We start from the raw sequence: 115343 nt of genomic DNA, 5'->3' as shown, positions 1-115343 counted from the left end.
GGCCAAGACCACCCTGTTCGACAAGGTCAAGAAATACGGCCTGAGCCACTAACCCCAAGGCGCGATAGTTTATGGATCTATTGTTGAAGGCCGCCTTGGGCGCGGCGGTGGTAGTGATTCTGGCGGCCCTGGCCAAGACCCGGAACTACTACATCGCGGGCCTGGTGCCGTTGTTCCCGACCTTCGCCCTGATTGCCCACTATATCGTCGGCAAAGGGCGCACAGTCGATGACCTGAAGACCACCATCCTCTTCGGCATGTGGTCGATCATTCCCTACTTCGTCTACTTGGCGACCCTGTACTTGATGGTCGATCGCCTACGCCTGGAAGCCTCCCTGGCAGTGGCCACCGTGGCCTGGTTGATAGCTGCCAGCATCCTGGTCAGCGTCTGGGTACGCCTCCACGCCTGAGCCGCCCTCCACTCCCGTAGGAGCGAGCTTGCTCGCGAAGCGGCTGACACCGTTCTTCGCCGGCAAGCCGGCTCCTACAATCGGCGGCTGGCCCGACCCTTGCATTTACCCGGCAAAGCCCGGCTAGCCTGCGTTTGAGCGGTATCACGCAGTTTTCTGGAGGGCGCTGCCATGGGTAAAGAACACCTTGAATATCCTAGATCTCGACCACAGCCTGACCGCCCAGGAGCCCATTGCCCGGCGCCTGAAAAGCGGTCAGGCCCGACGCCTCGACCTGTTGGACCTGGGCCCCAAGCTGCGGCTCTGGTCCACCGAGCGCACTTATCGCCACTTTGCCGAACGCCTGCGACAACGGCCCCGGCACAGCGGCCCGCAGCCGGAAATCTTCTTTGTCGGCTCCGGTGACTATCACCACCTGACCCCGGCCTTCCTCACCGACCTGCCCGAGCCGGTCAGCCTGATTCACTTCGACAATCACCCGGACTGGGTGCGTTTCGCCCCCCGCCGACATTGCGGCTCCTGGGTCAACCGGGCGCTGAAACTGCCGAATATCCAGCGCATCGTCACCCTCGGCCCCTGCAGTGAAGACCTGCACAATCCGCAACTGCGCGGCGGTAACCTCGGCGCGCTGAAACACGGCAAGCTGCAGTTGTTTCCCTGGCAACACGCGCCGTCCAAGGTCTGGGGCCGGGTCGGCGACGGCGCCGGGCACCAGCAGCAGGAAAACCACCTGCACTGGCGCAACCTGGCGGAGCTGGACTGGCAAGCCTTCCTTACCCAGATGATCGATAGCCTGCCCACCGAGGCGGTGTGGATCACCATCGACAAGGACGTGCTGGCCAGCGAGGACGCCGCCACCAACTGGGATCAAGGCGGCATGCGCCTGAGCCATCTGCTGCAAGCCCTGCGCGCGCTGGCGGCGCACAAGCGAATTCTCGGCATTGATATCTGTGGCGAGTTTGCCAAGCCGGCCTTCAGCAACGCCTTCAAGCGCTGGGAAGCCAAGTCCGACCAACCCCCGGCCGAGCGCTGGAGCCAAGAGGACCTGCTGCGCAACTCAGTAACCAATGAAGCCCTGATTTCGCTGTTCGAGGAGCTGTTCCCGTGACGTTGACCGTTGTTCTGCTGGTGGCTTTTTCCATTGTCCTGGACGTGATCGGCCAGCTTTGTTTCAAGCTCGGCCTCGACCGCCTGCCAGAGCTGGAGGGTGGTTTCCGCCTGAATGCATTCTGGGGCCAGGTGTTCAACGCACCGCTGCTGTGGTGCGGCATTGGCGCCTATGTGATCGAGTTTTTCGTCTGGCTCGAAGCCCTGTCCCGTGCGCCCCTGAGCCTGCTGTTCCCGGCCGCCGCCCTGGCCTATTGCGGCGTGGTAATGGCCGGCAAGGTGGTACTAGGCGAAACCGTCAGTCGCCGTCGCTGGCTGGGCACCCTGGTGATCACCGCTGGCGTGATGCTGGTCTGCATCGCCAGTACCTGAGCCTTATTCAACGAATAGAAGGAAGCGTTTCATGAGTTCGAACAACTCCCACGGCTGGCTGCACGGGCGCTTGGGCACCATTGTGCTCTGGGCCATGCTGATCGGCTTCGAGAGCGCCGGCCAGATCGCCACCAAGGTCGGTGGCGACCAATTGGGCCAGATGAATTTCAACCTGCAATGGTTGGCAGCGGTAGCGCTCAATCCGGGCGTGCTGATGGCGATTGCCTGCTACATCGGCGCGTTTTTCGTCTGGATGCTGATTCTGCGCCGCAGCAGCCTGTCGCTGGCCTTCCCCTTGAGCTCCTTGGTGTTCGTCGTGGTGTTACTGGGCTCCTGGCTGGGTCTGGGGGAACAGATCAGCCTGCTGCATTGGGTAGGTGTCTTCGTGATCATTGGCGGGATCGCCCTGCTGGCCGAGGGCGAAGAAGCCTGAGGCGCCTCTGCAGCACGCCCCAAGAACGCGCCGTTGCCCGAGTTCCAGGAACCTCCTGTGGCTTGCAACACCGTGATTTATCGCAGTCTGCGGCAACGGCCACACGGTGCTCGATTGCACCTTTGTTGCCACTGCCGAAGCTGCATTCGCCATCGAAGGGGCGCCGCTTTTGCGCGCCCTGAAGAGGTGGCTGCGGCTACCGATGAGAAACCAGGAAGCCCAGCCCATGGGACACGGGAATCACTTTCACCCCCGCTGCCTGTTGCTGCTGGCGAATCTCGCGGTGAAAGGCCTTGACCTTGGTCCAGTGCATTTTCGGCCGGTAGTGGTGCTCGGCGTGATAGCCGTTGTTCATCCAGATCAGGTTGTACAGCGGGCTGTAGGAGCTCACGCCCCAGGCAATCGGCAAGTCAGGGTTGCCTCCCAAGTGCTCGTAATAACCATTGAGTGACGACAACGACTGCCCCAGGTACCAGAACGGCAGCAGTACCAGCACCGCGTGCCAGTCATAAAAGGCCAGTGCCAGGTAGAACGCCACGGTCACGGCGATCTCCACCTTCACCCAGCGCGCATCATCGGGACGCTTGCGCTGCATTTCCTGATAGATCTCCTTTGGATCATCACGAAAGAAGCTCAGAAAGGTATAGGCCCAGGGATTGTCCGGCTGACCGTTCTTGCCGTGCAGGTAGATCGACAGCGGATCGACAGTGTTGCCATTGGCGTCCGGCAGGTCCGAGTTGCCCCGATGGTGACGGTTATGGATGTCGCGATACAGAGTCTGGGAAAAGCCGATGGTCACCGACAACAACAGATCGAAGGCGCGATTCATCCAGCCCGGGGTGAAATAGGCGTTATGGATCTGGTTGTGGGAAATGCTGTTGATGCTCCACGACAGGCTGACCGCGTACAGCAGCGCCGCCGGGAGGATGATCCACCAGGACAGCTCGTGGAAAGCCAGCACCAGCCACAGGACAAAGGAGAAATGCGCCAGGGCCATGGCAATCGGGATCAGGTCCCAAAGCGAATAGGCAAGCAGACGATATGCAGGTCGAGCCATGAAGAACTTCCTGAGAAATTGAGTTCATGGCGTCTATTGCAAAGGCCAGACCAGCTTTGCCGGTGAGACCCTACTGATGACCCCGGCGCATCCTGCAACTGCGTCGCAGCAACTCCATGATGCGCGCGTTCACCCCGTCAGAACTTGTAGCTGATGGCCGTCTGTACCTGGCCCTGATTGACCTCGCCCTTGTCGCGGACAATGCTGCTGTCCGCTGCGGAATTGGCCAGGCGAATCCAGCTGGCACTGGCCACCAACGACCAGTTGTCCCCCAGGGGAAACCGGAAATTCTGGCTCAGGGTGAAGTTCTGCATGCCACCGCCAGCGTTGTACTGGCCGATACCTGAAGCCAGGGACTCCTTGGCGCTGACCCCGAAGAACGTCTGGGCCTGGCGGGCGTCGGCAAAGTGCAGGGTCAGTTCGTTGCTACCAATAATGCCCATGCCCAGCGGATAGCCGATTTCGCCACCGAGTTTGCCCAGCAGGCCACCCTGGCCACCGGCGCCGCCGACAGCCTGGCCGACGGCGGCGAACACTCGCCAGAAGTCATCCGGGGCGTATTCGACAAAACCGCCGATATCGGCCATGTCGCGAACATCCCGCAGCCCGCGCAGCGCGCCATCGGCGTTACGCCCCTGCAGGTAATTGACATAGGGACCGATGCTCAAGCCATTGCTCTTGAAGGCACTCCAGGTCAGGCCATCATCGGTGCTCAGGCTGACATCGCCCCATTCCAGATCCATGTACGGCAACGGCACGGTGTCATAGCTGCTGCCCGTGGGGTCATGGGGTTGATAGCCGAGGCCAAAACCCAGATCGCCGGTGATGCCGGAGTCGGCTGCAGCGCCGCAGGCGACGGTCAGCGACAACAGGCCGGTCAATAAGGCAGGTAGAGAAAGCCGGGGCATGAATGAGTTTCCTTGTACTGAACATGCGCGCATCAATCATCAGAGCCGCCCTTGGGCGCAAGCACTGATGTTGTTTGTAGCAAGCTACAAAAATTGTAGCCAGAAAGCTACAAATCACTCAGCCCGCCAGCCAAAGCCCCAGCCCTACTGGGCTCCCACCACTTTGGCACAGTCCCTGCTGTACCCCTGCCGCAAGCGCAAAGGCGCTCTTATTCAACAGGTAACAGCAGATGATGCACTGGCATATCGTATGTGACTTCGACGGGACCATCTCCCGCGCCGACGTGATCGATAACGTTCTCCAACGCTTCGCCGACCCAAGCTGGGAAAGCATCGAGCAGGAATGGCTGGACGGTCACATCGGTTCCCGTGAATGCCTCAGCCGCCAACTGGCCCTGGTCAAGGCCTCGCCCAGCGAACTGCTGGGCTATTTCGACAGTGTCGAAATCGACCCCGACTTCCCTGACTTCGTCGATCACGTGATCGGCCTGGGCGCTTCCATCGAAGTGGTCAGTGACGGCATCGAGCAAGGCATCGCACGGATCCTGGCACGCAACTACGTAACCCTGCTGCCGATCCTCGCCAACCGCCTGCGCCAGGTCGACCACAACAGCTGGCGCATCGACTTCCCCTATGCCAGCGACGCCTGCCGCGCCGCCTCCGGCAATTGCAAGTGCAAATCCACTCCGCGGGGCAAGCGCGTGCTGGTGATCGGCGACGGCCAGTCGGACATGTGCGTGGCCTCCACCGCCGACTTCGTCTTCGCCAAGGATCGCCTGGCCGACTACTGCGAACGCAACGCCATTCCCCATACGCGGTTCGACTCCTTCGCCGAACTGCCAGCGCTGTTGGCAAAACTGCCGAACAACGCCGCCAACGCGACCAATTTCTCTCTTGAAACCCAGGAACTCTTCCACCATGTCTGATATCCGCATCGCGACCCCAGAAGACCAGATCCTTCTGGAAAAAGAAGCCAAGTACTGCTCCTACGGCGATACCGTTCACTACATCGAACCTCCGCGTATTTTCAGCCGCTGCGAAGGCTCCTATGTCTGGGACACCAGCGACCAGGCCTACCTCGACCTGCAGATGTGGTACTCGGCAGTCAACTTCGGCTACGCCAACCCACGCCTGAACAACGCCCTGAAACAACAGATCGACACCCTGCCGCAGATCGCCAGCCAGTACTTGCACAAAGGCAAGATCGAACTGTCGGAAATGATCGCGGTAGACGCCAAGAAAAAGTTCGGCCTCGACGGTCGCGTGCACTTCAACGTCGGCGGTTCGCAGTCGGTGGAGGACTCGCTGAAAGTGGTGCGTAACGCCACCAACGGCAAGAGCCTGATGTTCGCCTTCGAAGGCGGCTACCACGGTCGTACCCTGGGCGCTTCGTCGATCACCTCCAGCTACCGCTACCGTCGCCGCTACGGCCACTTCGGCGAGCGCGCGCAGTTCATCCCATTCCCGTACCACTTCCGTGGTCCTAAGGGCATGACCAAGGAAGAATACGGCAGCCACTGCGTGCAGCAGTTCGCCCGCCTGTTCGAAACCGAATACAACGGCGTCTGGGACCCGAAAGTCGGCCAGAGCGAATACGCAGCCTTCTACGTCGAGCCAATCCAGGGCACCGGCGGCTACGTGATCCCGCCGATGAACTTCTACAGCGAGCTCAAGCACGTGCTGGACCAGCACGGCATCCTGATGGTTGTGGACGAAATCCAGATGGGCTTCTACCGCACCGGCAAGCTGTGGTCGATCGAACACTTCGACGTCAAACCCGATGTGATCGTATTCGGCAAGGCACTGACCAACGGCCTCAATCCGCTGGGCGGCATCTGGGCCCGTGAAGAGCTGATCAACCCGGGTGTGTTCCCGCCAGGTTCGACTCACTCCACCTTCGCTTCCAACCCGCTGGGTACTGCGGTAGGTCTGGAAATGTTCAAGATGACCAGCGAAGTCGACTACGGCGCGATGGTCATGGAAAAGGGCAAGTACTTCCTGGCCGGCCTGCAGGACCTGCAGAAGCGCTACCCGATCATCGGCGACGTCGACGGCCTGGGCCTGGCGCTGCGCTGCGAGATCTGCACCACCGACGGCTTCACCCCGGACAAGGCAACCCTGGACTACATGGTCGAGGAAGGCATGAAGGGCGACATCGAAGTCAACGGCCAGCGCCTGGGCCTGATCCTCGACGTAGGCGGCTACTACAAGAACGTCATCACCCTGGCTCCGTCGCTGGAAATCAGCTACGCGGAAATCGATCTGGGCATCGCTCTGCTGGACCGCCTGCTGGATCGAGCCATGAAGCGATGAGCATGGCTGAGATCGATCTAGGCGAAGGCAACGCCGGCTTCGTTCTCGGCTCGGGTCCGGTCGGGGTCTTGTTGATCCACGGCCTGACCGGCACCCCGACGGAACTCCGTCGGGTGGCCCAGGGCCTGGCCAAGGACGGTACGTGCACGGTGTACGTACCGACCTTGCCTGGGCACTGCGGGGACAACAGCGACCTGCAGGCCACCGGCTGGCAGGACTGGTACGAAGGCGTGCGCAAGACCTTTGTTGGTGTACAGCAGCGCCACGAGCAAGTGTTCGTCGGCGGCCTGTCCATGGGCGCGGTAATGTCCATGTACCTGGCATCCGAGCATCCGGGACAGATCAGTGGCCTGTTGATGTACTCCACGACCCTGAAGTACGACGGCTGGAGCATCAACAAGCTAGCGTTCCTCACCCCGCTGCTGATGAAGATTCCTTTTGGTGTGCACATCTGCCGTTTCGAGGAAAAACCGCCGTACGGGATCAAGAACGAGCGTCTGCGGGCGATCGTCGAGAAGCAGATGAAAGCCGGCGAAAGCAGCAATGCCGGGCTGCTGACCATGGAGGGCGTGACGGTGCGCGAACTGCACCGGATGAACGCTGTGGTCAAGAAACGCATGCCGTCGATCATGACACCGGCCCTGGTGCTGCACTCCAGCGAAGATGACATCACCAGTACCTGGAACGCCGATTACGTAGAACGCAAACTCGGAGGATCGGTGACCAAGATCCTCCTCGACAACTGTTATCACATGATCACCGTAGACCTGCAGTACCAGCGAGTGATCGAGTTGAGCGCAGACTTCATCCAGCAGCGAGTAGTCCAACCCGCCGTACGCGAAGACTACCGACAGCTGGCGTGACTTAAGGAAGAGACGTGATTACCGCCCAAGCCTTTTCAACCATACAGGCCATCGAACGCAGTGCCTGGAATGACTGTTTTCCAGATGCCCTGGAGGATTGGGACTACTACCTGGCCGTGGAAAAAGCCGCCATCGCCGACTTTCAATGGCGCTACCTGGCGGTCTACGAGGGCTCGACCCTGGTCGCCGTGGCTCCGGCCTTTACCACCCAGTATCGGCTCGACACTACGGTCTCGGGCCTGGCCAAGCGCTTTACCGAGCGCTTGGAGCGCCATTGGCCCGGCGTCCTGCAACTGCGCCTGTACGCCATCGGCTCGCCGGTGGCCGAACAGTGCAGTGCCGGCACTGCCAGCCATATTCCCGACGAACGCCGCCAAGCCTTGCTGGACGAGTTGCTCAAGCTCGCCCGACGTGACGCCGACAGCTTCGGCATCGGCCTGATGGCGGTCAAGGACGCCCCCAGCAACGATTGGCAATGGGCCAACAGTTGCCTGGCCGCCGGTTTGCAAGCCATGCCGAGCTTGCCCACCGCACTGCTGCCGGTGCCCTTCGCCTCGATCGATGCCTACCTGGGTACCCTGGGCAAATCCACCCGCAAAGACCTGCGCCGCAAGCTCCGGGCGCCGGGGCCGCGCATCGAGTGGCGCCGACAGATCGACGATGTCCTGCCGGACATCATGCGCCTCTACGAAGCCACCCTGAACCGTAGCGACCTGCAGTTCGAACGCCTGCCAGCGGATTACTTCACTGGCATCCTCGAACAGCTGGACGAGCGTGCCGCCTGCGTCCTGTACTGGGTCGGCGACCAGTTGGTAGCGTTCAACCTGATCCTCATCGACCAGCACCGGCTGATCGACAAGTTCTTCGCCCACGACCTCAATGTCAGTCGTGAGCACAATCTGTACTTCCGCAGTTGGCTGGCCAATGTTGACTACTGTATCCAGCAGCGGATTCCATTGTACGAATGCGGGCAGGCCGGTTATGCCAGCAAACTGCGCCTGGGCTGTCGCTTCACCGCTAACATGTTGTTTTTCCGCCACCGTAATCCCTTGCTCAATGCACTGCTCAAAGTGATAAAACGCTTTGTCCGCCCGGATCGCTCCGACCCCGCCATGGCTGCTGCTATAAGCGAAAGTACATGACCAGAAAAGATCGTCGTCCTCCTCGCCCCTTTGCCATCTCCCGCTGGAGCCTGCAGCGCAAGCTGGTGCTGGCGTTCTGGTTGGTCAGTGTGATCCCGACCATGATCGCCGCTGAGCTCGCGGCCACTACGCTGTCGGAAATCTTCGACAGCAACGTGCGGATCTGGCTGCAGGAATCCACCAAGATCGTCGAGGACGAGATCACCGAGATCCTCCATGACAACGCGCGGATCGCCCAGTTGTTCCTGCGCTATACGCGCCCGCCCACGGATCGCAACGCGGCCAAGCACGACAAGCTCACCGCCGACATCGCCGACTCCATGGGCATCGACGTGGTGGCGCTGATTCGCAAGAACGATCACAAAGTGATGTTCACCACCGCCGCCGATGATGTGGTGGGACAGATCAGTACGGCCTCCAATGCCGCGCTGCAGACCATCCAGGTCGGCGGCGTGGCCACCGGGGCGGTGGTCTCGACCTTCCAGACCAACCTCGACGGCGTCGACTACCAGCTGCTGATCGCCACCTACCTGGACGCCAGCTTCCTCACCAGCGTGGCCGACGTGCACTCCCTGGACCTGCGCCTGTACCTGGCCAAGGCCGATGATTTCTCGGAGATCTTCGCTACCCAGCGCTTCGAGGACCACCCGCCGCGGGTACCGCACAAGATCGAAGACATCCTGCGCTCGACCCGGCAACCCACCGAGCAGTTCACCAGCCGCTACAGTGGCCTGTACCGGCCGATCTTCAATGACAACGGCGACCTGGTCGGGGTGATTTTCAGTGGCCTGCTGCGCCACAGCAGCCTGGTGGGCCTGGTCAACCAGAGCAACCTGTTCATCCTGATCTTCCTTCTCAGCTCGGCGGCTTCGCTGTGTGTCGGCTGGCTGGTGTCGCAACGCCTGACTCGACCGCTGCGAGGGCTGTCCAAGGGCGTGCAGGCGGTGATCGCCGGTGACTATCGACAACGGGTGCCGGTGATAGGCAGCGATGAACTGGCGGAGCTGAGCAGCACCTTCAACCACATGACCGAACGCCTGGGAGACCTGCAGCACCTGGAAGCGCAACTGCGCCGCCGCGACCGCCTGCATGCCCTGGGGGAAGTGGCCATGGGCCTGGCCCACGAGATCCGCAACCCGCTGGGCATTATCAAGACCGCCACCCAGTTGCTGCACCGGCGGGCCAACCTGCCGGAAAACGACAAGCGTCACCTGGAATACGTGATCAGCGAAGTCAGCCGGATCAATGACCTGATCACCGAGTTCCTCGACTTCGCCAAGCCCAGCGCACCGATTCGCGCCACGCAAGCGGTACGGCCGCTGGTGGAAGAATTGCTGGGCTTCTGCACCCCGGAACTGGCGACCCACAACATCGACGCGCAAATCGACGACCAAGCGCCCGGAGCGACCATTCACGCCGACGCGCGCCAGCTCAAGCAGGCCTGCCTGAACCTGATCCTCAATGCCATCGACGCCATGCCCGACGGCGGCCGCCTGACCCTGGGCATCGCCCAGCAGGACAATGAAACCATCATCAGTGTCAGCGACACCGGCCAAGGCATCGAGCCGGACATGCTGGAGCGCATCTTTACCCCGTTTGTCACCACCAAGGCCTCGGGCACCGGCCTGGGCCTGGCCAAAGTCTTCTCGATCATGGAAAGCCATGACGGCCACATCGAATGCGTCAGCGAAAAAGATGCCGGGGCCACTTTCAGCCTGTACATTCCGGCCAATGGTGACGAGGACGACGAAGACAACGAGGACAGTGATGACGCATAACCTGCTGGTGGTTGATGACGAACCGAAACTCTGTGACCTGTTGTCGTCGGCTCTGAGCCAGAACGGCATCCAGGTATTCACTGCGAGCAATGGCCTGCACGCCCTCAAGGTGCTGGAGCAGGAAGACATCGACCTGGTGATCAGTGACTGGCGCATGCCCGGCATGGACGGCCCGCAGTTGCTGGCGGAGATCAAACAGCGTTACCCGCAGCTGCCGGTGATCGTGATGACCGCCTACAGCACAGTGAAAAACGCCGTGCAGTCCATGCGCAATGGCGCCTACGACTACATTGCCAAGCCCTTCGATATCGACGAGTTGGACATCACCGTCAGCAAGGCCCTGCAGTTTCGCGACATCCTCAAAGACAACCAGCGCATGCGTGCCGAGCTCGAAGAGCAGCAGCAATTCGACAGCCTGGTGGGCGACAGTCCGGCCTTTCGCCGGGTGCTGCAGGCGGTGGACTCGGTACGGGAAAGCAGCGCCACCATTCTCCTGACCGGGGAAAGCGGTACCGGCAAGGAAATGGTCGCCCGAGCCATCCACAAGCATGGCAATCGCGCCGAAAAGCCATTTGTCGCAGTCAATTGCGCAGCGATTCCCGAGGGCTTGCTTGAAAGCGAGATGTTCGGCCATCGCAAGGGCGCTTTTACCGGTGCCGTGGCTGACCGGGTCGGACGCTTTCAGCAGGCCGACAAGGGCACCCTATTCCTCGATGAAGTCGGTGATATGCCCCTGGCCTTGCAGGCCAAGATCCTCCGCGCCCTGCAGGAACGGGTGATCGAGCCGGTGGGTGATCCCCGGGAGCGCAAAGTCGATGTGCGGGTGATCGCGGCAACCAACAAGAACCTGCTGGAAGCCGTGGCCAACAAAGAGTTCCGCGAGGATCTGTACTACCGCCTCAACGTGTTCCCGATTCCCCTGCCGGCGTTGCGTGAGCGGGTCGAGGACATCGCCCTGCTGGCCCGGCACTTCGCCCACAGCCTGGGCGCCACTGCCGGCAAACGCATTAGCGGATTCAGCCCGGAAGCCTTGCAGGCAATGGCCAGCTACACCTGGCCCGGGAATATTCGCGAACTGCAGAACTGCGTCGAGCGCGCGACCATCGTCGCCTCGGGCCAGGTCATCGAAGAGACTGACCTGCCGGGATATCTGTTCGGCAGCCAGCCACAGGGGGCCGAGGCCGGCACCTCGATCAGCGTTGGCCCGCAAGTGCCCAGCGACCTGGACGCGGCCCTGGCCGAAGTGGAAAAAGCCTACATTCTCGCCGCCCTGCACCAAAGCAACGGGGTCCAGGCCGCAGCGGCACAGATGATTGGTATTTCCGAACGCAGCTTCTGGTACCGGCTGAAGAAGCTGGGCATCCAGGTCGACAAGATCGTCCGCTGAGAGGCTACCTCCTCCATCCCCTGCACACCGGTTGCTACAGAAGTAGCAGCCGGCTGCCGGCAAAGGGCTTTCGCCATTGCCCAAGGCCAAGCCAGCACCTACAGAATGTGGGTGGTATCCGCCGGCTCGATCTGTGCCCAGTGGGAAGTGTCTTCGCGATGGCTTCGCAGATACGGCAGCACCGCCGCCAGCAGTGGTGCCTTGAAGGCTTCCTGGAAACGGTGGGCCAGCCCCGGTATCAGTTTCAACTGACTGCCCTGGATATGCGCTGCCAGGTGCACCCCGTGCATCACCGGTAACAACGGATCGGCAGTGCCATGCACCACCAGGGTCGGCACCCGCAATTGCTTGAGCAGGGCCACCCGGCTCGGCTCGGCGAGAATCGCCATGATCTGGCGCTTGACCCCTTCCGGATTGAACGCCCGGTCATAGGCGACTGCGGCCTGATGCAGCAGCGCTTGGCGATCATCCGTGACCTTCGGGCTGCCCAGTGCCGCCAGCAGGTCCGCCTGCTGCTCCAGGGCCGCTTCGCGGCTCGGCGCGTTGCGCCGGGAAAGCAACTGCACCAGCGCGGCATTCGGCGCCGGCAGGCCTTCGGCACCAGAACTGGTCATGATCAGCGTCAAGCTCTCGACCCGCTGCGGCGCCATGGCCGCCAGATGCTGGGCAATCATGCCGCCCATGCTCGCCCCCAGCACATGGAACTGCTCGACATGCAGTGCATCCATCAGGCCCAGGGCGTCATCGGCCATATCGCTCAGGGTATAAGGCGCGGCCACCGGCAAGCCGAGCTTGTAGCGCAACACTTCGAAGGTCAGATTGGCGCTGGCCGGTGCCTGGCGCCAAGTGGACAGGCCAACATCGCGGTTGTCATAACGGATCACTCGAAAGCCTTGCTGACACAAGGCCACCACCACCTCATCCGGCCAATGGATCAGTTGTCCGCCCAGGCCCATGACCAGCAATAGCGCTGGATCGGAGGTACGCCCGATGCTCTGGTAAGCCAGGCTCACCTCGGGCAGGTCGACCCGTTGAGTCGCGACGTTGATATCGCAACGCGAAGCCGCAAAAGACAACTGGCCGAGCACAAGCCCGGCCAGCAGGACGACAGTGGAAAACAATCTTGCCCGCATGGAAAACACCGAAACGCAGAACCCCAGTAGAGCGCGAGTCTGATGAACTTCGATGATTCGCGCTGCCACAGTTGCGTGACAGTTTGATGAAGATTGCCCAGCGGTCACGACCTTGCAGGAGCCAGCGTGCCGGCGAAGAGCCGCGCAAGATCATCCTCGCCGGCAACCGCAACGCCGTCCGGTGCGCCTGCCGATTGAGGGTCAGGCCAACTGGTTGCGCAGTTGCCGAGCCGCCGCCACCATGTTCACCAGTGCCGCTTCGGCTTCCGGCCAGCCGCGGGTCTTCAGGCCGCAGTCCGGGTTGACCCACAGCCGCTCGGCGGGGATCCGCTGGACAGCCTTACTCATCAACTTGACCATCTCGGCGGTGTCCGGCACCCGTGGCGAGTGGATGTCATACACCCCCGGGCCGATGTCGTTGGGGTAGTCGAACGCCTCGAAGGCCTGCAGTAACTCCATGTCCGAACGGGAGGTCTCAATGGTGATCACGTCGGCATCCATGGCGGCAATCGACTGGATCACATCGTTGAACTCGCTGTAGCACATGTGGGTGTGGATCTGGGTGTCGTCCCGCACCCCGGACGCACTCAGGCGGAAGGCTTGCACCGCCCAATCCAGGTACTCCTGCCATTGCGCCCGGCGCAGCGGCAGGCCTTCGCGGAACGCCGCCTCGTCGATCTGCACGATCTTGATCCCGGCCTGCTCCAGATCCTCAACCTCATCACGCAATGCCAGGGCCAACTGTTGAGCCTGGACCTTGCGTGACACGTCTTCCCGGGGGAAGGACCACATGAGCATGGTCACCGGGCCGGTGAGCATGCCCTTCATGACCTTGTCGGTGAGGCTCTGGGCGTACTGGATCCAGTCCACGGTCATGGCCTGGGGACGGCTCAGGTCGCCATAGATGATCGCTGGCTTGACGCAGCGGGAACCGTAGCTCTGGACCCAGCCAAAACGGGTAAACAGGTAGCCGTCCAGTTGCTCGGCAAAGTACTCGACCATGTCGTTGCGTTCAGCTTCGCCGTGAACCAGGACATCCAGCCCCAAACGTTCCTGGATCTCCACCGCATGACGGATCTCGTGGTGCATCGCATCGGTGTAATCGTTGAGCGACAACTTGCCTTGCTTGTAGGCCTGGCGTGCCAGGCGGATCGAAGGGGTCTGCGGGAAAGAGCCGATGGTGGTCGTCGGAAAGACCGGCAGCTTGAGCCGCGCCCGCTGTTGCTTGATGCGTTGAACAAAGGGCGATCGGCGTTGGCTGTCAGCGGCGCTGATGGCCTTGATCCGTGCCTGGACCTGGGCTTTGTGAATCCTCGGCGATTGCCCACGACTGGCCTGCACCGCCCGGCTTTGCGCCAGGGCCGCCTGCACCGCCGGAGCCTGGGGATCGTTCAGGGCGTCGCGCAGGACCGATATCTCGCCGCACTTCTGCACGGCGAAAGCCAGCCAGCTTTTCAGCTCGGCATCCAACTGATCTTCTCGCGACAGGTCCACTGGGCTGTGCAGCAAGGAACAGGAACTGCTGACCCACAAGTTGTCGCCAAAGCGCTCGTGGGCCACCTGCAACTGTTGCAGGGCCTGCTCCAACTCGCAGCGCCAGACGTTGCGCCCATTGACCAGGCCCACCGAAAGGATCTTGTAGGTCGGCAGGCGATCAAGGACCTGGCCCAGTTGTTCCGGGGCCCGCACCGCATCGATGTGCAGACCGTCCACCGGTAGCCCGACCGCCAGCCCGAGGTTGTCCTCCAGACCGCTGAAGTAGGTCGCCACCAGCTTTTTCAGGGGTGAGTACTGGAGGACGTGGTAGGCGCGCTCGAAGGCGCTCTTCCATTCCTGGGGCAGGTCGAGGGTCAGGATCGGTTCGTCGATCTGCACCCACTCCACGCCCTGGGCCTTGAGACGGTTGAGGATCTCGCCGTACAGCGGCAGCAGGCGCTCCAGCAGGTCGAGCTTGTTGAACCCGTTGCCCTTGGCCTTGCCCAGCCACAGGTAGGTCAAGGGCCCGATCAATACCGGCTTGACCTGATGCCCCAAGGCACGGGCTTCGTCGACCTCGTCGAACAACTGTTCCCAGCTCAGTTTGAACGACTGGTCCGCGCTGAATTCAGGGACCAGGTAGTGGTAGTTGGTGTCGAACCACTTGGTCAGTTCCTGAGCATATTGCGCCTGGTCATGTTCGCCGCAACAGCGGGTGGAGGCGCCACGGGCCATGGCGAACAACGTGTTCAAGGTCGGATGGCCCTGGGCATCGCGGGTACTGTCAAAACGCTGGGGAATCACCCCGAACGTCAGGGAATGGCTCAGTACCTGGTCGTACCAGGCGAAGTCGCCCACGGGCAGCAGATCGATGCCGGCGTCTTTCTGCAGTTGCCAGTGCCTGGCCCGCAGTTCACAACCGACCCGTTGCAGTGAGTCCTGATCGAGGTCGCCCTTCCAGTAGGACTCGAGGGCTTTTTTCAATTCACGGTCAGCGCCAATGCGAGGAAAACCTAGGGTGTGGGCCAGTGCCATGGGAAGTGCCTTCTTATAAAAGATGGCGCTATTGTCGACAGCCCGCGCAACATGAGACAAACTCAACCTTTTCTTGTTCATCATCAAATTTTCTCATGGAGACCCTGGTGCTCGAAATCCGTCACCTGAAGACCCTGCACGCCCTGCGCGAAGCCGACAGCCTGGTTGAAGCCGCCGAACGCCTGCACTTGACCCAGTCCGCCCTGTCCCACCAGTTCAAGGAGCTTGAAGAGCGCCTGGGCATGCAACTGTTCGTGCGCAAGACCAAGCCGGTGCGTTTCACCAGCGCCGGCCTGCGCCTGCTGCAACTGGCAGATGCGGCCCTGCCGCTGCTGCGTGGCGCCGAGCGCGACATCTCCCGGCTGGCAGGTGGCACTGCAGGCCGCCTGCATATGGCCATTGAATGCCACAGCTGCTTCCAGTGGCTGATGCCAACCATCGACCAGTTCCGCGACGCCTGGCCGGAAGTGGAGCTGGACCTGGCTTCCGGCTTCTCGTTTGCACCGTTGCCGGCCCTGGCCCGGGGTGACCTGGACCTGGTGGTGACCTCCGATCCCCTGGAGCTGAGCGGCATCACCTACGTGCCGCTGTTCACCTATGAGGCCATGCTCGCGGTAGCCAACCAGCACGCGCTGGCGAACAAGCCCTACATCGTCCCGGAAGACTTGCTGAAGGAAACCCTGATCACCTACCCGGTGGAACGCGACCGCCTGGATATCTTCACGCGCTTCCTGGAGCCGGCGGACATCGAGCCGGCGCAAGTACGCACCTCGGAACTGACGGTGATGATGATGCAACTGGTGGCCAGCGGCCGTGGTGTCTGCGGCATGCCCCACTGGGCCCTGCATGAATACAGTTCACGGGGTTATGTGAAGGCCAAGCGCCTGGGGGAAAAGGGCTTGTTCGCCACCCTGTACGCGGCGATTCGCGCCGACATGCTGGACGCGCCCTACATGCGCGACTTCCTGCTGACCGCCAAGGACACCTCGTTCTCGACCCTCGACGGCGTCAGCGCCGTGCGCTGATCCCAAGACCCGAACCGCCCTCGACTCTGCAGCTGCCGGCTTGCCAAGCCGGCCTACTCAGGGTCCAAGTCGGCTCACTGCGGCACTTCGCGCCACATGTGGATCTTGTCGAAGTAGTCATCCGCGACCCGCACCGCCTGGGGTTCAAGACCGAACTGGACGAAGCCGCAGCGTCGGTACAAGGACAGGGCCGCGTCATTTCCCGCCGTCACCGTCAGTTGCACCAGGCGCAGCCCGTCATATTCAGCGGCCTCGACCAGCAGACTCTGCACCAGTTGGTAACCCAGGCCGCTGTTGCGCTGCTCGCCGGTGACGTAAAGCCCAAAGAGAGTCGCCTTGTGCCGGGCTTTCTCGCGTAGCTCGAAGGCCAAGCCGACAATCCCCAGCAGGCGGCCCTCGGAAAAGGCCCCTAGCAGCAGGTCCAGCTCGCCGTCCAGGCGCGCAGCCCACCAGGCCAGGGGCAGTTTTTCCCGTTCGCGGACACTGGAGGTGAACGCCTGAGGGTGGCGGTCATAGGCTTCGAGCATCAAGGCCCGGTATTGCTCCACGTCCTCAGGGGTCAGGCGCTGGATCTGCATACTCAGTCGAGGGTCTTCTGTCCGGTAATGAATGAGGCGCACTTGATCTTGCCCGCCTGCACTTCATAGATCGCCACGGTCTCCAGGGTTCCGGTACCGTCGGCGAAGGTCCGGCTGATCAGTTCATGGTCGATCACCACATTGCCCATGACCGAACGCTGGATCAGCCGGGCATGCAGGTTGGGCTCCTGGAAGCGCAACACTGCACGGGAGCGGATCTCTTCATGCCCCGTGGCCAGCAAGGTGGCCGGATGCTCGTATTGCCGAGCATCCAGCGCATAGGTCGCCAGCCAGGCTTGCACATCCTTGCAGTTGTAGGCCTGCAGTTGTTCCTCGACTACAGCTTCCGGGCTTGGAAAATCAGGCATGACACGGCTCCTTGATCAGTTGACTCGACGCTGTTCGAACATCAACCGCACAGCCAGTCCCGCCAGCACAAAACCCATGAAATAACGCTGCACCGAGAGCCAGGTGGGGTTATTGACGAACCACGAAGCGATCCCCGCAGCGAACATCGCGATCAGCAGGTTCACCGAGAAGCTCACGCTGATCTGGGTCAGGCCGAGAATGATGCTCTGGGCAAACACCGACCCGTGCTCCGGATTGATGAACTGCGGAAATACCGAAAGGTAGAACACCGCAATCTTGGGGTTCAGGGCGCTGGTCAAAAAGCCCATGGTCACCAGCTTGCGAGGCGAATCCGCCGGCAGTTGCTGGGCCTCGAAGGGTGACCGCGCGCCAGGCTTGAGCGCCTGCCAAGCCAGCCACAGCAGGTACAGGGCACCGGCCCACTTGAGCACTTCGTAGGCCATGGGCACCGCCATGAACACCGCCGTCAGGCCCAGCGCAGCAGCAAACAGGTGGACGAAGAAACCTGCCACGACTCCCAGCAACGACGTCACTCCGGCCTTGCGACCCTGGCAGATCGAACGGGAAATCAGGTAGATCATGTTCGGACCCGGGGTCAGCACCATCAGCAGGGAAGCAGCGGCGAAGATCAGGTAGTCGGGAAGTGGAATCATGGCAGTCCTTGGCAATAAGGGCGGTCAGGCGAGGGTCGCTTGAGCCTTGCGATAAAACGGCAAGATCAGATCCCGTGTCAATGGCGCCAGGAACAAATCACCGTCGCCGGCAGGATCGATCCAGCACACTTCCTCGATCTCCGCCGCTGGGGTTACCGGTGTGTCGATACGCACCAGAAACACCTCAGCCTGGACCTCGAATCCTGGCTCGTTGGCCGCCGGTGCCGAGAACTGCTGCAGGTAGCGCGCCTGGCTCGGGTCGATGCGCAAGCCCAGCTCTTCCTCCAGCTCACGGGCCAGGGCATGCACCGGCTGCTCACCGACTTCGATCTTGCCGCCGGGCTGCATGAAGGCCTGGGTGCCGCGCTTGCGCACCAGCAGGGTACGCCCGTCGGCACCAATCAACAGGGCAGCGGCGATACGGATGATGGAGGGTACAGCAGTGGCAGACAGCGACATGGGAACCCGGCAACCTTGAAAATAAAGGCGCAAGGATCACATGTCCGACGGCAGGTCGTCATCCTGCCGATGGATTTTTCCAGCCGCACGCAGCGCGCGCTCAAGTGCTCATCGACGGTTCTGGCGGCAATTTGACGAACACGCTGTAACGAGCGCCCTCCATGGTTTCAAAAGCGATCAGCTTGTCCACCAGGGGCAAGTTGAGCACCTTGCCGGCATTGAGCAGCAGCATGCCGTTGTTGGCATTCAGGTTACGCGCCAGGACCATGCCCGCCGCCAGCTCCCGGGTGCCCAGGACCTTGACCGAAGGATCGCCCAAGGTCACATCGCTGAGGTACACCGAGCACACTTGAATGAAACCTTCCACCAACTCGGGGTCGTACAGTCGACCGGCGTACTTGCGGATGAACACCAGGGCTTCGTCGCTGTTCATCCGCCGTTCTAGAATCAGCCCGCACTGCAACTCGATGAAATCCACCGCCAGCTTGAGCAGGCGCGAGCCCAGGGGAATCAATTCACCCTTGAGACGATCGGGAAAACCGCCGCCATCCCAATGTTCCTGGTGATGACGGATCAGGTGCGCGGCATCCTGCACCGGCTCCAGGGTCATCAACAGCGACTCGCTCTGCTGCGGATACGCCCGATAATGCTCGCGCTGATGATGATGCAGCAGGTCCGCCGGGGTGATCATCATGCTGTCGCTCCAACTCAGCTTGCCGATGTTGTGCAGCGCCGCAGCCATGGCCAGATCCCGCTGCGTGGCAGCGTCGATCCCCTGGACCTTGCAGTAGGCTCGCACCAGTTCGATGATCCGCCGGTTGGTCTGTTTATCCGCTGGCAGGCGCTGGTTCACCAGCAATGAGAACAACTCGGCACCCGTGGCATAACTGTGCTTGAGCTCCTCATAGGCCAGGTCGAGCATATCGGCGGTTTGCTGCAGCTCCGCGGTACGCGCGGCAACGCGTTTTTCCAGCAGGGTGTTAAGTGCCTTGAGCTCAGTGTTCTGCTGCTGGGCCAAAGCCTCCAGGCGCTGGCGTTCACGCTCGGAATGCTGATGATCCAGGGCCTGGCGCAAGGTCAGCAGCAACGCCTGGTCATCCCAGGGCTTGCTCAGGTAGCGGTAGATCTCGCCCTCATTGATCGCCTTGGCGATCAGCGTCAGCTCCGGATCGCCGGTCAGCAATATGCGTGTGGTCGCCGGGTAATCCTGATGAATACGCGCCAGAAGGGTCGCGCCATCCATCTGTGGCAGATGGGCAGCACTGATCACCAGGTCCACTTCCTGGGTGGCCATGACGTGCAGGGCCTGGGTGGCGTCGTGAGCGAAATGCAGCGTGTAAGGGTGAGGGCTGAGCAACTGGCGCAGACGCTGGAGGATCTCCTCCTGAGCATCCACCAGCAGAACCCCGGGCTGGCGTGTGACTGTGGCAACGTTCAGTTCACCCATGAGACACCTCGGGTCAACGTGGATGCACGCGTCCTTCATTGTTATTGCTGACAACGGTAATCCCTGTTGCCTGAGTGCAGTCTAGAGGAATTCCCAGTCGCAATGATGGCTTTTTAACACCACCTGACCGCTGGAAAGATTCCAACGGCCAGCGGTGACCATCGAGAGGCCAAGGACCTCACTGGGCAGCGGCTTTGCCACTGGAACTGAAGGAGGCGAAGCGCTTGTTGAAACCGGCGATACGACCTTCGGACTGAGTCTTGCGCTGCTGACCGGTGTACACCGGGTGCGAGGCGCTGGACACGTCCAGGGCCACATAGGGATAGGTCTTGCCATCGCTGTGTTGGTGAGTGCGGTCGGTGTCGACGGTGGAGCCAATCAGGAAGTAAACATCGGCGGCAGTGTCGTGAAAAAGTACGGTTCGGTAGTCAGGATGGATACCAGGCTTCATGGAAATCTCCAGCGGTGTGGGTAGAAACAAGTGTTATACAGTAACATTAAAACTCATTTCAAACGAGAACTCATCGCAATAAGATTTCCCGCCAAGAGTCCAACCGCTCTGCGCCCTGAGCTTCAGGCTTGCCCGCACGGCCCTGGCGGGCCAGTATGCTGAGCTGCAACGTTCTGACACAGCCGTGAATTCCTATAAGAAATACCTGTGCAGCCCGCCGTCCCATTCGCTCGGTGCCGCTGTCTATTACCCGTTATCCAGGCATCGCCTGCCTGATTGACCTGATGAGTCCGAACCAAGGAAACCGTATGAGCCTGTCACTCCTGAGCCGCTACGCCTTCTTTGCCGCCTGCGTGATATTCACCCTCGCCAGCCTGCCCTTTCTCGCACACGACTGGCTCTGGCCATTCACCCTGGTCACCGGCCTGCTGAGCCTGCTGGGCATCTTCGACCTGCTGCAAAGCCCCCACGCGGTACGCCGCAACTACCCGATCCTGGGCAATATCCGCTACCTGGTGGAAGGTATCCGTCCGGAGATCCGCCAATACCTGCTGGAGTCCGACAGCGACGCCCTGCCCTTTTCCCGCGCCCAGCGCTCGCTGGTGTACTCCCGGGCCAAGAATGAAAGTGCCGACAAGCCCTTCGGTACCCTGATCGACGTCTACCAGTCGGGCTTCGAATTCATCGGCCACTCCATGCGCCCGGCGCCCCTGAGCGATCCCAACGGCTTCCGGGTCACGGTCGGTGGCCCACAATGTACCCAGCCTTATTCGGCCTCGGTGTTCAACATCTCGGCCATGAGCTTCGGCTCCCTGAGCGCCAACGCCATTCGCGCCCTGAACCAGGGGGCCAAGCTCGGCAATTTCGCCCACGACACCGGTGAAGGCAGCATCAGCCCCTATCACCGCGAGCACGGTGGCGACCTGACCTGGGAACTGGGCAGCGGCTACTTCGGCTGTCGCACCAGCGATGGCCGTTTCGATCCCGAGCGCTTCGCCACCCAGGCGCAGAACCCGCAGGTACGGATGATCGAAATCAAGATGAGCCAGGGCGCCAAGCCGGGCCACGGCGGCATCCTGCCCAAACACAAAGTGACCCAGGAAATCGCCGACACCCGCGGCATCCGCATGGGCGAGGACTGCATTTCGCCGTCGAGCCACAGCGCCTTTTCCACGCCACTGGAAATGATGCATTTCATCCAGCAGTTGCGTGAGCTGTCCGGCGGCAAACCGGTGGGTTTCAAGTTCTGCCTGGGCCATCCCTGGGAGTTCATGGGCATTGCCAAGGCCATGCTGGAAACCGGCATTCTCCCGGACTTCATCGTGGTCGACGGCAAGGAGGGCGGAACCGGCGCAGCACCAGTGGAGTTCACCGACCACATCGGCGCGCCAATGCGCGAAGGCCTGCTGTTCGTCCACAACACCCTGGTGGGCCTGAACCTGCGGGACAAGATCAAGCTCGGCGCCAGCGGCAAGATCGTCAGCGCTTTCGACATCGCCAGCGTGCTGGCCATCGGTGCCGACTGGGCCAACTCGGCCCGGGGCTTCATGTTCGCCATCGGCTGCATCCAGTCGCAAAGCTGTCACACCAACAAATGCCCTACCGGCGTGGCCACCCAGGACAACCTGCGCCAGCGCGCCCTGGTGGTGCCGGACAAAGCCCAGCGGGTGTACAGCTTCCACCGCAATACCCTCAAGGCCCTGGCGGAAATGCTCGCCGCTGCGGGTCTGCAACATCCGTCGCAACTGGAAGCCAAGCACCTGGTGCGACGCATGTCGGCCACAGAGATCAAGCTGTTCTCCCAATTGCATGTGTTCCTCAAGCCTGGCGAATTGCTCACCGGCGAAGTCAATGGCGAGTTCTACTCGCGCATGTGGCAACTGGCCCGTGCCGACAGCTTCGAACCCAACGCCGAAGCCGCCGCCTGACCCCGCAGGCCCAGCGCTCCCCCGGGAACCTGGGCCGCTCACAAGGAAGACTGCAATGCTCAAGGTTATCGCTGAAGACTTCATCCAACCCGAACACCTGGACACCGTGCGTCCGTGGTACGCCGAACTGGTGGAGAAAACCCGCCAGGAACCGCTGTGCATTGCCTATGATCTATTCGTCGACCAGAAAGACCCCGGGCACTTCATCTTTGTCGAACAATGGCCCGACCAAGCCGCCCTCGACGCCCATTGCCGCACCGAGCACTTCACCCGCCTGGTACCGCAGATCAACGCTTTTCAGGCCCGCGAATGCCGCGTGCTGTTGATGAACCCATTCTAACGATCCGATGTGCCCCCGACGCTTGACCGGACCACCGAAAGCAGACCACGCCCCGCTGACTTTTGGGAGAGTCCCCATGCCCCTGCTGTCCTTCGATCTGCTGTCCCTGCCGCTGCCAGCGCCCTGGCAATCCTCGCTGGTGGGGCAAGTCGGCCCTGCCCGCATCAAGGTGCTGCGCATGGGCCCGCAGTCCTACCCGGAAGAAACCCACGACTACAACGAAGGCCTGCTGGTGACCCAAGGCTGTCTGCGCCTGGGCCTCGGCGAAGCAATAGTGGAAGTGCTGCCTGGGCAGATGTACCTGGTGGAAGCCGGTCAGGCCCACAGCGTACTGCCCGGTAGCCATGGCACCCTGGTGATCATCGATGTCTAGCGCCCTGCCCCTGCACGCACTGGCCCGGATACGCTGACAACCTGCCCCGAGGCGGTCCTGCCCGACCGTCACGGATGCCCCTCTTAACAGGGACATCCACGCTCGCCAGAATGCATAAACGCATAAATTAATTGCATTAACGCATCAAGCCTCTAAGGTGGTTTTCAGACCCGACCAGCGCATGCCATCGAGGCTGGCATCCAGGCCGGACTAGTCGCTTTATCCAAGTAGGCGACCACGACACAAGCCACAGGCTGTTTTCACTCCTGGAGGATGAACATGTTAAGTACACCCTTGACCCACACCAGCACTGCGCAGGTACTGCCGCAGTGCCTGGCCAGTGCACTGATGGATCCCGAACTGTCCGAGATCGATCCGCGCACCCAAACGGCAGCGCTCGCCGGCGCCCGACTCAACTTCAACGTGTATCAGCAGACCCAGAGCAACTGGTGTTGGGCGGCCCTGTCGGCCTCGGTTGGCAACTATTACGGCACCGGCTCCTGGACCCAATGCGCCGTGGCCAACGCCGAACTGGGCCGCAACTCCTGCTGCAACCAGCCCGGACCTTGCAATGTCTACGGCTACCTGGACTCGGCCCTGAGGACCACCCGCAGCTACGGCGGCATGCGCGAAGACCGGATGCAGATGCCGGCCATCGAAAACCAGCTCGGTATGGGCCGGCCAGTCAGCCTGCGCTGTGCCTGGTATGGCGGCGGCGCACATTTCCTGACGATCTACGGCACCGACGGCGGCTACATCCTGGTGGCGGACTCGATCTACGGATACTCGACCCGAGCCCTGAACAGCTTCCCCGGTTCCTACAACGGCGGCGGCAATTGGACCCACACTTACTTCACCCGAAAAAACTAGGAGGCGTCATGCAACTGACTTACCCCAAGGCGCCTGCCAACGGCGTCCAGCAACTGCGCCCGGTGCTGCAGGCGGCCCTGCAAACCCGGGGCTTTGGCATCAACCATGGCTTTGCCAGCGTCCGCGCCAACAGCCTGAGCCTGTCCCAAGGGTTTCGTGGTTACGCCCTCGGCCTGCAGGAGCTGAGCCAGGGTCTTGCTCTGGACCAGGCCAAGGCCGGTGACTGGCATTACCTGGTGTTCGCCGGCGGCCTGTCGATCGCCGACGCGCAACTGACGGAAGTCGCCGGCAAGCTCGAGTTTTCCTCGCTCAACCATGGCGCCCTTGCCGCATCCGCGGTCAGCGCCCTGGACTTTGCGCAGAAAACGCCAAGGCTGCAGGGCAAAACCTATGAGCTGCGGTTGCTGTTCGTCCCGGCGTTGCAGGTCACCGCAATCTGGCTGCACGGCAGCGAGGAGCAACTGCTGATTCCCGTCGAGCCGACGCCCGCACAACTGGCGGCCCGGCGAGTCTATGACGAGGCAAGCTTGCTGGCCTTGCTGGCGCCCTTGGCCCGACAGGCCAAGGCGGTCTTCGATGCCGACACCAGCGGAACCCTGGGAGGCTGACCCGGGCAAAAAAAACCGGCGCCCCTTGCGGGACGCCGGTTTTTTTCAAGCCAGGCATTCAGCCCGGGATGCTCAAGCCAGGAGCATCGGCGGGCCGACGGTCACGACGCAGAACGTGCCGCGCCTTGCTGGACATTGGTCGGTTGCAACTTGAACACGTAGAACAACGCGGTCAACAGCACCAGGAACGCCGGGCCTATATACAGCGCTACGCGGGTGTCCGGGAAGTAGGCCATCAAGCCCACTACCAGCACCAGGAATGCCAGGGCCAGGTAGGAACTGATCGGGTACAGCCACATGCGGTACTTCAGGCCTGCCCGTTCGGCCGGGCTCAGGCCCTTGCGGAACTTGAGCTGGGCCAAAAGGATCATCACCCAAGTCCAGATCGCACCGAAGGTGGCGATGGACGTCACCCAGACGAACACTTTTTCCGGTACCAGGTAGTTCATCAGCACACCCAGCAGCAGGGCAAAGATCGACAGCAGCAGCGCCCGACGAGGCACGCCGTTGTTCGAGGTCTTGGCAAAACCGGCCGGGGCCTGACCGTTCTGCGCCAGGCTGTAGAGCATGCGCCCGGTGCTGAAGATGCCGCCGTTGCAGGACGACAGCGCTGCGGTAATCACCACGAAGTTGATGATGCCAGCAGCGGTTTTGATCCCCAGGCGCTCGAAGGTCATCACGAAGGGACTGCCCTGGGTGCCAATCTCGTTCCATGGGTAGATCGATAGGATCACGAACAACGCGCCCACGTAGAACAGCAGGATGCGCCAGAACACCGAGCCGATGGCATTGGGAATGGTCTTCTGCGGGTTACGCGCTTCGCCGGCGGTGAGGCCGATCATCTCTACGCCCAGGTAGGCGAACATCACCATCTGCAAGGACATCAGCACACCGGTCAGGCCGTTGGGCATGAAGCCGCCGTGGGCCCACAGGTTGGAAATACCCAGGGCGACGCCGTCATTGCCGAAACCGAAGGCGATGATACCGATGCCACCAACGACCATGGCGATGATGGTGACGATCTTGATCAGGGCAAACCAGAACTCGAACTCACCGAAGGCCTTGACCGCGATCAGGTTGATCGAGCCCATGCTCACCAGGGCCGCCAGGGCCCAGATCCAGCGCGGCACATCGGGGAACCAGATCCCCATGTATACCGCCACCGCAGTGATTTCCGCGACACAGGTCACCAGCCATAGGAACCAGTAGTTCCAGCCGGTAAGAAAGCCCGCCAATGGGCCCAGGTAATCTTGTGCATAGCGGCTGAAAGAGCCTGCGACCGGGTTGTGCACTGCCATCTCACCGAGGGCGCGCATGATCACCAGAATCGCCAGGCCGCCGATGATGTAGGACAGCATGATGGCCGGACCGGCCATTTCGATGGCCTTGGCCGAGCCGAGGAACAGACCGACGCCGATACAGGCGCCCAGGGCCATCAAGCGAATATGCCGTTCGCCGAGTTCGCGTTTCAGCGGGCCGCCGTTAGCGGTCTCGCCGTGGGGCAGTTGGTTGCCAACTGGCATAGAGATACAACCTCATTTTGTTATTGGATATGAACCACCGAGTCTTCGAAGCAGCGGCGGGTAGCCAAAGCTTGCTCAACCGTACCGACCTTATGGGACGGCGCGTCTAGTAGGACAAAACCTGCCAGATCAGCGGGGTGCGCAGTATAAAAAGCTCCTGACAGGGCTTTTCACTCTAAAAGCAGCTAAATTCAGAGAGAAATCTCGGCAAAACCGGCTTTCACGGAGAAGCATTGCCTGCTTTTTGCCTGGAAACCTCACTCGGAAAGGGTTTGGAGTATTGCACAGCCCTGGTGCATCGTCATGCCCCTACCTAGGGCGTATTTACCTTGGGGAAGGCTCTATCGCAGCGCTTTCCCATAGATGAAAAAAGCGCCCGGGGATAAAGGCGCTTGCTGGTGCTCGATTGGCTTGCTCCGGGGTCAGCAGTCGTCATACCGGCTGAGGCGCTTAGCGGAAAAGCCTTGGCGCCCGGGTTTTACCGCCGCGCAACCAGCCAACGAGAGCAGGGTCCGCCGCCACAAGACAGCTGGCCGTAAAAAAACCAAGCGTTTTGACAATTTCTTCACCGCCAGCCGGCACCGACTAAGCTTCAGACAAGTCCGATCAATCTGCGTGAATGGATCAATCGACTATGGGCGCTTTATGGCAGACCGATTCGCGCGAGAACGCAGTGCCAGGCCACCGCGAAGACGAAGCGCCTTTACCAAAACGTCGTAATCCCCGTCGCTATGCCTGGCGCCTGTTCTGGCTGTTACTGCTGCTTGCACTGATCGCCCTCGGCTTTGCCGCCAACCGGGAAATACGCACCTCGAAATTCCAGGCCCAGGAATTCAGCAGACTGGCCAATGATTTGAGCTACTCCCTGCAACCGGGCCCCAGCGATGCGGTGTTCTACCCAGGCGCCGGCCCCTTCGACCGACGCCTGGGTTACAGCGCCCTCGGTGAATTCCTGCCCCGCCTGCTCAAACGCGGTTACCTGATCGAAGCCCAGACGCGGTTTTCGCCAGCGCTGATGGACTACAGCAAAAACGGATTTTTCGTGCCGTACCCGGAAAAGATCCAGGCCGGTCTGTCCATCACCGATTGCCGCGCCGCGCCCCTGTATCACTTCAATTACCCACAACAGCTGTATGCGAGTTTCGCCAGCATTCCGCCGCTGATGGTGCACAGCCTGTTGTTCATCGAGAACCGCGATCTGCTGGACCCCACATTGGCACAGGCCAACCCGGCGGTGGACTGGCCGCGCTTTGCCAAGGCGGCCTGGTCCCAAGTGGCCAAACTCCTGCATCTGCCGGGGCAAACCGCAGGCGGCAGCACCCTGGCCACCCAGTTGGAAAAGTACCGTCACTCGCCGGATGGCTTGACCGTGTCCGGCGGCGAGAAGATCCGCCAGATGATTTCCGCCAGCGTACGCGCCTATCAGGACGGCCCGCAGACCTTCGAGGCCCGGCAGCGAATCGTTCGCGACTACTTCAACAGCGTGCCGCTGTCGGCGGTTCCCGGCCACGGTGAGGTGCACGGCATGGCGGAAGGGCTGCGGGTCTGGTACGGCGCCGATTTCGACCAGGTCAACCTGACCTTGAATGGCACCGCCACGGACTCGAAAAGCCTGGCCCTGCGCGGATTGGCCCTGCGCCAGGTCCTGTCACTGATGATCGCCCAGCGCCGCCCTTCCCATTACCTGGCAAAGGGCCGCGCAGAACTTGCGGCGCTGACCGACAGCCATATCCGCCTGCTGGCCCAGAACAACGTCATCGATCCCGCCCTGAGCGCCGCCGCCCTGGCCCGCCAGGTGACCTACCGCGACTGGCAGCAACAACCGACGATCCAGCCGATCGAAACCAACAAGGGCATCAGCGTGGCCCGCAGCCGGCTGGCAGCGTTGCTCAACCGGCCCTTGTATGACCTGGACCGCCTCGACCTGTCGGCCACCAGCACCTTGCAGAGCGACCTGCAGCGCCAGGCCACCGAGTACCTCAAGCACCTCGCCGACCCGGCCTTCGCCGCGCAGATTGGCGTACTCGGCGAGCGCCTGCTGACCCCCACCAGCACCACCCAGGTGCGCTACAGCTTCACGCTGTTCGAACTGACGCCAGACGGCTCACGGGTCCGGGTGCAGACCGACAGCACCGACCAGCCCTTCGATATCAACGAAGGCAGCAAGCTGGAACTGGGCTCCACCGCCAAGCTGCGGGTGCTGACCACCTACCTGCAAATCATCTCCGAGTTGCACGACAGGTACACCGGGCAAACACCTGCTCAGTTGAAAAAGGTGCCGGTCAATGACCAAGACCGCCTGAGCCGCTGGGCCATCGATTACCTGATGCAAAACAGCGACCGCAGCCTGCCGAAGATGCTCGAGGCGGCCCTGGACCGCACCTACTCCGCCAACCCCGGCGAAGCCTTCTTCACTGGCGGCGGGGTGCATCACTTCCATAACTTCCGCAACGAGGACAATGGTCGCAGCCCGAGCCTGCGCGATGCCCTGCGTGAATCCATCAACCTGCCGTTCATTCGCCTGATGCGTGACCTGGTGCGCTACAGCACCTATGGCGGCGACAGCAGCAGCGCCGAACTGCTCAAGGACGACGAGAACCCACGGCGCCAAGAATACCTGGCACGCTTCGCCGACCGTGAAGGCACTTCGTTCCTACTACGGTTCTGGAAAAAGTACCGTAACAAAGACACCTCATCGCGCCTGGAAACCTTCCTCGACGGCATGCACCCCACGGCAATTCGCCTGTCCGCCGTGCACCGCTACCTACTGCCGGATGCCAGCCAGGAGAGCTTCAACGGCTTCGTCCGCGCCCATATGAAAACCGCCAAGGTCAGCGAAAAACTCACCGATGAACGCCTGGACAAGCTCTACCAGAGCTACGGCCCGGGTGCCTATGATCTGCCGGACCAGGGCTACATCGCCAAGGTCCACCCGCTGGACCTGTGGTTGCTGGGCTACCTGATGAACAACCCCGACGCCACCTTCAGCCAGATCGTCAAAGCCAGCGAGTTCGAACGCCAGGAGGTCTACAGTTGGTTGTTCAAGAGCCGCCATCGCAGCGCCCGGGACAGCCGTATCCGCACCATGCTGGAGATCGAGGCGTTCCTCGACATCCATCAACGCTGGCAGAGTGTCGGTTACCCGTTCGACCACCTGGTGCCCTCCCTGGCGACTGCCATTGGCAGCTCCGGCGACCGTCCAGCGGCCCTGGCCGAACTGGTGGGGACCATCCTCAACGACGGCGTGCGCCTGCCAACCTTGCGCATCGACAGCCTGCATTTTGCCGCCAATACCCCCTATGAGACCCTCCTGCTCAATGACCCCGACAAAGGCAAGCGGGTGATGCCCTCGGAAGTCGCCACGGCACTGCGCGGGGCCTTGTCGCAGGTGGTGGATGCCGGCACCGCGAAACGGGTTGCCGGCAGTTTCAAACTGGCCGATGGCACTCCCCTGGCCATGGGTGGCAAGACCGGCACCGGCGACAACCGCATCGAAGCCATTGGTGCAGGCGGCCGGGTGCTGAGTTCGAAGTCGATCAACCGCACCGCAACCTTCGTGTTCTATATTGGCGAGCACCACTTCGGCACCCTTACCGCCTATGTACCGGGGGCTTCAGCGCAAGCCTTCAAATTCACCTCGGCCCTGCCGGTACAAGTGCTCAAGGGCATGGCGCCGATTCTCATGCCCTACCTGCAGCCGGGCAGTGGCACCCAATGCCTGGGCCGCCTCGCGCAACGCTGAATCCTTCCAACGTTTGTGACCGCTGCCGCAGCTCAAGCTGCACTCGGTCGAGCGGCCTGGGGTACTCCGTCGAAGGGGCGCGATGAACTCAAGTCGGCTGCAGCCACACACGGCTCACACCATTCAAGGCTGTAAATCCTCAGGGTCCGCCCACTTTCTTCCCCGACAAACGGCAGGTTTGGATTGCGCAGAAGCACTTGCGCAATTATTAAGATATATCTTAAGTTATGTCTAAATCGAAAAGGAGAAAGAGGAAATGAGAGAGCATCATCACCCCCACCGTGAACAAGGTGACAGTCACGACGGCTTCGAGCGCCGCCCCGGTCGCGAACGCGGCAGCCGCGGTCCCCGGGTGTTTGCCCCCGGCGACCTGAAACTGCTGCTGTTGGCGCTGATTGCCGAACAGCCCTGCCACGGCTACGACCTGATCCGCCAGATCGAAGGCATGTTCGACGGCGCCTACAGCCCAAGCCCTGGAGTGATCTACCCGACCCTGACCTTTCTGGAAGAAAGCGAAATGATCCAGGGCGACGCCGAAGGCGGGAAAAAACGCTACAGCGTGACCGACACCGGTCGTCTGTCCCTGCAAGAACAGGCCATTGCCCTGGACGGGGTGCGCATGCGCATCGAAGTCAGCAAACGCTCACTGCGCGGGCACGATCGGCCAGCGGAAATCCATGAGGCGGTGCACAACCTGCGCCACGCTCTGCAAATGCACCACGGCCGCTGGAGTCCGGAAGAAATCCTCCGGGTCCGAGACCTGCTGAACAACACCGCCAAGGCCGTCGTCGATGGGCCTCTGCCCCCTTCTGCCCAGGAGAAAACCGAATGACTGCAACCCCAGAACCATCCATTCACCGGGTCAGCCACGAGATCAAGCGCCGGCGCCTGGAAGTCTTGCGCGTCGTCGACCTGACCCCGCGCATGCGCCGCATCACCCTCGGCGGGCCAGAGCTGGCCGGGTTCATCAGCCTGGGCAGCGATGACCATGTGAAGCTGTTGTTCCCACAGAACGCCGAGCAGCAAGCCGCCCTGGAAACCCTGGTACTGGGTCCGGGCAAGGACGGTGGGCCGATGCCGGCCATGCGTGACTACACCCCCCGCCGCTATGACCTGGACCTGGGCGAAATGGACATCGACTTCGTGTTGCATGGCGACGGCCCTGCATCGACCTGGGCCGAGCAGGCAGCGCCCGGTCAGTACTTGCACATTGGCGGGCCACGGGGATCGATGATCGTGCCGGATATCTTCGACAGCTACTGGCTGATCGGCGATGAAACCGCGCTGCCGGCAATTGCCCGGCGCCTGGAAGAATTACCCGCCGGACGCCAGGTGCTGGCGGTGATCGAAGTACAGGACGCGGCCGAGCGCCAGGAGCTGCACAGCGCCGCCGAGGTGCAGGTGATCTGGGTCGAACGGAACAGCGGCCTACAAGACCTGGTCAGTTGCGTGCGTGAACTGCAGGTGCCGGAAGGCAAGCTGTATGCCTGGGTGGCCACCGAGAGCAAGGTCTCGCGGCAGATTCGTCGCGTGCTGCTGGACGAGCATCAGCTCGACGATGCCTTCGTCAAGGCCGCTGGCTACTGGCGCCTGGACAGCAGCGAAGAACAATAACCCCGTCTAGGTGCGTCGCTGACCGAGCCAGCGATCCAGGCCCAGCAACACCAGCGACACCAGTACGAACCCCGCCAATATCCCCAGGGCATTGAGCAACACCTGGGGATAGCCCAGTTTGTCCACGGCGATAAAAGGATAGGGGTACAACCCCAGCAAATGCCCGCGCAGGAGCAGATAGGCGAAGTACAACAGCGGGTAGAGCATCCACACTCCCAGGTGCCTGAGGCGCAGGCCGCCCTTGGGCACGCAACACCACCAGTAGATCAGGAACAGCACGGGCATCACGTCGTGCAGCAACTCATCCGCCAGCCATTGCCAACCCTGGGGATGCCACAGGTGACGTAACAGCAGGCTGTACGCCAACCCCACCAGCACAATACTCGCCGCCACGGCGCCACTGACCCAGGGCTGGAGCATGAACGCCTGCCCTCGGGAAACTCGCAGGTTCAGGGCACAGGTCAGCACACTGGCCACCAGGGTGTTGCTGAGCACGGTAAAGAAGCTGAAGAAATTCACCAGGCCACCCAGCAGACTGGCTCCAGCCTCCCAGCGCAGCAGCAGGATCAGGTACAGCTGAACCGCCAACCCCAGCCAGCCCAGCACGGCAGCAACAGCGGTCAGGCCGCGCCGGCTGAACAGCCCCTGCAGCGATATACCCGCCATGGGACTCCTTAAAGCGGACGCTTGGTGCGCTGCAGTTTGACGTAGAGCTTCTCGACTTTCTCCCGAGCCCATGGGGTCTTGCGCAGGAAGGTCAGGCTCGACTTGATGCTTGGGTCGCTCTTGAAGCAGCGGATATCGATGCGTTCGGCCAGCCCCGACCATTCGTAGTGTTCCACCAGCGCCTTGAGGATCTGTTCCAGGGTCACACCATGCAGCGGGTCGGTTTGGGTGTCGGTCATGCCAGGCCTTCGAACGGAGAAAGAAAAGGAAGCCGCGCACCTTATCCGAGGGCATGCGCCCGCGCCAGAGCGCTTGAGTAACTGTAGCCGCTGCCGCAGGGCGCGATCGACTTGGGCGGCATCGCGTCGAAGGGACGTGGCGAGGTCAAGTCCACTGCTGGTTCTGAGTGCTTGTGGTCCGGGGGCAAACCGGGTGGGCGGCAGTGGCGACCAGAGCGTTGAAGCATGAAAAGCGCAAAGTTCCTGGCTTTTCGAAATAAAAGAGATGTTATATTGTATCAATCAATAACAACTCACCCGCATTCTGGACACCCCCGTGTCCCGCCTGTTTTTTGAATCAAAGCGCGCTGCGCAACGCTTGCCAAGGAATGACCGATGTCCCTCTCAACCCTTCGCCCTTCTCGCTCTTTACTGTGGCGCCTGTCGCCGCTGTCCGCCGCCTTGCTGCTCGCTTCCCAGGCTCAGGCCCTGGAACTAGCGCCTCAGGTCATCACCGCCAACCCACTGGGCAGCACGCAAATGGCCGCGCCGAGCACCGTGCTGGAAGGCGAGCAACTGACCCTGGACCAGAAAGGCAGCCTCGGTGAAACCCTGAACAAACAGCCAGGCGTGTCCTCGTCCTACTTCGGTCCGGGCGCCAGCCGGCCGATCATTCGTGGCCTGGACGGCGACCGCATCCGCATCCTGCAGAACGGTGTCGGCGCGCTGGATGCCTCGTCATTGTCCTATGACCACGCAGTGCCCCTGGACCCGGTCAACGTCGAGCGCATCGAAATCGTCCGTGGCCCGGCGGCCCTGCTGTACGGCGGCAACGCCATTGGCGGGGTGATCAACAGCTTCGACAATCGCATCCCCACCGAGGCCATCGAGGGTATTCATGGGGCCGGTGAACTGCGCTACGGCGGCGCCGACACCACCCGCAGCAGCGCCGGCAAACTGGAAGCCGGCGACGGTACCTTTGCCCTGCACCTGGACGCCAACTCACGGCAGTTCAATGACCTGAAGATTCCCGGCTACGCCCGCAGCCGCCACGCTCCAGCCAGCGAAGACGGCGACGGCAAGAAAGGCCGCCTGGGCAACAGCGACGGACGCCAGGACGGCGGTGCCATCGGTGGTTCCTACACCTGGGACGACGGTTATGCCGGCCTGTCCTACAGCAACTACGACTCCAACTACGGCTCCCCCGCCGAAGAGGACGTACGCATCCGCATGAAGCAGGACCACTACGCCTTCGCTTCGGAACTGCGCAACCTCCAGGGCCCGTTCAGCTCGCTCAAGTTCAACGCCGGCTACACCGACTATGAACACCGCGAGATCGAAGGCGGCGAAACCGGCACCACCTTCAAGAACAAGGGCTACGAGGCCCGGGTCGAGGCCCGGCACCAGCCCCTCGGCCCACTGGAAGGGGTGATCGGCGCCCAGGTCAATCGCAACGAGTTCTCCGCCCTGGGCGAAGAGGCCTTCGTGCCGCAGACCGATACCAACAGCGGCGCGCTGTTCATTCTTGAAGAACTGCAAGCCACTGAACGCCTGAAGCTCAGCCTCGGCGGTCGCCTGGAACACACCACCGTGGATCCGGACAGCAAGGGTAACGAACGCTTCGCCCAGGCCGACAAGTCCAGCAGTTTCACCGCCGGCAGCCTGTCCTCCGGCGCGGTCTATACCCTGACGCCGGTCTGGTCCCTCGCCGCCACCCTGGGCTACACCGAACGCGCCCCAACCTTCTATGAGCTGTATGCCAATGGCGCCCACGTCGCCACCGGCACCTATGAACTGGGCAGCGCCAAATTGTCCAAGGAAAAGGCCGTATCCAGTGACCTGGCCCTGCGCTTCGACAACGGTACCCACAAAGGCAGCGTCGGCGTTTTCTACAGCCACTTCTCCAACTACATCGGCCTGCTGGGCACAGGGCGGACCCTCAATGATGAAGGCGAAGAAGACGCGTCGGGTATTCCCGAATACGCCTACTCCGGGGTGCGGGCACGTTTCACCGGGATCGAGGCTCAGGATCGCTGGAGCCTGGGGGAAGGCGCCTATGGCAAGTTCGCCCTGGAACTGTCCGGCGACTACACCCGCGCCAAGAACCTCGACAACGGCCAGGACCTGCCACGCATTGCCCCGCTACGCCTGAACAGCGGCCTGCTATGGGAACTGGATCGCTGGCAGGCACGCCTGGATGTACAGCACGCGGCCAGCCAGGGACGAGTGCCGGACAACGAAAGCGGCACCGACGGCTACACCACCCTGGGGGCCAGCGCCGGCTATCGCTTCGATGTGGGTGGCAGCCAGTGGCTGGCCTTCGTCAAGGGCGAGAACCTGACCAACCAGACCGTGCGCTATGCCAGCTCGATCCTGCGGGATATCGCGCCGGCTGCCGGGCGCAGTGTGGAAGTGGGGTTGCGGACCACCTTCTAAACCCTTCGCCGGCAAGCCGGCTCCTACAGATCCGTGTAGGAGCCGGCTTGCCGGCGAAAGCGATCTCAGCGATAACGCCGTGGATCGGCCTCGATCAGGCTCGCCAGTTGGGTCAGGGCAAAGCGCAGCTCGTCCTGGGTGGTGGGCGACATCAGCACCACCCGCACACAGCGCGAACTGGCGCCACGCTCCACCTGAAACTGCGTCCCGCTCATCACCAACACTCCGTTGGCCCGGGCCAGAGTGGCGAACTCATCGCCAGTCCAGGGCTCAGGCAACGTCAACCACAGGTGATAACTGTGGGGCTGGGTCTGGATCTGCAAACCGGCAAACACCTGCCGGGCAATGTCCTGGCGCGCCGCGGCTTCAGTGCGTTGGGTCTGCACCAGCTTGCGATCCAACCCCTCGACAATCACGTTGCTGGCCAACTGCGCGGTCAGCGGCGAAGGCATCCACACACTGCTGCGGACCATCGAACTCAAGCGCGACAACAACTTCGGCGGGCTGTAGAGGTAGCCGACCCGCAATGCCGGCATGATCGCCTTGGACAAACTGGTGAGGTACACCGAACGCTCCGGCGCATAGGCCGAAAGCGGCTTGATCCCGGGATCGGTGGCAAGAAACCCGTAGATATCATCATCAATGATGAGGAAGTCGAACTCCTCGGCAATCGCCGCGATCTGCGCCCGACGCCCTGGCGACATGATCGCCGTGGTGGGGTTCTGGCTACTGGCGACGCACACCAGCAACGCCGGTTTCTCCCGCAGGCACTGCTCGCGCAAGGCTTCGGGAAGCATCCCCTCTTCATCCATCGCCACGCCACGCAAGCGCCGTTCCAGGCCATGGGCCACGGAGATGATGCCCGGGTAGCAGAGCGACTCGCAGAGCACCAGGTCACCAGCGTTGCTCAGGGCACTGATCGCCACCATCAGCCCATGCTGGGCACCGGAGGTCATCACTACCTGCTGCCAATGGGCCTCGGGCAGAGAGTGCCGCAGCCATTGCGCCCCGGCATCGCGATGGGCCGGGTGGCCGCCATCGGGGGCGTAGTCCAGGGCGCGACCGAAATCGCTGCTGCGGGCCATGCCTACCAGGGCGCCGCGCAGCCAGTATTCCAGGGTTTCGCTGTAGGGCTTGATGATCGACAGGTCCAGGGATTCGGACTGCCCCAGCGACAGCGACGGCGCACTGGAACCTTCGGCCAACACCTGCGGCGGCTGCGCCAGCACATAAGTGCCACGCCCCACTTCGCCCTGTACCAGGCCGCGACGCTGGGCCTCGCTGTAGGCGCGGCTGATGGTACCGGGGGTGACATTCAAGGTCACCGCCAGCTCGCGCAGGGTCGGCAAGCGGTCACCATCGTTCAACAAGCCGCTGCTGATATCTCGCGCCAAGGCGTCGGCGATGGACAGGTAGACCGGTTGGTTGAACTCGCTTAATTGGGGAACCCACATGAAGGCTGATGACCATCGGCTGCGTTGAGGTGGACCGGAGCATATCACAGGCCTGCCGTGCTCTCGAATCGACTCAATCCACACATTTATTTGATAATCGAGCAACTGAAAAAGCTGCAGAACATTCGATAGATTTTTTCATGATCAACATAAGTACTTATTAATCATTAAGTTTTTTAGAAAAATAGAAGATTTTCAGTTGGTTCAAGCGAGCCTTGCCTTAACGACCAATTGAATCGATTCAATTTTTTGAAATACACTCAATCACCGCCAACCTAATCGAATCAATCCCTTTCCCACCCTCCACTCAGTCGAGATGCCATGCACAATCTCAGAAAGGACCTGTCCCTCTCCGCCGTGATCGCCGGCTTGATCGCTGTGATCATTTCCTACGCCGGCCCGTTGATCATCGTGTTCCAGGCCGCCCGCGAAGCCCATCTGCCCAATGACCAGGTGTCCTCCTGGATCTGGGCCATCTCCATCGGCAGCGGCCTCACCGGCCTGCTGCTCAGCTGGCGCTTGAAAGTACCGGTGATTACCGCCTGGTCCACCCCTGGCGCGGCGTTGCTGGTGTCGATGCTGCCAACGGTATCTCTGCCCCAGGCCATCGGCGCCTACATCGTCGCCTCGTTGATCATCGCCGTGGTCGGGCTTTCCGGGGCTTTCGACAAGCTCATGAGCCGCCTGCCCAAGGCCATTGCCGCTGCCATGCTGGCGGGTATCCTGTTCCGTTTCGGCGCCGGGCTGTTTACCTCGGTCACCCTGCAACCGACCCTGGTACTGGCGATGATCGCCGCCTACCTGCTGGGCAAGCGCCTGTCGCCGCGCTACGCGATTCTCGCCGTGCTGCTAGTGGGCTGCGCGGTGGCCGCCGGCCTGGGCGAGCTCAATGCTGGCTCGATGACCCTGGCCGTGGCCCAGCCGATGTTCATCGCCCCCGAGTGGAGCTGGCACGCCATCATCAACATCGGCCTGCCCCTGGCCCTGGTGACCCTGACCGGGCAATACGTGCCGGGCATGGCAGTGATGCGCAGCGCCGGCTACACCACCCCGGCGCGCTCGATCATTTCCTGGACCGCCATCACCTCGGTGCTGCTGGCACCCTTCGGCTCCCACGGGATCAACCTCGCCGCGATAACCGCAGCTATCTGCACCGGCCGTGAAGCCCATGAAAATCCGGACAAGCGCTATATCGCCGGAATCGCCTGCGGCCTGTTCTACATCCTCATGGGCATCTTTGGCGCGACCCTGGCCTCGGTGTTCGCCGCCCTGCCCAAGGAACTGATCGCGGCCCTGGCCGGCCTCGCCCTGTTCGGCGCCATCAGCGCCGGACTGAGCGGCGCCATGGCCGATGAGAAACAGCGTGAAGCGGCACTGATCACCTTCCTGGTCACAGCCTCGGGCATGAGTTTCCTGGGGCTGGCCGCCGCGTTCTGGGGGCTGATCTTCGGCCTGGTGGCGCACTTCGCCCTGAGCTATACCCGGAACAAGCCCGCCCTCGCCGGGGCCACCGTCCCGCGCTGAACCCGTCTGGACCCGGTGACTGTTACCGAATCCGAAACTGTTCATGTCAATAAAAGCGCTTTCTCTTGATGAGACAGCGCTTTATCCTTTGCACCCTGAAGCTGAAACGCTTCATCTTTCCTTTTGAAATCAGCGGCATGCCGCCTCGATCCAGCGTGATCAAGGCCACGCAGCCTGCCCTTGCTTCTGCCTATTCCTAGAAAAAGACCTGACTCGAATGCCTATGCCCATTTTCCAGCGCCTAAAAGACAGCGCTGTCCTGACTCCCGTTGCCCTGCCCAAAACCCTGAGCCTGCTCAGTGCCCTGGGGTTTGCCGCCTGCGCCCAGGCCGCACCGGCCTTCGACAGCGACTCACCATGGATGCTCGGCGACTGGAACGGCACACGCACGGAACTGGCCAACAAGGGCTACGACTTCAAGGTCGACTATGTCGGTGAAATGGGCGCCAACCTGCATGGCGGCTACGACCATGACCGCACCGCGCGCTACAGCGACCAGTTTGCCTTCGGCAGCCACCTGGACCTGCAGAAGATCCTCGGCTGGGACGACGCCGAATTCCAACTGACGGTGACCAAGCGCGACGGCGACAACATCAGCAACGACCGCATCAACGACCCACGGGTTGGCGGTTTTACCTCGGCCCAGGAAGTCTGGGGCCGTGGCCAGACCTGGCGCCTGACGCAGATGTGGTACCAGCAGAAATTCTTCGACCAGAAGCTCGACATCAAGGCCGGTCGCTTCGGCGAAGGCGAAGACTTCAACAGCTTCCCCTGCGACTTCCAGAACCTGGCGTTCTGTGGCTCCCAGGTCGGCAACTGGGCCGGCGGCATCTGGTACAACTGGCCCGTCAGCCAGTGGGCACTGCGGGTCAAATATCACCTGACTCCCGAGGTGTACGCGCAGATCGGTGCCTATGAACAAAACCCGTCGAACCTGGACCGTGACAACGGCTTCAAACTCAGCGGCAGCGGTACCCAGGGCACGGTAGTGCCGGTGGAACTGGTGTGGACACCCAAGCTCAACGGCCTGGCAGGGGAATACCGCGCCGGTTACTACTACAGCAGCGCCAAGGCCAGCGATGTCTACAAGGACCGCAACGGCCAGCCTGCTGCTCTGAGTGGCGAGGCCTACCGCAGCAGTTCGAGCAAGCACGGCCTGTGGCTCGGGGTCCAGCAGCAAGTCACCAGCGTCGCCAGCGATCATTCCCGCGGCCTGAGCCTGTTCGCCAATGCCACCGCGCATGACAAGAAAACCAACGCCATCGACAACTACGTCCAGGCCGGCCTGGTCTACAAGGGCCTGTTCGATGCCCGAGCGAAAGACGACATCGGCTTCGCCCTGGCCCGGGTCCACGTCAACCCGGCGTTCCGCAAGAATGCCCAGGCCAGCAACCAGGCCCGGGCAATCTACGACTACGACAACCCAGGCTACCTGCCACCCCAGGACACCGAATACAGCGCCGAACTGTACTACGGCGTGCACCTGGCCAACTGGCTGACCGTGCGCCCCAACCTGCAGTACATCCGCCACCCCGGCGGCGTCAGCCAGGTGGATGATGCGCTGATCGGCGGGATCAAGATCCAGAGTTCGTTCTGAGGCCCAACGGCACCAAAACGACTCGCCCAACACTTTTTCGCTGAACCAAGTCCGCGCCTGATCGTCATCTACAGTGAACATGCGCGGGAACACTCTAAACGTCACGGAGAACCACACTATGAGCACTGAGGGTGCTTCAAGCCCGAGCCGCTTGCTGCCAAGCCTGCTCGGAATCTTGCTGCTGCTAATGGGCCTGGCCTTGCTGGCCGGGGGGATCAAGCTGAGCATGCTCGGCGGTTCGCTGTACTACGTCCTGGCCGGTATCGGCCTGACGTTGACCGGCCTCCTGCTGCTGGCCGGTAAACGCGCGGCGCTGGGCCTCTACGCCCTGGTGCTGTTTGCCAGCACCGTCTGGTCGTTGTGGGAAATTGGCCTGGACTGGTGGCAACTGGTGCCACGCCTGTCGCTGTGGTTCGCTCTCGGCGTGGTCCTGCTGCTGCCCTGGTTCCGCCGCCCGCTGCTGCGCGATGGCCCGGCCCCCATGGGCACCGCAGCCCTGAGCGTGGCCGTGGTTCTGGCCGGTGGCGCCGCCATTGGCAGCCAGTTCACCCACCTGGGGGAAATCTCCGGTGACCTGGGCCGCGATAGCACCGACATGACCAGCACCGCGCCGGCCATGCCCGACGGTGAATGGCAGGCCTATGGTCGTACCGAATTCGGCGACCGCTACTCGCCGCTGAAACAGATCACCCCGGCCAACATCGGCAAGCTGCAGGAAGCCTGGCGCATCCGCACCGGTGACATGCCGACTGCCAAGGACCCGGTGGAAATCACCAACCAGAACACCCCGCTGAAGGTCAACGGCATGCTCTATGCCTGCACCGCCCACAGCAAGGTGCTGGCCCTTGACCCGGATACCGGCAAGGAAATCTGGCGCTTCGACCCACAAATCCAGGGCCCCAACGGCGATGACTTCCGTGGCTGGGCGCACATGACCTGCCGTGGCGTGTCGTACTACGACGAAGCCAACTACGCACAGTCCGACGCCATCAGCCAGCCGGCCAGCCTGTCTCCAGCCGGCCAGGCCATTACCGCCAGCTGCCCGCGTCGCCTGTTCCTGCCAACCGCCGATGCGCGCCTGATCGCCATCAACGCCGACACCGGCAAGGTCTGTGAAGACTTCGGCAACAAAGGCGCAGTGGACTTGAAAGCCGGTATCGGCACGTTCACCCCGGGTGGCTACTACTCCACCTCGCCAGCCGCCATCACCCGCAACCTGGTGATCATCGGCGGTCACGTCACCGACAACGAATCGACCAACGAGCCGTCCGGCGTAATCCGCGCCTTCGACGTGCATGACGGTCACCTGGTATGGAACTGGGACGCCGGCAACCCCGACGAAACCACCCCACTGCCAGAAGGCAAGACCTACACCCGCAACTCGCCGAACATGTGGTCCCTGGCCAGCGTCGACGAGAAACTGGGCCTGGTCTACCTGCCACTGGGCAACCAGATGCCTGACCAGTGGGGTGGCGACCGTACCCCCACCTCCGAGAAATTCAGCGCCGGCACCGTGGCCCTGGACATCGATACCGGCAAGCTGCGCTGGAACTACCAGTTCACTCACCACGACCTGTGGGACATGGACGTGGGCAGCCAGCCGACCCTGCTCGACATGAAGACCGCGAACGGCGTAAAGCCAGCGCTGATTCAGCCGACCAAGCAAGGCAGCCTGTATGTACTGGACCGTCGTGACGGCACCCCGATCGTGCCGATCCAGGAAGTGCCGGCTCCGACCGGTGCTGTCGAAGGCGACCACAGTGCACCGACCCAGGCCCGCTCGGACCTGAACCTGCTGCCACCGCCGCTGAACGAAAAAGCCATGTGGGGCGCGACCCCATTCGACCAGATGCTGTGCCGCATCCAGTTCAAGGAACTGCGCTACGAGGGGCAATACACCCCGCCGTCGGTGCAGGGCAGCCTGATCTACCCGGGTAACGTCGGCGTGTTCAACTGGGGCAGCGTCTCGCTGGACCCAGTGCGCCAACTGCTGTTCACCAGCCCGAACTACATGGCCTTCGTTTCCAAGCTGGTGCCTCAAGCCGAAGTGGCTGCCGGCAGCAAGCGCGAAAGCGAGACCTCGGGCGTGCAACCCAACACTGGCGCGCCTTACGCGGTGATCATGCACCCGTTCATGTCGCCGCTCGGCGTACCGTGCCAGGCGCCGGCCTGGGGCTACGTGGCCGGTATCGACCTGACCACCAACAAAGTGGTGTGGAAGCACAAGAACGGCACCAGCCGTGACAGCTCGCCGATCCCGATTGGCCTGCCGATGGGCGTGCCGAGCATGGGCGGTTCCATGGTCACTGGTGGTGGCGTGGGCTTCCTCAGCGGCACCCTGGACCAGTACATCCGCGCCTATGACGTGAAAAACGGCAAGGAACTGTGGAAATCCCGCCTGCCAGCGGGCGGCCAGGCCACGCCGATGAGCTACACCGGCAAGGATGGCAAGCAGTACGTCCTGGTGGTTGTGGGCGGCCATGGCTCCCTGGGCACCAAGATGGGCGACTACATCATTGCCTACAAACTGGCGGAATAAGCTCTACCGGCAGGGATGAAAGGGGCGGCTACCTTGGGGTAGCCGCCTTTTTTTGTGCCGTTCGCACTCCCCGTAGGAGCTGGCTTGCCAGCGAAGGCGTCCGCCAGGGCGATGCATCATTCGCGGGCCTGTTCGCCGGCAAGCCGGCTCCTACAAGGTGCCTGGCGTTTGATCTTGCTCGACCAGCAGCCCCTCAAAGGGCGGTCACCGAAAACTCCTACAACCTGCGTCGAATCGCATCACCTTGTCCATCAAAGGCTCAGCCTCTAAGGTCTGACCTGTCACCGGCAAGACCGTGACAGGGTGTGGAAGCCCCTATCTCGTTAGGCGTACACAACGCCACCTAGTGGCCATTCCGACTCCTGCGAGAGGGACCCAAGCAATGAACAACAACGCCGCTGACCAGCCGGAGCAACGCTACATGCCCCTCACCAGCAACGACTACAACATCCCCGCCCTGCTGGTGGATACCCAGGCGCCACTGGACGCGCTCCACGAAGCCGCCGCCTACCGCATCCGCGCGGCCACCCAGTTGCTGGAAAACATCGCCAGCCACGACAACCTCCAGAGCAACCCGGCCCTGCTCCAGGATTTCGCCCAACTGTGCGTCATCCCCCTGCGCGACGGCTGCGACCTGCTGGACGTGCTCGGCCGCCGCCTGCAGGAACAACTGCTGACCTGACCCCGATCCGGGACCGCGCAGTCGGTCCCATCAGGCAGCCCTGATCACCACTCCCTCCGCCCCGTAATTGCAAAGCGACATTAGCCCATTTGTGCTAATCGACCCTCCCCCATCCCGGCGATATAGTGCCAACCAACCACCCGTTCTCCCCAACACCGCCGTTGTGCGGTGTCGGGAGCGGCTGCGCCGTAAAAAGCACAACAACACCAAGGAAGACTCATCATGAAACTCCACTCCAACGTCCGTCCCCTTGCCCTGCTCAGCGTCCTGGCCCTCGCCCTGGGCGGTTGCGCCATCGCCAAGCCCAGCAACGACGACCTCAAGAACCGCGCCCAGACCACCCTCGGCAAGCCCGTGAATACGGTCTCTAACGTGCGCAGCGACGCCTCCCAGACCTACTTCACCGCCAGCACCAGCAACGGCGCATACGACTGCGTATTGCCCAGCGGTGGCATGGTCGCCTTCGCCAGCATGGGCGGAGTGGTAGCGCTGCCGGCTCAGTGCACCAAGCAGTAAACAGCTAGCCCCCAGGTTCGCGGCGACCACCGGCACCTGCACCATGGCAGGGCTATGTCACGCGAACACTGCAATTTCTTCAAAGGTTTTGAACCCATGAACTCTCGCTTCTTCATGGTGGCAGGCACGCTCCTGCTCGCCTGTGCCTTGAGTGCCTGCGCGCCGCGTCAGGGACGAACCCTGGACGAATACCCGCCGGTCAAGATTTCCACCGTGCAGTACCCCGACGCCCCCTTCGACACCCAGGCCGCGCGCGCCGCCCTGCAACCCGGCAGCGCAACGCTCACCGGCAAGTTCTGCATCGTTGGCAACGACGGCATCGAGGACAGCCGCGACGTCAAGATCTATCTCTACCCGGTCACCCCGCACTTGCAGGCCTGGCATAAGTTGCGCGCGTCCCAACCCGAAGGCGCACCGGTGAGCATGGTCCCCGAGGCCGTGGCCGTGCACCGGGTGACCCGGACCAACGGCAACGGCATCTTCCAGTTCAGCGGCTTGCAGCCCGGTCGGTACTTCGTCCAGGGCCAGGACATGGTGTATGGCACCAGCCGCTGGAACGAGTACGTGGGCACCGGGCAGAGCAACACCAACTACGGGCCGGTAACCACCCACTACTACACCGAGCGCAGTTCGACCTCTTCGAACTCGGGGATGCTCGACGACTTCGTTGAACTCGCCAGCGGCGAGAACAAGAAACTGACCATGACCAACTATCCCCTGCTTATCCCATGCCGGACCTGGTAGCGGCCTCTTGCACCGCGGCCCTGTGAGTGGATGCCATTGGTGTCTCGCGCAGGGCACGCAAGGTGCTGCGCAGTTCCACCGGGCGTACCGGCTTGGACAGGATGGCAATGTTGCGGTCGTGCAGCGCGGCGTGGATTTTTTCGATGTCGTGCCCGGTGATGATCAGCGCCGGCACTTCCCAGCCCCGCTGCTGGCGAATGCTGTCGATGCATTCGATACCCGAGGCGCGGGTACCCAGGTCGTAGTCGGCGACGATGATGTCGCAGTCGGTCAGCAGATCCTCTCCGCTCGACTCCGCCTGGACCACACACCCCCAGCGCTCAAGCAGCGCCGAGGTGGCCAGCAGCACGTTGCGGTCATCTTCCACCAGGCAGACCCGCAATCCGGTCAACAGGCCGCTCTGAAGGGCTTCGTCACGATTGCGCAGTTGCTGTGGTGCAGCCAGTGGCAGGCCATGCAGAGATACCGCAGTGCCCCGCTCAAGCCGCGAGCTGATCGTCACCTCCAGGTCGATCAGTTGCCCCAGGCGCTTGACGATGGACAACCCCAGGCCCACGCCTTCAACGTCCTTGTCGCGCACCTGGCGAACCCGGTAGAACTCATCGAAGATCTTCGGCAGATGCTCCTCGGCAATCCCCCGGCCCTGGTCATAGATGACGATGGCCAGGCCCTGGCCACGCCGGCGCACGCCAATCAGCACCGGCCGTTCCGCCGCGTACTTGAAGCAGTTGGACAGCACGTTCTGCACCATGGTCGCCAACAGCCCCGGGTCAACCCGCACCCAATGGCTGCAAGGCCGCAGCCGCAGTTCAACACCGGCCCAGCGCGCCGCTTCAGTGTTCTGACGCACCAGATCGCGCAGCAATTCGCCCAGGTGCACGGTTTCGTACTTGGGTTGCACCCGCCCGTTATCCAGGGTGTAGAGATCGAGGATCGAACGGAACAACTGCGACACGTTGAGCAGCGAACGGTCGATGTTATCCACCATGCGCCGCTCATCAACGCCCAGGTTGGCTTCACGCAGGCACGCGGTAAACAACCCAATGGAGTGGATCGGCTGGCGCAGGTCGTGGCTGGCCTGGGCCAGGAAGCGAGACTTTTCCAGGTTCGCGGCAATGGCTTCTTCCGAAGCCAGGCGGGTACGCTTGAGCAGGATATGGGCGTACACCGGAATCACCGTGCTGGTGATCATCAGCATCAGCACCATGTAGGGCTGAGCCTGCCAAAACGGGGTCAGCAGGTAGACCACAAACAGCGCGAACAGCGCCAGAACCGTGGCGATGGCCAGGTAGCGCGAGCCAAAGCGCATGCCATTGCCCAGGTTGACCCAGACCATCACCGCATAGATCGGCAACGCCCCCTCTCCGCCCATCACCAGGCCGTAACAGGTACCGCTGTAGTCGTAGACCATGCCCAGGATGCGCCGCGCCGGATAGTGCCCGGGCCAGCGGGCAATGGCCACGCGCAGGACGATCGAACCCAGCATGAACAAGGAAATATAGATAATCACCGGCACATAGGTATCGACATTCTGCCCCGGCAGAAAGCCGATCAAGCCAAACCAGACCAGGGCGCAACCGGCCACGATGATCCGCAGGGTGGCCTGGTCGAGCTCGCTGTCCTTCTCAACTTTCATCCAATCACCTCCTTGTGCAATATGCGTTGCCATGGTTTTTTGCCCCTCTGCACCACAGCATCCCGGACACGACCAGCGGGCCGTTACAACACCGCGCGCCAAGTTAGCATGCTCACAGAAATGGATGCTTCAAGGAGTTTCAACACATGACGTGCCGGATTATCGTCGCCGACGACCACCCGCTGTTTCGCGAGGGCATGCTGCGCACCATCCAGCGTCTGCTGCCCGAAGCCGTGCTCGAAGAGGCCGGTGATCTGCCCGCCGTGCTGGAGCTGGCCAGGAGCGGCGAGGAGCCAGACTCGCTGATTCTCGACCTGCGCTTTCCCGGGCTGACCTCCGTGAGCATGATTGCCGACTTGCGCCGGCAATTGCCGCGCACCTCGATCATCGTGGTGTCGATGGTCGACAAACAGCAGCTGATCGGCGAAGTCATGGCTGCCGGCGCCGATGGCTACATCGGCAAGAGCATCTCCCCGGAGGAGATCGGCCAAGCCATCCTGGCCATTCGCCAGGGCGAAGTGCTGGTCAAGTACGCCCCTTCCGGCCTCCTGCTGCCCCTGGATGCCGGCGCCGAGCTGAGCCAGTTGACCACTCGGCAGCAGGAAGTACTGCGTCTGATCGCCCAGGGCAAGACCAACAAGGAAATCGCCCGTGAGCTGGATATCTCGCCGTTCACCGTGCGCATCCATGTGTCTTCGTTGCTCCATACCCTGAAGGTGCCTTCCCGGGCGGCGGCGGCAGTAAAGTTCGCCGGGGCCTGGTAAACCGGGATAGCGCCCAGCCAATTGCCGATAGCGAGCACCAGCACGCTCATCCGTTGTTTACCCTGCCATGCGGTTAACACTGGGAAGCCTGCCGTAAATGAGGCAGCATCGGACTCGGCACGCCTGTATAAACGCCATGGCATCGGGCGGCACGCCAGGAACAGCGTGCTGGCGCGGCCGCCCCAAGCAGGAGAAAAACATCATGAATACGGATAAACGTGATGAATTGTTCGATCGGCTACAACACTGGTTTGGTGACTCGGAAGCCGCCAACTGGAACGAATACACCACCGAACAGGTGGCCAAGGGAGTGCTCCAGGCCTTTACCCTGGCGCAGTGGCAGCGGCTCGGCGAGACGCTGTTGTCACGACCCGAGTACTGGCAGCACCGCTGTGCGGTGTCCCTCGGGGAGCTGCGCACAGCGCCAGCCATCAAGTTGTTGAAACGCCTGTTGGCGGATTCGCCCTACCTGGATGTACGGGTCATGGCGATCTATGAACTGGACTGGGCGGAGGCGGTCATCGAGCAGCGCTACGCGCCCTGTATCCTGGAAATCATGGACAACCTGAGTGAAGAAGGCATCGAGCCGGAACTGCACAGCCTGCTGACCAAGGCCGAGTCTGCCGTCCCCTGAACGACAGGCTTCGGACGCCGGCCGGCATGTCCCGGCCGGCCATCCTGCCCCTCAGCTCGGCACCCGGGACTGCAACAACCAACGTTCAAAGGCTTCGGTCGGCAATGGCCGGCTGATCAGGTAACCCTGTACCGTGTCGCAGTGCCAGCTTTCCAACAGCTTCAGGCAATGCTCGAACTCCACCCCTTCAGCCACGACCTTGAGCCCCAGCTTGTGGCTCATTTCAATGGTCGAACGCACGATCACCGCATCGCCGCTGGTCTCGTCCAGGTTGCGGATAAACGACTGATCGATCTTCAGTTCCTGCACCGGCAAGCGTTGCAACTGCGCCAGGGATGAATAGCCCGTGCCGAAGTCATCCACCGACAGGCTGATGCCACAGCCTCGCAACTTCTGCAGCACCGCCAGCGACTGCTCTGGATTGCGCATGATTGCGCTCTCGGTGATCTCGAACACCAGTTGCTCGGCCGCCACCTGATAGCGCTCGAGGAAATCGCTGACGCGGGCATCCAGGCCATCGCCCTCCAGGTCGCTGGCGGAGATGTTCAGTGACAAGCGCACCGGCAAGGCCCGGCGATTCCACTCCGCCAACTGGCGAATGCAGGCCTCGATGACCCAGGACGTCAGGCTGTGCATGCTGCCGGTACGTTCGGCCAGGGGAATGAATTCCGCCGGCGAGACCACGCCAAACACCGGGTGCTGCCACCGCAGCAGGGCTTCAGCCTGATGCAGGTAATCCCGGCGCAGGTCGAGCTTGGGCTGATACAACAGAAACAGTTCACCCTCTGCGGCAGCGCGACGCAAATCGCGAATCAGGCTGATCTGCCGTTGATGGGCCAGATCGCGGTCCTGCTGGTAGATCTGCAGATAGCCGGGCTTGAGCGAGGCATCATGGCGGGCAATGGCCGCACGGCTGATCAGTTCCTCGGCAGACTGGCCATCGGCGGGATAAACCGCCACCCCCATGCAGATCTGGCGTCGGACTTCATCCCCCTGAATCAGTTGCGGTCGGCTCAGCAAGCCATGCAGCCGGTCAGCCATGACAATGGCACCGTCGAGCTCGGTGTTTTCCAGCAACAGGAGGAATTCACTGGCGGTGATCCGCGCCGCCGTGTCCCCCTGGGACAGCACTTCGCGCAGCCGCCGGCTGAGCTCGCCCATCATCTGCTCCAGCCCTTCCCTGCCGAAGCCTTCGTTGATCGCCCGATAGTTGTCGATCCCCAAGTACAGCAGCACCACATTGCGCCGGACGGCGATGGCCTTGCTCAGACGCTCGATGGCCAAGGCGCGGTTGGGCAGCCCCGTCAGCGCATCATGCAGGGCGTTATGTGCCAACTGACGTTCGCGAGAGGCAATGGCGCTTTGCATGGCGTTGAAGGCATCCGCCAGCACCCCGAACTCATCGCTGCGCTTGACGGTTACCGGCGCCTGATAATTGCCGGCACCGATACGTCGCGCCGCCTGGGCCAGGTCTTCCAGGGGGCGCGAGACCCTTCGGGCCATGAACAAGGCTCCGGCCAGCGAGACCACCAGCGCCACCATGGCAATCCACAAGAACTCCCGATCCAGCGGCGCAAACGCTTGCAGTGCCTGCTCCAGGGGGCTTTGCAACAAGGCCATGACCCGCGGGTCGTCACGATCGCCGGTGTTGGCCAATTGCAGTGCCTGGTTGAGAAACCGCTGGCCATGGGTTTCGCTCAATTCTGGCAAGGACTGCCATAGGGAGTCACTCAAAACGCGAATGATCGGTGTCCAGAAGAACTCCGGCTGGGTACTGAACAGCTCCCCGGGATGTGGGCCATCAACGGTCAGGAATGAGACTTCCAGGTTGCTCATGGAGCGCAGCTCTCGAGCGAACAACTCGTCCATGGGAAAGCCCATGACCACCCGGGCGATAGGTAGCGAATCCAGCACTTCCCCCTGGACCAGCAGGTAGGGGCGGCCCTTGATCGCAACGAACAGCATATGGGTGTTGTGTCGCAGGGCTCGGCGCAGGGCCTGGTCGTAGGGAAAATGCTGGTCTCGGACAATGTCCGCCAGGGTGCTGGCGATAACCCGCCCCTCGGGGCTGAGCACAAACATCTCGCTGGAACGGATACCGCCGCTGTGTTGAGCCAGGGCCGCGAGGATATCCACCGCTTTGCCACTGAGCACCGCACGGCGAAACTCCGAATCCACCACCAGCCAGTCGACCCCGTATTGCAAGTTGCGGCCCCGCAGATCCAGCAGACGCTCAAATACCCGGGTGCCGATTTTCAACTGCAGCTGTGCCTGCTTCTCCACCGCCTGGGTGGTGGCGGTCTTGACCGCGAAATACACCGCTCCGATCAGCACCAGCAACAACAGCGCCAACACCCCGACAATCCTCGCCTGGAAGGTTCGGCGCCACTTCATAAGGTTGCTCTCGACAACTCCGATGGCACGAAAAAAACTGAAAACGACTGCGCGGATGGCCGCCGCCGGGAGCTGAAAAGTCCGTTCTTCATACCCATCCCTCAAGAGAAGCTGAATGCGCGCGTCAAATAAATGCCAGTCTCATTCCAGCATGACTGGCACTCAGATTAATCCTCAACCAACAGAAGATCACGCAATAAAACAGGTGTTACCTCAGTCATTTTATTGACAATTCGTATCAGACGGACACTTCAAACGCTCTCAGAAGACCTGCTCGGCACGCCCGGACTGAGCGCAAAACCCTACGCGGATATCCGCTGGAACACCGTCTGCGCCATACCTGAAAGTGCCTCGGGCAGACTTTTTGGCGTTCCAGAAAAATGCTGAAACCAGTTTCCCATTGAAACCCGCCATGACCTGCCCCATCTAACTTGCATAGACCATCGCGCAGGAGCCTCCATGAGCGACCAGCAAGAATTTCCCGAAGATCCGCGTGAGTACATCGATCCGGAAAATACCGAACAATCGACGGCCCATGGCACCGACCTGGCCCTGCCCGAGCAGAATCTGCCGGACAAGGTCTACATCATTCCAATTCACAATCGGCCGTTCTTTCCAGCACAAGTGCTGCCGGTCATCGTCAACGAAGAACCCTGGGCCGAAACCCTGGAACTGGTGAGCAAATCCGATCACCACTCCCTTGCCCTGTTTTTCATGGACACCCCCCAGGAAGACCCGCGGCACTTCGATACTTCCGCGTTGCCGGAATACGGCACCCTGGTCAAGGTTCATCACGCCAGCCGCGAAAACGGCAAGTTGCAATTCGTCGCCCAGGGCCTGACCCGGGTGCGCATCCGTACCTGGCTCAAGCACCATCGTCCGCCCTACCTGGTGGAGGTCGAATACCCGCGCCAGCTCAGCGAGCCCACCGACGAGGTCAAGGCCTACGGCATGGCGCTGATCAATGCGATCAAGGAATTGCTGCCGCTCAATCCGCTGTACAGCGAAGAGCTGAAGAACTACCTCAACCGCTTCAGCCCCAATGACCCGTCGCCCTTGACCGACTTCGCCGCCGCCCTGACTTCCGCCACCGGCAGCGAGCTGCAGGAAGTGCTGGACTGCGTGCCAATGCTCAAGCGCATGGAAAAAGTCTTGCCGATGCTGCGCAAGGAAGTTGAAGTCGCGCGCTTGCAGAAAGAGATTTCCGCCGAGGTCAACCGCAAGATCGGCGAGCACCAGCGCGAGTTCTTCCTCAAGGAACAGCTCAAGGTGATCCAGCAGGAGCTGGGACTGACCAAGGATGACCGCAGCGCCGACCTGGAACAGTTCGAGCAACGCCTGCAGGGCAAGGTCCTGCCACCTCAGGCGCAGAAACGCCTCGAAGAGGAAATGAACAAGCTGTCGATCCTCGAGACCGGCTCGCCGGAATACGCCGTTACCCGCAACTACCTGGAATGGGCCACCGCAGTGCCATGGGGTGTCTACGGCGACGACAAACTCGACCTCAAGCACGCGCGCAAGGTGCTGGACAAGCATCACGCAGGGCTCGACGACATCAAGAATCGGATTCTCGAATTCCTCGCGGTGGGTGCCTATAAAGGCGAGATCAGTGGCTCCATTGTGCTGCTGGTGGGCCCACCCGGGGTCGGCAAGACCAGCGTCGGCAAATCCATCGCCGAATCCCTGGGACGGCCGTTCTATCGCTTCAGCCTCGGCGGTATGCGCGACGAAGCCGAGATCAAGGGCCACCGCCGCACCTACATTGGCGCCCAGCCGGGCAAGCTGGTGCAGGCGTTGAAGGAAGTGGAGGTGATGAACCCGGTGATCATGCTCGACGAGATCGACAAGATGGGCCAGAGCTACCAGGGCGATCCCGCGTCGGCCCTCCTGGAGACTCTCGACCCGGAGCAGAACGTCGACTTCCTCGACCACTACCTGGACCTGCGCATGGACCTGTCCAAGGTCCTGTTCGTGTGCACCGCCAACACCCTGGATTCGATTCCCGGGCCATTGCTTGACCGCATGGAAGTGATTCGCCTGGCGGGCTACATCACCGAGGAAAAACTCGCCATTGCCAAGCGCCACCTGTGGCCCAAGCAACTGGAGAAGGCCGGTGTGGCCAAGAACAGCCTGAGCATCAGCGACAGCGCCCTGCGCTCGGTGATCGACGGCTACGCCCGGGAAGCCGGGGTGCGCCAGCTGGAAAAGCAATTGGGCAAACTGGTGCGCAAGGCCGTGGTCAAGCTACTGGACGAACCCGATGCCAGCATCAAGATCGGCCCCAAGGACCTGGAAGCGTCCCTGGGCATGCCGGTGTTCCGCAATGAGCAGCTACTGAGCGGCACCGGAGTCATCACTGGCCTGGCCTGGACCAGCATGGGCGGCGCCACCCTGCCTATCGAGGCGACGCGGATTCACACCCTCAACCGGGGTTTCAAGCTCACCGGACAACTGGGAGATGTGATGAAGGAGTCGGCGGAGATCGCCTACAGCTACGTCAGTTCGCATCTCAAGCAGTTTGGTGGCGACAGCAAGTTCTTCGACGAAGCCTTCGTCCACTTGCACGTGCCGGAAGGCGCTACGCCCAAGGACGGCCCCAGCGCCGGGGTGACCATGGCCAGCGCGCTGCTGTCCCTGGCACGCAACCAGCCGCCGAAAAAAGGCGTGGCCATGACCGGCGAGCTGACCCTCACTGGCCACGTGCTGCCGATTGGCGGGGTGCGTGAGAAAGTCATCGCGGCGCGGCGGCAGAAGATCCACGAGCTGATCCTGCCGGAACCCAACCGCGGGCATTTCGAAGAGCTGCCGGACTACCTCAAGGAAGGCATCACCGTGCACTTCGCCAAGCGTTTCGCCGACGTGGCCAAAGTGCTGTTCTAAGCCCATTCGCCAGCAAGCCGACGCCTATAGCTGCCAAGCTGTAGGAGCCGGCTGGCCGGCGAAGAGGTCATAACGGCCAACCTCTATTCCCCTCCCCACACTTCGCAACATCTTCAGTTATGCTCGCCGTTCGTCATGAATGATCGGAGCCTCCTGCCCCATGCCCGTAACTCGCCTGCTTGCCCTGTTCAGCCTTGCCCTGCTAACTGCCTGCGCCAGCCAGCCCAAGCAAAACGTCACGGTGGAGAACCAGAGTGAATGTCCGTTGCAACTGCACAACGGGCAAAACCTGATCGTCACCCTACCGAGCAACCCCACCACAGGTTATCGCTGGGCGATCCAGGACTCGGCCGGCGGCATCCTGCGCAAGGTCAGCCCCGAGGTCTACAACAACCCCGACGACACCGGCCTGGTGGGCAGCGGTGGGCACTCGAGCTGGCGCTTCCAGGCCTTTGCCAGCGGTACCGGCCGGCTGTTGCTGACCTATCAGCAACCCTGGGCGCCGGAAGAGTCCCCGGTGAAGGCCTTCGACTGCTCGATCACGGTCAATTGACATGGGCTGGCTGATCCTTGCGCTGATGGGCGCCGCCACCTTCATCTACGGCGTCAGCGTACATGCGACGCTGCTCTGCCTGCTGGTCAAGCCACTGCCAGTACTCGCCCTGCTGGGCTGGCTGCACGATGCACCGCCCGGGGACTACCGCCGCTGGGTCATTATCGGGCTGCTGTTTTCGGTACTGGGCGATGTGTTGCTAGCCTGGCCCATGGACCTGTTCGTGTTCGGCCTCGGGGCCTTCCTGGTGGCGCACCTGGCCTATCTCAAGGCCTATCTCAGTGATTGCCGGCGCCCGGCCCTGCTACCGCTGCTGGTGGCCCTGGCCATCGGCACAGTGCTGTTGGGCATCCTGATATCCCACGGCCTCGGCCCGTTGCTGATCCCGGTGATCGTCTACGCCCTGACCATCAGCGCCATGCTCTGGCGGGCCCTGGCGCGCCTAGGCACAGAGGTGCCCAAGCGCTCGGCGCTGCTGGCGGCCCTGGGCGCCTTGAGCTTCGCCTTCTCCGACAGCCTGATCGGCATCAGCCGCTTTGTGCTGGCCTTCGATGCCGTGCCCTACCTCATCATCATTTTCTACTGGCTGGGCCAGTGGGGCATCGCCGCTTCGGCGTTCCGCCAGAAGCCGCGCTGACCCCGCTTCGCCGGCAGGCCGGTCCCTACAATCCGTAGGAGCCGGCTGGCCGGCGAACAGCACCACACCTTGTGTCGCCCTCGCCCCCCTGAAGGCCCTTCGGGCCTTATCGCCACCGGCGCCAGCGGCTACAATGCCGCCCTCTTTTTATCTCCATCGCCGGAACCGCCGTGAGCAAAGAACCCGACCGCCTTTTCGCCCAGCCCCTGCCCCAGGTGCCCGACTTCGCCTTTAACGAGGATGTGGTGCGGGTCTTCCCGGACATGATCAAGCGCTCGGTGCCGGGTTACCCGACCATTGTCGAGAACCTCGGGGTCCTGGCGGCGCAGTTCGCCCAGCCCCACAGTGCGCTTTACGACCTCGGCGCCTCCCTCGGCGCGGTGACCCAGGCCTTGCGCCGCCATGTGCGCAGCGACGGCTGCCGGGTAATCGCCGTGGACAATTCGGCAGCCATGGTCGAGCGCTGCCGGGAATACCTCAACGGCCAGGACTCGATGTTCCAGGAGTTGCTGCCGGTCGAGGTGATCGAGGCTGACATCCTGGCCCTGGAGTTTCAGCCGGCCTCGGTGGTGGCGTTGAACTTCACCCTGCAGTTCATTGCTCCAGCGCAGCGCCTGGCCTTGCTCGGGCGCATCCGCCAGTCGCTGCTGCCCGGTGGTGCGCTGATCCTCTCGGAGAAGCTGCGCTTCAACGACAGCGAGGAACACGCACTGCTCACCGACCTGCACATCGCCTTCAAACGCGCCAACGGCTACAGCGAACTGGAAATTGCCCAGAAACGCAGCGCCATCGAAAACGTCATGAAGCCCGACAGCCTCGAAGAACACCGCGAACGCCTGCTGGCTGCCGGGTTCTCGAAAGTCGTGCCGTGGTTCCAGTGTCTTAATTTTGCCTCGTTGATTGCCTTGCCATGATTGATCTGTCCCCCCTCGCTCGCCGTATGGCGGGCACGCCCCTGGCCGAATGGGCCAGCGGCCTGCAAGCCCAGCTCGATACCAAGATGGACAAAGGCCACGGCGACCTGGAGCGCTGGCAAAGCGCCCTCGATGCACTGCCGAAGATCCAGCCCACTGAGATCGACCTGGTCAATGGCCTGAGCCTGGACTGCGACTGCGACGAGGCCACCCGAGTACAGATGCGCTCTGCGCTGATGGGCCTGTCGCCATGGCGCAAGGGGCCGTTCGATCTGTTCGGTGTGCACGTAGATACCGAATGGCGCTCGGACTGGAAATGGTCGCGGGTCGCCCCGCACCTGGACCTGAAAGGCAAGCGCATCCTCGATGTCGGCTGCGGCAATGGCTACTACATGTGGCGCATGCTCGGCGCGGGTGCCCACAGCGTGATCGGTGTCGACCCCAACTGGCTGTTCTTCTGCCAGTTCCAGGCGGTCCAGCGCTACCTGTCGGAGCCGTCGGTGTGGCACCTGCCGTTCCCCTTCGAGGACCTGCCGGCCAACCTGGAAGGTTTCGACACGGTGTTTTCCATGGGGGTGTTCTACCACCGCCGCTCGCCTATCGAGCACTTGCTGGCGCTCAAGGACTGCCTGGTCAAGGGCGGTGAGCTGGTGCTGGAAACCCTGGTGGTGGAAGGTGATCAGCACCAGGTGCTGGTGCCGGAAGACCGCTATGCGCAGATGCGCAACGTCTGGTTCCTGCCCTCGGTGCCGGCCCTGGAACTGTGGCTGCGGCGCGCCGGGTTCAGCGACGTGCGCTGTGTGGATGTCAGCGTGACCAGCATCGAGGAACAGCGCGGCACCGAGTGGATGAAGTATCAGTCCCTGAGCGACTTCCTCGATCCCAACGACCACAGCAAGACCATCGAGGGCCTGCCGGCGCCGATGCGGGCAGTGATTGTCGCCAAAAAATAACGCCACCCTCCCCCTGTAGGACCTGGCTTGCCAGCGAAGGCGTCCACCAGAGCGGCACAAGGCTCAAGGGCCTCTTCGCCGGCAAGCCGGCTCCTACGGTTTTTTGTAGGAGCCGGCTTGCTCGCGAAAACCGCGGACGCGTTTGAGCTCAGCGCGCTCGACGCGCCTTGAAGAACTCGCTCAGCACCGTGCCGCACTCTTCGGCCAATACCCCGCCTTCGTACAGCACCCGATGATTGAGAAAACCCTGGGTGAAGAACTGCCCCTGGCTCTGCACAATCCCCGCCTTGGGCTCCAGGGCGCCATACACCACCCGGGCAATACGTGAGTGGACGATCAGCCCGGCGCACATGCTGCAGGGCTCCAACGTCACGTACAGGGTGCTGCCCGGCAACCGGTAATTGCTCAGCGCCTGGGCCGCCGCACGGATCGCTACCATTTCGGCGTGGGCGCTGGGGTCGCTGCCGCTGATCGGGCAGTTGTAGCCACGGCCAATGATTTCACCGTCCGACACCAGCACCGCGCCCACCGGGACTTCCCCCAGGGCTGCACCTTGGGCCGCCAGGGCCAGGGCTTCACGCATGAAGTCCTGATCGCGACTACGGTCGATGATCGACGCCGGGCGAATCTGGCGCATCACGCCACCTCGATGGCGGCCATGAGACCGGTTTCCATGTGGTCGATCACATGGCAGTGGAACATCCAGACACCCGGGTTATCGGCCACCAGTGCCACTCGGGCACGCTCGTTCTTGCCCAGTAGGTAGGTGTCGGTGAAGTACGGGGTGATCTTCTTGCGGTTCGAGGCAATGACCTTGAAGCTCATGCCGTGCAAGTGGATCGGATGCTGGTATTGAGTCATGTTCTTCAATTCGAAAATGTAGCTCTGGCCCTTTTTCAGCGTGGCAATCGGGCGGTCGGCGCAGGTCTTGTCGGTGATGTCCCAGGCCTTGCCGTTGATCTGCCACAGGCTCGGCGGCTGGCCATTGTCCACATTCACCGAGACCGAGCCAACCCACTCGAAATTGAAGTTGAGCTTCTCGGCGTTGTCGAGATCCGGCTCGGCCACCGGATTGGCCGGCAAGGTCTTCGGCCATGTAGTCGGCGCATCGGTGTTGGCCACCGAGCGCAGGGTGCCCAGGCGCACCGGACCATTGCGCAAGGACAGCTCCTCGCCCGCCGCCGGTGCCTTGATCGCCAGGCAGATGCGCATGCCCGGGCCCAGCCAGTACTCCTTGCCCAGGGGACGCGGTTCGATGGGATTGCCATCCAACGCGTAGATCTGCGCCTCGACACCAGGGATATTGATGCGATAGGTCAGGGTGTTGTCGAGGTTGAGCAGGCGCACCCGGGTAATCTGCCCAGCCGGCAGCTCGATCACGGCCTGGGACACGCCATTGATAGTCGACAGGCGCCCGGCGGTGCCGCCCCGTGCCGCTTCCCGGGGAATGCTGAAGGGCATGAAGGCGCCCTCTTCATCCACGTGCCAGCTTTTCAGGCTCAGGGTGCGCTCGTACTTGAACCCGGTGGGTTCGCGTTCTTCGACGATCAGCGGTCCCACCAGGCCGCGGCCCAGTTCTTCGCTGCTATTCACATGTGGGTGGTACCAGTAGCTGCCGGCATCCGGCACACGGAACTTGTAGTCGAAGTATTCGCCGGGCAGCACCGGCAGTTGCGAGACATAGGGTACGCCGTCCATTTCCAGCGGCAGGCGGATGCCATGCCAGTGGATGGTGGTGGCCACCGATAGGTGGTTGATGAAGCGCACCCGCAGCCATTCGCCCTGACGTACCCGCAGCTCGGTGCCCGGCGCCGAAGGACCAAAGGCCCAGGCCTCGGTCTTGTGCCCCGGCACCAGTTCCACATCCAGTGGCGCGGCGATCAGCTCGTAGTCATGGCCCGCCTCAGCATCGGCCATTTTTCCCAGCCAGTAACGCGACGCGCCGCCTGCTCCCACGCCAACCACTACCAGACCGGCCAGACCACCGAGTATTTGTCGACGGGTAAAGGACATGGACTCAACTACCTCACATATCTGCGGCGGACCCAGGCCCGCAAAAGGCGAATACGATACACCCGCAGTTGAGAAACAGTAAGGCCGGCGTGGCGACGGGACGCAGGGAAGTCGGGGAGTTGGCGGCGTTTTTGCGGGTCTCTTAGCTGGCCAGCCAGCGTCTGCACCGATCATTTTTCGGCGCCGGTTGGCCGGCGAAAGGCCCGCTCAACCCTGCAATCCCAGCAGCAGGTGCACCACCCCTCCGGCCAGGGACATCACCGCCGGCACCCCGGCCACCCGTAAGGCCGTGACATCCAGCAGCTGCGGATCGTGCAACTCGAGCCGCATCCGGGTCAGGGCCAAGCGTTGCTGGCTCTTGATATTGGCGCTGCCTCCCAATGCCGCCAGCATGGATTCTGCCAGAGCATTGTCGGCGGCTTTGGGCGACGGCGCTTTCGGCTGATCGGGCACTAGGTCAGGGGTCAGGGCTTTCCAGAACGCCTGCTGTAATTTCTCGAACATCTTCAGTTCTCCAGAACCAGTGCGCCGACGGTGGTGGTTTCATGCTGCTGCAGGCATTCACGCACCTGAGCGGCATCTTCCAGATCGATAATGCGAGCGGCCAAGGCCTGGCACTCGCCCAGGTCCAGCTCCCGTATCCGTGCCTTGATGGTCGGAATCAGCGGCACGCTCACCGACAGCTCATCCACCCCCAGGCCCAGCAACAACGGTACTGCCAGGCTCTCTGAAGCTAGCGCTCCGCAAACCCCGACCCACTTGCCGTGAGCATGGGCGGCCCGGACGGTAGTAGCGATCAGACGCAGCACTGCCGGATGAAAGCTGTCCGCCTGCCCCGCCAGACGCGGATGATCACGGTCCATGGCCAGGGTGTATTGGGTCAGGTCGTTGGTACCGATGGAGAAGAAATCCACTTCCGCAGCGAAGCGATCCGCCATCAAGGCCGCCGAGGGCACCTCGATCATGATCCCCAGTTTCGGCCGTTCCACGAGGCCCAGGGCCTGTACCTCCGAGTCCAGTATCTGCCGGGCCTGACGCAGTTCCGCCAACTGACTGACCATCGGCAACATAATGTGCAGCCGAGCCTGCCCAGCGCTGGCGAGAATCGCCCGCAACTGTTCTCGCAGCAGTTCGGGACGCGCCAGGCACAGGCGAATGCCTCGCAGGCCAAGAAACGGGTTGGCCTCATGCTCCATGGGTACATAAGCCAGGGGCTTGTCACCACCGACATCCAGGGTTCGCACCACCAGGTTGCGCCCAGGCCCCAGGGCCTGGGCTATGGCCCGGTAGTTGTCGGCCTGCTCTTCGGGACTCGGTGCCTGACTGCGGTCCTGATAGAGAAACTCCGAACGCAGCAGGCCGACGCCTTCGCCACCCAGGCTCACCGCCTGCTCGGCCTCCGCCAGGGAGGCGATGTTGGCCGTAACCTCAAGGTGATGACCGTCGCGGGTCACCGCCGGCAGCGCCGCCTGGGCCAGGTCCTGGCGCTGACGCAGGCGTTGCTGCTGGCGCTGAGCATCAAGACGTTGCAGCAGCAGCGGATCAGGGTCTGTATGCAGCTCGCCGCGATCGGCATCCAACAGGACCCGCGTACCGTTGGCCAAGGACAGGACCTGGGGCGACAGGCCACAGATCGCCGGCAGGCCCAGCGCACGGGCAAGGATCGCCACATGGCTAGTGGCGCCGCCGCCCACGGTAGCAAACCCCAACACCTTGCCGGTATCCAGGCTCGCGGTCTGCGAAGGCGTCAGTTGCTCGGCAATCAGGATGGCCTGGTCCGGCAGGCTCCAGGCGTCTTCCTCGACCCCGAGAAGCAACTTGAGTACCCGCTGGCCGACGTCCGCCAAGTCCACCGCGCGCTCTGCCAGCAGGTTGCTACCCAGCCCCTTGAACAGATCGGCGATGGCCTCGATGGCGCTGTTCCAGGCAAACGCCGCACTCTTGCCGCTGGCGATCAGGGTTTCGGCCTGCTCCAGCAGGCTCGGATCGTCCAGAAGCTCCTGATGGGCACGGAAGATTTCCTCCTGCACCTCGCCGCGGGCGTTTTCCCTCAGCTCTTGCAGGGCTCGGGCCGCCTCCCGCAGCGCCTTTTCGAGGGCCTCCAGTTCCTGCTGTGGGTTGGCCGCCGACTCACGTATTTGCAGACGCTGCTCAGCCACCTGCAACACCTGGCCAAAGGCCGAACCTGCTGACGCACAGATACCGCGCAAGACTTTCTCAGGCGCCTCATCGAACACAGCCACTGCTTCGGGGCTCGACAGCGTACTGACATTTTCGCCACAACCAGACGCCAACAACGCCGCCAAAGCCTGGATCGCCTGCTCGGCATCCACACCCACGGCACTGACCTGCAAGACATCGCCCTGAACCGTCTGCAACGCCATGATCGACACCAGGGACTTGGCATTCGCCGAATCCACGCGCCGGTGCAGGTAGACGCTTGCGGCAAAACCCTTGGCTGCCTGGGCCAGCAACGCGGCGGGACGCGCGTGCAGCCCCTGCGGGTTAGCCAGAATCAGCGGCTTGGAAAACTGCGCCTGTCCTTCAGCCTCCGGCACTTGGGCAGCCCCGGCGGTGGCTGGATCGAGCCGCAGCACCGGCTGCCCCAATTCCACCAGCAGGCTGTCGGCAACCAGCCCCGTCACCGCCTCGCCACTGACCACCAGCATCAGGGTCAGCAGGCTGCGGGCGTGCAAGGCCAGGTAATCGGCGTCGAACTCGATCAGCGGCTGGCCTGCTGTGATCTGCTGGCCTTCCTGCACCAGGCAGGTGAAACCCTTGCCCGCCAGGTTCACCGTATCCAGCCCGATATGCAGCAGCACCTGCTGGCCCTGCTCGCCGGTGATGCTCACCGCGTGGCCGCTGTGCTGCAGATTGCTGATCACCCCGGACAGAGGTGCGCAGAGGGTCTGGGAAGTCGGGTCGATGCATAGCCCGTCCCCGATGACCCGGCTGGAAAACACCGGGTCCGGGACCTGGTCCAGGGGCAACAGCACCCCGGACAGGGGCGCAAGCAATTGCAAGGGTTGGGTTATGGCCATGAGGTCACCTGCTGTTGATTCCTTGAAGTGCCGATGGAGCGCGAGCCCCGACAGCATCGCTTATTTCCACCAGTACTCGACCTGCAAACCGACGTTCGCGCCGTGCCGGGCAGTGCCGAACACACCGCTATCGGACAGCGCGGAGCCGGCGGCCAGCTCATTGGCCGCACGCTTGGCCGCTTCGTTCCAGCTGGCATAGGTGTAGTACAAGCGCACCTCCGGTCGGGCCCAGAACTCCGGCCCCTTGGGTGACCAGGTAGGCGCGAAGGTAAATTTGCTGAGCTTGCGCGTGCCTCCCGGCGCTTCCACTTGGTCGTGGCCGAACTCGGTCACCAGTTTGAACTGCTCGGTGATCGCATAGGCCGGCCGCACGCCAAGGGAGATCCAGTTCTGGTCTTGCCCGTCGGGGCGAATGTCCTTCTGGTAGACCGCCTCCACCTGACCGCCGAAACGCGGAGTCACCTGCCAGTCAAAGAACTCCACCAGGCGATAACTCTTGTTGCTGTCATCCAGATAGGGGTTACCGGTGTAGCCGAGTCCCGTGCCGGGCCCCTCGCCATATTGCAGGGCGAGTTTGTTCTTGCCACCGAGAAACGCCTTCTGCACATGCTGGGTGGTGATCGCCCAGCCGTTGTGGGCGCCTCTGCGGTCGGGCTTTTCCAGGTAACTCAGTCCCAGCTCCAGCTCGCCGCCAGGGTTGGTCTGGAACCCGGCGACGTTGAAGTCGTGACGGCTCACGGCCTGTTTCTGGTAGAGGTTGTCCTTGCGGGAAAAGGCGTAGCTGTATTTCAGATCGCCAATGCGCACGTCTTCGACACCGCCACCGGTGGCGCTCTGGTTCCAGTAGTAGAAGTCGGAGATGTGGATGTCATTACGCTTGTAGTAACGGCGCCCGGCCCACAGTGAACCGCCATTGAGACTGGGCAGGTTCGACCACTGGGCGTACATCTGCGGCATGCGCGCCGAGCCGTTGTCGCCCTGGAAGGTCAGGTTGCGGTCGTAGCGGTTGTAGAGCGAGGCCATGCCGTCGACGCTGAGCACCGAGCCATCTTCCAGGGTGTACAGGTCCTGGCGCAGCTCCAGCTCGGCGTACTGCTCGCACTCGTTGCCCAGGCGGTACTTGGATTGCGCGCCAGGCAACTGGAAACAGGATTGCGAGCCGCTGTTGACCGAGGTGCCGAGGCCGCTGCGCAGGTACCCGGCAAACTCCAGGGCCTGAGCCGGCAAGGGCAATACCAGGCACAGGCAGGACGCCGCCAGGCCGCGATTGATTGTTGGTTTCATAAGCCACCCCATTATTTTTATTGTGATGTTCGAATTCGCCGGAGCCGGCTGTCCGGCGCATGCATTCGGCCGGAAAGCCGCGTGGTCCGGTTCGCCGGCAAGCCGGCTCCTACAGGGTCAGGTGCAGGACGAAGGACTCGTAAGGCCGCAGGTGCAAGTGCCGGCTGCGCGGCTCATGGTCCGGGTAGTTGCTGATCAGCAAGCGCTGTTGCATGGCGGCGCTGATGACCGCTTCCGGCAATTCGACCGCGCACGGCGAGCCGTAGAAGTTGTTCACCACCAGCAGGTGCTCGCCCTTGCCCTCGCGCACATAGGCCCAGATCTGCCCGTGCTCGGGCAGCAGCTGACGATAGAAACCGTGCTCAATCAGTGCCTCATGGCGGCGCAGGGCAATCAGCCGGCGATAGTGATGCAGCACCGAATCTTCGTCGCCGAGCTGGGCCTCGACATTAATCTGACCGGCATTGGCCGCTATCCCGATCCAGGGCTCGGCGCTGCTGAAACCGGCATTGGCACCGGCATTCCACTGCATCGGCGTGCGCCCGTTGTCCCGGGATTTCTGCTGGATCGCCGCCATGATGGCCTGCGGCTCTTCACCGGCCTCGCGCTTGAGGCGGTGGATGTTCAGGGTCTCGACATCGCGATACTGCTCGATCCGCTCGAAGTGCGGATTGGTCATGCCCAACTCTTCACCCTGGTAGACGAAAGGCGTGCCCTGGAGCAGGTGCAACGCGGTGGCCAGCATCTTCGCCGACACCACCCGGTGTTCGCCGTCATCGCCAAAGCGCGAGACCACCCGCGGCTGGTCGTGATTACACCAGAACAGCGCATTCCAACCGCCGCCGGCCTGCATGCCGGTTTGCCAATCGGAGAGGATGCGCTTGAGTTCGAGGAAGTCGAAATCGGCCCGCAGCCACTTCTGCTGGTTGGGGTAATCCACCTTCAGGTGATGGAAGTTGAAGGTCATCGACAGCTCCTTCGACTCCGGATGGGAATAGCGGATGCAGTGCTCCAGGCGGGTGGAGGACATCTCGCCGACATTCACCAGATCGTGTCCGGCGAACACCTCCCGATGCATCTCCTGCAGGTACTCATGAACGTTCGGGCCGTCGGTGTAGAAGCGTCGTCCGTCGCTCTGGTCCTCGGGGAAATCCGCCGGCTTGGAGATCAGGTTGATCACATCGAGGCGGAAACCGCCGACGCCCTTGTCGCGCCAGAAGCGCATCATTTTGAAGACTTCGGCGCGCACCTGGGGGTTGTCCCAGTTGAGGTCGGCCTGGGTGTGATCGAACAGGTGCAGGTAGTACTGGCCGGTCTGCGCCTCGTACTCCCAGGCGGAGCCGCCGAACTTGGATTCCCAGTTGTTGGGCTCATCGCGCCAGATGTAGAAATCCCGGTAGGGGTTGTCCAGCCTGCTACGGGCCTGCTGAAACCAGGCGTGCTCGATGGAGGTGTGGTTGACCACGATGTCCAGCATCAGCTTGATGCCGCGCTTGCCGGCTTCGGTGATCAGCCGCTCGCAGTCGGCCATGCTGCCGTAGCTGGGATCGATGGCGTAGTAGTCGCTGATGTCATAGCCGTTGTCCCGTTGCGGCGAACGCAGGAACGGCGTCAGCCACAGGCAGTCGACCCCCAGCCATTTCAGGTAGTCGAGCTTGTCCACCACGCCCAGCAAGTCGCCGGTGGCCTGCCCTTGGTGGCTGTGAAAACTCTTCGGATAGATCTGGTAGATCACCGAACGCTGCCAGTCTTGCATGGGGGAATCCTTTGGAAAGTACGAGGGCATTCGCCGGCAAGCCGGCGTTTACAGAGCCGCTCAGGCCACGCGGTAGCCGGGACGAATGATCTTCAGGCACAGGCCGCAGGTGAGGACAAAAGGCACCACCAGGGCGATGAGCATGCCGACGACGAACATCGGAATGGACTGGGGAATGATCGAGATGAACCCCGGCAGCCCGCCGACGCCAATCGCCGAGGCCTGAACCTTGTTCAGCGAGAGGAAGATGCTGCCCAGCGCCGAGCCGATCAGCGCCGCGTAGAACGGGAACTTGTAACGCAGGTTGACGCCGAACATCGCCGGTTCAGTGATGCCGAAGTAGGCGGAGATCGCCGAGGTCGAGGCCATGCTGCGATCCCGGGCGTTGCGACTCATGACAAACACCGCCAGGGCCGCGCTGCCCTGGGCCAGGTTGGACATGACGATCATCGGCCAGATGAAAGTGCCGCCCTGGGTGGAGATCAGCTGCAGGTCAACGGCGAGGAACATGTGGTGCATGCCGGTGATTACCAGCGGCGCGTAGAGCAGGCCGAAAATGGCACCACCGACCACCGGTGCCAGGTCGAACAAGGTGACCACGCCTTCGGTAATCAAGATACCCAGGTGCCGGGTCACCGGACCGATGATCCCCAGGGCCAGCACGCCGGTGACCACGATGGTGGTGATGGGCACCACCAGCAGGGTGATGGCATTGGGCACTCGGGCACGCAGCCACTTCTCAATCACGCTCATCACATAGGCCGCCAGCAAAATCGGCAGGATCTGCCCCTGGTAGCCAACCTTCTCGATCCGGAACAGGCCGAAGATATCGAAGTACGGCAGGCTCTGGCCGTCCAACCCGGCCACCGCCTTGCCGTAGTTCCAGGCATTGAGCAGGTCCGGGTGCACCAGCATCAGCCCCAGGACAATGCCGAGGATCTCGCTGCCGCCAAAACGCTTGGCCGCCGACCAGCCCACCAGCGCCGGCAGGAACACAAAGGAGGTGTTGGCCATCAGGTTGATCAGGCTCCAGAGCCCATCGAGGCCCGGGTAGGCCTCAAGCAGGGTCTTGCCCTCGATGAACATGCCCTTGGCACCCAGCAGGTTGTTCACGCCCATCAGCAGGCCGGCGATGATCAGGGCCGGCAGGATCGGCATGAACACATCGGAGAACACGCGCACCAGACGCTGCATGGCGTTGGTTTTTTCCGCGCCCTTCTGCTTTACATCGGCAATCGTGGCAACCGCGAGACCAGTCTGCTGGCGCAACGCCGCGTAGACCTTTTCCACTTCGCCGGGGCCGATCACCACCTGGAACAAACCGCCGGTGAAGAACGAGCCTTTGACCAGGTCGATCTGGTTGAGTGTGGCGCTGTCGACGAGGCTTGGGTCCTTGAGCGCCAGGCGCAGGCGGGTCACGCAGTGGGCCGCCTGTTCGAGGTTGTTGGCGCCACCGAGGCTGTGCAGCAACTCGCTGGCGATCGTTGAATAGTCGTGGCTCATGCTTGTTCTTCCACCTGAGTTTTTTGTTATTGGCAGCACGCCGAGGAGCAAGCTACTCGTCTGTACGAGTTAAATCAACAACTCGTACAGACGAGTTTGTGCTTTTCTTCTACCCACGGCCTGGCGTCATGTTTTTTCAACCCGCGCAGTACCTGTCAGCCACATGGACAAATGCACCGTCCAGCCCTTAAGGTGCCTGCCTTGAGCACACTCCGGCACAGAGCCATCCCATGAGCAAATACAACCAGATCTACAGCGATCTGCTTGCCAGCATCACCACCGAACGTCTGGAGCGTGGCGCCCGCCTGCCTTCGGAAAGCGAACTGATGGACAGCTACCAGGCCAGCCGAGGCACCGTGCGCAAGGCCATCGAACTGCTACAGGAGCGCGGTTTCGCGCAAAAGATCCATGGCAAGGGCACCTTCGTGCTGTCACCCAACCCCATCGAGTTCCAGTTGGGCGGCATCGTCAGTTTCCAGGAAACCTATCCCCGGCTGGGCGATGACGTCAGCACCGAGGTGGTGGAGTTCAGCCAGTTTCCGCTTGAAGGCGTACTACGGACTCATCTGCAGGCAGAGGAAGGCTGCTTGATCACCCGGATCAAACGGGTCCGGCGGATCGATGGCAAGCGGGTGATTCTCGACATCAACCACTTTGTCGCCGAACTGATTCCCGGGCTGGACCGGCAGATTGCCGAGCACTCGATCTATGCGTACATCGAACAGACCCTGCAGCTGAACATCAGCTATGCCCAGCGCACCATCGAAGCCAGCCCGCGGAGCAAGGACGACCAGCAGTTGCTCGACCTGGACGGCCAGAGCCATGTAATCGTGGTGAGCAACCAGACCTTTCTCCAGGATGGTCGGCAGTTCGAGTACACCGAATCACGGCACACCCTGGACAAGTTCTACTTCTCCGACGTAGCCCGGCGCTAAGCCCCGTCCTGCCTCGTCAGCCCAACAAAGCCAGCAGTTCACCGCTGAGGGGGCCGATGCGCTTCGACTCCTTGGCGGTGTTCACCTGCTGCGCCACCCGCGCCACCTCGATCACCGGGTGCTTGAGCGGATAGCCGCCCTTGCTGTCGAGCCAGCTCAGGACCTCCGCCAGGTGCCACAGCGAAGCACTGCCTTCATGAATCGCCAAGGGAAAGCTGTCGGCATGACCGAGCATCAGCTTGCGCATGTTCTGCCGCGAAACGCCGACGATCTCGGCGATCTCGCTGAGGCCGACGAAATCCGGGCTGGCCTCCACCAGCCGCGCCTCGGGAATGATCCGCTTGATATCCGCCAAGGCACTGAGCAGCGCCGCTTCGGCAGTCTCGGCCTCGCGACTGAACTCCAGGGCCAGGCGCCCGGCCAATCCGGTGCCCACCAGGGCATCGGTGCAACCCGCCGCGCCGAGGCGCTCCACCAGTTGCAGCGGATCACAGCCCTCGAGCGGCAACAGATAGTTGAGGGTGAACAGGTATTCCATGGTGCTTACTCCTGACGGGCTGCCGGTGCCTTGGCCCCACGCAGCTGGTTCACGGTGCAGTTGTCGATCACCCGACACAGCGCCCGGGCGTGCTGGGCCGGGTTCTTCGGTGTGCGCCAGACACTGGTGATGCAGAACTCGCCACAGCGGCACACTTCGTTGTTGTACGGGCAGTAGATCCGGCCCCAGGCATGACCACCGCCGACCTCGATGCGCCAGCCCTGCCATTCGGCGTAGCGCAGGGCCATTTCAATATCCTTCTTGGGATGAATTGCACGAGCCATCCGTAGCCTCCAGTATCGTCAGGAATACAAGGTTGTCAACTGACAACCACAAACAATCCGATCAACGCCGCTCAGCAGATACTTCGCTGCAAGGACAAAACAATGAGGGGCAGACTCGAAGGGTACACGGCACCCCTGAGGCTAAACGGGGCAATATCTTTCCCGGTATTGCGTGAACGCGAAAAAACCGGGTTTTCCAATACCCGGACATACAAATGGCGATCCACCCAAGGTGCGATCGCCATTTTTTTGCAACACAGAGACTTCAATCGACAAATCGGCTGAGACGCTCTGCTCCCTCCTCCGTCACTCGGACCATGGCACTCAGCACCACGCCGTCGCACCGGTCGTGGGCGACCACATTCCAGCCATTGGACATAACCCGGACATGCGGGGTCCCGGCCTTGGCCAACACCTGAACATTCAATACCTGGCCTGCCACCATGGGTTCGCAATGCCCCGCAACGCGGTAACCCAAGACCTGAGGCGCCTGGATCCGCTGCCTGCCCATGCCATAACCGCAATATTCAATCACTGCACTGAATCCCTGGGCGTCCAGCACCTCCTGGATAGCGCAGCCGATAGCCCCCAGTGACTCACCGCCGCGTACCTGCCGCAAGCCCTGCCCCAGAGCGTCCTTGGCACAGCTCAGCAAACGCAGTTGTTCCGCGCTGGCGCCAGGCGTGGCAAAGGTCCAGGACTGCGCACCATAACCCTTGCGGGATGACACCATGACCTCGACCTTGACCAATGCACTGGCCGGCAAAAGCTCCTCAGAGGGCAGGCAACTGATCAGCTGCGCATTCACCGAAACAGGAACGGCTGCGGGGTATCCCTTGTAGCCCACCAGCGCAGGCAGCAACTGACGGCTATCGAGTTGCTGGAGCACATGCTCCTGAATCTCCAGGCGCGACACCCCCTCCACGATAAGCGGCTTGAGCGCCAGCAGAATGTCCGTCACTTCGCCAGCAAGACGCCTCTCTTCAGCCACAATGTCCTGCTCCGGCAAGGCACCGATCAACGCAAAAGCCTCGCGGTTGTCCGCGGCAAAACGATCAAAACGTGACAATGGCGGTACCGTCACGCTCGGCAGTTCCGGCGTTTCAGCCGCCAAGCCCAAGGCTCTCAGCAACTTGCCAAACACACTCATCTCAACAGCCCTATCCGATGACAGCCTCATTGGGCAGCCCGTTTTCATTAACAAGAAGGCCCCTGATCTCACGATCAGGGGCCTTCTTAACGGACTAGAAAACACTCGTCCGATTCACCACAGCCTCACAAGCGTGAGACCGAGCGATCATTCCCACTCAATCGTGGCCGGCGGCTTGCTCGACACGTCGTAGGTGACGCGGGAGATGCCTTCGATCTCATTGATGATGCGGCCGCTGACGGTTTCCAGCAGCTCGTAAGGCAGGTGCGCCCAACGTGCGGTCATGAAGTCGATGGTTTCCACGGCGCGCAGGGCCACGACCCAGGCGTAACGACGGCCATCGCCGACCACGCCCACGGATTTCACCGGTTGGAACACCACGAAGGCCTGGCTGACCTTGTGATACCAATCGGCCTTGCGCAGCTCTTCGATGAAGATGTGGTCGGCACGACGCAGCAGGTCGGCGTATTCCTTCTTCACTTCACCGAGGATGCGCACGCCCAGGCCCGGGCCCGGGAACGGGTGACGGTAGACCATGTCGTACGGCAGGCCCAGCTCCAGGCCCAGACGACGGACTTCGTCCTTGAACAGCTCGCGCAGAGGCTCGACCAGCTTGAGGTTCATCTCTTCCGGCAGGCCGCCGACGTTGTGGTGCGACTTGATCACGTGGGCCTTGCCGCTTTTCGCGCCAGCCGACTCGATCACGTCCGGGTAGATGGTGCCCTGGGCCAGGTACTTGATGTTGTCCAGTTTGTTGGACTGGGCATCAAACACGTCGATGAAGGTGCGACCGATGATCTTGCGCTTCTTCTCCGGGTCGGACTCGCCGGCCAGGTTGTTCAGGAACTGATCTTCAGCGTTGGCGCGGATCACCTTGACGCCCATGTTCTCGGCGAACATGGCCATCACTTGCTCACCTTCGTGCAGGCGCAGCAGGCCATTGTCGACAAAGACACAGGTCAACTGGTCGCCGATGGCCTTGTGCAACAGCGCGGCAACTACCGAAGAGTCAACGCCGCCGGACAGGCCCAGCAAGACGTTGTCGGTGCCGACCTGGGCACGGATGTTGGCGATGGCGTCTTCAGCAATTTTCGACGGGGTCCACAGCGCTTCGCACTGGCAGATGTCGAGGATGAAGCGCGAGAGGATGCGACCGCCCTGCTTGGTGTGGGTCACTTCCGGGTGGAACTGCACGCCGTAGTAGCGCAGGTCATCGTTGAACATGCCGGCAATCGGGCAGCTCGGAGTGCTGGCCAGGATGTGGAAGTCCTGCGGCATCTTGGTGACCTTGTCACCGTGGCTCATCCACACGTCGAGGCCGAACAGGCCGTCGGCGTCGACGTGATCTTCGATGCCGTCCAGCAGGCGGCTCTTGCCCACCACATCAACCCGGGCATAACCGAACTCACGCAGCTCGGAACCTTCGACCTTGCCGCCCAGTTGCTCGGCCATGGTCTGCATGCCGTAGCAGATACCAAAGACCGGCACGCCCAGTTCGAACACCGCTTGCGGGCAGCGAGGGCTGTTGGCTTCGTGCACGGACTCGGGACCGCCGGCGAGGATCACGCCTTTGGGAGCGAATTCGCGAATCGCTTCGTCGTCCATATCAAACGGATGCAGTTCGCAGTAGACCCCGATCTCACGCACGCGGCGGGCGATCAGTTGAGTGTACTGGGAACCGAAGTCGAGGATCAGGATGCGGTGAGCGTGGATGTCGAGGGCCATGGTCAGTCTCGTCTAATTTCAGAAACGACACGGGGCTGAAAAACACAGCCCCGGTTACTAAATTCGTCAATCGCCTCCAGGCCTGGGCCTGAAGGCGATCACTATCAACCTACGCGATAGTTGGGCGCTTCCTTGGTGATCTGCACGTCGTGGACGTGGGATTCAGCCATGCCGGCGCCGGTGATGCGGACAAACTCCGGCTTGGTGCGCATTTCTTCGATGTTGGCGCTACCGGTGTAGCCCATGGAAGAACGCAGGCCACCCATCAATTGATGGATGATCGCGCCCAGGGTGCCCTTGTACGGCACACGACCTTCGATGCCTTCCGGCACCAGCTTCTCGGCACCCGCGGAGGAGTCCTGGAAGTAGCGATCGGAAGAGCCCTGGGCCTGGGACATGGCGCCCAGGGAGCCCATGCCACGGTAAGCCTTGTAGGAACGGCCCTGGAACAGCTCGATCTCGCCTGGAGCTTCTTCAGTCCCGGCGAACATTGAGCCCATCATCACGCAGGAGGCACCGGCTACGATGGCCTTGGACAGGTCACCGGAGAAACGGATGCCGCCATCGGCGATCAAAGGTACGCCAGTGCCTACCAGCGCTGCCGCAACATTGGCGATCGCGCTGATTTGCGGTACGCCAACACCCGCGACGATGCGTGTGGTGCAGATCGAGCCAGGGCCGATACCGACCTTGACCGCGTCAGCGCCGGCTTCGGCCAGGGCCTTGGCGGCAGCGCCGGTGGCGATGTTGCCGCCGATCACCTGCACTTCAGGGAAGTTCTCTTTGACCCAGCGTACGCGGTCGATCACGCCTTTGGAGTGACCGTGGGCGGTGTCCACCACCACCACGTCAACACCGGCATTGACCAGCGCAGCAACGCGATCGCCCGTGTCTTTACCGGTGCCGACCGCAGCGCCTACGCGCAGGCGACCCTGGTCGTCCTTGCTGGCCAGCGGGTAAGCCTTGGCTTTTTCGATGTCATTGACGGTCATCATGCCCTTGAGGGCAAAGGCGTCGTCGACGATCAGCACACGTTCGATACGGTGTTTGTGCAGCAACTCACGAACGGCGGTCTTGTCGGCGCCTTCCTTGACAGTGACCAGACGCTCTTTAGGCGTCATCACTTCACGGACGCTGACTTCCAGACGGCTTTCGAAACGCACGTCGCGGGAAGTCACGATGCCCACCAAATCACCGTTGTGCAGCACTGGCACACCGGAGATGTTGTGCATGCCGGTCAACTCGAGCAGGTCACGCACGGTGGCTTCGGCTTCGATGGTGATGGGGTCCTTGACCACACCAGCTTCGAAACGCTTGACCTTGCGCACTTCGGCAGCTTGCTGCTCGATGGTCATGTTCTTGTGGATGATACCGATGCCGCCTTCCTGAGCCATGGCGATTGCCAGACGGGCTTCAGTGACGGTGTCCATGGCGGCGGAAACCAGTGGGATATTCAGCTCGATGCCACGGGTCAAACGGGTCTTAAGACTGACTTCATTAGGCAGTACTTCGGAATAACCGGGCACTAAGAGGATGTCGTCGAAGGTGAGGGCTTCTTGGCTGATACGCAGCATCGCGGGGGCTCCCGGGCGGGAAAATGGAAGCGCGCCATTATACTCAGACACCTACCCGGGCTCAATGTAAAACTCAGCCTAATATCGCTGGAGTGATAGATGGATATCTCGCTTCGATCCGTAGCAGCGATTACAACTGCACTTTGACCCAACTTACCGGCTGATCCAGCCAATCGGCGAACTCGTCGATGAAGCTCTGCTTGAAGCCCGCCTGCGCCCAGTTGTTGAAAATGAACCCCAGGTTGGAAAAGCCGCACTCCTGGAGGAACAGGAAACCGTTGATGTCATCTTCATGACCGCATTCGGGGCAGGTGAAGTTGTCGGTGCGGCCAGGCATCCACTCTTCCAGACTCTCGAACAACGCTTCACCGATTTCCTGGCGACACTCGGCACAGCCGGCTTCTTCGAGAAACCCCTTGGCCGGGGTATAGATGCAACGCTTGGTGATGATCTCCAGGCCGTTGATCAGCTCGCCAAAAGGCAAGGCCTCTGGACGCAGTACCACGTCCCGGGCACCGGGGGCGATGGCATGCCCCATGCGACTGCCGGTCCGCCCGCAGGTGGTCAAGTCCTCCTCGATAATGTTCTTGCGCACCAGCCAACGCACGATCGCCCGGGCCCGGGGTTCGTGCACCGGCAAAGTGGAAATTTTCGGGACGAGAATGCTTTGGGAATTCATGGATAAGCCTGAAACGTCGAAAGGCAGAAAACGCGCATCGCCAGCAAGCCGGCTCCTACTGTCAATTGTAGAAGCCGGTTTGCCAGCGAACAGATCTGAAGGCCCGCAGCTTAATCCCTGAACCCCACAGGTCAAGTACTCAGGTAGCGGCCAATCAAGGCAATACCGCTGGCCAGCACCAACCAGGTCACCAGTCGTACAAAGGCCTCCCGAGACAACTTCCTGGTCAAGCCGCGCCCGATCCACAACCCCAGTGCCATCGCCGGTAACAGGCACGCCGCCAACAGCAACAACGGCAGCTCGGCATAGACGCCAGCCACAGTGAACAGGCTCAGGCGCACCACGGTACTGCAACTGATCAACGCACTCTGAGTTGCCCGCGCCGGATCCTTGGGCAAGCGGCTGTTCAGATAAATGGCATACAAGAAGCCGCCACTGCCGAACAAGGCACCAAACATCCCACCGACTATTCCCATCGGCACCGACCAGCCTGCCGCCAACCGGGTTGGACGCGCCTTCACCCACAAGCTGTAAATGGCATAAGCGCTGATGAACAGCCCCATTAATAGAAGCAACAGATCGGACTTGAGGTTGAGCAGAAAGATCACCCCCAAGGTGCAACCCAGCGCCATACATGGCAGCAAGCGCAATAGTTCGGGCCTGGCCACCTCCCTGCGCGACGGCAACAGGTTGCCAAAGGCGGCGACAAAATCCAGCAACACCAGCAGCGGCACGATCTTCGACAGCGGCATGAACAGGATCAGGATCGGCCCCGCCACCAGCGCCGTGCCGAACCCGGCAATGCCAAACACTATGTACGCCAGCGCGATGCCCAGGCCTATCGCCAACCAACTACCCGGGCCAAACGACCACTGGTTCAAACCCTCGATGATCACGCTCATCACTGCGACTTCCCAAATGAGTACGCAATGACTTTAGCCAGCAGCGAGCCTTGCGACTAATATCGTCAAAGCCGCCAACCCATCGCAAAAAGGCATGCCTTGTGATTTCGACTCGTCAACTGCGCTACTTCGTGGAAATCGCCGAATGCGGCAGCTTCAGCGCTGCTGCAGAACGCCTGTTCGTCGCCCAGTCAGCCCTCAGCCGGCAGATCAAGGAACTGGAAAGCCAGCTGCAAACCCCGCTGTTCGAGCGCACCGCGCGCCTGCCACGGCTGACGGCCGCAGGCGAAGTCTTCTTCCCCAAGGCACGCAATCTGCTGACCGAATTGCACAAGGCCGGCGAACTGGCCACCCAAGTGGGCCAGGGACAACTGGGTACTCTGCGCCTCAGCCACTCCAGCACCGTGCCCATGAGCGGCCGCCTGCTGCAGAGCATCAGCGGCTACTTACAGCGCTGCGCCGGAGCGTCGGTGGACATCGTCAAACTGTCTTCCGAGGCACAGTTGGAAGAACTGGCCGGAGGCCGCCTGGATGTCGGCCTATTGCGCCTGCCAGTGCTGCGCCAACGGGAAGGGGTGCAAATCGTGCCGCTGTTCAGCGAGCCGCTCTTGCTGGCGGTACCGCCGGAGCATCCGCTGGCGCTGGACCCTCCGAGCAAGGGCATCGACCTGGCGCAGCTCAAGGAAGAAGCCTTCATCTCCATTCCCCACCCCCAGCGTGGCGGCTTGAGCTACCTGTCGGCAGAGCTGTGCATGCGCCAGGGTTTCTTTCCCAAGGCGGCTCGTGTGGTGTCCCGCAAGACCACTCAGTTGCAACTGATCCAGGCCGGGTTTGGCATTGCCCTGCTGCCCGAGTCGATGCGGGACATTGCTCCGACCAGCATTCATTTTCTGCCGCTGGCCGATACCGATTGCCAAAGCACTATCGCCCTCGCCTATCGACAAGATCCGACGCCTCTGGTGGCACAATTCGTCGAGCATTTCCGCAATCTCCTGTAGCCGCTGCCGCAGGCTAGGGCCACGTTCAGACGAAGAAGCCCGCAAGGCTTTCAGCGCTCTCAAGCCCCTGCGCTCACTTCGTGACCGATCGCAGTATTCGGCAGTCGCTACATGCTCTGCCGATTTGCGTTGTTCCATCGCCAGGCAGGCCTTTAAACTGCGCGCCATGATTAAAGATCCCTTTGCACGACTCGGCCTGGACCGCGAAGTCCTCACCGTCACCCAGCTCAACGGCCGCGCCCGGGTGCTGCTCGAAGACGTGTTCAGCAATATCTGGGTCGAAGGCGAGATCTCCAACCTCGCCCGCCCAGCGTCCGGCCATGTGTATTTCACCCTCAAGGACAGCGGCGCCCAGGTGCGCTGCGCACTGTTCCGGCAGAATGCCGCGAGGGTCCGCCAGGCATTGAAGGACGGCCTGGCGGTCAAGGTTCGCGGCAAAGTCTCGCTATTCGAAGGGCGCGGCGACTATCAGCTGATTCTCGATACCGTGGAGCCCGCCGGCGACGGTGCCCTGCGCCTGGCCTTCGATGCACTGAAAGACAAGCTCAGCGCCGAAGGGCTATTCAGTGCCGAGCGCAAAGTGCCGTTGCCGGCTCATCCACAACGCATTGGCATCATCAGTTCGCCCACCGGTGCAGTGATTCGCGACATCATCAGCGTATTCCGGCGCCGTGCCCCCCAGGTTTCCCTGACCCTGATCCCCACTGCCGTGCAGGGCCGCGAAGCCACCGCACAGATCGTCCGCGCCTTGCAACTGGCCGATGCCCGAGGCTTCGACGCATTGATCCTGGCTCGGGGCGGCGGCTCCCTGGAAGACCTCTGGTGCTTCAACGAAGAGGCCGTGGCCCGAGCCGTGGATGCTTGCGTGACGCCCATCGTCAGCGCCATCGGCCATGAAACCGATGTGTCCATCAGCGATTTCGTGGCTGACGTCCGCGCGCCCACGCCCTCCGCCGCCGCAGAATTGCTGGCGCCGGACTCCAGCGATCTGCAACGCCGGGTCGACAGCCTGCATCGGCGCCTGGTGATGCGCATTCGCGATCGGTTGATGCGCGACCGCCTGCGCCTGGATGGCCTGGCCCGACGCCTGCGCCATCCTGGCGAACGCCTGCGCCAACAAGCGCAACGCCTGGACGATCTGGACATGCGCTTGCGCCGGGCCTTCGAGCGCAACCTGAACACCCGCCGCGAACGCCTGATCCGCCTGGAAACCCGCCTCGGAGCCCAGCACCCGGGACGCCAACTGGCCCTGCTGCGCCAACGCCTCGACAGCCTTGCCGAGCGCCTGCCCCGAGCCATGCGTGAAGGCCTGAAAGCCCGCCGCCTGCAACTGCACAGCCAGATGCAGACCCTGCATGTAGTCAGCCCCCTGGCGACCCTGGGTCGGGGCTACAGCATTCTTCTGGACGACCGCGGCCAGGCCATCCGTACAGCCGGACAAACCCGCAACGGCCAGCGCCTCACTGCCCGCCTCGGTGAAGGTGAGCTGCAAGTACGGGTCGAGGACAACCACCTGACGCCTGTCACCCTTTCTTTACTGGACTGACCCATGCCACGTTTTCTCTGCTCCCTGCTGTTGCTGTGCCTGGCCTGCAACGCTCACGCCGACAGCTATATCACCCGCCTGTTGAACAAGCCCGTACCTGGTGGCGTGGCCGTGATCGACCTGGGCAGTGCCGCCCAGGCGCCCAAGGCCAACTACCAGGGCAAGCCGGTACTGGTGGTGAAGGAGCAGAACAATTGGCTGGCCATTGTTGGTATCCCATTGACGGTCAAGCCTGGAACCCAGCAAGTCAGTGCCGGTGGCCAGAACCTGAGCTTCACGGTCGGCAGCAAGAAATACCCCGAGCAACGCATCACCCTAAAGAACCAGCGCCAGGTGAACCCGAACCCCGCGGACCTGAAACGCATCGACGGTGAACTCGCGGAGCAGATCCGCGCCTATCGCAGTTTCAGCCCCAACACCCCGAGCAACCTGCTGCTGGACAAGCCCGTCAACGGGCCGCTGTCGAGCAAATTTGGCGTACGCCGCTTCTTCAATGGTGAGGAACGCAACCCTCATGCTGGACTGGATTTCGCAGTACCGGCAGGAACGCCGATCAAGACTCCAGCGGCAGGCAAGGTGATTCTGATCGGCAACTATTTCTTCAACGGCAACACGGTGTTCGTCGACCACGGCCAGGGGTTTATCAGCATGTTCTGCCACATGTCGAAGATCGACGTGAAGGCCGGCCAGTCCCTGGCGCGAGGGGCGGTGGTGGGCAAGGTCGGCTCTACTGGCCGTGCTACTGGGCCGCATATGCACTGGAACGTCAGCCTGAATGATGCACGGGTCGACCCGGCAATCTTTATCGGCGCCTTTCAGCCCTGATTGGGCAACCCCGGTTGCCGGCAATCGGTAGCGATTCGCCGGCAAGCCGGCCCCTGCAGCGATTGCGCCGCTTGTACGGACCGCGCAATTCGTACAACGCTTAGCTAACAAATCCAGAATAAAATCTCGACAAACCCCTTAATTCGAGTATTCCTCTCAATTTTTTCCGACTGCTTGCCAACGTTCATCTCAATGGTTAGGGTTGAGCACATGAAAACTTCTCATACCCTCATTCAGCGTCGTCAACACCGAAGCCTCTGTCTCGTCAGCGCACGACTGCCAGGCTGAATCGCGGTGCCTCATCCCCCTGCGTCAACACTGCACTCTTGACTCACCGGCAGGCCGCCTCTATTCGGCCCGGACAATAAGGATTTCTCCATGACCATGCTCAAAGACCCATCATCCAAATACCGCGCTTTTCCGACCATCAACTTGCCGGATCGCACCTGGCCGTCGAAAACCATCACCAGCGCGCCGATCTGGTGCAGCTCTGACTTGCGTGATGGCAACCAGTCGTTGATCGAGCCGATGGATGCAGTCAAGAAGCTGCGTTTCTGGAAAACCCTGGTGGCCGTCGGTGTGAAGGAAATCGAGGCCTCGTTCCCAGCCGCGTCGCAAACCGATTTCGACTTCGTGCGCACCCTGATCGAAGACGGCCACATCCCGGACGACACCACCATCCAGGTGCTGACCCAGGCCCGTGAAGACCTGATTGCCCGGACCTTCGAATCCCTGCGCGGAGCGAAGAAAGCCATCGTCCACCTGTACAACGCCACCAGCCCTTCGTTCCGCCGCATTGTCTTCAACCAGGACAAGGCCGGGGTGAAGGAGATCGCGGTGAACGCGGCCAAGCTGTTCGTCAAGTACGCCGCCCAGCAGCCGGAAACCCAGTGGCAGTTCGAATACTCGCCAGAAACCTTCAGCGCCACCGAACTGGAGTTCGCCAAGGAAGTCTGCGACGCCGTGGTGGAAGTCTGGAACGCGACCCCAAGCAACAAGGTAATCCTCAACCTGCCGGCCACCGTTGAAGTGGCAACGCCGAACATCTATGCCGACCAGATCGAGTGGTTCTGCCGTCATATCAACCGCCGTGACAGCGTGCTCATCAGCCTGCACACCCACAACGACCGTGGCACCGGCGTAGCTGCCACCGAGCTGGGCCTGATGGCCGGCGCTGATCGCGTTGAAGGCTGCCTGTTTGGCAATGGCGAACGTACCGGTAACGTCGACCTGGTCACCGTGGCCTTGAACCTCTACACCCAGGGCGTCTATCCGGAGCTGGATTTCTCCGACATCGACGGCGTGCGCAAAGTAGTGGAAGAGTGCAACCAGATTGCCGTGCACCCGCGCCACCCTTATGTTGGCGACCTGGTCCACACCGCCTTCTCCGGCTCCCACCAGGATGCGATCCGCAAGGGCTTTGCCCAGCAGAAAACCGATGGTTTGTGGGAAGTGCCCTACTTGCCGATCGACCCGGCCGACATCGGCCGTAGCTACGAGGCGGTCATCCGCGTCAACAGCCAGTCGGGTAAAGGCGGTATCGCCTACCTGCTGGAGCAGGAATACGGCATCAGCCTGCCGCGCCGCATGCAGATCGAATTCAGCCAGGTGGTGCAGCGGGAAACCGATCGCCTGGGCCTGGAGATGACCGCCCAGCAAATCCACGCGTTGTTGCACAGCGAGTACTTGCAGGCCAACACCCCGTACGCGCTGGTCAGCCATCGCCTGCAAGAAGAAAACGGCCACAGTGCCGTGGAAGTGGAAGTGTCGAGCAAGGGCCAGGGCGAAACCAACCTGCACTGGCGCGGCAAGGGCAATGGCGCCCTGGAAGCCCTGGTGGCCGGCCTGCCGATCCCCGTGGAGATCATGGACTACAACGAACACGCGATTGGCGCGGGCACCAACGCCAAGGCAGCGGCCTACATCGAGTTGCGCGTGAACGGTGAGCGTGCCGTGCATGGTGTGGGCATCGATGAAAACATCACCACCGCCAGCTTCAAGGCGCTGTTCAGCGCCCTGAACCGCTCGCTGAGCCAGCCGGAAGCCAAAGCGGCATAAGCTCGCTGCAATACAAAAAAAGGCCCCGAGGCATAACCTCGGGGCCTCTTTGTTGCAGCAAGGCTTGATCGTATCCGGACAATGCACGGATACATCAGCGATCAGGCATGTACATCAATACCGAATATCGCTTGCAGCAACGCGGCCTGCAGGGCCAGCAAGTTGCTGCTAGTCACTGCGATCTGGGTCTGCATTTCCATGGCCTGCATGGCCTTCTGCTCGTCGCTAGCCTGGCTTTTCTGCATGTCCGCCAACTGCGCCTGTTGCTGAGCAAGCATCTCTTGGGTTTGCTCGATCTGCTTTTCCAACTCCTCGATAGAATTACCACTCGCCTTGACCGCATCAATACTGGCATCGGGGGAATTGACCCGCAGTTCCTGACCGTCGGTGCCGGACGTGTCGTCCATGGACTGAAGCTTGCCGGCGCCGGTTTCGTCGTGCCCGTCCACTGCGGCTTTCGGGGCGGCAACAGGATAAGGGTTGGCGGTAATAGCGCTGATGCTGGTCATAACGACTCCTCCTAGGTTGACCGCCCTATCGGCTTTCAGCGCAGAACCTTGATATGACGAAAATGTAATAAAATGTGTATCCTTATGCGTTTCTCAAGTGAACTGGAAGGTATCGGCATCGAGATTCGCCGGAAAACGCGCACGATAAGCCGCCAGCTCCCCGGCATTCAGGCAGACCTGAAACACCCCATCCGCCTCACCGGCACCGAGCAGGGTCTCACCCTGGAAATCCAGCACTTGGCTGTCGCCGGTGTAAGCGAAGCCTTTACCATCCGTGCCGACCCGGTTCACCGCAGCCACGTAACACAGGTTTTCAATCGCCCGGGCCGGCAGCAAGCGGTTCCAGTGCAGACGCCGGGCGCCAGGCCAGTTGGCGGTATACAGCAGCAGGTCAGTGTCCTGGGCATCCCGACTCCACACTGGAAAACGCAGGTCGTAGCAGATCAGCGGGCGAATACGCCAGCCCTTGAGCTCGAACTGCACCTGGCGCTCTCCCGGGGTGAAGTGATTGTGCTCGCCGGCCATACGGAACAGGTGACGCTTGTCGTAGTGCCAGACTTCACCGTCAGGACGCGCCCACAACAAACGATTACGGTGGCTGCCGTCCGCTGCCTGGACGATCACACTGCCAGTGATCACTGCGTTGAGTTTCTTCGCCTGGCAACGCAGCCATTTGCTGGTAGGACCGTTCTCCGCTTCCGCCAAGGTCGCGGACTCCATGGAGAAGCCGGTGGTGAACATTTCCGGCAAGATGACCAGGTCAGCACCACGGGCCTGCTCCAGTAGCTGCTCGAAATGCTCGAAGTTGGCCTGACGGTCGTGCCAGGCCAGGGTGGTCTGAATCAGAGCCAGATTCAGATCAGGTAATGCACTCAGATCACGCATAGTTTCTCCGCCGCCTGACGCAGCGTCTCCTCGCGCTTGGCAAAACACAGGCGCACCAGTCGCTGTCCCTGGGGCGGGTCCTGATAGAACACCGACACTGGAATGGCTGCCACGCCGTGCTCGCGAGTCATCCAGATCGCCATGTCGACATCATTCAAGTCTGGACGAATCTGCGAATAGTCCACCAGTTGAAAGTAAGTACCGGCCACCCGGGTAAATCTGAAACGCGAAGGGCTCAGCAAATCGCAGAACAAATCACGCTTGGCCTGATAAAAGGCCGGCAGTTCTTCGACATGCTCCGGGTGCTCGGCCATGAAGTCCGCCAGAGCGTACTGCAAAGGGGTGACACCACAGAAGCTGACATATTGATGCACCTTGCGCAGCTCGGCGCTCAGGGCCGGTGGAGCAATGACATAACCGGTCTTCCAACCAGTTACGTGATAGGTCTTGCCGAACGAGCTGACCACAAAAGCCCGTTGGTAAAGCTCTTCGTGAGCCAGCACGCTGACGTGCGGCACGCCGTCGAACACCAGGTGCTCGTAGACCTCGTCGCTGACCAGGTAGATGTCGCGATCACGGATCAACATCGCCAACTGATCCAGCTCGGCACGACTGACCAAGGCACCGCAGGGATTGTGCGGTGTGTTGAGGATGATCATCCGCGTACGCGTACTCAACGCCTCACCGAGGCTCTGCCAGTCGATGGCAAAGTCATCCTGATCCAGTTGCACATGCACGCAACGGCCACCAGCCAGTTCTACCGCTGGCTCATAGCTGTCGTAGCTGGGGTCAAAGACGATGACCTCGTCACCGTGCTGGATCACCGCCTGGATCGCACAGAAGATCGCCTGGGTCGCCCCCGGCGTGATGGTTACTTCGCTGTCGGCATTGACCTGAACGCCATAGCTGCGGGCGATTTTCGCCGCCACCTGCTGCCGCAGGGCCGACAGGCCGGTCATTGGCGCGTACTGGTTATGACCACTGGCAACGTGACGGCCAACCGCATCGAGCAACGCTTGCGGGCCGTTAAAATCAGGAAAACCCTGGGACAGGTTGAGCGCTCCGGTATCCGCCGCGAGCTGGGACATTTGCGTGAAGATGGTGGTGCCGACATTCGGCAGCTTACTGGTGATCATGAGGGCTCCCTGCTGGACACCCGGCTCTACGAAGGCGCGGGAAGCCCCCGAGAATAGCCCAAACACCAGGCATGAAAAAGGGCGCCATGGGCGCCCTCCTTCCACTACCACATCCGTAACCGCTGGCTTGTCAGCGAAGCGTTGAATCCGCGCTATCGCTCGCCTGCAAGCCGGCTGCTACAAGGTCACTCAGCGCTTGTCACGGCGCTTTTTGTCGGCCTTCTTGTGGTGGGTCATCAAACGACGCTTCTTGTTGACCTGGCGGTCAGTCAGCGTGTTCTTGTTGCCTTCGTACGGGTTCTCGCCACCTTTGAACTCGATACGGATTGGCGTACCCACCAGCTTCAGCACTCGACGGTAGGTGTTTTCTAGGTAACGCACATAGGACTTCGGCACCTTCTCCACCTGGTTGCCGTGGATCACGATCAACGGTGGGTTGGCACCGCCCAAGTGGGCGTAGCGCAACTTGATCCGACGATTGTTGACCATCGGCGGAGCATGCTCGCCAACGGCGTCTTCGAGGATCTGGGTCAGGCGGCTGGTAGGCCAGCGAGTCACCGCCGACTTGAAGGAGTTCTGCACCGACTGGTAGAGGTTGCCCACGCCAGTACCGTGCAATGCCGAGATGAAGTGGATATCGGCGAAGTCGACGAAGAACAACCGGCGTTGCAGCTCGGTCTTCACGTAGTCGCGTTCGCCCGGCGTCATGCCGTCCCATTTGTTCAGAGCGATCACCAAGGCCCGACCGGCTTCCAGGGCAAAGCCCAACAGGTTCAGGTCGTGGTCCACCACGCCTTCGCGGGCGTCCATGACGAAGATCACCACGTTGGCGTCTTTGATCGCCTGCAGGGTTTTGACCACCGAGAACTTTTCGACTTCCTCGTGGATCTTGCCGCGCTTGCGCACACCGGCAGTGTCGATCAGCGTGTACTTCTCTTCGTTACGCTCGAAGGGAATGTAAATGCTGTCGCGCGTGGTGCCTGGCTGGTCGTACACGATGACCCGGTCTTCACCGAGCATGCGGTTGACCAGGGTCGATTTGCCGACGTTCGGACGACCAATGATCGCTATCTTGATGCCGTCTTTTTCGCTTGGGCCAGGAATGCGCTTGGCTTCCTCGCCTTCGGCAACGATCTCTTCCTCACCGTCTTCCGGCGCATCTTCATCGTCTTTCGGGAATTCGCGCAGGGCGATTTCCAGCATCTGGGTGATGCCACGACCATGGGCACCGGCGACCGGGATCGCATCGCCCATGCCCAGCGGCGCGAACTCGGCGCGAGCCATGTCCGGGTCGATGTTGTCGACCTTGTTCGCGACCACATAGGAGGTCTTGTTACGTTTGCGAAGGTGTTCGCCGATCATCTGGTCGGCCGCGGTAAACCCGGCCTTGGCGTCCACCAGGAACAACACCACATCAGCTTCTTCAATGGCCAGCAGCGACTGCTCGGCCATCTTTTCGTCCATGCCATGCTCGTCACCGGAAATACCACCGGTGTCGATCAAAATATAGGTACGCCCTTGCCACTTGGCCTCACCGTATTGGCGATCACGGGTCAGACCGGACAGGTCGCCGACAATGGCGTCGCGAGTCCGAGTCAGGCGGTTGAACAAGGTGGACTTGCCGACGTTAGGTCGGCCCACCAGGGCGATTACGGGAACCATGCGGCTCTCCACTGCGTTATTTCAGAAAATACAAAAGCCGCTGCGAGGCAGCGGCTGGTGCTCGGGGCAGCACCTTGACGTGCTGCGAACCTTGTCGAGACAAGGCCGCTTGGGGAATCAACCCCAAGCATAGTCAAACCATTACTTGATGGTCAGGGCTTCCAGTTTGCCGCTGTTGCCATACACATAAATCATATCGCCCATCACCAGCGGTCGGGCCCGCAGGCCATCGCTGTCGATGCGCACACGGCCGACGAAACGACCGTCAACCTGGCTCAGCAGGTGCAGGTAACCTTCCAGGTCACCCACCGCTACGTAGCTGGAGAAGACTTCCGGTGCCGACAGTTGACGGCGAGCCAGGGAGTCGTTGCTCCACAGGGCAGTAGTCGAACGCTCGTCCACACCTTCCACCGTACCCGAGGACAGGCTGACATAAACACTGCCGAAACCTTGGGCAACACCGGCGTAGCTGGAAGCATCACGCTGCCACAGCGGACGGCCGCTCTCCAGGTCCAGGGCAACAACACGCCCCTGGTAACTGGCGACATACAGTGTACCGCCGGACAGCAGCAAGCCGCCGTCGATGTCCACCACCCGATCCAGCTCGGAACGACCTTGTGGAATCGCTATACGCTGCTCCCACACCGGCACGCCGTTGCGGATATCCAGCGCCACCACCTTGCCGGTGGAGAGACCGGCCAGGGCCAGGCGATTGGTTGCCAACGGTGCACTGGTGCCCCGCAAGGTCAACACCGCCGGGGTGCTGTCGTAGAGCCAGATCTGGTGGCCAGTGCTGGCTTCAAGGCCAATCACTCGGTCATCCTGAGTCTGGACTACCACCACATCACCATTGGTAGCTGGCGGAGCCAACACTTCACTGGTAACGCGGGCACGCCATTTCTCTTCACCACTGGAGGCATCCAGGGCTACCACTTCGCCTTTCAGGGTGCCGATCATGACCAGGCCATAACCCACGCCAACAGCGCCGGAAACGGGCAGCTCGAGATCTTTCTTCCATTTGACGTCGCCGTTAATGCGATCCATGGAAACCACCACGCCAGTCACGTCAGCAGCATAGATGGTGTCACCATCGATGGCTGGCACCAGCATGTTGTAGGTTTCGCCCTGACCGTCACCGATCGAACGGCTCCACTGCTTTTGCAGGACCACTTCTTCTTTGAAGTCGACCAGCTCAGCCGGTGGCAGTTCTTTCTTGCTGTTGCTGCTGCAACCCGCGGCCAACAAGGCCAGAGCCAGCAATGCTGCATGTTTCCAACGGATCACGTCATGCATCCCCTTTGGCCAGGTCGTCCAGCTTGATTTGTAAGCCACCGACCGCCGCTTCATCCGACAGCGCCGCCTTGGCTTTTTGGTACGCCGCATGGGCTTCATCCACACGGCCCAACTGGACCAGCAGATCACCCTTGAGCTCTTCACGGGTCGCCAGAAACGCCTTGTCGGCATCGCCGTCGAGCAGTTTCAGGGCTTCATCGGCCTTATTCTGCGCCGCCAGTACCTGAGCCAGACGCTGACGCGCCACTTCACCCAGGGTCGCGTTCACCGGCTTGTCGGCAATGGCCTTGAGTTGCGCCGCTGCGTCGTCCAGCTTGCCAGTGTCCACTGCCACCTTGGCCACGAACAGGCTGCCGTACTGCGCGTAGGCGGTGCCGCCGAACTCGCTGTTGAGTTTGCCGGCCAGGTCCGCAACACGGGCAGTGTCAGGCTTGCCATCAGGCGTCAGGGTGGTTTCCAGCAGTTGCTGATAGAGCACCGAAGCACCTTGCGACTGATTGTTCTGATACTTGTGCCAGGCTTGCCAGCCGAACACGATAACCAGGGCCAGCAGGCCGCCAGTCACCAGGGGTTTGCCGTTACGCTGCCACCAGTCTTTCAATTCCGCCAGCTGTTCATCTTCGGTACTCGACACCCCAATACTCCTTATTCGCTAAATCGGCTGTTTGACAGCTTCAACCCTGCACAACGCAGGTGGCCAGGTGCGCAGCGAGTGCATCCCAGGCAATGCTTTGTTGTTCACCCTGGCCACGCAGGGGTTTGAAACCTACCACTTGCTGGGCCAGTTCGTCGTCACCGAGGATCAGCGCGTACAGCGCACCGCTCTTGTCGGCCTTTTTGAATTGGCTCTTGAAGCTGCCAGCGCCGGCGTTGACCTGCAGACGCAGGTTCGGCAACTGATCACGCACACGCTCACTCAGGGCCAGTGCTGCCAGCTCGGCGGCCTCACCAAAGGCACAGAGGTAGACGTCAACCTGACGGGAAATCTCTTGCGGGATCTGCTCCAGGGTTTCCAGCAGCAGTACCAGGCGCTCGATCCCCATGGCGAAACCAACGCCCGAGGTCGGCTTGCCGCCCATTTGCTCGACCAGACCGTCGTAACGGCCGCCAGCACAGACAGTGCCCTGGGCACCGAGCTTGTCGGTGACCCACTCGAAAACGGTCTTGCTGTAGTAATCCAGGCCGCGAACCAGCTTTGGATTGATCACATACGGAATACCGGCAGCATCCAGGCGAGCCTTAAGGCCCTCGAAATGCACACGGGACTCTTCGTCGAGATAGTCGGCCAGTTTCGGGGCATCCACCAGAACGGCTTGAGTCTCGGGGTGCTTGGTATCGAGGACTCGCAGTGGATTGGTCTTCAGACGGCGCTGGCTGTCTTCATCCAACTGGTCCAGGCGCGCAGAGAGAAACTCGACCAACGCCTCGCGATAACGCGCGCGCGCTTCGCTGGTGCCCAGGCTATTGAGTTCGAGCTTGACCGCATCACGGATACCCAACTCGCCCCACAAGCGCCACGTCAGCACGATCAACTCGGCATCGATGTCGGGACCATCCAGGTTGAATACCTCACAACCGATCTGGTGGAACTGACGATAGCGACCCTTCTGCGGGCGCTCGTGGCGGAACATCGGGCCGATGTACCAGAGCTTCTGCACCTGGCCACCGCCAGTGATGCCGTGCTCCAGCGCTGCGCGTACGCAAGCCGCGGTACCTTCCGGACGCAGGGTCAGGGAGTCGCCGTTACGGTCTTCGAAGGTGTACATCTCTTTTTCGACGATGTCAGTCACTTCACCGATGGAGCGCTTGAACAGCTCGGTGAACTCGACGATCGGCATGCGGATCTGCTTGTAACCGTAGTTATCCAGCAGACGCGCCACGGTGCCCTCGAAGTAGCGCCACAGGGGCGTCTGCTCGGGCAGGATGTCATTCATGCCACGAATGGCTTGCAGAGACTTGCTCACAAAAAATCCTTAAATACGTTCGGTTAGCCGCGGGCGATCAGCGCCGCGTCGGCTTCGACCTTTTCGGCCGCCTTCTGCCGGATCAGCCTTTCAAGCTCTTCCACCAGATTGTCATTGGTCAGTTTCTGCGCTGGCTTGCCATCGATATAGATCAGGTTCGGTGTGCCGCCGGTCAGGCCAATGTGCGCCTCTTTGGCTTCACCCGGGCCGTTGACCACGCAACCGATCACTGCGACATCCATAGGCACCAGCAAGTCTTCAAGGCGCACTTCCAACTCGTTCATGGTTTTCACCACATCAAAGTTCTGCCGCGAGCAACTCGGGCAGGCAATGAAGTTGATGCCACGGGAACGCAGGTGCAGGGACTTGAGAATGTCGTAGCCGACCTTCACTTCCTCGACCGGGTCGGCCGCCAACGAGATGCGAATGGTATCGCCAATTCCTTCGGCCAGCAGCATACCGAGGCCGACCGCAGATTTCACCGTGCCTGAGCGCAATCCACCAGCTTCGGTGATGCCCAGGTGCAGGGGCTGGATGATTTCCTTGGCCAGCAAACGGTAGGCTTCAACGGCCATGAACACGTCCGACGCCTTCACACTGACCTTGAAGTCCTTGAAGTTCAGGCGCTCTAGGTGCTCAACGTGACGCAGTGCCGACTCTACCAGCGCGGCTGGGGTCGGTTCGCCGTACTTCTTCTGCAGGTCTTTTTCCAGGGAGCCGGCGTTGACCCCGATGCGAATCGGGATCCCGCGATCACGGGCGGCATCCACCACCGAACGCACTCGGTCTTCGCGACCAATGTTGCCCGGATTGATCCGCAGGCAGTCAACACCCAGCTCAGCCACGCGCAAGGCGATTTTGTAGTCGAAATGAATATCGGCTACCAGAGGTACCTTGACCAACTGCTTGATCCGGCCAAACGCCTCGGCGGCGTCCATGTCCGGTACCGAAATCCGCACGATATCGACACCGGCAGCTTCCAGGCGGTTGATCTGGGCCACAGTTGCAGCTACGTCGTTGGTATCGCTGTTGGTCATACTCTGCACTGCAATCGGGGCATCGCCACCGACCGGTACCGAGCCGACCCAGATCTTGCGGGACTCGCGACGCTTGATTGGAGATTCGCCGTGCATGACTTATTGACCTAACTTCAGGCGAGCGGTCTCGCCACTGGTGAACGGGGCGATATCTACCGCCTGACCGTTGTAAGTGATTTGTGCGCCGCGGGCATAACCCAGACGCACGGCAAAAGGCGGCTTGCCGCTGACATCGATGGTTTCACCCTTGCGCTTGAGGGCGCTGAGCAGAACCCTGCCATTGCCATCAGTAACCTGGGCCCAGCAGTCGGCGCTGAACTGGATCTGTACCTGGGCCGAGCCTGCTGCTGGAGTTGCCGGAGACGACACGCTGGCAGGGTTTGCCGGGACCGCTGGGGCAACGGCCTGAACCACGGGAGTCGTGACCACGGGTGCGACAACCGGCGTGGTATGCGCTGGAGCCACTGGCGCGACAGGCATCGCCACCGAGGCCGAGACTAATGGTGCAGCAGCAGGAGCTTCGGCCGACGCCTGACTCTCGGTTTGCGCGGCATTGGCCTCAGCTTCGCTCTGGCCCTCGGCAACGGCCTGGTCTTCCGGTTCATCGATCGGGTGAATCTGCGTGGTACCGTCTGCGCCTTCGACCTCGACGTGCTCGGGACTCAACGACATCGGCTCTTTGCCACGCAAGGAGGATTGATCCTGCCACCAGATGAAACCACCACCCACCACAGCCACCAGCAGCAGCAAGCTGACAATGCGCAGGATGGTGTGGGAAACCCGTACTGGCTCTTCGATACGGCCCAGGGCATGAACGTTGCTGCCCTGGGAGTCGGTACCGGTGTACTGATCGAACTCCTGGACCAGAACCGCCTGATCCATGCCCAGCAACTTGGCATAGGCGCGAATATAGCCACGGGCAAAGGTGTTCCCCGGCAGCTTGTCGAACGCGCCGGCTTCCAGGTTGCTCAGGGAGCTCACGGTGAGGTTGAGCTTATGGGCTACTTCAGCCAGCGACCAACTATTGCTTTCGCGGGCCTGACGCAGGGTCTCACCGGGGTTTACGCGAGTCACTGCTTGAACTTCGGGATGCGCCGCTTTCATCATTGCTCCGACAGGTATTGCTGATATTCCGGCGTACCGGGATAAAGTCGTTTTAGTTGCAGACCGTAACTGGCGGCCTTGTCGCGATCTTCGAATACCGTTGCCAGCCGAACGCCGAGCAATAGACTACGTGCATTTTGCTCGTCGAGCAGGCTAAAACGATCGTAATAGTCACGCGCGGGCACATAATGCCTGTCTTCGTAAGACAACTCAGCCATTTCCAGCAATGCTCGAGGCTGTTGGTGATTCAGGCGCAGGGCTTTTTCCAGTTGTAACTGGGCCAGCTCACGTTGGCCCAGCTTCGAAGCGGTCATACCGAGGTTTTCAAACACTCGGGAACGCTCGGGATACAGAGTATCAGCAGCCGCTTGCTCGAAGCGCTGATAAGCCTCTTTGTAACGTTTTTCTGCGAAGAGCAAGCTGCCGTAGTTATTGAGGATCCGCGCACTGTCAGGGCGCGCCGCCAGGGCCTTGCGAAAATACTCTTCGGCAAGCACTGGTTCCATCTCAGCTTGAAACGCCAGTGCCAGTGCTGCGTTGACATCAGCATCGCCCGGGGCCAGTTCAAGAGCTTTTTTCAGAGGCACCTTGGCCCGCTCGCTCATCCCCTGCTGCAAATAACCCAGGCCCAACTGCACATAAGCCTCACGCGCCTCGTCACGCCCCTTGCTGGTGCTCATCGGGTTGGAATCACCCGATAGAACACAGCCAGCACAGAGGCTGGCAACAAGCAGGAGCAGCGCGAAGCGCAGAGCCATGGAGATCCTCTCTCAGGTACGGGTCGCAGCGCTTTGCGGCATATCGGCGTCGGCGCTCAATTCGCGCACGGCGATATAGCGTTCGCTGCGCCGGGTGCGATCAAGCACCTGCCCTACCAACTGACCGCAGGCGGCATCGATATCTTCACCACGGGTCGTACGCACGGTGACATTGAAGCCAGCATGGTGCAGTTGGTCCTGAAAGCGACGAATGGCGTTGTTGCTTGGACGCTCATACCCAGAATGCGGGAAGGGGTTAAACGGGATCAGGTTGATCTTGCAAGGAATATCCTTGAGCAACTCGACCATTTCCGTCGCGTGTTCCAGCTTGTCGTTGATGTCCTTGAGCAGGGTGTACTCGATGGTCAGCACACGCTTCTCGCCCAGGGAGGACATGTAGCGCTGGCACGACTCGAGAAGCATCTTCAGCGGATACTTCTTGTTGATCGGCACCAACTGGTTACGCAATGCATCATTCGGTGCGTGCAGCGACAACGCCAGGGAGACGTCGATGTGCTTGGCCAGCTCATCGATCATCGGTACCACGCCGGAGGTCGACAGGGTCACACGGCGCTTGGAAATGCCGTAGCCCAGGTCGTCCATCATAAGGTGCATGGCCGCAACCACGTTGTCGAAGTTCAGCAGCGGCTCACCCATGCCCATCATCACCACGTTGGTGATGGCACGGTCGACGGTTGCCGGGACGCTGCCAAAAGATTTGTTGGCAATCCACACCTGGCCGATGACTTCGGCGGCGGTGAGGTTACTGTTGAAGCCTTGCTTGCCGGTGGAGCAGAAACTGCAATCCAGGGCACAGCCTGCCTGGGACGAAACGCACAGAGTGCCGCGCTTGCCCTGGGGGATGTACACGGTCTCGACGCAGCTGCCGGACGCCACGCGCACCACCCATTTACGGGTGCCGTCGCTGGAGATGTCCTCGCTGACCACTTCGGGACCGCGAACTTCGGCAATAACCTTGAGCTTGTCGCGCAAGGCCTTGCTGACGTTCGTCATGGCGTCGAAATCATCGACGCCAAGATGGTGAATCCACTTCATTACCTGACCGGCACGGAAACGCTTCTCCCCGATTGAGTCGAAGAATTTTTCCATTTCCAGCTGAGTCAGACCCAGCAGGTTAGTTTTTGCAGTCGATGTAGTCATGGATTCACCTTCACTCATAAGCCAATGCTTAGCGAGTGGTTACTTCAGTAGCTGCGAAGAAGTACGAGATTTCGCGAGCAGCAGCGGCTTCGGAGTCCGAACCGTGCACAGCGTTGGCATCGATGGAGTCAGCGAAGTCAGCACGGATGGTGCCGGCAGCAGCTTCTTTAGGGTTGGTAGCGCCCATCAGCTCACGGTTCAGAGCGATAGCGTTTTCGCCTTCCAGAACCTGAACAACAACCGGGCCAGAGATCATGAAAGCAACCAGATCGCCGAAGAAACCACGAGCGCTGTGCTCAGCGTAGAAGCCTTCAGCTTCAGCTTTCGACAGTTGCTTCAGTTTCGAAGCTACAACGCGCAGGCCAGCTTTTTCGAAACGGGTGGTGATCTCGCCGATAACGTTTTTTGCAACAGCGTCAGGCTTGATGATGGAGAAAGTACGTTGAACAGCCATGGTGTAACTCCAGAAACGGTGATTAAAGCGAAAAATTAAACCCGCGAATTATACGCGGGTTTATAGGGATTGCCTAACTGCGTAGCCCGCGGATTCAGTCCGCTTCGTCGATCCAGGCGGCCTGAATTGCTTCAAGAACCTTCTCGCCTCCGCGAGCCGGATCGTCGCTGAACTCTGGCAATGCCAGAACCCATTGGTGCAGGTCGACAAAGTTCACATAGCGCGGATCTACATCTGGCTTGGACTCAGCCAGCTGGATCGCGATTTCCAGTACATCAACCCACTGCAGACTCATGACGGCTCCTTGAATCAGTGCGGCGCTTCGGCGGCATGGTTGAGTGAATACTTGGGAATTTCAACGGTCAGGTCTTCGTCGCCGACGATCGCCTGGCACGACAAGCGCGACTGTGCTTCCAGGCCCCAGGCCTTGTCCAGCAAGTCTTCTTCCAGCTCGTCAGCCTCGTTCAGCGAATCGAACCCTTCGCGAATGATGCAGTGACAGGTGGTGCAGGCACAGACGCCACCACAGGCGCTCTCGATCTCGATATGGTGGTCATGGGCAACGTCGAGCACCGAAACGCCGGGCTCGACCTCGACAACCAGACCGTCCGGGCAGTACACGGCGTGTGGCAGAAAAATGATCTGCGGCATCAGTTATTCCTCGATTTCATTCAGGTTGCGCCCCGCCAGAGCGGCTTTCACGGTCGAATCCAGACGGCGGGCAGCAAAGGCGTCGGTCACTTGCGACAGACGCTTGGTCTGCTGCTCGATGGCATAACCATCGGTGCCACGCATCAATTCACTCAGTTCCTGCATCTGCAACTCGATGACCATGCGCTCTTCGGCGTCCAGCAGGCGATCACCATCAGCCTCCAGTGCACCCTGTACGGCCTCGATCAGACGCTGGGCATCAACCTGCTGCTCGCGCAGCACACGAGCCACTTTGTCGTCGCTGGCGTGCTGGAAGGAATCCTTGAGCATCTTGGCGATTTCACCATCGGTCAGGCCGTAGGACGGCTTGACCTGGATACTGGCTTCAACACCCGAGCCCAACTCCCGCGCAGAAACGCTGAGCAGGCCATCGGCGTCAACCTGGAAGGTCACGCGAATTTTCGCCGCACCAGCCACCATCGGCGGGATGCCACGCAATTCAAAACGCGCCAGGGAGCGGCAGTCACTGATCAGCTCGCGCTCGCCTTGCAGCACGTGAATCATCATGGCCGTCTGGCCATCCTTGTAGGTGGTGAAGTCCTGGGCACGAGCAACCGGGATGGTGGTGTTGCGCGGAATCACCTTCTCCATCAGCCCGCCCATGGTTTCCAACCCCAAGGACAGCGGAATCACGTCCAGCAGCAGCAACTCACCGCCTTCACGCTTGTTGCCCGCCAAAGTATCGGCCTGGATCGCAGCACCAATGGCCACCACCTGATCCGGATCGATCTCGGTCAACGGCTGGCGACCGAACATTTCAGCGACCGCTTCACGCACCCGCGGTACGCGAGTCGAACCGCCGACCATGACCACTGCCTGCACTTCTTCCAACTCGACATTGGAATCACGTACAGCGCGGCGGCAAGCTTTCAGGCTTCGGGCAACCATAGGCTCGATCAGGGAATCGAAGGTTTCACGGGTCAGCGCTGCGCGCCAGTCGCCGTATACCACGTCCACCGAAGCGGCACTGGTCAAGGCTTCCTTGGCCGCGCAAGCAGTTTGCAGCAGGCTGCGCTGAGTTCCTGGATCCAGGTCCGCAGACAAGCCGGCGCCCTCGATGATCCAGCTGGCAATGGCGTGATCGAAATCGTCACCGCCCAGCGCAGTATCGCCACCGGTAGCCAGCACTTCGAAGACACCGCCGGTCAGGCGCAGAATGGAGATATCGAAAGTACCGCCGCCCAGGTCGTAGATCGCCACCACGCCTTCGGCGTGCTGGTCCAAACCATAGGCCACGGCAGCCGCGGTCGGCTCATTGAGCAGGCGCAGCACATTGAGACCCGCCAGCTTGGCCGCGTCCTTGGTAGCTTGGCGCTGTGCATCATCGAAATATGCAGGAACAGTAATCACTGCCCCTACCAACTCGCCACCCAGGGTCGCTTCGGCACGCTGGCGCAGGACCTTGAGCACTTCAGCAGACACTTCCACCGGGCTCTTCGGCCCCTGGATAGTCTCAATGAAAGGCATGTGCGACTCACCATCGACAAAGCGATAGGGGAGCTGCTCACCCAGCTGCTTGACGTCGGCCAAGCCGCGCCCCATCAGGCGCTTGACCGAAAGCACGGTATTCAGAGGATCAGTGGGCGCTGCCAGGCGAGCGGATTCGCCCACTTCGACGCGGTCAGCGTGATAACGCACGGCGGACGGCAGAATCACCTGACCCTGCGCGTCGGCCAGAGGCTCGGAAAGACCACTGCGCAAGGCAGCGACCAGCGAATTGGTAGTGCCCAAGTCGATCCCCACAGCCAGGCGACGCTGGTGCGGTTGAGGACTTTGGCCGGGTTCGGCGATCTGCAGTAGGGCCATGCTTATCTGGACTTATCTGTATATCAGGCGTGCGACCGGAGCGGCACTGGGTTAATCGTCGAGGCGCTCTTCTAATTGGCGCACTTCGTAGGTGAGCTTGTCGAGGAACTGCATGCGCCGCATCAGGCGTTCGGCCTGTTCGCGCTGCGCTGCATCATCCCAACAGGCTGCGAAGCTTTCGTTCAGTTCATCCTGAGCCGTCTTGAGCCGACGCTTGAACGCGGCCACTCCAGCCAGATCGGCACTGTCCTGCAAGTCTTCGAGCTCTTCGCGCCATTGCATCTGCTGCAGAAGAAACTCCGGATCATGCACCGTGACTTCCAGCGGCAATTCACCGCCATTCAAGGCCAGGAGATAACGGGCACGCTTGGGCGGACTCTTGAGGGTCTGGTAAGCCTCGTTGAGGCTTGCCGACTGCTCCAGGGCCAGACGCTGCTCGCGCTCGGAAGCATCGGCAAAACGGTCCGGATGAACTCCACGCGCCAACTCACGGTAGCGCGCGGCCAGCTGTTCGAGATCCAGGCGGAAGCTCGGTTGCAGCTCAAATAAAGCGAAATGACAAGGAGTACCCACGAGAAGCCTCAGATGTTGAAGCTTTCGCCGCAGCCACACTCACCGCGCACGTTGGGGTTGTTGAACTTGAAGCCTTCGTTCAACCCTTCCTTGACGAAATCAAGCTCAGTGCCATCCAGATAGGTCAGGCTTTTCGGGTCGATGATCACTTTCTCGCCGTGACTCTCGAACACTTGATCGTCCTCGCCAACCTCGTCGACGAACTCCAGCACATAGGCAAGGCCGGAACAGCCCGTGGTGCGAACACCCAGGCGAATCCCATCACCCTTGCCGCGCCCATTGAGGGAACGTCGCACGTGTTGAGCAGCCGCTTCTGTCATGCTGATAGCCATCGTGACTCCTTACTTGTCGCCAAATCTGTGAAAGCCGATCGATCAGATCAAGCCTTTCTTCTGCTTGTAGTCGCGAACAGCCGCCTTGATGGCGTCTTCGGCAAGTACCGAGCAGTGGATCTTCACTGGAGGCAGGGCCAGCTCTTCAGCCAGCTGAGTGTTCTTGATGGTTTCGGCTTCATCCAGGGTCTTGCCCTTCATCCACTCAGTGGCGAGGGAGCTGGAGGCGATTGCCGAACCGCAGCCATACGTCTTGAACTTGGCATCTTCAATGATGCCCTGCTCGTTGACCTTGATCTGCAGGCGCATCACGTCGCCGCAGGCAGGAGCACCGACCATGCCGGTGCCGACATCCGGATCTTCCGCATCCATCTTGCCGACGTTGCGCGGGTTCTCGTAGTGGTCGATGACCTTTTCGCTGTAAGCCATGATTCTTAATCCTCACTCATCAGAGAGTCGCTCTGGGGTTCTGCAAATCGCCGTTATCGGTACGCTCTACAGAACCCTGTGCGGCGACTTATATTCAGTGCGCCGCCCACTCGATTTTCGAGATATCGACACCGTCTTTGTACATGTCCCACAGCGGCGACAGAGCGCGCAGCTTGGTGACGGCTTCGCAAACTTTCTGCGCCGCGTAATCGATTTCTTCTTCGGTGGTGAAGCGACCAAAGGTGAAGCGGATCGAGCTGTGGGCCAACTCATCGTTGCGACCCAGGGCGCGCAGCACGTACGAAGGCTCCAGGGAGGCCGAAGTACAGGCGGAACCGGAAGACACTGCCAGGTCCTTGAGGGCCATGATCAGCGATTCGCCTTCAACGTAGTTGAAGCTCAGGTTCAGGTTGTGCGGCACACGGGCGATCATGCTGCCATTGATGTACAGCTCTTCCAGATGCTCGACCTGCTTGTAGAAGCGGTCACTCAGGGCCTTGATGCGCAGGTTCTCGGCCACCATGTCTTCCTTGGCGAGGCGGAAGGCTTCGCCCATGCCGACGATCTGGTGAGTGGCCAGGGTACCGGAACGCATGCCGCGCTCGTGACCGCCGCCGTGCATGGCGGCTTCCAGGCGTACACGAGGCTTGCGGCTGACGTACAGCGCGCCAATGCCTTTAGGGCCATAAGTTTTGTGAGCACAGAAGGACATCAGGTCGACTTTCAGGGCCTGCAGGTCGATCTCGACCTTGCCGGTGGACTGAGCGCCGTCGACGTGGAACAGAATGCCTTTGGAGCGAGTCAGCTCGCCAATCGCAGCGATGTCGTTGACGGTGCCGATTTCGTTGTTCACGTGCATGATCGAAACCAGGATGGTGTCGTCACGCAGCGCGGCTTCAACCATGGCTGGAGTGATCAGGCCGTCTTCGCCAGGCTCGATGTAGGTGACTTCGAAGCCTTCACGCTCGAGTTGGCGCATGGTGTCCAGGACAGCCTTGTGCTCGATCTTCGAGGTGATCAGGTGCTTGCCCTTGGTGTGGTAGAAATGCGCGACGCCCTTGATTGCCAGGTTGTCGGACTCGGTAGCACCGGAGGTCCAGACGATTTCACGCGGGTCGGCGTTGACCAGGTCAGCCACTTGGCGACGGGCATTTTCCACCGACTCTTCGGCTTTCCAGCCGAACACGTGGGAGCGGGACGCCGGGTTACCGAAGTTTCCGTCGACCAGCAGGCACTCACTCATCTTTTGCGCGACGCGCGGATCAACCGGTGTAGTCGCTGAGTAATCAAGGTAAATCGGCAATTTCATGGACTCTCTCCTAAATCAGGCTGGCTGGCGTGCCGCTAGCTCTTTGGCTGTCATTCGACGGCGGACGCTTCAATCTTGTCCAGGCGCGGCGCCTTGCCATTGCAACGGCGCTGGTCCTGACGCTGGGCTACTTCTTGCACCTCACGGCGAGTGACAAGGTCAGCCAAGCTGATACCGCTCAGAAATTCGTGGATCTGCAGGCTCAGGTCGCACCACAGGTGATGGGTCAGGCAGGTGTCGCCGGCGTGGCAGTCACCCAGGCCCTGGCATTTGGTGGCATCGACCGATTCGTTCACCGCATCGATCACCTGAGCCACCTGGATCCCCTGCATGTCGCGGGACAGCTGATAGCCGCCACCAGGACCGCGGACGCTGGACACCAAATTACTGCGGCGCAGTTTGGCAAAAAGCTGTTCGAGGTAAGACAGGGAGATGCCTTGGCGCTCAGAAATATCGGCCAGGGAGACCGGGCCATGTTGCGCGTGCAACGCCAGATCGAGCATGGCAGTCACCGCGTATCGGCCTTTAGTAGTCAGTCGCATGGACAAGCACCACGGAGTTTCGGAATGGAAGCGAGTATGCAATACCCGAGTAATCGAGTCAACTATAAGACCAACTACTTTAGTCGGGTTTACCCGCAAAAGAGCGCGCGAATCATAGCAAAGTCTGCGACGTAATGGCACAGCAGGATGGCAACAACTGACCTGCGGGACGCTTATCGACCATCAAGGACTTTTCACCGACAAACGCAACACCGCCCGGCCAACCCCAGAGAAGAAGCCGGCGCCAGAACTTCAGCCGACCTGACTGTCACCCTTGCCTTTGACCTCGGCAAAATCCTCTGTCCGCAACACAGGTAGATCCTTGGCGCAGTAGTCACTGCCCAGATCCTTCAAGGCGCCACACATACCCTCCAGTCGGCCGTCGACCGCCTGCAGGTGATCAAGCAACTGACCAATGGCCCGAGCCACCGGGTCCGGCATATCTTCACCGACGCCATAGGCATCGAAACCAAGCTTTTCCGCCATCGCCTTGCGCTTGGCTTCCTGCTCATCATTGGACTTCATGATGATCCGCCCCGGAATACCAACCACCGTCGCTCCGGCCGGCACCGCCTTGGTCACCACCGCATTGGAGCCGACCTTGGCCCCCGCACCAACAGTGAAGGGCCCTAGCACTTTGGCGCCAGCCCCCACCACCACCCCATCTTCCAGGGTCGGATGGCGCTTGCCCTTGTTCCAGCTGGTTCCGCCCAGGGTCACACCCTGATAAAGGGTCACGTCATCACCGATCTCGGCGGTCTCGCCAATCACGATGCCCATGCCATGGTCGATGAAGAAACGACGACCCACCTTGGCCCCCGGATGAATCTCGATCCCGGTCAACCAGCGACCGAAGTTCGATACCAGTCGCGCCAGCCACTTCCAACCCATGCCCCACAGGGCGCCGGATAGTCGGTGAATCCAGATCGCATGCATACCCGGATAGCAGGTCAGCACCTCAAAGGCATTACGCGCTGCCGGGTCACGATGGAATACGCTTTGGATATCTTCACGCAGACGCTCGAACATCATTGATCCTTCCGCTTTTGTAGCTCTCCACGGGCCGCTTTCTGGGTTTCCGTGAGGATGCCACGCAATATATTCATTTCTGCCCGACTGACCGAACTGCGACCGTACAACCGACGCAGACGCGTCATCAAATGCCGCGGCTTCTCCGGATCAAGGAAGTCGATCGCCACCAGCGTCTGCTGCAGATGCTCGTAGAACCGCTCCAACTCATCCATGGTCGCCAGCTCTTCACTGCGCGGCGAAGCCACTTCGTCCTTTTCCATCTTGCTTGGTCGACCCTCGGCCGCCAGCCAGGACATGCGCACTTCATAGGTCAACACCTGCACCGCCGTGGCCAGGTTCAACGAGCTGAACTCAGGATCCGACGGGATATGCACGTGGAAGTGACATCGCTGCAACTCGTCATTCGTCAGGCCGGAATCTTCACGACCGAACACCAAGGCAATCTGCGCACCCTGCCCAGCCTCTTCTACCACCTTGAGCCCAGACTCACGAGGATCGAGCAGCGGCCAGGGAATGCGCCGGTCACGAGCGCTGGTGCCAAACACCAGGGTGCAGCCCGCCAGCGCCTCTTCGAGCGTGGCGACCACCTGGGCGCTTTGCAGGATATCGCCAGCACCAGAGGCACGCGCATCCGCCTCATGAGACGGGAATACCCGCGGCTCAACCAGCACCAGCCGCGACAGCCCCATGTTCTTCATGGCACGCGCAGCCCCGCCGATGTTGCCGGGATGACTGGTATTGACCAGGACGACACGAATGTTCTGCAGCAAGGGGAGCGCTCTCGGACACAGGAAAGGGGAGCAAATCTTACAGAACGGGCGACACTCCCGCCTCAAAAATAACCACCTCGAGATCCCGACATTCTGTAAACCGACCTGGAGCCCAGCAAAAACACTCACACGAGAAGGACAGCCACACAGCGGATCAATGCAATCAAAGCGAACTCTGACCTTCATCTGCAAAAGTTTTCTGCTAGAATGCTCGGCTTTCTTTAACAACCTTAGGTGACCCATCCATGCAGCCAATGCTGAATATCGCGCTGCGCGCCGCCCGCAGCGCCAGTGAATTGATTTTCCGCTCCATCGAGCGCCTGGATACCATCAAGGTCGACGAAAAAGACGCCAAAGACTACGTATCCGAAGTTGATCGCGCTGCTGAGCAGAAGATCATCGACGCGTTGCGCAAAGCCTATCCAACCCACGCCATTCTCGGCGAAGAAACCGGCATGCACGCCGGCAGTGGCGAAGGCGAAGACTACCTGTGGATCATCGATCCACTGGACGGCACCACCAACTTCCTGCGCGGCATCCCGCACTTTGCCGTGAGCATCGCCTGCAAATACCGTGGTCGCCTGGAACACGCCGTGGTCCTGGACCCGGTTCGCCAGGAAGAGTTCACCGCCAGCCGTGGCCGTGGCGCCCAACTGAACGGTCGCCGCCTGCGGGTCAGCGGCCGCACCAGCCTGGACGGCGCCCTGCTGGGTACCGGCTTCCCGTTCCGTGACGACCAGATGGACAACCTGGACAACTACCTAGGCATGTTCCGCGCCCTGGTAGGCCAGACCGCTGGCATCCGTCGCGCCGGCGCTGCAAGCCTGGACCTGGCCTATGTGGCCGCCGGTCGTTTTGATGCGTTCTGGGAGTCGGGCCTGTCCGAGTGGGACATGGCTGCAGGCGCCCTGCTGATTCAAGAGGCCGGCGGCCTGGTGAGCGATTTCACCGGCGGTCACGACTTCCTGGAAAAAGGCCACGTAGTGGCTGGCAACACCAAATGCTTCAAGGCGGTACTGACCGCCATCCAGCCGCACCTGCCGGCCTCGCTGAAGCGCTAAGCGCCAGCGACAAAAAAAGCACCCCAAGGGGTGCTTTTTTTATGCCTGCAACTCCCGCAGGAGTCGGTTTGTCGGCGAATGGGACCTTGAGATCACCTTCGCCAGCAAGCCGCCCCCTACACACAAGAATTACTGGCCGGGTTGATTCTGGTTCTGACTGAGGATCAGGTGACCTTCTTTATCCACCGGAATCTGATTACCCGGATCGCGCTCCATGCGCACCTGACCCTGCTTGCCGCCCAGGTCGTACTTCACGTCATAACCAACAACCTTGTCGCTGATGTCATTGACCGTGTTACAGCGAGTCTGGGTAGTGGTGTAGGTATCACGCTCCTGCATGCCTTCCTGCACCTTGTTACCCGCATAACCGCCGCCAACCGCACCCGCCACCGTGGCGAGCTTCTTGCCATTGCCATTACCAATCATGCTGCCCAGCAGGCCACCGCCGACTGCCCCGGCCACGGTACCCAGGATCTGATGCTCATCCTTGACCGGACGCTGCCGGGTCACGGCGACGTCCTTGCAGACCTCCCGCGGGGTCTTGATCTGTTGCTTGACCGGCTGAACGGCCAGCACTTGCGCATACTCAGGGCCGCTTTTAACCAGGCTGTAGGTGGCAACAGCACCCCCGGCGGTGACACCGACAGCACCCAATACCGCACCAACCAGCAACGACTTGTTCACGTGAACCTCCTGACCATACAAACGGGACCTAGCCCGCGCTTCTCCCAGCCTTGGAGCAATAAAAAAGGCGCGAGTTCAACACTCGCGCCTTTTTAACTGACAACCGGGAAAGGGCTAGATCCTCACGGACGGTCGTCCACTTCCTTCTCGGTATTGGCCGGAGGAATCAGATCCTCGCTGTTCAGGTTCAGCCAGATCAATACCACGTTGGCGATATAGATCGACGAGTAGGTACCCGCCAACACACCGACAAACAGGGCGATGGAGAAGCCCCACAGGTTGTCGCCACCAAAGAACAACAGGGCCACGATCGCCAGCAAGGTGGAGATCGAAGTGGCCATGGTGCGCAGCAGGGTCTGGGTGGTCGAGATATTGATGTTCTCGATCAGACTGGCCTTGCGCAGCACACGGAAGTTCTCACGCACCCGGTCGAACACCACGATGGTGTCGTTGAGGGAGTAGCCGATGATCGCCAGCACCGCCGCCAGCACCGTCAGGTCGAAGGTGATCTGGAAGAACGAGAGGATACCCACGGTCACGATCACGTCGTGGATCAGCGAGACAATGGCGCCGACCGCGAATTTCCACTGGAAGCGGAAAGCCAGGTAGATGAGGATGCCGCCCAGGGCCATGAGCATGCCAAGGCCACCCTGGTCGCGCAGCTCTTCACCCACTTGCGGGCCGACGAACTCGACGCGCTTGACCTGCGCCGGGTTGTCGCCGCCGACCTTCTGCAGCGCCGCCGCCACCTGATGGCCCAACTGCGGGTCTTCACCCGGCATCCGCACCAGCAGGTCGGTAGTAGCACCGAAGCTCTGCACGATAGCCTCGTGATAACCGGCATCGTTCAACTGCGAACGCACCTTCATCACGTCTGCCGGACGCTCGTAGGTCAGCTCGATGAGCGTACCGCCGGTGAAGTCCAGACCGTAGTTCAAGCCCTTGTGGAACCAGCTGAACAACGCCAGGACAGTGAGCAGCACAGTGACGCCGAACGCGACGTTGCGCACACCCATGAAGTTAATAGTACGTAACATGGCAGCCCCTTAAATCCACAACTTCTTGAAGTCACGACCGCCGAAGATCAGGTTGACCATCGCGCGGGTCAGCCAGATGGCCGTGAACATCGAGGTAAAGATCCCGAGGGACATGGTCACCGCAAAACCCTTGACCGGACCGGTACCCATGGCAAACAGAATGCCGCCCACCAGCAAGGTGGTCAGGTTAGAGTCGAGGATCGCGGTGAATGCCCGGCCGAAGCCTTCGTTGATTGCCCGTTGCACGGTCATGCCCGCGGCGATCTCTTCACGTATCCGCGAGAAGATCAGCACGTTGGCGTCCACCGCCATACCCATGGTCAAGACGATACCGGCGATACCCGGCAGGGTCAGCGTGGCACCCAGCAGAGACATCAGGGCCAGCAGCAGCACCATGTTCAGCGCCAGCGCCACGGTGGCGATGATGCCGAAGAAGCGATAGATGGCGATGATGAACAGCGACACGAACAGCATGCCCCACAGCGATGCATCGATACCCTTGGTGATGTTGTCAGCACCCAGGCTTGGACCGATTGTGCGCTCTTCGGCAAAGTACATCGGCGCCGCCAGACCACCGGCACGCAGCAGCAGCGCCAGCTCGGAAGACTCGCCCTGACCGTTCAGGCCAGTGATGCGGAACTGACTGCCCAGCGGCGACTGGATGGTCGCCAGGCTGATGATCTTCTTCTCTTCCTTGAAGGTCTGCACCGCCACGTCTTTCTCGACACCGTCCACTACTTGCTTGGTGTAGGTGGTGGTCGGCTTCTGCTCGATGAAGATCACCGCCATGCTGCGACCGACGTTGGTCCGGGTCGAACGGTTCATCAGCTCGCCGCCGTGACCATCAAGCTTGATGTTCACCTGGGGACGGCCGTGCTCGTCATAACCAGCCTGGGCATCGGTCACCTGGTCACCCGTGATGATCAGGCCACGCTCGATCTGTGCAGGAGGACGATTGCCCTCACGGAATTCGAAGGACTCGGAAGTCGCCTTGGAAGCACCCGGCTCAGCGGCCAGACGGAATTCCAGGTTGGCGGTCTTGCCCAGGATCCGCTTGGCTTCAGCGGTGTCCTGCACGCCCGGCAGCTCAACCACGATGCGGTTGGCACCCTGACGCTGAACCAGAGGCTCGGCCACACCCAGCTCGTTGACCCGGTTACGCACGGTGGTCAAGTTCTGCTTGATGGAGTATTCACGGATTTCCGCCAGCTTGGCCGGGGTCATCGCCAGACGCAGCACCGGTTGGCCATTGAGGTCGGCCGGTACGATATCGAAATCATTGAAGTTCTTGCGGATCAGCGAACGGGCCTGTTCACGGCTGTCTTCATCGCTGAAGCCCAGCTGGATGGCACCATTGAGCTGCGGCAGGCTGCGATAGCGCAGACGCTCTTTGCGCAGCAGGCTCTTGACGTCGCCTTCATAGACTTTCAGGCGGGCGTCGAGGGCTTTGTCCATGTCCACTTCCAGCAGGAAGTGCACACCACCGGACAAGTCCAGACCCAGTTTCATCGGGTGCGCACCGAGGTTGCGCAGCCATTGCGGAGTGGTTTGCGCCAGGTTCAACGCCACCACATAGTCATCGCCCAGCGCCTTGCGCACTACATCCTTGGCCGGAAGCTGGTCTTCCTTGTTGATCAAGCGCAGCAGGCCGCCCTTGCCGTTGGCGGCAATGGAAGAAGCCTTGACGTTGATGCCGGCGTCGGTGAGCGCTTTGCTCGCACGATCCAGATCCGCCTGAGTGACCTGCAACGCGGTACTCGCGCCGCTGACCTGAATGGCCGGATCATCAGGGTATAGATTGGGAGCGGAATAAATAAAACCGATCGCCAGCACCGCCAGGATCAGTAGGTACTTCCACAGAGGATATTTGTTCAGCATCACGCCGCCCGTTTATGACGCGGGGCGCCTTGCGCGCCCCGTCGATTGGTAAAAGATGAAACTTAGATCGCTTTCAGCGTGCCTTTTGGCAGCGTGGCAGCGATCGCGCCCTTCTGGAACTTCAGCTCAACGGAGTCCGACACTTCCAGAACCACGAAGTCGTCGGTCACTTTGTTGATTTTGCCGGCGATGCCACCAGTGGTCACAACTTCGTCACCTTTCTGCAGGCTGCCCAGCAGGTTCTTCTGCTCTTTAGCGCGCTTGGCCTGTGGACGCCAGATCATCAGGTAGAAGATGACCAGGAAGCCGACCAGGAAAATCCACTCAAAGCCGCCGCCCATAGGACCTGCAGCAGGTGCAGCAGCGTCAGCCATGGCGTTAGAGATAAAAAAGCTCATTTAACACTCCGATAATTGCAAAATTAGTGTCTGAACGTCTTTAGAACTTATTCTAAAGGCGGCACGGGTAACCCGCGTTTGGCATAGAAGGAATCGACAAAGGCGGCCAATGTACCTTGTTGAATAGCCTCGCGCAAACCAGCCATAAGCACCTGGTAATGCCGCAAATTATGGATGGTATTCAACATGCTACCCAGCATTTCACCGCACTTGTCCAGATGATGCAGATAAGCACGGGAGAAGTTCTGGCAGGTGTAGCAATCACAAGTTGGGTCCAACGGCGAATCATCATGGCGATGGAACGCGTTACGGATCTTCAGCACGCCTGTGTCGATGAACAGATGCCCATTGCGGGCATTGCGGGTTGGCATCACGCAATCGAACATGTCCACACCGCGGCGCACACCCTCAACCAGATCTTCCGGCTTGCCAACTCCCATAAGGTAACGAGGTTTGTCGGCCGGCATCTGGCCCGGCAGGTAGTCCAGCACCTTGATCATTTCATGCTTGGGCTCGCCCACCGACAGGCCACCGATGGCCAGGCCGTCGAAGCCGATCTTGTCCAGGCCTTCCAGGGAACGCATGCGCAGGTCCTGGTGCATGCCACCCTGGACGATGCCGAACAACGCCGCAGTGTTGTCACCATGGGCGTTCTTCGAACGCTGGGCCCAGCGCAGGGACAGCTCCATGGAGATCCGTGCCACGTCTTCGTCAGCCGGGTACGGCGTGCACTCGTCGAAGATCATCACGATGTCCGAACCCAGGTCGCGCTGCACTTGCATCGACTCTTCCGGGCCCATGAACACCTTGGCACCGTCCACCGGCGAGGCGAAGGTCACGCCCTCTTCCTTGATCTTGCGCATGGCGCCCAGACTGAACACCTGGAAACCACCGGAGTCGGTGAGGATCGGGCCGTTCCACTGCATGAAATCGTGCAGGTCGCCGTGCTTCTTGATCACCTCGGTACCCGGGCGCAGCCACAGGTGGAAGGTGTTACCCAGGATAATCTCGGCGCCAGTGGCGACGATGTCCCGTGGCAGCATGCCCTTGACCGTGCCGTAGGTACCCACCGGCATGAAGGCCGGGGTTTCCACCGTACCGCGGGGGAAGGTCAGGCGACCACGACGAGCCTTGCCATCAGTGGCCAGCAGCTCGAAGGACATACGACAGGTACGACTCATACAGTTTCCTCTGGGGCCGAGTCCCGGGGACCGGTGGGCGCCGGATTACGGGTGATGAACATCGCATCACCGTAGCTGAAAAAGCGGTATCCCTGATCTACGGCGGCCTGATAGGCGGCCATGGTCTCGGGATAACCGGCGAACGCCGAAACCAGCATCAAGAGCGTGGATTCCGGCAAATGGAAGTTGGTCACCAGGGCATCAACCACATGGAAGGGCCGCCCGGGGTAGATAAAGATATCGGTGTCGCCACTGAACGGCTTGAGCACACCATCGCGAGCGGCACTTTCCAGGGAACGAACACTGGTGGTGCCCACCGCCACGACCCGGCCGCCACGGGCCCGGCAAGCTGCCACCGCATCCACCACGTCCTGGCCGACCTCCAGCCACTCGTTGTGCATATGATGATCTTCGATGCGCTCCACCCGCACCGGCTGGAAGGTCCCGGCACCGACATGCAGAGTGACGAAAGCGGTCTCCACGCCTTTGGCGGCAATCGCCTCCAGCAGCGGCTGGTCGAAATGCAGGCCCGCCGTCGGCGCCGCCACTGCGCCCAGGCGCTGGGCATAGACCGTCTGATAACGCTCGCGATCCGAGCCTTCGTCCGGGCGGTCTATATAAGGAGGCAATGGCATGTGCCCGACCCGATCCAGCAGCGGCAGCACTTCCTCGGCGAAGCCCAGCTCGAACAGGGTGTCGTGACGGGCCAGCATCTCGGCCTCGCCACCGCCGTCGATAAGGATCTTCGATCCCGGCTTGGGCGATTTGCTGGAGCGCACATGGGCCAGCACGCGGTGGCTGTCCAGCACCCGCTCGACGAGAATCTCCAGCTTGCCGCCGGAGGCCTTCTGGCCGAACAGGCGGGCCGGAATCACCCGAGTATTGTTGAACACCATCAGATCGCCCGGGCGCAAATGCTCCAGCAGATCAGTGAATTGACGGTGGGCCAAGGCGCCGGTTGGCCCATCCAGGGTCAACAGACGGCTGCCGCGACGCTCGGCCAATGGGTGGCGGGCGATCAGCGAATCAGGAAGCTCGAAGGTAAAGTCAGCAACGCGCATGATGGAGTTCGTCTAGCAGGGCCGGAAAGTTTAGCGGAATAACTAAAAATTGACCATGAAAGCCGATTGACCAACGGTAATCACGTCTCTATACTTCGCCGCCATTGAGCCCTGATGGCGGAATTGGTAGACGCGGCGGATTCAAAATCCGTTTTCGCAAGAAGTGGGAGTTCGAGTCTCCCTCGGGGCACCATCTAGCAGTATCTGCAAGTCTCTAACCGGACTTGCAGCACAGGAAAACCGGCCACTGAGCCGGTTTTTTTGTGCCTGGCGATTGTGTTCTCCTTCCTATATCCCACTGCGCGCTCAACCTCTGCTCAAGTGCTGATGACGGCACCCAACGCAGGTGCAGCTCTCGCAACGACTACGAAGAACCGTCAGGGAAATTCGGACCTTTCGGCAGAAGTTGACGACATATCCATTACTGGATATGTTGTCTCGATGAAGACATATACCCCAGAACAAATAGCCCTCATCAGCCAGCTGGAACAGATTGCAGAGGGGCTCAGCAAGACCTTCAGCCCTTTCTGCGAGGTCGTCCTGCATGATCTGCGTGATCCCGATCACGCCATTCTGGCCATTCACAACAACCTTTCCGGCCGCAAGCTCGGCGCTCCTGCAACCGAACTCGGCCTGGCCCGCATTGCTGACCCGGCGTACCCGCAGGTCATCGCCAACTATCAAAATCAATTCAGTGACGGGCGTCAGGTCAAGAGCACTTCGATCGGCATCAAGGACTCCAGCGGGAAGTACGTTGCAGCCTTGTGCATGAACATCGATCTGTCTATTTTTCGCGGCTTGCAGGGCATGCTGGAGCAATTCGGCTCCTTCAGCGGTGATACCCCCAGCGAATCACTTGACCCTATTGGCGCCGACACCATCCGCAACCGGATAGATCAATTTGCCGCTCGACTGGCGACCACGCCTCGCGCACTCAAGGCCGCGGATCGTCGCGTACTGCTGCAAGAGTTGAAGGACTCAGGCTGCATGGATGTGCGCCGGGCAATGGAGACGGTCGCTTCGCACCTGGGAGTATCCAGGGCTGCCGTCTATACCTACGCCAAATAAGCTACCCAGGCAGACGTGCCATGCCGGGCAATCTGATGGCAGCTCAAGATTTCCCGTTTCGAGACAACCGCCAACTATCCTCGGTGCACACTCGCGCGCACCTCGGGATAGCAAAGGAATGAGGCATCTCGACCACGGACCAGCGCTGGCGAGCACGTCGGGTTACTCGATTCAAGTCCAAGCGATAACTGTCTGTCGTCACCGCCGGGCTAGAAAAGACGCTGCCTCAAGAAACCGATTGTGCCAACGCTTCAATTTCTACCAGGTAACCGTGATGCAGTTCAGGAACCGGCACCACCACGCGCGCCGGACGATGAGCGCCAAGGGCTTGGGCATATACTTGATCAAACTCGGGCCAATGCTTTACCCCAGCAACATAAACCGTAACTTTCAGCAGGCTCTCCGGAGTTCCCCCCGAGGCTTGAACAATCGCCAGCAGATTATTCAGAGCGAGGCGTGCCTGTTCAGCAAAAGAAGCACCAATATTATGTGTACCGTCCGGGCTCACGGGTAATTGACCGGAGACATATAGAGTCCCCTGATAACTGACTGCCTGGGAGTAATGCCCCGCAGGTGAAGAGGCGTTATCGGTATGCAGGATTTTCATTGTTATTCGTTCTTCTAGAGGTGGCGCAACTGTTTAAAGTGCTCTTGTACATAATGGGCAAGAGCACAGGTTCACTCTGAAAGTCCCTGCCAATAGACTGCAGAGATGCTTTTAATGTCAGCGCTTCACTGAGGTCGCATTAATCAGCAGAACTTCCTCACGCCGTACGCCTTTGCGCAAGCCAGGGGTCAAGCCGGTTGTTGAGTTCCGACAGGCTCCGCTTCCGGATCACCGTCTGCACCGTCACCGATGACCGCAGCAGCTACACCGCAGCCCAGGACGTTGGTCGCTGTACGCCCCATATCCAGGATAGGGTCCACTGCCAGTACCAGAAGCAGCCCGGCTTCCGGCAAGCCAATCATCGGCAGGCCGGCGGCAAGCACCACCAAAGAGCCACGGGCAACGCCAGCGGTCCCTTTGCTGATAACCAGCAACGTCAGCAGCACCATGATCTGATGAGAGAAGCTCATGTCGATGTTGTAGGCTTGGGCGATGAACAGCACGATGAACGCCTGGTACATCATCGAACCGTCCAGGTTGAAGGAATAGCCCAGCGGCAACACAAAGCTGTTGATCCGTTTCGGCGAACCGAAGGTATCCAGAGCCGCAATGGTTTTCGGGTAGGCCGCTTCACTACTGGCCGTGGAGAACGCCAAAAGGACAGGTTCTCGCATAAGTCTCAACAGCCGTTTAGCGCGCTGCCCCAAAGCCAAGAAGGCAACGCCGGCAATCAGCGCCCAGAGCAATGCCAGCCCCAAATAGAACTGGACAATCAATTTGCCAAAGCTGCCAACCATGCCCAAACCATGCACGGTAATGGTCGCGGCGATTGCCGCGAACACCGCCAGGGGGGCAATGAACATCACATAGTCAGTGATGCGGAACATGACCTGCGCCAGCTCTTCCAGCATCTCCATGATGCTGGATTTGCCTCGACCTTTAACAAAGGCCAACGCAGAACCGAAGAACAACGAAAACACCACGATCTGCAGAACTTCGTTATTGCCCATCGCCTCGATGATGCTGCGAGGGAATACATGGGTCAGGAATGTCGGAAGATTGAATCCGCCCGTGTTCAAACCGACCTGGGTCGCCGAGACGGTCTCAAGATGAACAAGATTCAGCCCTACGCCTGGCTGGAACAGGTTAGCCAGCACCAGGCCAATACTCAGCGAGACGATCGAGGCTACAAGGAACCAAGCGATCGCCTTGAAACCAATACGTCCGACAGCACCGCTGTCGGACATGCTGGCAACACCCGTGATCAAGGTGGCCAGTACCAATGGGGCAATGACCATCTTGATCAGGCGTAGGAAGACATCGGTCACCAGGCCCAAGTAACCGGCAACCGTCTTGGCTGACTCGGCATCCAGTTGAGCATGTAACAGCCCACCCAGTGCAATGCCCAATACAATCGCAACCACGATCAAGCGTGCCAAATTACGGCTTTTCATAAGCACCTCTTTTTATTGATGCCCAGTCAGTTCCCAGGCGATTTTGTATGGGCGGCAGAAACGACAAAACACTTTATTACGGCAACGGCCCAGCACCGGCGCATTATTATTGGCACGCGTATCAATTGAATTAAGACGGCTTAGTTAAACCAATCAGCTCGGTCTGTTTAGCAGTTGCAAAATTAAAGCTTCAGGAGTTCCACATATTTTTCAATATCAATATTACCTCCAGTAACAATGACACCTACACGCTGGCCTTTAAGTTGCTCCTTGACCTGTCTGATTGCAGCCAGCCCTAGACAACCTGTGGGCTCCACGACCATTTTCATCCGTTGTGCAAAGAACTTCATCGCGGCGATCAACTGAGCATCGGACACCGTCAGGATGTCATTCACACCGTCGCGGATAATCGGGAAGGTGTAGTTTCCCAAGTGCTGGGTCTGGGCTCCATCGGCAATAGTGTCGGGGGTATCGATATGCACGATACGGCCGGTTTTGAACGATCGCTGGCCGTCATTGCCCGCTTCAGGCTCCACACCATACAAGCGGCACTTGGGGGCTAACTCGCGAGTGGCCAAGGTGGTTCCGGAGAGCATTCCACCCCCCCCAAGACCGACAAACAGTGCATCCAACTCGCCGACTGACTCATGCAGTTCCTTGGCCGCCGTACCTTGTCCAGCCAGTACATCTGGATGGTCATAGGAAGGAATCAGCGTCATGCCATGCTCTTGCGCCATCGACCGGCCAATCTGTTCGCGGTCTTCGGTGTAGCGGTCATAAAACACCACCCTGGCGCCATATTCCTGAGTCGCCGCAACTTTGGCCGCAGGTGCGTCATAGGGCATGACAATAGTTGCCGGAATGTTCAGCAAAGAGGCCGCCAAGGCGATGCCTTGAGCATGGTTGCCGGAAGAGAACGCAACCACGCCGGCCTTGCGCTGCTGCGGATCAAACTTGGCCAGTGCGTTGAACGCGCCGCGAAACTTGAAGGACCCCGTACGCTGGAGGTTCTCGCACTTGAAAAACACCTGGGCGCCGATTTCTGCATCAATCGTGCGCGAGGTGAATACCGGAGTGCGGTGGGCATGACCGTCTATTCGTTCAGCCGCTGCCGCCACATCCGCAAATGATGGAAAAACCAGAGGTTGCATGAAAATCTCCTTCAGAGAATTACCAGGGCCACGAAATATCGTGCCCCATGTTGTCGGCACAGGCGCGCTGATGCAGCAGGCGAGCCACGGTCAAGTCCTGCAGGGCCAGGCCGGTCATGTCAAACACTGAGATATCCACCAGTGCACGATTGAACTTCGCCTTGCCAGTCAACAGATCGCCCAGTTCCAGAATGGGAACCTCGGGCGCCCACTGAGTCTCTCCCAGTGTGCTGGCCTGGCCATGATCATCGACCACCACACAGGCACGCTTGAGCAACCCCTCCGGCAGCTCGCGCTTGCCTCGGGTATCAGCACCCACACAGTTGAAATGGGTGCCGGGACGTACGGCATCCAGGTCAAACAACGCACCAGCGCCTGGAGTGGCGGTAATCACAATGTTGCTTTGGGCCACGGCGCTGTTGGCATCCACGCTGTGTTGCAACACGCACCGCGAAAGGAAACGCCCTTCAAAACGCAGGTCCGGCAAACCATTGGCCGTCACATAAAGTACGTGTCTAAGCTTGGGCATGACCCGCAATGCGTAATCCAACTGGATACCCGCTTGCACGCCTGAGCCAAATACACAGGCGCTGGAGCTGTGCGGACAAGCCAGCAGTTGCAAGCCCAGGGCTCCCGCTGCCCCGGTTCGCAACGTGGTCACGCTATTGCCATCAATCAGGCACAGGGGACGACCCGTCGCAGGGTCCATCAACATGATCGTTGCCTGGTGAGGTTCCCCCCCAAAGCTACGATTTCGCGGCCAAAAGCCTGCGGCTTTGAATCCCAGCAATCCTTGACTGCTGATTTCAGCAGATTTGATGCCGAAGATGCCGCCCTTACCCAATGACTCGCGAACCACCGAGAACCCCCGGCCTTCATCCAGGCTGTGAAGGATGAAGGCTTCACAGACTGCTTCAAGAACCTGCTCATGAATGAGCAGTGCATCCACATGGTTTTTGTCCAACAGCTTCAAGGTTGCTTCGTGTTTTGCCATGCGGGTTGATCGCCATGTTCGAATGCGGGCACGCGGAATATGGATAAATTATCCACATCTATACAAAATGTAAAGATCATTTCTTTGACACAAAACCTGAGCAATGCCGTGCTCCTCCACTCTCCCATCGTCGCCCGCGATGCCTGCCGGCGATGAAACACCTCTTGCCCAGAAGCGCCCAGAGCAGGCCCTTCTCAGGTCGGCAGGAAAATCTCCCATAACGATTGCGATGCCCCCAAGACGCCGTTTTCTTGAGCTGTCGCTGTCAAGCGAAGCTCGGACTGGATCTCGAATCTCGTTCAACTACCGTACAGCTACCCTCTGAGATATTCGTTCAGCTCACCTCTTGCCTGCCTGTTACGAAGCCAATTCCTGTGCCTCGAACCTGCAGGAACCTGCAATAAAAAATGTATCGAAACTGACATCAAGCGAACTATCAGCGCCCTACCAGCGCTGGGCTTGAGCCACCTGCCGCCTGATCAAAACCGACAGGCAGCACTTGAACTGCCCCTGACACTCACGGCGAATGTGCACCCATGAACAATGTGACCCTACTGAAGACTCGTCACACCACCCATCTATCGAACGTGCTTTATGGGGCGGCGCAACCTGAACTACTGCGAGAGGAAGTGCTCGCTGACCTGCTGGAAGCCAGCGCCAGGCGCACTCCCGAGCAGGTGGCACTGATCTACGCCGAACACCAGTTGACCTACCGCGAACTGGACCAACAGGCCGACCGCGTGGCCTCCAGGCTGATCCAGGCCGGGGTCCAGCCGGGGCAAATTGTTGGCCTGTGGCTGCCAAGGGGCCTTGAGCTGCTGGTGATGCAGGCCGGGATCGCCAAGGCCGGCGCCGCCTGGCTGCCCCTGGATCAGGACACACCAGTCGAGCGCCTGCAGATCTGCATGGACGACGCCAGTGCGGTGGGAGTCCTGTGCTGCGAGCAACTGGCTCCGAGCCTAGCGGCCATCGGCCTGCCACTGTGGACCGCCGAAGCCCTGCTCGCCCCCCTCGACGGTCCTCTGCTGCGGCGCAGTAACGTGCGCCCCGAGCACCCGGCCTACGTGATCTATACCTCCGGCTCCACCGGCAAGCCCAAGGGCATCCTGATTTCTCAGGGCAGCATCTGCCACTTCCTGCGCAGCGAAAACGCGGTGCTCGGTATCCAGGCCAGCGACCGGGTCTACCAGGGTTTTTCCGTGGCCTTCGACATGTCCTTCGAAGAGATCTGGATCGCCTATCTAGTGGGCGCCACCCTGTGGATCGGCCCCAAGGAAATCACCGGCGACCCGGAAACCCTGCCACGCATGCTGACCCAGCAGCGCATCAGCGTGCTGCACGCGGTACCGACTCTGCTGGCGCTGTTCAGCGAAGACGTACCTAGCCTGCGCCTGATCAATCTCGGTGGCGAAATGTGCCCCGAATCGCTGGTGGAACGCTGGAGCCGCCCCGGCCGGCAGATGTTCAACACCTACGGCCCCACCGAAGCCACGGTTTCCGCCAGCCTCGCACGCCTGGAGCCCGGTCAGCCGGTCAGCATCGGCAAGCCCCTGCCCAACTACGGTTTGCTGGTGATCGCCGCCGACCTGCAACCGGGCCAGGCACCGAGCCTGATGCCCCGCGGCCAGACCGGCGAACTGTGCATCACCGGCCCCGGCCTGGCCGAGGGCTACCTGGGACGTCCAGACCTGACCCAGGAGAAATTCCTGCCCAACCCTTGGACCATCAGCGCCCAGGATACCCGCCTGTATCGCACCGGTGACCTGGCCCGGATCGACGCTGACGGCCAGGTGCAATGCCTGGGCCGGGCGGACGATCAGGTGAAGATTCGCGGTTTCCGTGTCGAGTTGGGAGAAATCGAAGCCTTGCTGGCCCAGCAACCCGGGGTTGGCACCGTGGCGGTACTGCTGCGCAATGACGACGGCATCGACCAGTTGATCGCCTATCTGGTACCTGATCAGAGCCTGCCGCTGGATGTGCTGCCCAGCCTGCTGCGCCACGGCCTGCAAGCACAACTGCCGCCCTACATGGTGCCGGGGCGCTTTGAATTGCTGGACAGCATGCCGCGCCTGACGTCTGGCAAGATTGACCGCAAGGCGCTCAAGGCTCGCCCCCTGACCCTGGACAACCCAGCGGTCAGCGACGCTTCGGACACGGCCGAGAACCCGGCCGAACAGGCACTGTTCAGTGCCCTGGAGAAACTCTTCCCCGGCCAGTCGATCCGCCGTGACGCGGACTTCTTCAGCGACCTGGGCGGTCATTCGTTCTTCGCCGCACGCCTGGCCTCGGCCCTGCGTACCGACCCGCGCTTCGCCCACATCACCGTGCGCGACATCTATCAACAGCGGCGCATCGGTGCCATTGCCGAAGTCCTGCAGCAAGCTCCGGAACAAGGCCCGGCCCAGGCGCAGTGGACGCCGCCCGCCGCCTGGAAACGCTGGCGCTGCGGCCTGGCCCAGGCGCTGGTGCTGCCGGTCATGGTCAGCCTGCGGATGAGCCAGTGGCTGGCACCCTTCTTTACCTATCACTACCTTACTGGCGCTCCTGGGGATTCGGTCGCAGCCGCCACCGCAGCTTCGGTAGGGATGTTCCTGCTCGCCACCCTGTTGCAGTTCGTCATCGCTATCGCCGGTAAATGGCTGATCGCCGGGCGCCTGCAAGCCGGGAGCTATCCGCTGTGGGGCCTGACCTATTTCCGCTGGTGGGCGGCAGATCGCTTCGTCGAGTCGGCACCGGTGTATCTGCTTAGCGGCTCGTCGCTCTACGGCCTGTGGCTGCGCGCGCTGGGAGCCAGGGTCGGCCAGGAGGCGAATATCGGCTCTGCCGGCGTACGGGTGCCCGACCTGTTGACCCTGGGCAATCACGTCAGTATCGGCAACGGCGTCAGCCTGGAAAATGCCCGGGTCGAACGCGGCCAACTGCTTCTCGGCCGGATCGAAGTGCAGGACCACGCCTGCATCGGCTCCTATGCGATTCTCGAAGGCAATACCACCGTCGGCCGCCAAGGTCACTTGCAAGGCCAATCAGCCCTGGCGGATGGCCGCAAGGTGCCTGACACACGCGTCTGGAACGGCTCGCCAGCCCGGGACATCGGCGCCTTCGACCCGGCCAGCCTGCCGCCACGGCCACCGGTCAGCGCCTGGCGCCAACGAGGTGAAGGACTGTTCTTCGTATTCGGTATCCTGCTGATCGCCACGCTGTTCTTCATCCCGGTGTTCCCGACCTTCTTCCTCATCGACTGGTTCGACGAACAGCAGATCTTGCCCTGGCTGCAGGGCCAGGAAGTGACGGTGCAACTGCTGCGCTACTTCTTCCTGGCGCTCCCCGCCAGCGCCGTACTGATCGTCGTGACCATGCTGGCTGCGGCAGCGCTGCGCTGGATCGCCCTGCCACGCCTGAAGCCCGGCCGGTATGCCGTGCACAGCAACACCTACTGCGCCAAGTGGCTGGTCAGCCATATCCAGGAGGCCAGCCTCAACGTGCTGTCAGGCCTGTATGCCACGATCTACGCGCCGTTCTGGTACCGCCTGCTGGGGGCAACAGTCGGTCGCGATGCGGAAATTTCCACCGCCCAGGGAGTGATCCCCGACATGCTCACCCTGGGTGATGAAACCTTCATCGCCGACGCCGTGATGCTCGGCGATGAACAGGTGGACGGCGGCTGGATGAGCATTCAACCGACCGTGATCGCCCATCGCAGTTTCGTCGGCAATGGCAGCTACATTCCCGATGGCACCGTGCTGCCGGAAAACGTGCTGATTGGCGTGCACTCCTTTGCTCCGCGCAACAGCGAACTCAAGGACGGCGATACCTGGCTCGGCTCGCCCCCCATCAACCTGCCGGCCCGGGAGCAGGTCAGCGGCTACCCGCCATCCCTGACCTTCCATCCTTCACCCTTGCGCCGCCTGACCCGAGGCCTGATCGAAGGCTTGCGCATCGTCACCCCGCATGCGGTGGTGATCGCCGTGGGCTACACCGTGATGCTCGACCTGATGCCCCTGGCCGCCGCTGACCGCTGGGGCGCGGTACTGGGTTACCTGGCATTGATCGGCTTGGCCTACGCTGTCGGCAACTTCCTGTTCGTGGCCGCCTTGAAATGGCTGCTGGTAGGCCGCTACCGCAAACGCGCAGATCCGATGTGGACCCCGTTCGTCTGGCTCTCCGAAGGCATCACCAGTCTCTACGAAGGCATGGCCGCACCGAATCTCATGCGTTTCCTGCGCGGTACGCCATGGCTGCCACCCGCTTTCAACTTGCTGGGCTGCAAGATCGGGCGCGGGGTGTACATGGACACCACCGACATTACCGAATTCGACTGCGTGCACATTGGCGACCACAGCGAACTGAATGCCGGCGCCTGCCCGCAGACGCACCTGTTCGAAGACCGGGTGATGAAGATCGACCAGGTGCACATCGGCGAGCGGGTCTACATGGGCCCACGCAGCTCGGTGCTGTACAGCGCTCAAGTGGGCAACGATGCACACCTGGGAGCACTGACCCTGGTGATGAAGGGCGAGCACATTCCCCAGGCCAGCCGTTGGGCCGGCTGCCCAGCGGCCCCTGCCCGAGCATGACCGGGAGCAGCTCGCACACGGCGCTGCAGGTATTTGCCTGGCCCTACTGCCAGGCACATTGGCAGCAGGGCGTGTTGCTGGTCAGCGTCACCACCGGGCCTGGCGACTCACGTACCCGGGCGCGCAAGGAAATTCGCCTGGCACTGCGCGAAGCCCTGAGCCAGAGCCTGGGCATCGCCACCGAAAGTATTCATATCCACTCGCCCCCCGGTCAGGCGTTGCAGCTCAGCCTGCCGGGCTGGGGCCTGGCGGGGCTGTCCATCAGTCACGAACAGGGACTGTCGCTGGCGGCGGTCCACCTGTATGGCGCGGTGGGTGTAGACCTGATGCAGGTCGAAGAGATTCCCGATTGGCAGCTGGTCGCTCAGGACTACCTGGGACCCAGCGTTACCGGACAATTACTGGAGCTTACCGAGGACCTGCGCCCCCCGGCTTTCGCCCAGGCCTGGAGCGAGCGCGAAGCGACCCTCAAGTGTGCAGGCCTGCCTCTGACAGAGTGGTTCCCGCTGCATCCTCCGGCCTATCGGTGCTTTGCCCTGGATCTACCGGATGACTGGGTGGGCACCCTGGTACTCCCAGCCATGACTCATCACTAAGCAGCAACGTGGCCGATACCGGGTTGATCCGCTGAAAAAATTCCTACTCATTACCGACTTTTCCTTATTGGAAACTTGATCCAGATCAACCGCTCTTGGCTGCCCAACCCTAAAGATGACCGGAGGATATTGAACGAGTAAACAGGCCCCTCCCATGAGTGAAGAATCTACCGCCCTCCCCCTGCC

Annotated in this window: 106 protein-coding genes and 1 tRNA gene (1 of these 107 running past the window's edge); 45 read left to right on the top strand and 62 right to left on the bottom strand. The window is 61.1% G+C overall.

Going from position 1 to position 115343, the window contains the following annotated elements:
• From GV819_RS22980 to GV819_RS22960, 5 genes are all read left to right on the top strand, one after another.
• Positions 1-52: the 3' end of a sigma-54-dependent transcriptional regulator gene (locus tag GV819_RS22980; protein WP_161758340.1), read on the top strand. Its footprint begins 1274 nt before the window's first position; 52 of the gene's 1326 nt are visible here — the last part of the coding sequence; the start codon falls outside the window, past its left edge; it ends in the stop codon at positions 50-52.
• A gap of 28 nt (positions 53-80) precedes the next feature.
• Positions 81-410 carry a GlpM family protein gene (locus GV819_RS22975; RefSeq protein ID WP_178126069.1) on the top strand — a complete coding sequence of 110 codons (330 nt, stop codon included), beginning with the start codon at positions 81-83 and terminating at the stop codon, positions 408-410.
• 187 nt (positions 411-597) lie between these two features.
• Complete coding sequence (locus tag GV819_RS22970; protein WP_161758338.1) at positions 598-1518, top strand: arginase family protein; 921 nt, start codon at positions 598-600, stop codon at positions 1516-1518.
• A complete protein-coding gene (locus tag GV819_RS22965; protein WP_161758337.1) occupies positions 1515-1889 on the top strand; it encodes a transporter in 375 nt (124 codons plus the stop codon). The genes GV819_RS22970 and GV819_RS22965 overlap by 4 nt, the downstream gene beginning before the upstream one ends.
• 31 nt (positions 1890-1920) lie before the next feature.
• Positions 1921-2322 carry an EamA family transporter gene (locus GV819_RS22960; protein ID WP_161758336.1) on the top strand — a complete coding sequence of 134 codons (402 nt, stop codon included), beginning with the start codon at positions 1921-1923 and terminating at the stop codon, positions 2320-2322.
• Positions 2323-2518: 196 nt separating this feature from the next.
• On the opposite strand, the gene GV819_RS22955 is transcribed toward GV819_RS22960, so the two are convergent.
• Positions 2519-3379, bottom strand: a complete 861-nt coding sequence (locus tag GV819_RS22955) for a fatty acid desaturase family protein (RefSeq protein WP_161758335.1) — start codon at positions 3377-3379, stop codon at positions 2519-2521.
• Positions 3380-3516: 137 nt separating this feature from the next.
• Positions 3517-4287: a MipA/OmpV family protein gene (locus GV819_RS22950; protein WP_161758334.1), complete on the bottom strand. Its 771-nt coding sequence runs from the start codon at positions 4285-4287 to the stop codon at positions 3517-3519.
• On the opposite strand from GV819_RS22950, the gene GV819_RS22945 reads away from it, so the two are divergent.
• The 7 genes from GV819_RS22945 to GV819_RS22915 are packed head-to-tail and all read left to right on the top strand — an operon-like array spanning position 4286 to position 11770.
• Entirely contained in the window at positions 4286-4543 is a 258-nt protein-coding gene (locus tag GV819_RS22945; protein ID WP_161758333.1) for a hypothetical protein, read from the top strand. The two genes, GV819_RS22950 and GV819_RS22945, sit on opposite strands and share 2 nt — an antisense overlap.
• Positions 4518-5213 carry an MtnX-like HAD-IB family phosphatase gene (locus GV819_RS22940; RefSeq protein ID WP_161758332.1) on the top strand — a complete coding sequence of 232 codons (696 nt, stop codon included), beginning with the start codon at positions 4518-4520 and terminating at the stop codon, positions 5211-5213. The genes GV819_RS22945 and GV819_RS22940 overlap by 26 nt, the downstream gene beginning before the upstream one ends.
• Positions 5206-6600 (top strand): aspartate aminotransferase family protein, encoded by a 1395-nt coding sequence (locus GV819_RS22935; RefSeq protein WP_161758331.1) that lies wholly within the window; start codon positions 5206-5208, stop codon positions 6598-6600. Before GV819_RS22940 ends, GV819_RS22935 begins: the two co-directional genes overlap by 8 nt.
• Entirely contained in the window at positions 6597-7463 is an 867-nt protein-coding gene (locus GV819_RS22930) for an alpha/beta hydrolase (protein ID WP_161758330.1), read from the top strand. The genes GV819_RS22935 and GV819_RS22930 overlap by 4 nt, the downstream gene beginning before the upstream one ends.
• Before the next feature lie 14 nt (positions 7464-7477).
• Positions 7478-8605 carry a GNAT family N-acetyltransferase gene (locus tag GV819_RS22925; RefSeq protein ID WP_161758329.1) on the top strand — a complete coding sequence of 376 codons (1128 nt, stop codon included), beginning with the start codon at positions 7478-7480 and terminating at the stop codon, positions 8603-8605.
• The gene (locus GV819_RS22920; protein WP_161758328.1) at positions 8602-10383 is read left to right on the top strand and encodes a sensor histidine kinase; all 1782 of its coding nucleotides are present in this window, start codon (positions 8602-8604) and stop codon (positions 10381-10383) included. The genes GV819_RS22925 and GV819_RS22920 overlap by 4 nt, the downstream gene beginning before the upstream one ends.
• Positions 10373-11770 (top strand): sigma-54-dependent transcriptional regulator, encoded by a 1398-nt coding sequence (locus tag GV819_RS22915; RefSeq protein ID WP_161758327.1) that lies wholly within the window; start codon positions 10373-10375, stop codon positions 11768-11770. The genes GV819_RS22920 and GV819_RS22915 overlap by 11 nt, the downstream gene beginning before the upstream one ends.
• A 98-nt stretch (positions 11771-11868) precedes the next feature.
• On the opposite strand, the gene GV819_RS22910 is transcribed toward GV819_RS22915, so the two are convergent.
• Both GV819_RS22910 and metE read right to left on the bottom strand, forming a co-directional pair.
• Positions 11869-12903, bottom strand: coding sequence for an alpha/beta fold hydrolase (locus tag GV819_RS22910; RefSeq protein ID WP_161758326.1), 1035 nt, complete (start codon positions 12901-12903; stop codon positions 11869-11871).
• Between the two features lie 201 nt (positions 12904-13104).
• A complete protein-coding gene (metE, locus tag GV819_RS22905) occupies positions 13105-15414 on the bottom strand; it encodes a 5-methyltetrahydropteroyltriglutamate--homocysteine S-methyltransferase (RefSeq protein WP_161758325.1) in 2310 nt (769 codons plus the stop codon).
• A gap of 107 nt (positions 15415-15521) precedes the next feature.
• Here metE and metR point away from each other — a divergent pair, with 107 nt between their 5' ends.
• Positions 15522-16439 (top strand): transcriptional regulator MetR, encoded by a 918-nt coding sequence (gene metR, locus GV819_RS22900; protein WP_161758324.1) that lies wholly within the window; start codon positions 15522-15524, stop codon positions 16437-16439.
• Positions 16440-16513: 74 nt separating this feature from the next.
• On the opposite strand, the gene GV819_RS22895 is transcribed toward metR, so the two are convergent.
• The 6 genes from GV819_RS22895 to GV819_RS22870 form a co-directional block, all read right to left on the bottom strand.
• Entirely contained in the window at positions 16514-17017 is a 504-nt protein-coding gene (locus GV819_RS22895) for a GNAT family N-acetyltransferase (RefSeq protein ID WP_161758323.1), read from the bottom strand.
• 2 nt (positions 17018-17019) lie between these two features.
• Positions 17020-17385 carry a nuclear transport factor 2 family protein gene (locus GV819_RS22890; protein ID WP_161758322.1) on the bottom strand — a complete coding sequence of 122 codons (366 nt, stop codon included), beginning with the start codon at positions 17383-17385 and terminating at the stop codon, positions 17020-17022.
• A gap of 15 nt (positions 17386-17400) precedes the next feature.
• Positions 17401-18039, bottom strand: a complete 639-nt coding sequence (locus GV819_RS22885) for a LysE family translocator (RefSeq protein WP_161758321.1) — start codon at positions 18037-18039, stop codon at positions 17401-17403.
• Between the two features lie 24 nt (positions 18040-18063).
• Complete coding sequence (locus GV819_RS22880; protein WP_161758320.1) at positions 18064-18498, bottom strand: NUDIX hydrolase; 435 nt, start codon at positions 18496-18498, stop codon at positions 18064-18066.
• Positions 18499-18598: 100 nt separating this feature from the next.
• Positions 18599-19945: an HD domain-containing phosphohydrolase gene (locus GV819_RS22875; RefSeq protein ID WP_161758319.1), complete on the bottom strand. Its 1347-nt coding sequence runs from the start codon at positions 19943-19945 to the stop codon at positions 18599-18601.
• A 178-nt stretch (positions 19946-20123) separates the two neighbouring features.
• The gene (locus tag GV819_RS22870) at positions 20124-20396 is read right to left on the bottom strand and encodes a type B 50S ribosomal protein L31 (RefSeq protein ID WP_161758318.1); all 273 of its coding nucleotides are present in this window, start codon (positions 20394-20396) and stop codon (positions 20124-20126) included.
• Positions 20397-20704: 308 nt separating this feature from the next.
• Between GV819_RS22870 and GV819_RS22865 the strand changes: the two genes are divergently transcribed.
• From GV819_RS22865 to GV819_RS22845, 5 genes are all read left to right on the top strand, one after another.
• The gene (locus tag GV819_RS22865) at positions 20705-22324 is read left to right on the top strand and encodes an FMN-binding glutamate synthase family protein (RefSeq protein WP_161758317.1); all 1620 of its coding nucleotides are present in this window, start codon (positions 20705-20707) and stop codon (positions 22322-22324) included.
• A gap of 55 nt (positions 22325-22379) precedes the next feature.
• Positions 22380-22664, top strand: coding sequence for a putative quinol monooxygenase (locus GV819_RS22860; RefSeq protein WP_161758316.1), 285 nt, complete (start codon positions 22380-22382; stop codon positions 22662-22664).
• Between the two features lie 76 nt (positions 22665-22740).
• Complete coding sequence (locus GV819_RS22855; RefSeq protein ID WP_161758315.1) at positions 22741-23037, top strand: cupin domain-containing protein; 297 nt, start codon at positions 22741-22743, stop codon at positions 23035-23037.
• A gap of 279 nt (positions 23038-23316) precedes the next feature.
• A complete protein-coding gene (locus GV819_RS22850; RefSeq protein ID WP_161758314.1) occupies positions 23317-23907 on the top strand; it encodes a papain-like cysteine protease family protein in 591 nt (196 codons plus the stop codon).
• An 8-nt stretch (positions 23908-23915) separates the two neighbouring features.
• Positions 23916-24515: a hypothetical protein gene (locus GV819_RS22845; protein ID WP_161758313.1), complete on the top strand. Its 600-nt coding sequence runs from the start codon at positions 23916-23918 to the stop codon at positions 24513-24515.
• A gap of 101 nt (positions 24516-24616) precedes the next feature.
• On the opposite strand, the gene GV819_RS22840 is transcribed toward GV819_RS22845, so the two are convergent.
• Complete coding sequence (locus GV819_RS22840) at positions 24617-26038, bottom strand: amino acid permease (protein ID WP_161758312.1); 1422 nt, start codon at positions 26036-26038, stop codon at positions 24617-24619.
• A 634-nt stretch (positions 26039-26672) separates the two neighbouring features.
• On the opposite strand from GV819_RS22840, the gene GV819_RS22835 reads away from it, so the two are divergent.
• From GV819_RS22835 to GV819_RS22825, 3 genes are all read left to right on the top strand, one after another.
• Positions 26673-29780, top strand: coding sequence for a transglycosylase domain-containing protein (locus GV819_RS22835; RefSeq protein WP_161758311.1), 3108 nt, complete (start codon positions 26673-26675; stop codon positions 29778-29780).
• A 256-nt stretch (positions 29781-30036) separates the two neighbouring features.
• Positions 30037-30612 (top strand): PadR family transcriptional regulator, encoded by a 576-nt coding sequence (locus GV819_RS22830; RefSeq protein ID WP_161758310.1) that lies wholly within the window; start codon positions 30037-30039, stop codon positions 30610-30612.
• Complete coding sequence (locus tag GV819_RS22825) at positions 30609-31394, top strand: siderophore-interacting protein (RefSeq protein ID WP_161758309.1); 786 nt, start codon at positions 30609-30611, stop codon at positions 31392-31394. The genes GV819_RS22830 and GV819_RS22825 overlap by 4 nt, the downstream gene beginning before the upstream one ends.
• Before the next feature lie 6 nt (positions 31395-31400).
• Here GV819_RS22825 and GV819_RS22820 read toward each other — a convergent pair whose 3' ends face one another.
• The gene (locus GV819_RS22820; protein WP_161758308.1) at positions 31401-32060 is read right to left on the bottom strand and encodes a Pr6Pr family membrane protein; all 660 of its coding nucleotides are present in this window, start codon (positions 32058-32060) and stop codon (positions 31401-31403) included.
• Between the two features lie 8 nt (positions 32061-32068).
• Positions 32069-32299, bottom strand: a complete 231-nt coding sequence (locus GV819_RS22815) for a VF530 family DNA-binding protein (RefSeq protein WP_016966714.1) — start codon at positions 32297-32299, stop codon at positions 32069-32071.
• 375 nt (positions 32300-32674) lie between these two features.
• On the opposite strand from GV819_RS22815, the gene GV819_RS22810 reads away from it, so the two are divergent.
• Positions 32675-34714 carry a TonB-dependent receptor gene (locus GV819_RS22810; protein ID WP_161758307.1) on the top strand — a complete coding sequence of 680 codons (2040 nt, stop codon included), beginning with the start codon at positions 32675-32677 and terminating at the stop codon, positions 34712-34714.
• 65 nt (positions 34715-34779) lie between these two features.
• On the opposite strand, the gene GV819_RS22805 is transcribed toward GV819_RS22810, so the two are convergent.
• Positions 34780-36168 carry a PLP-dependent aminotransferase family protein gene (locus GV819_RS22805; RefSeq protein WP_161758306.1) on the bottom strand — a complete coding sequence of 463 codons (1389 nt, stop codon included), beginning with the start codon at positions 36166-36168 and terminating at the stop codon, positions 34780-34782.
• 321 nt (positions 36169-36489) lie between these two features.
• On the opposite strand from GV819_RS22805, the gene GV819_RS22800 reads away from it, so the two are divergent.
• The 6 genes from GV819_RS22800 to GV819_RS22775 all read left to right on the top strand — a co-directional run bounded on the left by GV819_RS22800 (position 36490) and on the right by GV819_RS22775 (position 43770).
• Positions 36490-37692, top strand: coding sequence for a benzoate/H(+) symporter BenE family transporter (locus tag GV819_RS22800; RefSeq protein WP_161758305.1), 1203 nt, complete (start codon positions 36490-36492; stop codon positions 37690-37692).
• 223 nt (positions 37693-37915) lie between these two features.
• Positions 37916-39289: a carbohydrate porin gene (locus GV819_RS22795; RefSeq protein ID WP_161758393.1), complete on the top strand. Its 1374-nt coding sequence runs from the start codon at positions 37916-37918 to the stop codon at positions 39287-39289.
• Between the two features lie 118 nt (positions 39290-39407).
• Positions 39408-41828 carry a glucose/quinate/shikimate family membrane-bound PQQ-dependent dehydrogenase gene (locus GV819_RS22790; RefSeq protein ID WP_161758304.1) on the top strand — a complete coding sequence of 807 codons (2421 nt, stop codon included), beginning with the start codon at positions 39408-39410 and terminating at the stop codon, positions 41826-41828.
• 382 nt (positions 41829-42210) lie between these two features.
• Positions 42211-42510, top strand: coding sequence for a hypothetical protein (locus GV819_RS22785; protein WP_161758303.1), 300 nt, complete (start codon positions 42211-42213; stop codon positions 42508-42510).
• Between the two features lie 222 nt (positions 42511-42732).
• Positions 42733-43026 carry a hypothetical protein gene (locus GV819_RS22780; protein WP_161758302.1) on the top strand — a complete coding sequence of 98 codons (294 nt, stop codon included), beginning with the start codon at positions 42733-42735 and terminating at the stop codon, positions 43024-43026.
• Positions 43027-43122: 96 nt separating this feature from the next.
• Entirely contained in the window at positions 43123-43770 is a 648-nt protein-coding gene (locus GV819_RS22775) for a carboxypeptidase-like regulatory domain-containing protein (RefSeq protein WP_161758301.1), read from the top strand.
• On the opposite strand, the gene GV819_RS22770 is transcribed toward GV819_RS22775, so the two are convergent.
• Positions 43748-45406, bottom strand: coding sequence for an ATP-binding response regulator (locus tag GV819_RS22770; protein WP_161758300.1), 1659 nt, complete (start codon positions 45404-45406; stop codon positions 43748-43750). The two genes, GV819_RS22775 and GV819_RS22770, sit on opposite strands and share 23 nt — an antisense overlap.
• Before the next feature lie 146 nt (positions 45407-45552).
• On the opposite strand from GV819_RS22770, the gene GV819_RS22765 reads away from it, so the two are divergent.
• Positions 45553-46170 carry a LuxR C-terminal-related transcriptional regulator gene (locus GV819_RS22765; RefSeq protein ID WP_161758299.1) on the top strand — a complete coding sequence of 206 codons (618 nt, stop codon included), beginning with the start codon at positions 45553-45555 and terminating at the stop codon, positions 46168-46170.
• A 202-nt stretch (positions 46171-46372) separates the two neighbouring features.
• Positions 46373-46804: a HEAT repeat domain-containing protein gene (locus GV819_RS22760; RefSeq protein WP_161758298.1), complete on the top strand. Its 432-nt coding sequence runs from the start codon at positions 46373-46375 to the stop codon at positions 46802-46804.
• A 51-nt stretch (positions 46805-46855) separates the two neighbouring features.
• Here the strand turns inward: GV819_RS22760 and GV819_RS22755 are convergent, their stop codons facing one another.
• On the bottom strand, positions 46856-49198 hold the full coding sequence (locus GV819_RS22755; protein ID WP_161758297.1) for a putative bifunctional diguanylate cyclase/phosphodiesterase: 2343 nt from the start codon (positions 49196-49198) through the stop codon (positions 46856-46858).
• Positions 49199-49657: 459 nt separating this feature from the next.
• On the opposite strand from GV819_RS22755, the gene lon reads away from it, so the two are divergent.
• The 5 genes from lon to cmoB all read left to right on the top strand — a co-directional run bounded on the left by lon (position 49658) and on the right by cmoB (position 55135).
• Entirely contained in the window at positions 49658-52078 is a 2421-nt protein-coding gene (lon, locus tag GV819_RS22750) for an endopeptidase La (RefSeq protein ID WP_161758296.1), read from the top strand.
• Between the two features lie 160 nt (positions 52079-52238).
• Positions 52239-52631 carry a protease inhibitor I42 family protein gene (locus GV819_RS22745; RefSeq protein ID WP_161758295.1) on the top strand — a complete coding sequence of 131 codons (393 nt, stop codon included), beginning with the start codon at positions 52239-52241 and terminating at the stop codon, positions 52629-52631.
• A gap of 1 nt (position 52632) precedes the next feature.
• Positions 52633-53268 (top strand): lysoplasmalogenase, encoded by a 636-nt coding sequence (locus GV819_RS22740; RefSeq protein WP_161758294.1) that lies wholly within the window; start codon positions 52633-52635, stop codon positions 53266-53268.
• 170 nt (positions 53269-53438) lie between these two features.
• Positions 53439-54182, top strand: a complete 744-nt coding sequence (gene cmoA, locus GV819_RS22735) for a carboxy-S-adenosyl-L-methionine synthase CmoA (RefSeq protein ID WP_161758293.1) — start codon at positions 53439-53441, stop codon at positions 54180-54182.
• Positions 54179-55135 carry a tRNA 5-methoxyuridine(34)/uridine 5-oxyacetic acid(34) synthase CmoB gene (gene cmoB / locus GV819_RS22730; RefSeq protein WP_161758292.1) on the top strand — a complete coding sequence of 319 codons (957 nt, stop codon included), beginning with the start codon at positions 54179-54181 and terminating at the stop codon, positions 55133-55135. Before cmoA ends, cmoB begins: the two co-directional genes overlap by 4 nt.
• Before the next feature lie 148 nt (positions 55136-55283).
• Here cmoB and tadA read toward each other — a convergent pair whose 3' ends face one another.
• From tadA to treP, 7 genes are all read right to left on the bottom strand, one after another.
• Positions 55284-55772 (bottom strand): tRNA adenosine(34) deaminase TadA, encoded by a 489-nt coding sequence (gene tadA, locus GV819_RS22725; protein WP_161758291.1) that lies wholly within the window; start codon positions 55770-55772, stop codon positions 55284-55286.
• Complete coding sequence (locus tag GV819_RS22720) at positions 55772-57148, bottom strand: multicopper oxidase family protein (RefSeq protein ID WP_161758290.1); 1377 nt, start codon at positions 57146-57148, stop codon at positions 55772-55774. The genes tadA and GV819_RS22720 overlap by 1 nt, the downstream gene beginning before the upstream one ends.
• A 207-nt stretch (positions 57149-57355) precedes the next feature.
• Complete coding sequence (locus GV819_RS22715) at positions 57356-57652, bottom strand: PTS transporter subunit EIIB (protein WP_161758289.1); 297 nt, start codon at positions 57650-57652, stop codon at positions 57356-57358.
• A 2-nt stretch (positions 57653-57654) separates the two neighbouring features.
• A complete protein-coding gene (gene ptsP, locus GV819_RS22710) occupies positions 57655-60189 on the bottom strand; it encodes a phosphoenolpyruvate--protein phosphotransferase (protein ID WP_161758288.1) in 2535 nt (844 codons plus the stop codon).
• Positions 60190-60249: 60 nt separating this feature from the next.
• Positions 60250-61473, bottom strand: a complete 1224-nt coding sequence (locus GV819_RS22705; RefSeq protein WP_161758287.1) for a maltoporin — start codon at positions 61471-61473, stop codon at positions 60250-60252.
• Positions 61474-61582: 109 nt separating this feature from the next.
• Entirely contained in the window at positions 61583-63229 is a 1647-nt protein-coding gene (gene treC, locus GV819_RS22700; protein WP_161758286.1) for an alpha,alpha-phosphotrehalase, read from the bottom strand.
• A 60-nt stretch (positions 63230-63289) separates the two neighbouring features.
• Complete coding sequence (gene treP / locus GV819_RS22695; protein ID WP_161758285.1) at positions 63290-64732, bottom strand: PTS system trehalose-specific EIIBC component; 1443 nt, start codon at positions 64730-64732, stop codon at positions 63290-63292.
• 230 nt (positions 64733-64962) lie between these two features.
• Between treP and treR the strand changes: the two genes are divergently transcribed.
• A complete protein-coding gene (gene treR / locus GV819_RS22690; protein WP_161758284.1) occupies positions 64963-65667 on the top strand; it encodes a trehalose operon repressor in 705 nt (234 codons plus the stop codon).
• A 16-nt stretch (positions 65668-65683) separates the two neighbouring features.
• Here the strand turns inward: treR and GV819_RS22685 are convergent, their stop codons facing one another.
• From GV819_RS22685 to GV819_RS22655, 7 genes are all read right to left on the bottom strand, one after another.
• Positions 65684-66205 (bottom strand): helix-turn-helix transcriptional regulator, encoded by a 522-nt coding sequence (locus GV819_RS22685; RefSeq protein WP_161758283.1) that lies wholly within the window; start codon positions 66203-66205, stop codon positions 65684-65686.
• Positions 66206-66210: 5 nt separating this feature from the next.
• On the bottom strand, positions 66211-66489 hold the full coding sequence (locus GV819_RS22680) for a hypothetical protein (protein WP_161758282.1): 279 nt from the start codon (positions 66487-66489) through the stop codon (positions 66211-66213).
• 265 nt (positions 66490-66754) lie between these two features.
• Positions 66755-67639 carry a M24 family metallopeptidase gene (locus tag GV819_RS22675; RefSeq protein WP_161758281.1) on the bottom strand — a complete coding sequence of 295 codons (885 nt, stop codon included), beginning with the start codon at positions 67637-67639 and terminating at the stop codon, positions 66755-66757.
• Positions 67640-67786: 147 nt separating this feature from the next.
• On the bottom strand, positions 67787-69364 hold the full coding sequence (guaA, locus tag GV819_RS22670) for a glutamine-hydrolyzing GMP synthase (RefSeq protein ID WP_161758280.1): 1578 nt from the start codon (positions 69362-69364) through the stop codon (positions 67787-67789).
• Between the two features lie 104 nt (positions 69365-69468).
• On the bottom strand, positions 69469-70938 hold the full coding sequence (gene guaB / locus GV819_RS22665) for an IMP dehydrogenase (protein WP_161758279.1): 1470 nt from the start codon (positions 70936-70938) through the stop codon (positions 69469-69471).
• 130 nt (positions 70939-71068) lie between these two features.
• Positions 71069-71617 carry a sugar ABC transporter ATPase gene (locus GV819_RS22660; protein ID WP_161758278.1) on the bottom strand — a complete coding sequence of 183 codons (549 nt, stop codon included), beginning with the start codon at positions 71615-71617 and terminating at the stop codon, positions 71069-71071.
• Positions 71618-71748: 131 nt separating this feature from the next.
• Positions 71749-72519 (bottom strand): sulfite exporter TauE/SafE family protein, encoded by a 771-nt coding sequence (locus tag GV819_RS22655; RefSeq protein WP_161758277.1) that lies wholly within the window; start codon positions 72517-72519, stop codon positions 71749-71751.
• A 101-nt stretch (positions 72520-72620) separates the two neighbouring features.
• Between GV819_RS22655 and GV819_RS22650 the strand changes: the two genes are divergently transcribed.
• From GV819_RS22650 to leuA, 4 genes are all read left to right on the top strand, one after another.
• The gene (locus GV819_RS22650; protein ID WP_161758276.1) at positions 72621-73517 is read left to right on the top strand and encodes a LysR family transcriptional regulator; all 897 of its coding nucleotides are present in this window, start codon (positions 72621-72623) and stop codon (positions 73515-73517) included.
• A 166-nt stretch (positions 73518-73683) separates the two neighbouring features.
• Positions 73684-75063, top strand: a complete 1380-nt coding sequence (gene xseA / locus GV819_RS22645) for an exodeoxyribonuclease VII large subunit (RefSeq protein ID WP_161758275.1) — start codon at positions 73684-73686, stop codon at positions 75061-75063.
• Between the two features lie 3 nt (positions 75064-75066).
• A complete protein-coding gene (locus GV819_RS22640) occupies positions 75067-75888 on the top strand; it encodes a peptidoglycan DD-metalloendopeptidase family protein (protein WP_161758274.1) in 822 nt (273 codons plus the stop codon).
• 378 nt (positions 75889-76266) lie between these two features.
• Positions 76267-77946, top strand: coding sequence for a 2-isopropylmalate synthase (leuA, locus tag GV819_RS22635; RefSeq protein ID WP_161758273.1), 1680 nt, complete (start codon positions 76267-76269; stop codon positions 77944-77946).
• A 101-nt stretch (positions 77947-78047) separates the two neighbouring features.
• Here the strand turns inward: leuA and GV819_RS22630 are convergent, their stop codons facing one another.
• From GV819_RS22630 to trmJ, 22 genes are all read right to left on the bottom strand, one after another.
• On the bottom strand, positions 78048-78455 hold the full coding sequence (locus GV819_RS22630; RefSeq protein WP_161758272.1) for a hypothetical protein: 408 nt from the start codon (positions 78453-78455) through the stop codon (positions 78048-78050).
• 93 nt (positions 78456-78548) lie between these two features.
• On the bottom strand, positions 78549-79340 hold the full coding sequence (locus GV819_RS22625; RefSeq protein ID WP_161758271.1) for an amidohydrolase: 792 nt from the start codon (positions 79338-79340) through the stop codon (positions 78549-78551).
• Positions 79328-80476 carry a pyridoxal phosphate-dependent aminotransferase gene (locus GV819_RS22620; RefSeq protein ID WP_161758270.1) on the bottom strand — a complete coding sequence of 383 codons (1149 nt, stop codon included), beginning with the start codon at positions 80474-80476 and terminating at the stop codon, positions 79328-79330. Before GV819_RS22620 ends, GV819_RS22625 begins: the two co-directional genes overlap by 13 nt.
• Before the next feature lie 189 nt (positions 80477-80665).
• A complete protein-coding gene (gene der / locus GV819_RS22615) occupies positions 80666-82138 on the bottom strand; it encodes a ribosome biogenesis GTPase Der (protein WP_161758269.1) in 1473 nt (490 codons plus the stop codon).
• Positions 82139-82279: 141 nt separating this feature from the next.
• Positions 82280-83431: an outer membrane protein assembly factor BamB gene (gene bamB / locus GV819_RS22610; protein ID WP_161758268.1), complete on the bottom strand. Its 1152-nt coding sequence runs from the start codon at positions 83429-83431 to the stop codon at positions 82280-82282.
• Entirely contained in the window at positions 83424-84065 is a 642-nt protein-coding gene (locus tag GV819_RS22605; protein WP_161758267.1) for a tetratricopeptide repeat protein, read from the bottom strand. The genes bamB and GV819_RS22605 overlap by 8 nt, the downstream gene beginning before the upstream one ends.
• A gap of 40 nt (positions 84066-84105) precedes the next feature.
• The gene (gene hisS / locus GV819_RS22600; RefSeq protein WP_161758266.1) at positions 84106-85395 is read right to left on the bottom strand and encodes a histidine--tRNA ligase; all 1290 of its coding nucleotides are present in this window, start codon (positions 85393-85395) and stop codon (positions 84106-84108) included.
• Positions 85396-85418: 23 nt separating this feature from the next.
• On the bottom strand, positions 85419-86528 hold the full coding sequence (ispG, locus tag GV819_RS22595; RefSeq protein ID WP_161758265.1) for a flavodoxin-dependent (E)-4-hydroxy-3-methylbut-2-enyl-diphosphate synthase: 1110 nt from the start codon (positions 86526-86528) through the stop codon (positions 85419-85421).
• A 3-nt stretch (positions 86529-86531) separates the two neighbouring features.
• On the bottom strand, positions 86532-87536 hold the full coding sequence (locus GV819_RS22590) for a RodZ domain-containing protein (RefSeq protein ID WP_161758264.1): 1005 nt from the start codon (positions 87534-87536) through the stop codon (positions 86532-86534).
• Complete coding sequence (pilW, locus tag GV819_RS22585) at positions 87536-88294, bottom strand: type IV pilus biogenesis/stability protein PilW (protein ID WP_161758263.1); 759 nt, start codon at positions 88292-88294, stop codon at positions 87536-87538. The genes GV819_RS22590 and pilW overlap by 1 nt, the downstream gene beginning before the upstream one ends.
• A 12-nt stretch (positions 88295-88306) precedes the next feature.
• Positions 88307-89455: a 23S rRNA (adenine(2503)-C(2))-methyltransferase RlmN gene (gene rlmN, locus GV819_RS22580; protein ID WP_161758262.1), complete on the bottom strand. Its 1149-nt coding sequence runs from the start codon at positions 89453-89455 to the stop codon at positions 88307-88309.
• 28 nt (positions 89456-89483) lie between these two features.
• On the bottom strand, positions 89484-89909 hold the full coding sequence (gene ndk, locus GV819_RS22575; RefSeq protein WP_007916882.1) for a nucleoside-diphosphate kinase: 426 nt from the start codon (positions 89907-89909) through the stop codon (positions 89484-89486).
• 94 nt (positions 89910-90003) lie between these two features.
• Positions 90004-90204, bottom strand: coding sequence for a Fe-S cluster assembly protein IscX (gene iscX, locus GV819_RS22570; protein ID WP_161758261.1), 201 nt, complete (start codon positions 90202-90204; stop codon positions 90004-90006).
• Positions 90205-90218: 14 nt separating this feature from the next.
• Positions 90219-90560, bottom strand: a complete 342-nt coding sequence (fdx, locus tag GV819_RS22565) for an ISC system 2Fe-2S type ferredoxin (protein WP_161758260.1) — start codon at positions 90558-90560, stop codon at positions 90219-90221.
• A gap of 3 nt (positions 90561-90563) precedes the next feature.
• Positions 90564-92426, bottom strand: coding sequence for a Fe-S protein assembly chaperone HscA (gene hscA / locus GV819_RS22560; RefSeq protein ID WP_161758259.1), 1863 nt, complete (start codon positions 92424-92426; stop codon positions 90564-90566).
• A 51-nt stretch (positions 92427-92477) separates the two neighbouring features.
• Entirely contained in the window at positions 92478-92999 is a 522-nt protein-coding gene (gene hscB, locus GV819_RS22555; protein WP_011063215.1) for a co-chaperone HscB, read from the bottom strand.
• Between the two features lie 8 nt (positions 93000-93007).
• The gene (gene iscA, locus GV819_RS22550; RefSeq protein WP_020298469.1) at positions 93008-93331 is read right to left on the bottom strand and encodes an iron-sulfur cluster assembly protein IscA; all 324 of its coding nucleotides are present in this window, start codon (positions 93329-93331) and stop codon (positions 93008-93010) included.
• Positions 93332-93373: 42 nt separating this feature from the next.
• On the bottom strand, positions 93374-93760 hold the full coding sequence (iscU, locus tag GV819_RS22545; RefSeq protein ID WP_003443374.1) for a Fe-S cluster assembly scaffold IscU: 387 nt from the start codon (positions 93758-93760) through the stop codon (positions 93374-93376).
• A gap of 94 nt (positions 93761-93854) precedes the next feature.
• A complete protein-coding gene (locus GV819_RS22540; protein WP_161758258.1) occupies positions 93855-95069 on the bottom strand; it encodes an IscS subfamily cysteine desulfurase in 1215 nt (404 codons plus the stop codon).
• A gap of 50 nt (positions 95070-95119) precedes the next feature.
• Positions 95120-95611 carry a Fe-S cluster assembly transcriptional regulator IscR gene (gene iscR / locus GV819_RS22535; RefSeq protein ID WP_011063217.1) on the bottom strand — a complete coding sequence of 164 codons (492 nt, stop codon included), beginning with the start codon at positions 95609-95611 and terminating at the stop codon, positions 95120-95122.
• A 252-nt stretch (positions 95612-95863) separates the two neighbouring features.
• Positions 95864-96640 carry a serine O-acetyltransferase gene (gene cysE, locus GV819_RS22530; RefSeq protein WP_161758257.1) on the bottom strand — a complete coding sequence of 259 codons (777 nt, stop codon included), beginning with the start codon at positions 96638-96640 and terminating at the stop codon, positions 95864-95866.
• Entirely contained in the window at positions 96640-97413 is a 774-nt protein-coding gene (gene trmJ, locus GV819_RS22525) for a tRNA (cytosine(32)/uridine(32)-2'-O)-methyltransferase TrmJ (protein ID WP_161758256.1), read from the bottom strand. The genes cysE and trmJ overlap by 1 nt, the downstream gene beginning before the upstream one ends.
• A 245-nt stretch (positions 97414-97658) precedes the next feature.
• On the opposite strand from trmJ, the gene suhB reads away from it, so the two are divergent.
• Positions 97659-98474, top strand: a complete 816-nt coding sequence (gene suhB, locus GV819_RS22520) for a type III secretion system regulator SuhB (RefSeq protein WP_161758255.1) — start codon at positions 97659-97661, stop codon at positions 98472-98474.
• A gap of 129 nt (positions 98475-98603) precedes the next feature.
• On the opposite strand, the gene GV819_RS22515 is transcribed toward suhB, so the two are convergent.
• The 6 genes from GV819_RS22515 to queA form a co-directional block, all read right to left on the bottom strand.
• A complete protein-coding gene (locus tag GV819_RS22515; RefSeq protein ID WP_161758254.1) occupies positions 98604-99158 on the bottom strand; it encodes a glycine zipper 2TM domain-containing protein in 555 nt (184 codons plus the stop codon).
• Between the two features lie 122 nt (positions 99159-99280).
• Positions 99281-100195 carry a protein translocase subunit SecF gene (secF, locus tag GV819_RS22510; protein ID WP_053153604.1) on the bottom strand — a complete coding sequence of 305 codons (915 nt, stop codon included), beginning with the start codon at positions 100193-100195 and terminating at the stop codon, positions 99281-99283.
• 9 nt (positions 100196-100204) lie between these two features.
• Positions 100205-102073, bottom strand: coding sequence for a protein translocase subunit SecD (gene secD / locus GV819_RS22505; protein ID WP_161758253.1), 1869 nt, complete (start codon positions 102071-102073; stop codon positions 100205-100207).
• Between the two features lie 62 nt (positions 102074-102135).
• Entirely contained in the window at positions 102136-102471 is a 336-nt protein-coding gene (yajC, locus tag GV819_RS22500) for a preprotein translocase subunit YajC (RefSeq protein ID WP_161758252.1), read from the bottom strand.
• A 47-nt stretch (positions 102472-102518) separates the two neighbouring features.
• Positions 102519-103634, bottom strand: a complete 1116-nt coding sequence (tgt, locus tag GV819_RS22495) for a tRNA guanosine(34) transglycosylase Tgt (protein WP_178124823.1) — start codon at positions 103632-103634, stop codon at positions 102519-102521.
• Between the two features lie 14 nt (positions 103635-103648).
• On the bottom strand, positions 103649-104713 hold the full coding sequence (queA, locus tag GV819_RS22490) for a tRNA preQ1(34) S-adenosylmethionine ribosyltransferase-isomerase QueA (RefSeq protein ID WP_161758250.1): 1065 nt from the start codon (positions 104711-104713) through the stop codon (positions 103649-103651).
• Between the two features lie 108 nt (positions 104714-104821).
• On the opposite strand from queA, the gene GV819_RS22485 reads away from it, so the two are divergent.
• Positions 104822-104906: transfer RNA gene (locus GV819_RS22485), tRNA-Leu, on the top strand.
• Between the two features lie 248 nt (positions 104907-105154).
• Positions 105155-105781, top strand: a complete 627-nt coding sequence (locus tag GV819_RS22480) for a helix-turn-helix transcriptional regulator (RefSeq protein WP_161758249.1) — start codon at positions 105155-105157, stop codon at positions 105779-105781.
• Positions 105782-106007: 226 nt separating this feature from the next.
• Here GV819_RS22480 and GV819_RS22475 read toward each other — a convergent pair whose 3' ends face one another.
• From GV819_RS22475 to GV819_RS22460, 4 genes are all read right to left on the bottom strand, one after another.
• Positions 106008-106388, bottom strand: a complete 381-nt coding sequence (locus tag GV819_RS22475; protein WP_161758248.1) for a RidA family protein — start codon at positions 106386-106388, stop codon at positions 106008-106010.
• Positions 106389-106576: 188 nt separating this feature from the next.
• Positions 106577-107842: a dicarboxylate/amino acid:cation symporter gene (locus tag GV819_RS22470; protein WP_161758247.1), complete on the bottom strand. Its 1266-nt coding sequence runs from the start codon at positions 107840-107842 to the stop codon at positions 106577-106579.
• Between the two features lie 182 nt (positions 107843-108024).
• Complete coding sequence (locus GV819_RS22465; protein ID WP_256667567.1) at positions 108025-108993, bottom strand: threo-3-hydroxy-L-aspartate ammonia-lyase; 969 nt, start codon at positions 108991-108993, stop codon at positions 108025-108027.
• A 19-nt stretch (positions 108994-109012) separates the two neighbouring features.
• Entirely contained in the window at positions 109013-109987 is a 975-nt protein-coding gene (locus GV819_RS22460) for an ornithine cyclodeaminase family protein (protein WP_161758246.1), read from the bottom strand.
• A gap of 536 nt (positions 109988-110523) precedes the next feature.
• Here GV819_RS22460 and GV819_RS22455 point away from each other — a divergent pair.
• Both GV819_RS22455 and GV819_RS22450 read left to right on the top strand, forming a co-directional pair.
• Positions 110524-114561, top strand: a complete 4038-nt coding sequence (locus GV819_RS22455) for a Pls/PosA family non-ribosomal peptide synthetase (RefSeq protein ID WP_161758245.1) — start codon at positions 110524-110526, stop codon at positions 114559-114561.
• Entirely contained in the window at positions 114558-115157 is a 600-nt protein-coding gene (locus tag GV819_RS22450) for a 4'-phosphopantetheinyl transferase family protein (RefSeq protein ID WP_161758244.1), read from the top strand. The genes GV819_RS22455 and GV819_RS22450 overlap by 4 nt, the downstream gene beginning before the upstream one ends.
• The last annotated feature ends 186 nt before the right edge of the window (positions 115158-115343 follow it).

The sequence above is a fragment of the Pseudomonas sp. Fl5BN2 genome, from assembly GCF_009908205.1.
Taxonomy (GTDB): Bacteria; Pseudomonadota; Gammaproteobacteria; order Pseudomonadales; family Pseudomonadaceae; genus Aquipseudomonas.
Note: the sequence above shows the minus strand (reverse complement) of the source record. Positions and strands in the feature narration are given on the sequence as shown.

Bases quoted from the DNA above. Each gene is read 5' to 3' on its own strand.
- GV819_RS22960 (WP_161758336.1), top strand. From the start codon at position 1,921: ATGAGTTCGAACAACTCCCACGGCTGGCTGCACGGGCGCTTGGGCACC.
- GV819_RS22955 (WP_161758335.1), bottom strand. From the start codon at position 3,379: ATGGCTCGACCTGCATATCGTCTGCTTGCCTATTCGCTTTGGGACCTG.
- GV819_RS22945 (WP_161758333.1), top strand. From the start codon at position 4,286: ATGAATGAGTTTCCTTGTACTGAACATGCGCGCATCAATCATCAGAGC.
- GV819_RS22950 (WP_161758334.1), bottom strand. From the start codon at position 4,287: ATGCCCCGGCTTTCTCTACCTGCCTTATTGACCGGCCTGTTGTCGCTG.
- GV819_RS22940 (WP_161758332.1), top strand. From the start codon at position 4,518: ATGATGCACTGGCATATCGTATGTGACTTCGACGGGACCATCTCCCGC.
- GV819_RS22935 (WP_161758331.1), top strand. From the start codon at position 5,206: ATGTCTGATATCCGCATCGCGACCCCAGAAGACCAGATCCTTCTGGAA.
- GV819_RS22930 (WP_161758330.1), top strand. From the start codon at position 6,597: ATGAGCATGGCTGAGATCGATCTAGGCGAAGGCAACGCCGGCTTCGTT.
- GV819_RS22920 (WP_161758328.1), top strand. From the start codon at position 8,602: ATGACCAGAAAAGATCGTCGTCCTCCTCGCCCCTTTGCCATCTCCCGC.
- GV819_RS22915 (WP_161758327.1), top strand. From the start codon at position 10,373: ATGACGCATAACCTGCTGGTGGTTGATGACGAACCGAAACTCTGTGAC.
- GV819_RS22910 (WP_161758326.1), bottom strand. From the start codon at position 12,903: ATGCGGGCAAGATTGTTTTCCACTGTCGTCCTGCTGGCCGGGCTTGTG.
- metE (WP_161758325.1), bottom strand. From the start codon at position 15,414: ATGGCACTGGCCCACACCCTAGGTTTTCCTCGCATTGGCGCTGACCGT.
- GV819_RS22895 (WP_161758323.1), bottom strand. From the start codon at position 17,017: ATGCAGATCCAGCGCCTGACCCCTGAGGACGTGGAGCAATACCGGGCC.
- GV819_RS22890 (WP_161758322.1), bottom strand. From the start codon at position 17,385: ATGCCTGATTTTCCAAGCCCGGAAGCTGTAGTCGAGGAACAACTGCAG.
- GV819_RS22885 (WP_161758321.1), bottom strand. From the start codon at position 18,039: ATGATTCCACTTCCCGACTACCTGATCTTCGCCGCTGCTTCCCTGCTG.
- GV819_RS22880 (WP_161758320.1), bottom strand. From the start codon at position 18,498: ATGTCGCTGTCTGCCACTGCTGTACCCTCCATCATCCGTATCGCCGCT.
- GV819_RS22875 (WP_161758319.1), bottom strand. From the start codon at position 19,945: ATGGGTGAACTGAACGTTGCCACAGTCACACGCCAGCCCGGGGTTCTG.
- GV819_RS22870 (WP_161758318.1), bottom strand. From the start codon at position 20,396: ATGAAGCCTGGTATCCATCCTGACTACCGAACCGTACTTTTTCACGAC.
- GV819_RS22865 (WP_161758317.1), top strand. From the start codon at position 20,705: ATGAGCCTGTCACTCCTGAGCCGCTACGCCTTCTTTGCCGCCTGCGTG.
- GV819_RS22860 (WP_161758316.1), top strand. From the start codon at position 22,380: ATGCTCAAGGTTATCGCTGAAGACTTCATCCAACCCGAACACCTGGAC.
- GV819_RS22855 (WP_161758315.1), top strand. From the start codon at position 22,741: ATGCCCCTGCTGTCCTTCGATCTGCTGTCCCTGCCGCTGCCAGCGCCC.
- GV819_RS22850 (WP_161758314.1), top strand. From the start codon at position 23,317: ATGTTAAGTACACCCTTGACCCACACCAGCACTGCGCAGGTACTGCCG.
- GV819_RS22845 (WP_161758313.1), top strand. From the start codon at position 23,916: ATGCAACTGACTTACCCCAAGGCGCCTGCCAACGGCGTCCAGCAACTG.
- GV819_RS22840 (WP_161758312.1), bottom strand. From the start codon at position 26,038: ATGCCAGTTGGCAACCAACTGCCCCACGGCGAGACCGCTAACGGCGGC.
- GV819_RS22835 (WP_161758311.1), top strand. From the start codon at position 26,673: ATGGGCGCTTTATGGCAGACCGATTCGCGCGAGAACGCAGTGCCAGGC.
- GV819_RS22830 (WP_161758310.1), top strand. From the start codon at position 30,037: ATGAGAGAGCATCATCACCCCCACCGTGAACAAGGTGACAGTCACGAC.
- GV819_RS22825 (WP_161758309.1), top strand. From the start codon at position 30,609: ATGACTGCAACCCCAGAACCATCCATTCACCGGGTCAGCCACGAGATC.
- GV819_RS22820 (WP_161758308.1), bottom strand. From the start codon at position 32,060: ATGGCGGGTATATCGCTGCAGGGGCTGTTCAGCCGGCGCGGCCTGACC.
- GV819_RS22815 (WP_016966714.1), bottom strand. From the start codon at position 32,299: ATGACCGACACCCAAACCGACCCGCTGCATGGTGTGACCCTGGAACAG.
- GV819_RS22810 (WP_161758307.1), top strand. From the start codon at position 32,675: ATGTCCCTCTCAACCCTTCGCCCTTCTCGCTCTTTACTGTGGCGCCTG.
- GV819_RS22805 (WP_161758306.1), bottom strand. From the start codon at position 36,168: ATGTGGGTTCCCCAATTAAGCGAGTTCAACCAACCGGTCTACCTGTCC.
- GV819_RS22800 (WP_161758305.1), top strand. From the start codon at position 36,490: ATGCACAATCTCAGAAAGGACCTGTCCCTCTCCGCCGTGATCGCCGGC.
- GV819_RS22795 (WP_161758393.1), top strand. From the start codon at position 37,916: ATGCCCATTTTCCAGCGCCTAAAAGACAGCGCTGTCCTGACTCCCGTT.
- GV819_RS22790 (WP_161758304.1), top strand. From the start codon at position 39,408: ATGAGCACTGAGGGTGCTTCAAGCCCGAGCCGCTTGCTGCCAAGCCTG.
- GV819_RS22785 (WP_161758303.1), top strand. From the start codon at position 42,211: ATGAACAACAACGCCGCTGACCAGCCGGAGCAACGCTACATGCCCCTC.
- GV819_RS22780 (WP_161758302.1), top strand. From the start codon at position 42,733: ATGAAACTCCACTCCAACGTCCGTCCCCTTGCCCTGCTCAGCGTCCTG.
- GV819_RS22775 (WP_161758301.1), top strand. From the start codon at position 43,123: ATGAACTCTCGCTTCTTCATGGTGGCAGGCACGCTCCTGCTCGCCTGT.
- GV819_RS22770 (WP_161758300.1), bottom strand. From the start codon at position 45,406: ATGAAAGTTGAGAAGGACAGCGAGCTCGACCAGGCCACCCTGCGGATC.
- GV819_RS22765 (WP_161758299.1), top strand. From the start codon at position 45,553: ATGACGTGCCGGATTATCGTCGCCGACGACCACCCGCTGTTTCGCGAG.
- GV819_RS22760 (WP_161758298.1), top strand. From the start codon at position 46,373: ATGAATACGGATAAACGTGATGAATTGTTCGATCGGCTACAACACTGG.
- GV819_RS22755 (WP_161758297.1), bottom strand. From the start codon at position 49,198: ATGAAGTGGCGCCGAACCTTCCAGGCGAGGATTGTCGGGGTGTTGGCG.
- lon (WP_161758296.1), top strand. From the start codon at position 49,658: ATGAGCGACCAGCAAGAATTTCCCGAAGATCCGCGTGAGTACATCGAT.
- GV819_RS22745 (WP_161758295.1), top strand. From the start codon at position 52,239: ATGCCCGTAACTCGCCTGCTTGCCCTGTTCAGCCTTGCCCTGCTAACT.
- GV819_RS22740 (WP_161758294.1), top strand. From the start codon at position 52,633: ATGGGCTGGCTGATCCTTGCGCTGATGGGCGCCGCCACCTTCATCTAC.
- cmoB (WP_161758292.1), top strand. From the start codon at position 54,179: ATGATTGATCTGTCCCCCCTCGCTCGCCGTATGGCGGGCACGCCCCTG.
- tadA (WP_161758291.1), bottom strand. From the start codon at position 55,772: ATGCGCCAGATTCGCCCGGCGTCGATCATCGACCGTAGTCGCGATCAG.
- GV819_RS22720 (WP_161758290.1), bottom strand. From the start codon at position 57,148: ATGTCCTTTACCCGTCGACAAATACTCGGTGGTCTGGCCGGTCTGGTA.
- GV819_RS22715 (WP_161758289.1), bottom strand. From the start codon at position 57,652: ATGTTCGAGAAATTACAGCAGGCGTTCTGGAAAGCCCTGACCCCTGAC.
- ptsP (WP_161758288.1), bottom strand. From the start codon at position 60,189: ATGGCCATAACCCAACCCTTGCAATTGCTTGCGCCCCTGTCCGGGGTG.
- GV819_RS22705 (WP_161758287.1), bottom strand. From the start codon at position 61,473: ATGAAACCAACAATCAATCGCGGCCTGGCGGCGTCCTGCCTGTGCCTG.
- treC (WP_161758286.1), bottom strand. From the start codon at position 63,229: ATGCAAGACTGGCAGCGTTCGGTGATCTACCAGATCTATCCGAAGAGT.
- treP (WP_161758285.1), bottom strand. From the start codon at position 64,732: ATGAGCCACGACTATTCAACGATCGCCAGCGAGTTGCTGCACAGCCTC.
- treR (WP_161758284.1), top strand. From the start codon at position 64,963: ATGAGCAAATACAACCAGATCTACAGCGATCTGCTTGCCAGCATCACC.
- GV819_RS22685 (WP_161758283.1), bottom strand. From the start codon at position 66,205: ATGGAATACCTGTTCACCCTCAACTATCTGTTGCCGCTCGAGGGCTGT.
- GV819_RS22680 (WP_161758282.1), bottom strand. From the start codon at position 66,489: ATGGCTCGTGCAATTCATCCCAAGAAGGATATTGAAATGGCCCTGCGC.
- GV819_RS22675 (WP_161758281.1), bottom strand. From the start codon at position 67,639: ATGAGTGTGTTTGGCAAGTTGCTGAGAGCCTTGGGCTTGGCGGCTGAA.
- guaA (WP_161758280.1), bottom strand. From the start codon at position 69,364: ATGGCCCTCGACATCCACGCTCACCGCATCCTGATCCTCGACTTCGGT.
- guaB (WP_161758279.1), bottom strand. From the start codon at position 70,938: ATGCTGCGTATCAGCCAAGAAGCCCTCACCTTCGACGACATCCTCTTA.
- GV819_RS22660 (WP_161758278.1), bottom strand. From the start codon at position 71,617: ATGAATTCCCAAAGCATTCTCGTCCCGAAAATTTCCACTTTGCCGGTG.
- GV819_RS22655 (WP_161758277.1), bottom strand. From the start codon at position 72,519: ATGAGCGTGATCATCGAGGGTTTGAACCAGTGGTCGTTTGGCCCGGGT.
- xseA (WP_161758275.1), top strand. From the start codon at position 73,684: ATGATTAAAGATCCCTTTGCACGACTCGGCCTGGACCGCGAAGTCCTC.
- GV819_RS22640 (WP_161758274.1), top strand. From the start codon at position 75,067: ATGCCACGTTTTCTCTGCTCCCTGCTGTTGCTGTGCCTGGCCTGCAAC.
- leuA (WP_161758273.1), top strand. From the start codon at position 76,267: ATGACCATGCTCAAAGACCCATCATCCAAATACCGCGCTTTTCCGACC.
- GV819_RS22630 (WP_161758272.1), bottom strand. From the start codon at position 78,455: ATGACCAGCATCAGCGCTATTACCGCCAACCCTTATCCTGTTGCCGCC.
- GV819_RS22625 (WP_161758271.1), bottom strand. From the start codon at position 79,340: ATGCGTGATCTGAGTGCATTACCTGATCTGAATCTGGCTCTGATTCAG.
- GV819_RS22620 (WP_161758270.1), bottom strand. From the start codon at position 80,476: ATGATCACCAGTAAGCTGCCGAATGTCGGCACCACCATCTTCACGCAA.
- der (WP_161758269.1), bottom strand. From the start codon at position 82,138: ATGGTTCCCGTAATCGCCCTGGTGGGCCGACCTAACGTCGGCAAGTCC.
- bamB (WP_161758268.1), bottom strand. From the start codon at position 83,431: ATGCATGACGTGATCCGTTGGAAACATGCAGCATTGCTGGCTCTGGCC.
- ispG (WP_161758265.1), bottom strand. From the start codon at position 86,528: ATGCACGGCGAATCTCCAATCAAGCGTCGCGAGTCCCGCAAGATCTGG.
- GV819_RS22590 (WP_161758264.1), bottom strand. From the start codon at position 87,536: ATGAAAGCGGCGCATCCCGAAGTTCAAGCAGTGACTCGCGTAAACCCC.
- pilW (WP_161758263.1), bottom strand. From the start codon at position 88,294: ATGGCTCTGCGCTTCGCGCTGCTCCTGCTTGTTGCCAGCCTCTGTGCT.
- rlmN (WP_161758262.1), bottom strand. From the start codon at position 89,455: ATGACTACATCGACTGCAAAAACTAACCTGCTGGGTCTGACTCAGCTG.
- ndk (WP_007916882.1), bottom strand. From the start codon at position 89,909: ATGGCTGTTCAACGTACTTTCTCCATCATCAAGCCTGACGCTGTTGCA.
- iscX (WP_161758261.1), bottom strand. From the start codon at position 90,204: ATGAGTCTGCAGTGGGTTGATGTACTGGAAATCGCGATCCAGCTGGCT.
- fdx (WP_161758260.1), bottom strand. From the start codon at position 90,560: ATGCCGCAGATCATTTTTCTGCCACACGCCGTGTACTGCCCGGACGGT.
- hscA (WP_161758259.1), bottom strand. From the start codon at position 92,426: ATGGCCCTACTGCAGATCGCCGAACCCGGCCAAAGTCCTCAACCGCAC.
- iscA (WP_020298469.1), bottom strand. From the start codon at position 93,331: ATGGCTATCAGCATGACAGAAGCGGCTGCTCAACACGTGCGACGTTCC.
- iscU (WP_003443374.1), bottom strand. From the start codon at position 93,760: ATGGCTTACAGCGAAAAGGTCATCGACCACTACGAGAACCCGCGCAAC.
- GV819_RS22540 (WP_161758258.1), bottom strand. From the start codon at position 95,069: ATGAAATTGCCGATTTACCTTGATTACTCAGCGACTACACCGGTTGAT.
- iscR (WP_011063217.1), bottom strand. From the start codon at position 95,611: ATGCGACTGACTACTAAAGGCCGATACGCGGTGACTGCCATGCTCGAT.
- cysE (WP_161758257.1), bottom strand. From the start codon at position 96,640: ATGTTCGAGCGTCTGCGTGAAGATATCCAAAGCGTATTCCATCGTGAC.
- suhB (WP_161758255.1), top strand. From the start codon at position 97,659: ATGCAGCCAATGCTGAATATCGCGCTGCGCGCCGCCCGCAGCGCCAGT.
- secF (WP_053153604.1), bottom strand. From the start codon at position 100,195: ATGTTACGTACTATTAACTTCATGGGTGTGCGCAACGTCGCGTTCGGC.
- secD (WP_161758253.1), bottom strand. From the start codon at position 102,073: ATGCTGAACAAATATCCTCTGTGGAAGTACCTACTGATCCTGGCGGTG.
- yajC (WP_161758252.1), bottom strand. From the start codon at position 102,471: ATGAGCTTTTTTATCTCTAACGCCATGGCTGACGCTGCTGCACCTGCT.
- tgt (WP_178124823.1), bottom strand. From the start codon at position 103,634: ATGTCCTTCGAGCTGCTGGCCACTGATGGCAAGGCTCGTCGTGGTCGC.
- queA (WP_161758250.1), bottom strand. From the start codon at position 104,713: ATGCGCGTTGCTGACTTTACCTTCGAGCTTCCTGATTCGCTGATCGCC.
- GV819_RS22480 (WP_161758249.1), top strand. From the start codon at position 105,155: ATGAAGACATATACCCCAGAACAAATAGCCCTCATCAGCCAGCTGGAA.
- GV819_RS22475 (WP_161758248.1), bottom strand. From the start codon at position 106,388: ATGAAAATCCTGCATACCGATAACGCCTCTTCACCTGCGGGGCATTAC.
- GV819_RS22470 (WP_161758247.1), bottom strand. From the start codon at position 107,842: ATGAAAAGCCGTAATTTGGCACGCTTGATCGTGGTTGCGATTGTATTG.
- GV819_RS22465 (WP_256667567.1), bottom strand. From the start codon at position 108,993: ATGCAACCTCTGGTTTTTCCATCATTTGCGGATGTGGCGGCAGCGGCT.
- GV819_RS22460 (WP_161758246.1), bottom strand. From the start codon at position 109,987: ATGGCAAAACACGAAGCAACCTTGAAGCTGTTGGACAAAAACCATGTG.
- GV819_RS22455 (WP_161758245.1), top strand. From the start codon at position 110,524: ATGAACAATGTGACCCTACTGAAGACTCGTCACACCACCCATCTATCG.
- GV819_RS22450 (WP_161758244.1), top strand. From the start codon at position 114,558: ATGACCGGGAGCAGCTCGCACACGGCGCTGCAGGTATTTGCCTGGCCC.